Raw genomic sequence first — 113,358 nt, 5'->3', positions numbered from 1 at the left:
TCCCTGATCCGCACCAGATTGACGAGGTCGTGTCCGTCGCCAGTCCCATCCAGGTCGATCTGCAGGAAGCTGTCGCCACCGACCTGGCGGACAGCGAGAAAATCCGACACCTGGCCGGAGCTGACTGCCCCGATGAGAGCGTCAGGAACGCCCTGAATGACGATCCTGTCGCCATCATTCCACTCGGTGATCTGGTCGATGGGTCCACCAAGGTCTTCAATACGGAGCACGAACAGATCATCACCCGCACCGCCGGAAAGGCGATCATAGCCAGCGTCGGCAATCAGCACGTCGTCGCCGTCGCCGCCGAAGAGCTTGTCGTCGCCGTCGCCACCGATCAGCGTATCCGCACCATCGCCGCCATGCAGGACGTCCAGCTTGGCGCCGCCGTCGAGCAGATCGTCGCCCGCGTCCCCGAACAGGTTGTCGCGTCCGCCGTTGCCCCGCAGTTCGTCATCATCCAGACCACCGAAGATGATGTCACGGTCTTCACCGCCACTCAGGACATCGTCACCATCATCGCCGAACAGCCGATCGATGCCATCGCCGCCGATGATCGTGTCCGCCCCGGCACCACCTGAGATCCTGTCGTCGCCGCCCCTGCCGCGCATCACCTGGTCGCCTATGCCGCCATGCATGCGGTCCGGGCCGTTGTCGCCACGCAGCACCGGTGCCGACGGGTCGCCTGCGCCGCCCCCCGGCCCGCCGTCGCCCGTCAGTGTGTCATCGACACCGCCGCCTGCTGGCGTGTCATCGCCGCCGCCCGAGAGCGTGTCGCCGGAGCCACCACCCGCTGGCGTGTCATTGCCGCCGCCCGTCAGCGTGTCGCCGGAACCACCACCCGTGGGCGTGTCATCGCCACCGCCCGTCAGCGTGTCGCCGGAGCCACCACCCGCTGGCGTGTCATTGCCGCCGCCCGTCAGCGTGTCGCCAGAGCCGCCACCTGCGGGCGTGTCATCGCCGCCGCCCGAGAGCGTGTCGCCGGAGCCACCACCTGCGGGCGTGTCATCGCCACTGCCGGACAGAGTGTCCTCGGTGGGCCTCAGCAGCGGTGAATTCGGTTCGCGAAGGTCCAGTATCGAACCATCCTCGAAATGCAGACCGTCGATACCGCCGCTCAGCGAACTGAACTGCCCGCGCAGGACAATTGTTCCGCCAGCCGCAATGCCGATGAACAGGTCGTTGCCGACACGGTCGAAAGACAGTTCTTCCCGCACGATCCCGTCCTGAAACAGGATGACGTTCGTGTCGCGGCTTGGTGTCTCGATGATGATCGAATGGTCGCCTGGCAGCAGATCACGACCGATCAGGTAAGTGTCGTTGCCGCTGCCGCCAATCAGGAAGTCACTGCCCGTGCCGCCTGTTATGGTGTCGTTGCCGCGCGCGCCGTGCAGACGATCGTCTCCGTCGCCGCCGGAAACGACATCATTGCCAGCATAACCCCACAGAACATCGTTGCCTGCTGTTCCTGTCAGGGTCACATCTGCAAAGGGATCTTCCGGCAGGGCCATGTCAGACGCCCAGTGCGCTGTGGTGGTGACCACGCGTCAGAGACCGTCCGGCGCTTTGAGCCAGGCAGAAGATTCTCGGCACCCCCTCGAACGGCTGGTCGGTAGGCGACCCCGGGTGACCCGAGGTGTCATCAACGCCAGCCTGTTAATTGTTTCTTTACATGTTCATGTCTCGCGCTGGTCGTGAAGCGAAATCCGCAGGGGATGCCATATGATTCCGGCAGAGTGTGTTGATTCACACACTACTGTGCTCAAATCAGCGCGATGTCAGGGAGTTACAGCTTCGGCAGTGGTACATGAAACCCACATCATGGATCATCCGTAGAGTGCTGCCGCCCGCTTCTCGAATGCCGCCACCATGCGGCGCACTGCCTCGTGAAACAGTGGCTCGATGGCCTTTCGCAGCAGCAGGGAGCGAAACTCGAAATCCACCTTGAAGTCGATCTCACAGCCGTCCGGGTGGGGCCGGAAGTGCCAGTGGTTCTCGAGGTATCGCATCGGCCCTTCCACATAGGCCACATCGATGGTCAGGGTCGCCGGATCCAGATCGACCTTGGAGCGAAACCGCTCCCGGAAGACCTTGAACCCGATCAGCAGGTCCGCCAGCACCTCATGCTCCGACTGACGCACGATGCGCGCGCCAACGCACCAGGGCAGGAACTCGGGATAGCGCCCGATGTCCGCGACAAGGCTGTACATCTGCTCCGGCGTGTGCGGCAGCACGCGCGTTTCGGAATGTTTGGGCATGTCAGGGAACCCGGGTCAGGCTGTTCCGGTGGCGAGGCGCTTTTCCCGCGCGGCACGAAGCCGTTCGAAATCATCACCGGCATGGTACGACGACCGGGTCAGTGGCGTGGCGGAGACCATCAGGAACCCCTTGCCATAGGCATTGCGCTCGTAGGCCGCGAATTCTTCCGGGGTCACGAAGCGGTCCACCGCGTGATGCTTTACCGTCGGCTGCAGGTACTGGCCGATGGTCATGAAATCGACGTCCGCCGAGCGCAGGTCGTCCATGATCTGCAGCACTTCCTCCCGCTGCTCCCCCAGTCCGACCATGATGCCGGACTTGGTGAAGATCGACGGATCCATTTCCTTCACCTCGGCCAGGATGCGCAGGGAGTGGAAATAGCGCGCGCCGGGCCGCACCGACGCATAGAGCCGCGGCACGGTTTCCATGTTGTGGTTGAAGACGTCCGGCTTCGCCTCCACCACCATCTCCAGCGCACCCGGCTTCTTCTGGAAGTCGGGTACCAGCACCTCGATGGTGGTCTTCGGGCTGGCCTGGCGGATGCAGGTGATGGTGCGGGCGAAATGGTCCGCCCCGCCATCAGCCAGGTCATCCCGGTCAACGGATGTCACGACGACGTGCGCCAGTCCCAGCTTCGCCACCGACTGTGCCACATTCTCCGGCTCGAACGGGTCCAGCGCACCAGGCTTGCCGGTCTTGACGTTGCAGAAGCTGCAGGCGCGCGTGCAGGTGTCGCCCAGGATCATCATGGTCGCATGACCCTTGGCCCAGCACTCGCCGATGTTCGGACACGCCGCCTCCTCGCACACCGTGTTCAGCTTGTGCGTGCGCATGATGCGCCGGGTTTCCATGTACTCCGGCGACGTCGGCGCCTTCACCCGGATCCAGGCAGGCTTCTTCTTCCAGACCGGATTGTCCGGCCTGTGCGCCTTCTCGGGGTGACGGACGGTCGATTTGGTGGTGTCAGGCATGACTCTGTTCGGTCCTGCTGTGTTTCAGTCGGTGCTTCAGAAGTGGATGGCCCGACCGTAGGCGTCAAGGACGGATTCGTGCATCATTTCCGACAGGGTCGGGTGCGGGAAGACGGTGTGCATCAGTTCGGCCTCCGTCGTTTCCAGCGTCTTGGCAATGCCATAGCCCTGGATCAGTTCGGTGACCTCCGCGCCGATCATGTGCGCGCCCAGCAACTCGCCGGTCTTCTTGTCGAACACGGTCTTCACCATGCCCTCCGGCTCGCCCAGCGCAATCGCCTTGCCGTTACCCATGAAGGGGAAGCGGCCAACGCGCACGTCATGGCCCTTCTCCTTCGCCGCAGCCTCGGTCAGGCCGACGCTGGCCACCTGGGGCTGGCAGTAGGTACAGCCGGGAATGTTGCTGGTATCCAGCGGATGCACATCCAGACCGGCAATCTTCTCGACGCAGATCACGCCCTCATGACTCGCCTTGTGCGCCAGCCAGGGCGGGCCGCAGAGGTCGCCGATGGCATAGACGCCCGGTTCCCCGGTCCGGCAGTAGGCATCGATCTCCACATGGGTGCGGTCGACCTTCACCTTCGTGTTCTCCAACCCGATGTCCTCGACATTGCCGACGATGCCGACAGCCAGGATCACCCGGTCCACGGTCAGGGACTGGCTCTTGCCATCCTTGCCCTTGATGGAGGCGGTAACGGAATTCGACTTGCGGTCCAGCTTCTCCACCGTCGCGCCGGTCATGATCTTCATGCCCTGCTTGGTGAAGGCCTTCTCGGCGAAGGCCGAGATCTCCGCATCCTCGACCGGCAGCACCCGGTCCATGACCTCGACCACCGTCACATCCACACCCAGGGTGCGGTAGAAACTGGCGAATTCGATGCCGATGGCACCGGAGCCGACAACCAGCAGCGACTTCGGCAGTTCCTCAGGCACCATGGCTTCACGATAGGTCCAGACCAGCTTGCCGTCGGGTTCCAGGCCCGGCAGCGACCGCGCCCGGGCACCGGTGGCGAGGATGATGTGCTTTGCCTTGATCTCCTCCACCGTCTTGCCGTCCTTCGTGACACTGACGGTGCCCTTGCCGGCCAGTGCCCCCTGCCCGTCGAAGACCGTGACCTTGTTCTTCTTCAGCAGGTGCTTCACGCCGCCGGAAAGCTGTCCGGCCACCTTGCGGGAGCGCTTCACGATGGCGGCATTGTCGATCTCGATCTTGCCGTCGATGCGGAAGCCGTAATCCTGCGCGTGGCTCATCAGGTGATAGACCTCGGCCGAGCGCAGCAGTGCCTTGGTCGGGATGCAGCCCCAGTTGAGGCAGATGCCCCCCAGGTGTTCCCGCTCCACAAGTGCCGCGTTCATGCCGAGCTGTGCCGCCCGGATCGCCGCCACGTATCCGCCGGGGCCACCGCCCACGACGACGAGGTCGAAATTCTTCGCCATGATCTTCGTCCTCCGTCAGAGCAGCATGGTGAGCGGGTCTTCGAGCAGGCCCTTGAGGGTTTCCAGGAACGCCGCGCCCTCGGCACCACCGAAGACACGGTGATCCGCCGACAGGGTTGCAGTCATCACCGTTGCCACCGCCAGCGCGCCATCCTTCACCACCGGCTTCTGGGTTCCCGAGCCGACAGCCAGGATCGCCGCCTGCGGCGGATTGATGACGGCCACGAACTGGTCGATGCCGAACATGCCGAGGTTGGAAATGGTGAAGGTGCCGCCCGCAAACTCGTCGGGCTTCAGCTTGCCGTCCCGCGCCCGACCCGCCAGGTCCTTGGTCTCGGCAGAGATCTGCTGCAGGCCCTTCTGGTCCGTGTTCCGCACCACCGGCGTGATCAGCCCGCCCTCTATCGCCACGGCCACCGACACGTCCACCTTGCGATGCTGCAGGATGGCATTCTCGGTGAACTGGGAATTGATCTCCGGATGCTTGCGCAGCGCCAGGGCCGAGGCCCGGACGATGAAGTCATTGACGGAGATCTTGTAGGCGTCGGAGCGGCTGTTGAGGTCCTTCCGCAGCGCCAGCAGCGCATCCAGTTCGATGTCGATGGTCAGATAGAAATGCGGCACCGTCTGCTTCGACTCGGTGAGCCGGCGCGCGATGGTCTTCCGCATGGAGTTGAGCTTGATCTCCTCGTAATCGTCGGTGACCGGAGGATAGTCCTTCGCGGCGGCGGGGGCCGATGGGGCCGATTTCGCCGGGGCGTCCGACGCCGCTTCCGCCTTCGGCGCATCCGCCTGCTTCCTGCCGGTCCCGCTTTCAAGCGCGGCCTCGACATCGCGCTTCACGACGCGCCCCTTTGGCCCCGTTCCTTCGATCTGCGACAGGTCCAGACCTTCCTGGGACGCCATGCGCTTGGCCAGCGGGCTGGCAAAGACGCGCCCGCCCTTGCCACCGCCGGAACCGCCACCTGAGGCGGCCTTCGGCACGGGTTTCGGATCGTCCTTGGCCTCAGCCTCGGCTTCGGGCTCAGGCTCGGGTGCCTTCCCGGCATCTGCATCTCCGCCGGAGCCACCCCCGGCCGACTTTGCCTCGAAACCGTCAAGGGCGCTCTCGTCCTCGCCCTCCTCCAGCAGCACGGCGATGGGGGCGTTGACCTTCACGCCTTCCGTCCCCGCCTCCACCAGCAGCTTGCCGATGGTGCCCTCCTCCACGGCCTCGACTTCCATCGTGGCCTTGTCCGTCTCGATCTCGCAGAGCACGTCGCCGGACGAGACAGTATCACCCGGCTTCACCTGCCAGCTCGCCAGCGTGCCCTCTTCCATCGTGGGGGAAAGCGCCGGCATGGTAATGGTAATCGGCATGTCGCGTCCCCCTATTCGCTGTAGCAGACGGCCTTGGCCGCCGCGACGATGTGATCGGACTGGGGCAGTGCCAGCTTCTCCAGATTGGCGGCATAGGGCATCGGCACATCAACGCCGGACACCCGCTTCACGGGCGCATCCAGCCAGTCGAAGGCTTCCTCCATGATCCGCGCCGACAGTTCGGCACCAATGCCACAGGTGGGCCAGGCTTCCTCCACGGTCACGCAGCGATTGGTCTTCTGCACGGAGCGGACGATGGTGGCGCTGTCCAGCGGGCGCAGGGACCGCAGGTCGATGACCTCCGCGTCGATCCCTTCCTCCGCCAGCTTCTCCGCCGCCTCCAGCGCCTTGCCGACAGTGATGGAATAACCGACCAGGGTCACGTCCTTGCCGGGACGAACGACCTTGGCCTTGCCGATGGGCAGCACGAATTCGGGATCCGTTGCCACATCCCAGGTGCGGCCATAGAGAACCTCGTTCTCCAGGAAGATCACCGGGTTGGGGTCGCGGATCGCGGCCTTCAGCAGCGCCTTGGCACTCATCGCGTCATAGGGGGCCACGACCTTCAGGCCCGGCACGGAAGCATACCAGGGGGCATAGTCCTGACTGTGCTGCGCGCCCACCCGCGCCGCCGCGCCGTTGGGGCCACGGAAGACAATGGGGCACCCCATCTGGCCGCCGGACATGTAGAGGGTCTTGGCCGCCGAATTGATGATGTGGTCGATCGCCTGCATGGCGAAGTTGAAGGTCATGAACTCGACGATCGGCTTCAGGCCGCCAAAGGCCGCACCGACGCCGATCCCGGCAAAGCCGTGCTCCGTGATCGGGGTGTCGATGACACGCCGGGGACCGAACTTCTCCAGCAGTCCCTGGCTGACCTTGTAGGCACCCTGATACTCGGCCACTTCCTCACCCATCAGGAACACGACCTCGTCGCGCTCCATCTCTTCCATCATGGCATCGCGAAGGGCCTCGCGCAGGGTGACGTTGGCCGTCTCCGCCCCCTCCGGCAGGTCGGGTTCGGAATCATCGGCGTCGCTCTCCGGTGCGTTGTCGCGGGCCTTGGGTTCTGCCTTCGGCTTTTCCTTCTCCTCGGCAGGCGCATCGTCGCTGTCCGTTTCCGCCGCGTCGGCCTTCGGCGCGGGCCCCCCTGCGCCGGCGTCGAAGCCGTCCAGGGCGCTCTCGTCCTCGCCATCTTCCAGCAGCACGGCGATGGGCGCATTCACCTTCACGCCCTCGGCCCCCTCATCGACAATCAGCTTGCCGATGGTGCCTTCGTCCACCGCCTCAACCTCCATGGTCGCCTTGTCGGTCTCGATCTCGCAGAGCACGTCACCGGGTCCAATCTTGTCGCCGGGTTTCACCATCCATTTCGCGAGTGTGCCTTCCTCCATCGTGGGGGAAAGCGCGGGCATCAAAATCGGTACTGGCATCCGTCTTCCCTCCCTCAGGCTTCGACAAGCACGTCAGTGTAGAGCTCGGACGCGTCCGGCTCCGGGCTGTTCTGGGCGAACTCGGCGGCATCGCTGACGATGGCCTTCACATCCCTGTCGATGGCTTTCAGTTCATCCTCGGTCGCGTTCAGCTTCTCCAGCAGCATCTGGCGCACCCGTTCGATCGGATCGCGCTCCGCCCGCATCTTGTTGACCTCCTCCTTCGACCGGTACTTCGCCGGATCCGACATGGAGTGGCCACGATAGCGATAGGTCTTCATTTCCAGGATCATCGGTCCCTTGCCGCCGCGGACATAGGCAACGGCCTCTTCCGCCGCCGCCTTCACGGCGAGCACGTCCATGCCGTCGACCTGGACACCGGGAATGCCGAAGCTCTCGCCGCGCTTCGCCAGTTCGGGCTGCGCCGACGACCGGGCAACCGAAGTGCCCATGGCGTACTGGTTGTTCTCGATCACGTAGATCACCGGCAGCTTCCAGAGCGCGGCCATGTTGAAGGCCTCATAGACCTGCCCCTGGTTGGCGGAGCCGTCACCGAAGTAGGCGACGCTCAGGGCGTCCGAGCCCTTGTACTTCTCCGCAAACGCCAGCCCGGTCCCCAGTGGCACCTGGGCGCCGACAATGCCGTGCCCGCCATAGAAATTCTTCTGGCGGCTGAACATGTGCATGGAGCCGCCCTTGCCCTTGGAATAGCCCCCGGCGCGCCCTGTCAGTTCCGCCATGACACCGTTGGATTCCATCCCGCAGGCCAGCATGTGACCATGGTCGCGGTACGATGTGATGACCTTGTCGTTGCCGGTCAGCGCCGCCTGGATGCCGACGACCACCGCTTCCTGGCCGATGTAGAGGTGACAGAAGCCGCCGATCAGACCCATGCCGTACATCTGTCCGGCCTTCTCCTCGAACCGGCGGATCAGCAGCATCTCCCGATAGAGCTCCAGCAGTTCTTCCTTGCTGACGTCGGGCTGCTTCGAAGCGGTTGATTTCGCGGCAGATTTTGCAGGCGTCCTGCGGCTGCGCGTCGTGCGGGTCTGCGGGGTCCTGGCCATGAGTCCTCCTCAAGGGTTGGAAATCCACGCCGATCATCGACCCTGATTGTGCCAGGGTTCCGGGCGCGGACTGGCGTTTCGCTGGCAACAGTAACGCACAACGACAAGTCGATTGCATGAACAATTGCATCATTAACTGAATATCGGTTAATACCCGAAAATCACCGGCCGGAGCGGACAGGCTCAGTCCTTCTTCAGGATCACGATGTCTTCCGGCAGGGTCCAGCCCAGCACCCGGCGAACCTGCTCATCGAGAATATCCGCATCGACCGCCGGTCCGGACATCAGCCGCACACGGCGCTGCAACGCAGCCTGTTCCTGTTCCAGCATCGCCAGATGCGCCGCGCGCTCCACCGTCCGTGCCTGGAGGCTCTCTGTCGCCAGCAGCCCCCGGTCACCCCAGGTGGCGTGGAAACCGAAATAGCCAACGCACAGCGCGCCGAGCAGCAGCGGCAGGTATCGGGTGATGCGAGATTTGATCTTCATCGTCGAATCGAATCAGAAACCGATTCGACGGTCAAGCAAAAGTCGACGAACTCTCGACAAGTCCCTCATTTGCCTATTGACCCGCATTTCCCAGGTGAATGGTCTATTTCGCTCCCACTGACCATGGTTTTTGTATAGTATTCAGTGTGTTAAATGGATTTAGGGGCCGCTGTGATGCAGAATCCAGAGGGTGAAGCCGATAGATCGCCTCTAGGCCTTGGTTTTGATCGTCGGCTGAAGCTTGAGTTCCATGGTTCGCGGATCACATCCGATGCTGGGTTGCTGGCCTATCGCGACCTCGACGATGCGCTTGGCCTGACCGATACGGCGGCCGGCGTACTCGCGGATAACCGCACGGGCAAGAATGGCTGGCATAGTCTTGCCGGACTGTTGCGCCAGTCTGTCTATGGACGCCTTGCGGGCTATGAGGATGTGAATGACGCCGACCGGCTGGGGCGTGATCCTGCGATGCGTTGGATCGTCGGCGGTAAGGCTATCGAACGTGGCGGCGCATCAACCAGCCAGATGGGCCGGTTTGAGACCGAGTTGCTTTCGATGACCGATAATCTCGCCGCCCTCGCTGATTTGTCAGGCGCATGGATCAACACGGTTCATCGGCACAAGCCGTTGAAGACCATCGTTCTGGATATGGATAGCTCCGTCAGCCCAACCCACGGCGCGCAGGAAGGCACGGCCTACAACGGCCACTTTGGCCGTAGCTGCTATCACCCACTGTTCGTGTTTAACCAGTTCGGCGATCTCGAACGCTGTGCACTTCGGTCCGGCAACGTCCACAGCGCCCATGACTGGCGCAATGTCTTGGAGCCAGTCGTCGCCCGCTACCGGGACAAGCGACTGCGGCGCTTCTTCCGAGGCGACGCGGCCTTCGCTCTGCCTGGCGTCTATGAGTTCCTCGAAGCCGAGGGCTTTGGCTATGCGATCCGACTGCCGGCGAACACCATTCTGCAGGGCAATATCGCCCACCTCCTGAAGCGCCCGGTTGGTCGACCGCCGAAGGACGTGCGCCGCTACTACGCAAACTTCAGCTACAAGGCCGCCAGTTGGAGCAAGGCTCGCCGCGTCGTCGCCAAGGTCGAGTGGCATCCAGGCGAACTCTATCCCCGGGTCGGGTTCATAGTGACCAACCTCGCCCGCCCTGCCGAGCGTGTCGTCGCCTTCTACAATCAACGCGGCACGGCAGAGCAGCATATCAAAGAAGGCAAGAACGCCATCCGGTGGACGCGTCTCTCCTGCCGCAAGTTCGCCCACAACGCCGTGCGGCTGCAGTTGCATGCGCTCGCCTACAATCTCGGCAACTTCCTACGCACACTGGCGCTGCCTGATGCCGTGCAGCAGTGGTCGATGACGACGCTCAGAGACAGGTTGATCAAAATCGGCGCGAAGATTGTCCGCCACGGGCGCTACGTTACCTTCCAGATGGCGGAGGTCGCCATTCCCCGAGCCCTGTTTGCCGACATACTACGCCGCATCGACCGCCTCAGACCAAAGCCTGCTCCGGCATGACGGCCAGTTCATCAGTGAACGAGGAAGCTCGCGCCATCAGTGCGCCCAAAATCTGGCAAACGCGCCCATTTCAACCCTGCACGGCTGTCAATCGGCATTCTGCCGAACAGATTGACCCTTCGGCAGCCGTCAGAAACACTCTGCTTGAAGGCGAAGCCGATCTGGACCAAACTTTCTGAACGGAGAGCCATTTACATGGGAAATCCCGGCTGAAGTCGGCGCCCGCGTCCTTTGGCGAAGCGCCGTCCACGGCCAGATTGTCGGCGAGCAGCCGATCGATGAGGTGTTGGCGGTCTGGTATCCATCGCACGCGGCGTTCGTTGCGATGCCGCAGGCGGCGGGCGCAGAGGAGAACTACCGCCTGCGCGCGGCCTGCGTCGCCTTCGCTGTTATTCACCGGTGCAACGGCGATAATTTGCCGATTTAAGGAATTCGGTTTGTCAGCAGAGTACCCCTCACGCGCCGCATTGATTACAGAGGCGCCGATTAAAACGGTGCTCTGGCGCCTGGGCGCGCCCAATGTTGTGGCGGTCGCGACGATGACCGCGGTGACCTTCGCCGACGCCGTCTATGCCGGCCGCTTGGGGGTCGCGCCGCTGGCGAGCCTGGCGCTTGCCTTCCCGTTCCTAACATTGATGCAAATGATGGCCGGCGGCGCCATCGGCGGCGGCGTCACGTCCGCCATCGCCCGTGCATTTGGCGCCGGCGACGCTGAAAAGGCGGAGCGACTGGCTTGGCATGCGGTGCTGATCGCGGCGACGATGTCTTGCATCTTCATGGTCGTGCTTGGTCTCTTCCCGCGACCGATATTCATGCGGCTTGGCGGCGAGGGCGCCGCACTCGACGGCGCTGTCGCCTATGCCCGGATCGCTTTCGGCGGAGGGGCGGCCACATGGTTCTTGTTCGTGATCGCTGCGGTCCATCGGGGCGCAGGCGACACCGTGACGCCAGCGCGTGCGATCACTGTGGCCGCTGTTATCCAGGTCGTCCTATCGGGCGCGCTGACCCTTGGCTGGTTTGGGGCGCCGCGCTTGGGGCTGGTTGGCACGGCGGCTGCTATGGTCGTGTGTCAGGGCTCCGCCGCCCTTTATCTGACAGTCTGCCTATTGCGCGGGCGCGGTGGCCTTAGATTGCGGCGGCAGCCGTTCGTCTGGGCGCATCTCCGCGACATTATGAGCGTTGGCGGCCTCGGCCTTTTCAACAGCCTCTGCATGGCGATGACGGTTGTTGTCGTGACGGGATATATCGGCCGGTTCGGCATCGAAGCGCTGGCAGGATACGGCGTCGGGGCGCGGCTTGAGCTAATGCTGGTGCCCATCGCCTTCGGCATGGGCGCTGCGCTGACGGCGGCGGTCGGGGTCAATGTGGGCGCCAATCAGCATGCCCGCGCGCGTCGGATCGCGATGGTGGGCGCGGGCGTTGTGATGGTCGGGACCGGCGCCATCGGTTTGACGGCGGCGTTCGCGCCGAACCTGTGGCTGGGCTTGTTCACGGATGATCCGGCGGCGACCGCGATCGGCGCCCGTTATCTTGGGATCGCTGCGCCGTTTTACGGGATTTTTGGGGCCGGGCAGGCGCTCTACTTCGCCAGTCAGGGGACGGGCCGGATGCGGCTGCCGGTGCTGGTCACATTTAGCCGCTTTCTAACGGTGGCGCTGCTCGGCGGCGCTGTGATCGCAGCCGGTATGGACATCTGGAACGTCTTTGCAGCGGCTGCGATTGGCCTCACCATGATGGGCGTCGGCCAGGGGCTTTGTCTTTTGGGGCCAGGGTGGCGGCCGCGCATTGTTCGTCGTTAAGAGGAGGGAATTCGTCATGAAACCAGTATGTTTGGTCATCGGCGCGGGCGCCGGGATCGGCGGCACGGTCGGCAAGCGGTTCGCGCGCGCCGGATAACACGCGGTGCTCTGCCGGCGCAGCAACGCGGAAGGCCTGGAGGCGCTGGTGGGCGACATCAAGGCCGAGGGCGGCGACGCGTCAGGCTATCTCCTGAACGCCGTCGAGCCTGATGTGATCGAGGATCGGATCGCCGCCGTTGAGGCCGACATCGGGCCGATTGAAGTGGTGGTCTTCAATCTGGGCGCTCAGGTCGGCAATCGCTCGCTTGCCGAGACGAGTCTGAAAACCTTCGAACTCGGCTGGCGAATGGCGACGCTTGGCCTGTTTCGCACGGCCTCGGCCGTCTGTCCGCTGATGGTGGAACGGGGCAAAGGAACGCTGCTGGTGACGTCGGCGACGGCGGCGATGCGGGGCAATGCCGGATTGAATTCCATACAGGCGTAGCATGGCGGGAACAGTGACGATGATTTCCAAGTGGCAATGGCTGATGCTCCAGCTTTCCAGGACCCTCTGGATACGCGTCGCGCTGTTCTGCCTGCTGGCAGTGATCACGGCACTCGTTGCGACCTATCTGGATCCGCTGGTGCCGCCGGAGCTGTCGCGCAGGGTCGGTGCGGGCGCGGTGGAGGACATCCTGCACATCCTTGCCTCCAGCATGCTGGCGGTGACCACATTCTCCCTCAGCGTGATGGTCTCGGCCTATTCGGCGGCGGCCACCAGCGTGACACCCAGGGCCACGGCGCTGCTGATGCAGGACACGACGACCCAGAACGTCCTTGCGACCTTCATCGGCACCTTCGTCTTCTCGCTGGTGGGCATCGTGGCGCTGAACACCGGCTTCTACGGCGATGCCGGGCAGGTCGCCGTGCTGGCGGTGACCGTGGCCGTCATCCTGCTGATGGTCATGACCCTGTTCCGCTGGATCGAGCACCTCTCGCGGCTTGGTCGGGTCAGCGACACCACGGACCGCGTCGAGCATGCGGCCTTCGCCGCCATCTGCGGCCGGGTCGAGGATCCGGCGCTGGGCGGGCGGATCCTCGATGAGGAGAGCACCGCGGTCCCCGATGATGCCGTGCCTCTCAACGTGCCGACCATCGGCTACCTGCAGCACCTGGCCGTCGACCAGCTGTCGGATCATGCGGAGAGCGCCGGCGGCGAGATCTTCGTGACGGTGCTGCCGGGACAGTTCATCCATCCGGCAATGGACGTGGCCTGGCTGAGCGGTTTTCCGGACGGTTTCGACCCGCAGGACCTGGCCCCCGCCTTCCGCATCGGTCGCGACCGGTCCTTCGACCAGGATCCGCGCTTCGGCCTCGTGGTGCTGTCGGAAATCGCCTCCCGCGCGCTGTCACCGGCGGTGAACGATTCCGGCACCGCCAAGGACGTGCTGGCCCGCGCCGTGCGGCTGCTGCTGCTGTGGAGCCAGCGAGAGCAGGACAAGGACAGGCAGGAACTGCGTTTCCCGAGGATCTGGGTGCCGCCCCTGCTGCTGCCCGACCTGTTCGACGACCTCTTCACCCCCCTCGCCCGCGACGGCGCCCCCCATGTGGACGTGCATATCGCACTGCAGAACGGCCTGGGAGCCCTCTACGCCACTGGGCATCAGGAAATGCGGAAGCAGGCCCTGCGGCACTCGCGCATGGCCCTGGAGCGGGCGGAGAACGCCCTGCTGCTGGACAGCGAACGGGCGCGGGTCCGCGAAACGGCGGAAGCCAACTTCTCCTGAAGCTCCTCCAACGCCCCGGTGAAACGGATGCCGCCGGAACGAAAAGGGGCCCCGGCATCTGCCGGGGCCCCTTTCCGTGGACCTGTCTGAAAGTGACCGGTCGTATCAGTCGCGACGACGGCGCGGACGGTCTCCGCCACGGCCACCGCCACCGCTACGTTCCCGCTGCGGCAGGGGCTCGACGCCCTCGATCTCCTCGCCGGTCTCCTGATTGACGTAGCGCATCGACAGGCGAACCTTGCCGCGATCATCCACGTCCAGCAGCTTGACCCAGACTTCATCACCCTCGTTGGCGACATCGGTCACCTTCTCGGTGCGGCCGTCCTGCAGCTCCGAGATGTGCACCAGTCCGTCGCGCGGGCCGAAGAAGTTGATGAAGGCACCAAAGTCCATGGTCTTGACGACCTTGCCCTTGTAGATGGCGCCGACTTCCGGCTCTGCCGTGATCGACTTGATCCAGTTGATGGCCTTCTCGGCAGCGGCACCGTCGGAGGAGGCGACCTTGATCGAACCATCGTCGTCGATGTCGATCTTGCAGCCGGTCTGCTCCGTGATCTCGCGGATCACCTTGCCGCCGGTACCGATGACATCGCGGATCTTGTCGGTCGGGACCTTGATCAGCGTGATCCGCGGGGCGGTATCGCGCAGTTCCTCACGCTCCGACGTGATGGCGGTGGCCATCCTGCCGAGGATGTGGTTGCGACCCTCATGTGCCTGCGCCAGGGCGATCTTCATGATCTCCTCGGTGATGCCGGCGATCTTGATGTCCATCTGCAGCGACGTGACACCCGCCTCGGTGCCCGCAACCTTGAAGTCCATGTCGCCCAGATGATCCTCGTCACCGATGATGTCGGACAGGACGGCGAACTCGTCGCCTTCCAGGATCAGACCCATGGCGATACCGGCAACCGGACGGCGCAGCGGCACACCGGCATCCATCATCGCCAGCGACGACCCGCAGACCGTTGCCATGGAGGACGAACCGTTGGACTCGGTCACTTCCGACACGATACGGATCGTGTAGGGGAACTCGTCCTTGGCAGGCATCAGCGGATGCAGCGCGCGCCAGGCCAGCTTGCCATGACCGATCTCGCGACGGCCCGGCCCCATGCGGAAGCTGGTCTCGCCAACCGAGTACGGCGGGAAGTTGTAGTGCAGCATGAAGTGCTGACGGCTCTCGCCCACCAGCGCGTCGATGATCTGCTCGTCCTGACCGGTGCCGAGGGTGGTCACCACCAGCGCCTGGGTCTCGCCACGCGTGAACAGGGCCGAACCATGGGCGCGCGGCAGGACGCCGATCTCGCACTCGATGGGCCGGACGGTCTTCGTGTCGCGACCGTCGATGCGCAGCCCGGTATCCAGGATGGAGCGACGGACCGTGTTCTTTTCCAGCGACTTGAAGGCAGAGGCGACGGCCATGCCGCCTTCCTCGTGATCGCCGAGCGCTTCCATGACCTTGGCCTTGGCGGCGGAGACGGCGTCCTGACGAGCTTTCTTGTCCTTGATGCCATAGGCGGCGGCCAGATCGGCGCGGGCAATGTCGGCAACCTGAGCGGCCAGAGCCTCGGTATAGAGCGGTGCCGGCTCGGCCCACGGCTCCTTCGCCGCGGTCTCGGCCAGATCGATGATCCCATCGATCACCGTCTGGAAGGCCTTGTGACCGAAGGTCACCGCACCCAGCATTTCCTCTTCCGACAGCTCGTCGGCTTCGGATTCCACCATCATCACGGCGTCCTGCGTGCCGGCGACGACGAGATCCAGCTTGGAATCGGACATTTGCTCCAGCGTCGGGTTGAGCAGATATTCGCCATTGGCAAAGCCGACCCGGCAGGCACCCAGCGGACCCATGAAGGGCAGGCCGGAGATCGTCAGCGCGGCGGAGGCACCAACCAGGGCAACGATGTCGGGATCGTTTTCCAGGTCGTGCTGCAGCACCGTGCAGATGATCTGCGTGTCATTCTTGAAACCTTCCGCGAACAGCGGGCGGACCGGCCGGTCGATCAGACGGCAGGTCAGCGTCTCGGCGTCCGACGGGCGGGCCTCACGCTTGAAGAAACCGCCGGGGATCTTGCCTGCGGCAAAGGCCTTTTCCTGGTAATTCACGGTCAGGGGAAAGAAGTCCTGACCTTCCTTGGCGCTCTTGCTGCCAACGACGGTGCAGAGGACCATCGTCTCGCCATATGTGGCCATGACGGCACCGGTCGCCTGCCGGGCGATCTTGCCCGTTTCCAGCACGAGCTTGCGCCCGCCCCAGTCGATTTCCTTGCGGTGTATATCAAACATCTTCTTCTCAACCTTCCTGCAGCAGACCATCCCGCCGCACAAATGACAGGAGGCGAACCGGGCCGCTGCCCGATCCGCCCTGAACCTGTCCCGCTTGTCCGACCGCCATTGGTCGGACGGTCACGATCACCGGCGCAGGCCGAGTCGTGAAATGAGTTCCCGGTAACGGGCATCGTCCTTGTTCTTGAGATAATCAAGCAGCCGCCGGCGCTGGCTGACCATGGTCAGCAGTCCGCGACGGGAGTGATTGTCCTTCTTGTGAGCCTTGAAGTGCTCCGTGAGGGTCAGGATGCGCTGGGTCAGGATTGCGACCTGAACCTCGGGCGATCCGGTGTCGCCTTCACCACGACCATACTCGGCGATAAGCTCGGCTTTGCGCTCGGGCGTAATCGACATCATGTTCCTCCATCAATGGATCGACCGGGGGAAACCCGGTCAGAGGTTGAAGACACGAACCGGCTCAACCCATTCGGCCCGATATCGAGCCAGCGCCACGGGCCGTTGATCATGCATGGCGCAAATGAGTTCATCATCGCGGTACGTGAAATTCAGCACCCTGACAGCCTGACCATGTCGTATCCGGTCAGCCTGCTCACCTGTCACGGCCAGTGCCGGGATGTCGTCCAGCGCGGTCTCGACAGGTCTCAGGGCCTCAAGGCCGCTGCGCTTATGGCACAGCCCCTCGAACGTTGCCAGTGAAATTGAGCCGGATTCAACAAAGCGTCCGACCGCCGTCCGGCGGATGGCGCTGGCGTGCGCAGGAATGCCAAGCAGGGAGCCGATGTCACGGGCGAGCGACCGGACATAGGTGCCCTTGCCGCAGACCAGTTCCAGCTCCGCGTGATCATCGTCAGGCATGCCCAGCAGGGTCAGGCTTTCCACCTGAACAGGCCTGGCCTTCATTTCCGGCGGCTGCCCGTCACGGGCCAGGTCATAGGCGCGCTGGCCATCGACCTTGATGGCGGAGAATGCGGGCGGCACCTGCAGGATATCACCGGTGAACCGGTCAAGCAGCGCCGCGATGTCAGCCGCTGCGGGGCGGGACGCACTTTCCGCCAGCACCTCCCCCTCCCCGTCATCCGTGGTCGTGGAGGTACCGAACCGGATCGTGAAACGATAGGTCTTGGTGGCATCGGTCAGGAAGTTGATGCACTTCGTCGCCTCGCCGAACGCGATCGGCAGGATGCCGCTGGCCAGCGGATCGAGCGTTCCGGCATGGCCCGCCTTCTGTGCATTCAGCAACCAGCGGCAGCGATTGACGGCGGTCGTGGAGGTCGGACCGACCGGCTTGTCGAGTACCAGCCAGCCGCTGACCGGGTCGCCGCGCCGCCTACGACCCATTGGCTGCGCCGTCCGGGCCGTCGCCGTTCCCCTGCGCCTTCCGGCGCCGCTCGTCGTCGGCCCGCGCCGCCCGCATCACGGCATCGATATGGCTGGCATTGTCGAACGACCGGTCACGGTGGAAGGCAATGCGCGGCGCGTACTTCATGTGCACCGACCGGGCAATGCGTCCCGACAGATAGGGCGCCGAGCGGTTGAGACCGGCAAGTACGGCCTCCACTTCAAGGCCGCCGAGCGGCTCCACATAGGCCGTCGCGTTGCGCATGTCGGGCGAAACCGTGACCTCGGTGACAGTGATCGACCGCCCGGACACATCCGGATCGCGAATCTCGTCCCGCTGAAGGATCTCGGACAATGCGTGGCGGATCAGTTCACCGACACGCAACTGACGCGTCCCCGGTGCTGCACCGGCGACATTCTTTCGCTTGGCCATCTGGTACCTGTCCAATCGCCGGAGGGTCCTGACCGAGGGGGCAGGAAGGCCCGAACAGACCTTCCCGCATCAACCGCGTCAGAGCGAGCGGGCGATTTCCTCGATATGATAGACCTCGATCTGGTCCTTCTGCTGGATGTCCTGATGGTTGGCAAAGGACATGCCGCATTCGGAACCCTGCCGGACTTCCGCCACATCTTCCTTGAAGTGCTTCAGCGTCGCGATCTTGCCTTCGTGCAGCACGATACCGTCGCGAAGCTGGCGATAGCCGGCCCCCTTGCGCACGACACCCTCGATCACCAGGCAACCGGCAATCTTGCCGACCTTGGTAATGTTGAAAACCTCGCGGACCTCCGCCGTACCCAGGGTGATCTCCCTGGCTTCCGGCGCAAGCTTGCCGCTCATCATCGCCTTCAGGTCATCTGTCAGCTCGTAGATGACATTGTAGTAGCGGATATCGACGCCATCACGTTCCGCTGCCTCACGTGCCTGCCTGTTGGGGCGGGCATTGAAGCCGAAGATCACTGCGCCCGCCGACTTCGCCAGCGTCACGTCGGTTTCCGTGATACCGCCGACACCTGCGTGCAGGATGCGCGCCTTCACCTCATCCGTGGAGAGCTTCTCGGCAGAGTTGATGATCGCTTCGACCGAACCATGCACGTCGCCCTTGATCAGGATCGGAACTTCCGCCGCCTGGCCTTCCTTGATGGCGGACAGCATCTGTTCCAGCGTCCCGCGACCGGCCTGGGTGGCAAGCTGCTCACGCGTCCTACGGGCACGGAACTCGGCCACTTCACGGGCACGACCCTCATCCTCGACAACGGTGAACTCGTCGCCGGCCTCCGGCGCGCCCTGGAAGCCCAGAACCTCGACCGGCTGCGCAGGCAGAGCCTCGTCGATGCGGTTGCCCTGATCATCGATCAGCGCACGCACGCGGCCCCAGGTGGCACCGCAGACGAAGATGTCGCCGGTCCGCAGTGTGCCGCCCTGCAACAGGACAGTGGCAACCGCGCCGCGTCCCTGCTCCAGCTGCGCCTCGACAACGGTACCGTTTGCCGCGCGGTTCGGATTGGCCTTCAGTTCCAGCAGTTCCGCCTGCAGCAGGATCGTATCGACCAGCTTGTCCAGGTTGGTGCCCTTCAGCGCGGAAATCTCCACCGCCAGGTCTTCACCACCCATCTCTTCCACGATGATGGAGTGCTGCAGCAGGTCCTGCTTCACCTTCTCCGGCGTCGCGTCGGGCTTGTCGATCTTGTTGATCGCAATGATGATCGGAACGTTCGCGGCCTTGGCGTGATTGATCGCCTCCACCGTCTGCGGCATCACCGAGTCATCGGCAGAAACCACCAGCACGACGATATCGGTCACCTTCGCGCCACGGGCACGCATGGAGGTAAAGGCGGCATGGCCCGGCGTATCCAGGAACGTCACCTTCTGACCACCATCCGTGGTGATCTGATAGGCACCGATGTGCTGGGTGATGCCACCGGCCTCGCCCCTGACAACGTCGGTCTTGCGCAAGGCGTCGAGCACGGAGGTCTTGCCGTGATCGACATGACCCATGACCGTGACCACGGCCGGGCGCGGCACCATCTCGGCATCGTCATCCTCAGGTGCCGCAATCGCGACTTCCACATCGGCGTCGGAGACGCGACGGATGCGATGGCCGAATTCCTCGACGATCAGCTCGGCGGTGTCGGCATCGATCGACTGGTTGATCGTCGCCATCACGCCCATGCTCATCAGCGACTTGATGACATCGCTGCCACGCACCGCCATGCGGTTGGCGAGCTCGGCCACGGTCAGAACCTCAGGCACGACAACATCGCGGACGACGCGGCCTGCGGCCTCGCCCCCCCCCTCTGCAGTGCGCTTCTCGCGCTCCCGACGGCGGCGGGTTGCGGCCAGAGACTTCTGGCGCTCTCCCGAGCCATCCAGCGCCTGGCTGATGGTCAGCTTGCCACTGCGGCGGCGATCACCACCCTTGCCGCGCGACGGACGCGCCGGTGCCGGGGCAGACGACTTGCCCTTGCGGGGCTTGCCACGGGAATCCGCCTCCTCGTCAGCCGGGGCACCACGGGGTGCAGCCCCCGGTGCGGCAGCTTCTTCCGGCGCCGCGGCTCGTTTCTCGGCCTCGACCTTCGCCTGCCTGGCGCGCTCTGCATCGGCCTCGGCCTTCGCCTTGGCCTCTTCTTCCGCCTTGCGGGCAGCATCGGCCTCGGCCTGCTTGCGGGCTTCTTCCTCCGCCGCGGCCTTGGCCTGCTCCTCGCGCTCCGTCCGCATCCGTGCTTCTTCGAGCGCGCGGCGCTTGGCCTCGATCTCTTCCTGGCGTGCACGCTCGGCCTCACGCGCCTTGGCATTCACCAGCGCCTGCTGCCGGGCAGTCTTTTCCTCGTCCGTCAGACGCGGAAGAACCATGCGACCGCGGGTCTGATCGACCGAGCGCTTCGGCTCCTCACGCTTCGGCTGCTCGCGCTTCGGCTGCTCAGCCTGGCTCTTCTTCAGGGTTTCCCGAACCACATCCGCCGCAGGTGCCGCCTCGCCGTCGCGCTTCGCGCCGCGCTTCCGCCGGACCTCGACCTGAACCGTCTTGTTACCGCGACCGCCGGACACACTCTGGCGCACACCACCAGCGCCACCGCCTGACTTCAGGCCGAGTCGCCCGCCTTGCGATACGCTCAGGGTTTTCTTGTCGCCCGTCTCTTTCGCTTCACTCATCGATCGCCTGTCTTTCGTCATGCATTTGCCGGGTGCCGTACTGCACACCGGACAGTCGTTCCACCTCCCGAAGGAGGCGAGCCGCGAGCCGCCCCGGAGCGATCGCAGCATGTACCATATTATCAAGGCCCAAGGCCAAACCCAATTCGTCCCGGTCGAAGCAATCGATCACAGGGGCCGAACGGGCCAGTCTTGTCGCCTTCTCCACCGCGCCTGGTCCCGCATCGGAAGAGACCACCATTGCCCCGACCGGATGCTTCATCGCATGCGCCGTGACCTTCTCCAGCCCAGTGACCACCTGCCCCGCACTGCGGGCCAAGCCAATCAGTTCAAGACACTTGCGCCGCAGCAGCCGAACCAGGACTTCCGGCAGGTCATCTGCCAGTCGGGTTTCCACCTTGAAAGCCCTGGAGAAAGGATTGCGCTTCTGCATCTGCGCCAGCACTTCCCGATCCGCAACCACCCAGGCTCCACGTCCGGGCAGCTTCTCGTCCAGGTCAGGCACCGCGTCCCCGTCGGGGCCGCGCACGAACCGGATCATGCTGGATGTATCGCGGCATTGCCTTGTGACAACACAGCGACGCTCCGACACCTGCCTTTCGCTTCCTTTCGGAGTCCTAGTCGTCTGATTCCTCCACGACCGAAGTCTCTTCCCCGGCATCACCGGCTGCTTCGCCAGTTTCCTCATCGTCAAACCAGTGCGCGCGGGCCGCCATGATGATGCGATTGGCATCGTCGAGTGACAGGTCGCTGTCGCGCAGCGGTGCATTGGTGTCGGAAACCAGCTCTTCCGAAGCCAGGTCGCCCAGATCGTCGAGTGTCTTGATCCCGGCCTCGCCGAGCTTCACCAGCATCGCCGGGGTCAGCCCCTCGATCGCGGCCACCGCATCCTCGACACCGATCTCCTTGCGCTTCTCGTCCAGCGCCTCTTCCATGCGGGCGAGATAATCATTTGCGCGACGGATCAGTTCTTCGGCGACATCCTCGTCAAAGCCGTCGATCTCCTCCAGTTCGTCAAGCGGGGCAAAGGCGATTTCCTCGACCGCATCGAAACCTTCCGAAACCAGCAACTGCGCGATCATCTCGTCGACGTCCAGCGCCTCGATGAACATGTTGCTGCGTTCCTGGAATTCCTGCTGACGGCGTTCCGATTCCTCCTGCTCGGTCAGGATATCGATATCCCAGCCCGAGAGCTGGGAGGCCAGCCGCACATTCTGCCCGCGCCGGCCGATCGCCAGGCTGAGCTGGTCGTCGGGGACAACCACTTCGATGCGGTTCTTGTCCTCGTCCAGCACGACCTTGATGACATCGGCAGGGGCAAGTGCACTGACGATGAAGGTCGCCGGATCGGGCGTGAAGGGAATGATGTCGATCTTCTCGCCTTGCAGTTCGTTCACGACCGCCTGGACGCGACTGCCGCGCATGCCGACACAGGCACCCACCGGATCGATCGACGAGTCGTTGGAGAGGACGGCGATCTTGGCCCGGCTGCCGGGATCCCGTGCAACGGCCCGGATCTCGATGATCCCGTCATAGACTTCCGGCACTTCCTGCGCGAACAGCATCGCCATGAAGCGCGGATGGGTGCGCGACAGGAAGATCTGCGGCCCCCGGGTCTCGCGACGCACGTCATAGATGTAGGCACGCACACGGTCGCCGGGGCGGAAGGTCTCGCGCGGCAGCAGCTCATCACGGCGGACAATCGCCTCCGCCCGACCGAGATCGACCATGACGTTGCCATGCTCCACCCGCTTGACCAGGCCGGAAATGATCTCGCCCGCACGGTCCTTGAATTCGTCGTACTGGCGGTCGCGTTCCGCGTCCCGCACCTTCTGGAAGATGATCTGTTTCGCGGCCTGCGCGGAGACGCGGCCAAAATCGATGGGCGGCAGCGGCTCCGAGATCAGGTCGCCGACGCGGGCATCCGGGTTCATTTCCTGGGCGCGGGAAAGCGGGATCTGCGTCGTCGCGTCCTCGACTTCCTCAACGGTCTCGCGCAGTCGCCAGATGCTGATCTCGCCCGTCTTGCGGTCGATCTCGGCCCGGATCATGTGCTCGGCACCATAGGTCGTCTTCGCCGTCCGCTGGATCGCCTCCTCCAGCGCCTCCAGCACGATCTCGTGATCGATGGACTTCTCCCGCGCGACTGCATCCGCAACCTGCAGAAGTTCGAGCCTGTTGGCTGTTGTCACCGCCATCTTCTACTCCGTTCCATTCGACTTCTTCCGGGCATTTTCCCGGGCCTTGCTTTCACGCAGGCTTGCTTCGATCAGCGCATCGGTCAGTACCAGCTTGGCTTCTCCGATGGCCTCGAAATCCAGTTCGACATCTGCCTCTTCCGCCGGGACCCCGGTCATGCGCAACTGCACATTGTCACCGTTCATGCCCAGAAGCTGCCCCCGGAACCGCTTCCGGCCATCCAGTGGCCGGGCCAGCTCCAGCTTTATCTCGTGACCGCTGTAGCGCTCGAAATCCTCTCGCCGTACCAGTGGCCGGTCGATGCCGGGCGAGGAAACCTCCAGCGCGTAGGCGCCATCAATCGGGTCCTCGACGTCCAGCAGCGCGGAAATCGCCCGGCTGACCGTCTCGCAATCATCAATCTCCATGGCGCCGTCAGACAGCCGCTCCGCCATGACCTGCAGGGTCGGACGCTTGCCACCTGTGTAACGCACACGCACCAGACGGTAGCCCATATCCAGCATGGATGGCTCGATCAGGGTCCAAATCCGATCACCCGGCCCGCCTGACATTGAACCTCCACTCGACACAAACAAAAAAGTGGGCCGCTGGCCCACCCTGACGTTCGCTCTGGTAAGCGATTACTGGTGTAGAGAGGCGTTATAGCCGCAAACGCCCGGATATCAACCTTCTTCTCCGCCCGGTGACCGTTCCCGTCGGCGAAACGTCAGGAAAAGCGGTTCGGAACCGGCAAGCAGCTTCGACTGGTAGCGCGTCGTTACATGATCGGCGGGCACCTCGCGCCAATCGGCAACGCGCTCCGCAGTCCACTCGAACGCCGGGTGGCGCAGGCAATGGGACAGTATCCAGCGCGCATAACCCATGTGATCCGTCGCGATCCGCAGGCTGGCCCCGTCCCGCATCACCCGCGCCAGACTGTCCAGTGTCGCTGTCGAGACCAGGCGCCGCTTGTGGTGGCGGGTCTTCGGCCAGGGGTCGGGGAACAGGATGAAGGCCCGGTCAAGAACCGCCTCCGGCATGCCGTCGAGCAACGGACGCACATCCTCCGCGTGCACGCTGACGTTCGTCAGCCCCTCCCCCTCGATACCGTCCAGCGCCTTGACGACACCTTCCAGAAAGGGTTCGCAGCCGATCAGATGCACATCCGGATTGGCCCGCGCCTGACCGAGAAGGTGTTCAGCCCCGCCAAACCCGATCTCCAGCCACACCGCACGCCCGTCAGCCCCCAGGCTGCCCGTCTCGACGCCCACCCGCGGCAGGACACTGTCGAGCAGATGCTGCTGGCGATCACTGCGCTTCTTGCCCTGTCGGCGGCCATAGAACCGGTAAGGTCGCGCCTCTGCTGTCCGCGCCTTGCCCATTCGCGACCGCCGTCCGGATTGCTGAACTCAGGAAAATGCGCCCTTCAGCGCATCGACGAGGTCCAGCCTTTCCCAGGAGAAACCGCCGTCGTCGGTGGCTGTGCGACCGAAATGGCCATAGGCCGACGTCCGCTCGTAGATCGGACGCAGCAGGTCGAGGTGCTGGCGAATCCCGCGAGGGCTGAGGTCCATGACCTCCCGCAGCACGTTCTCCAGCTTCGTTTCGTCAACCTGGCCCGTGCCCTGAAGGTCCACATAGACCGACAGCGGCTTGGAGACGCCGATGGCATAGGAAAGCTGGATGACGCATCGGTCGGCGAGACCGGCGCCGACCACGTTCTTCGCCAGATACCGCGCGGCATAGGCAGCGGAGCGATCGACCTTGGTCGGGTCCTTGCCGGAGAAGGCACCACCACCATGCGGCGCCGCACCACCATAGGTATCGACGATGATCTTGCGTCCGGTCAGACCGGCATCACCATCGGGGCCGCCGATCACGAACTTGCCGGTCGGATTGACGTAGAACTCGTCCTCCGGGCACATCCAGCCTTCCGGCAGGGCGGCGACGACGAAGGGGCGGACAAGTTCCCGCACTTCTTCCTGGCCCACACCGTCGATGTGCTGCGTGGAAACCACCACCGACGTGGCGCGGACCGGCTTGCCGTCACGATACTCCAGCGTCACCTGGCTCTTGGCATCGGGGCCGAACTCCGGACGGCTGCCATCGTGGCGCGCGGCAGCCATGTCCTGAAGGATGCGATGCGAGAGATGGATCGGTGCGGGCATCAGTTCTTCGGTCTCGCGCACCGCATAGCCGAACATGATCCCCTGGTCGCCGGCACCCAGATCCTTGTTGCCTGCTGCATCTACGCCCTGCGCGATGTCGCTCGACTGCTCATGCAGATGGATCTGGACCTGGGCATTCTTCCAGTGGAAGCCATCCTGCTCGTAGCCGATCGCCTTGACCGCATCGCGCGCGGTCTTCTCGATCAGCTCATTGGTGATGGAGGAAGGCCCACGGGTCTCGCCGGCAAGGACGATCAGATTCGTCGACGTCAGCGTTTCACAGGCGACACGCGCGTCCGGCTCGGCAGCCAGAAACAGGTCGACAACAGCATCCGAAATCCGGTCGCAGACCTTATCGGGGTGACCTTCCGAAACGGATTCGGAAGTGAAAAGAAAATTCTGCCGCGGCAAAGTCGCCCCTCCTGTCAGCTTTCAGTGCTCTGAAATTTCAAACGCGACGCTTTGTGACAAGCACGAATGATCCGGTCAAGTGCCACACTCGACCGGATTGTCGCTGCACCCAGAGGGTCGCATGTCAGTCCTTGGACACTTCCGTCTCGAACTGCGCGCCAATTGCCTTGACGAGTTCGAAGAGCCGCTTGCGCACGGCCGGGTCGGAAATCTTGTCGTATGCCCGCACGAATTCCAGGATCTCGCGGCGGAACAGACGCTCCGAGTCAAACGGCGCAGGCTCTGATTCGGCCAGTCCGGAAGGTGCGACACTGCTCCCCTTCCCCGTCGCAGGCGCACCATCGAAGAAGAAGGACGGCGGCACGTCCAGGATCTCGCTGAGTTCGAATACCCGGCTTGCGCCCACACGGTTCGCACCACGCTCGTATTTCTGCACCTGCTGGAAGGTAAGTCCCAGCGCATTGGCCAGCTTCTGCTGACTGAGGCCTTTCAGGGTCCGGCACAGCCTGATTCGTCCGCCAACGTAGACATCGACCGGATGTGGATGTTCAGCCAATATTGAGTCCTCGCACTACCTACAAAGTTGCCGCGCGGCCATTCCAGCCAGCATCGCCCTTACCCGTCCCCCGACGACTTCCTTATGAAGATTTCACGACAATTCGTCAAGCGAGAAACAGGAAACTAAACCCTTGGTTGCATCGAACACTTGTTGATCTCATGAGCTTGTCTACGGCATTAACTGACCAGACTTCAATTACATCCAAATTTATTCAATATTGCTGAAAAGAACATACATCAGAGTTCACGTTTCCCGCCGCATACCCGTGATCATGGTAATCAAAGACACAACAAGAAGCATGCAGATACCCAGAATAATCGGCCATCGCCCCACAGATGCATACAGGGTTTCTTGGGCATGCCCCGGTAAGGTGCCTGTCAGAACCCCTGATACCCCTAAATCAAGTCTGCTCTGCACTTGACCGTAAGCATCAACAATCGCTGAAATTCCCGTTCCGGCTGCCCTGACCAGAGGCAGCCCCTGCTCAACCGCACGGAATCGGGCCATGGCAAAATGCTGATCCGGCCCGGTAAGTGTCCCGAACCAGGCATCGTTGGTTAACGAGAGCAGCCAGCCGGGTCGCGAATCGCCGGTGGCGACCTCGTCCGCGAAGATCACCTCGTAACAGATCAGGACCCGCGCAGGCGGCAGTCCCGGCAGGTGCAGCAGTCCGTCATTGCCCCCTGCGCCGGGCGAGAAATCACCTCTCCCCTGCGCCAGTTTGTCCAACCCCACGCGCGACAGCAGATCCCGAAACGGCAGATACTCTCCGAACGGCACAAGGTGGCGCTTGTCGGCACTGTCGATGATCTGCGCCTCAGGGTTGATCGCGACGGCGGAATTGAAGAATCGTACCGTGTCCGCACCGACCTCGGCACGCGGAGCGCCGGTTATCACCAATCCGTTGATGCGATCGGCCACCTGGGCAATGCGTTGCCGCGCGGTCAGGTCCGCGTTGATCCGGAATGTCGCGGCCGTCTCGGGCCAGATCACCAGATCAGGCATCCGCTCCGCTGCGGAAGGCAGGCTCATGGCCAGGTTCCTGGCAAAATTGGTCTCGATCCGATCCGGCCGCCACTTGTCCCGCTGCGCGATATTGGCCTGCACGATGCGGATCGTCGGCGCATCGGCGGCCGCGTTGTCCGGGGTCGCATCCGAAAGCCGCCACGCCCCTGCTCCGATCAGGACCAGCGTGCCGAGCACGATCGCAACGGGTGCACGCCAGTGCCCCCGCCCCACGAGGGCCAGCGACGGCGCGCCCCCGGCCAGGACCGCCAGGAAGCTCAGCCCCACGGTGCCGATCCAGGCAGCGGGCTGCATCGCGGCATCGGCGAAACCGAAGCCATAGCCTGCCAGGTTCCAGGGAAACCCGGTCATGACCTCACCGCGCGCCACTTCGGCCAGTGTCCAGCTTGCCGCCAGAAGAAAGAGGCGGAATGTGCCCGGCCCGCTCAGACGCCAGGCAAGCCAGACGGCAATCGCCGGGAAGAGTGCCAGCAGGGCGGGCAGGCCCAGTACCGGAAACGGCACCATCCAGGCGAACTTGTCCGGCTCCACCAGAAAGGCGGAAGCGATCCAGTAGAGGCCGGCGATGAAATGCCCCCAGCCGAACCACCAGCCAAGGGCGAATGCGGCCCGCCCGCGATGCACACCGCGCAGCAGCAGCAACAGGCCGCCAAATCCGATCCAGAAGACAGGGAAAAGGTGGAACGGCGCGAAGCCGAGACTCATCAGGGCACCGAGCAGGAAGGCCAGCAACAGGCGTCGCCAGCCGGAAAGCGCGGCCATACGACCGGCCAGTTGCGTCACAGTCCGCCCTTCTCCGTCCGCTCCACGTCAGTGGCGGAAGGGGAAAAACGACGGACACGCAGCAACTTGATCCGCCGCGGGTCCGCATCGGCGATCTCGAACTCCAGCCCGCAGTCGTGACGCACCACCTCGCCGCGCTTCGGCACCCGCCCCAGGGTCACGAAGATGAAACCGCCCAGCGTGTCGATTTCCTCGTCATCCGCATCGGTCAGAAGGTCGCAATCCACGCGCGCCTCGAAGTCTTCCAGCTCGTAGCGGGAATCGACCTCGATGGTCCCGTCCTCATGCTCGATGAAGACCGGCTCCTCCTCCGTATCATGCTCGTCGCGAATGTCGCCGACCACTTCCTCGATCAGATCCTCGATCGTCACCAGCCCATCGACGCCGCCATATTCGTCGACGACGATGGCGAAATGGCGGCGCTGGGCGCGCATCTCCACCAACAGATCGGTCACCGGCTTGGAGGGCGGCACGACCAGCGGCTGACGCAGGATCGGCGCCAGATCGACATCGCCCTCCTGCCCCCAGAGCTGGACCAGGTCCTTGATGTGGAGAATGCCGACAATGTCGTCCAGGTTCTCCCGATAGATCGGCAGGCGGGAGTGCGGTGCGGCCAGGTAGCTCTCCACCACTTCCTGCAGGGGCAAACCCATTTCCAGTGCGACGATGTCGGCCCGCGGGACCATCACATCCTCGATACGCTTCTCGCCCAGGGAAATGATGTTGGAGAGCATGTGCCGCTCTTCCGGGCCAAGTTCGGCGTCGCCGATCTCGTGCTCTTCCAGCAATTCCTCCAGGCTTTCGCGCCAGCCGTTCTCTTCCGGCCTGCTGCCTGTCAGGTTGCGAACCAGGTCGCCCAGCCACGACCCCTTTCTGACGCCTTGTTCGGTCTCGTCATCGGCCCCGCCGTTGCGGGGCTGCATACTGGAAGATGAATCGCTCATCAGCGTGTCAGTCCTGTCATGTCCTGTAGGGGTCGGCGATACCGAGGCTGGCAAGAACATCCCGTTCCATGGTTTCCATTTCCTCGGCCTCGCTGTCCAGTTCGTGATCGTAACCCAGCAGATGCAGGGTACCGTGCACGACCATGTGTGTCAGATGTGCGGCCAGCGTCTTTTCTTCCTCGACCGCTTCCCGCACCACGGTCTCCAGCGCCACCGCGATATCGCCCAGCGGAAGTCGCTCACCCGGTGGCAGAATGCCGCCATCTTCCTCCACGGGGAAGGAAAGCACGTTTGTCGGGGCGTCCTTGCCCCTGTAGTCGCGGTTCAGAACCTGTATGGACGCATCATCCATCAGGGCGACCGAGATGTCGCCGAAGGATGCTGCATCCGCAAATCCCGACAGGACGGCCCGGGCGGCGCGCTGAACCACGGCGTCAGCGTCATCGGGCCAGCCCTCCGCCGCATGCACGACCTCGACCCGGGGCAGGTCGGAAACAGACGAAACCGGGGCGGCGGCGCTCACGACTCCTTCTCCGGTCCCTCGAACAGTTCGGCCTGCTCATGACTGGCATAGGCGCGCACGATGCGGGTCACCATCGGATGGCGGACGACGTCGCGCGCATCGAAGGAGGTGAAGGCGATGCCTTCCACACCCTCCAGCACCTCCAGCGCCTCGCGCAGTCCGGAGCGGGTGCCGCGCGGCAGATCGATCTGCGAGAGATCGCCGGTGATCGCCATGCGGGAGTTCTCGCCCAGACGGGTCAGCAGCATCTTCATCTGCACAGTGGTCGTGTTCTGCGCCTCATCCAGGATGACATAGGCGTTTGCGAGCGTGCGCCCACGCATGAAGGCAAGCGGTGCGACCTCGATCTCGCCGGTCTCCAGCTTCTTCGCCACCTGTTCGGCGGGCAGCATGTCATAGAGGGCGTCATAGAGCGGACGCAGATAGGGATCGACCTTGTCGCGCATGTCGCCCGGCAGGAACCCCAGCCGCTCGCCCGCCTCGACGGCCGGTCGCGAGAGCACGATGCGGTCCACCTGATGGGTCAGCATCATGCTGACCGCCGCCGCCACCGCGAGATAGGTCTTGCCGGTACCGGCGGGGCCGATGCCGAACACCAGTTCCTTCTCCATCAGATTGCGGGCGTAGTGGATCTGGTTGGGGGAGCGTGGCTTGATCGCGCGTTTGCGCGTCTGGATCAGGACACCGTTGGCCACGCCGCTGTCATGCCCCAGGCGGATGGCGTCATCCACCTCACGCTGGCCGACGGGATCCCCCTGCTCCACCCGCTGATACAGGGCGCGCAGAATGCCGCGCGCGCGCTCGCAGGAAGCGGTGTCGCCGCCGATGACCATGCGGTTGCCGCGCGATGTCAGGGAAACGCCCAGTTCCTGTTCGATCCGGGCAAGATTGCTGTCATGATCGCCGAACAGGGCACCAAGCAGGCGATTGTCCTCGAAATCGACCGTCAGGCCGCCCTGGGACGTGCGCACATTGTCAGGTGTGGTCAAAGCCTTGGTCAGCCCTTCTCTTCAGGCAGCATCTACGACATCCGGGTTCCGGGCGAGACGACCGGAGAGACTGTTGGCTCGCCCTTCGATGATCGTGACGTCTGCAATCCGGTTGCGCAAGCTCGCGGGCGCATCCAGATGCACTGCCTGCATATAGGGGCTGCGCCCGACCAGCTGCCCGGCATGCCGTCCGTCGCGCTCCAGCAGTACCGGCATCGTACGGCCAGCCATGTCGGCGTTGAACGCCGCCTGCTGTTCATTGATCAGGGCCTGCAGTGACTGCAACCGCTCGTCCTTCACTGATTCCGCAACCTGCACGCTCTCCGCCGCCGCCGGGGTTCCGGGGCGCGGGCTGTACTTGAAAGAATAGGCCTGCGCGTATTTCACCTGCGTGACGAGGTTCAGCGTATCGGCGAAATCCCGGTCGGTCTCACCCGGAAAGCCGACGATGAAATCGGAGGACAGGGCCAGATCGGGCCGTGCATCACGCAGCTTGTCGACGATGCGGAAATAGGTGTCGCGGTCGTGGCGACGGTTCATCGCCCGCAGGATCCGGTCCGAACCGGCCTGCACCGGCAGATGCAGATAGGGCATCAGGGCCGGGACCTCGGCGTGGGCGCTGATCAGGTCGGCCGTCATCTCCAGCGGGTGCGAAGTGGTGTAGCGGATGCGCTGCAGGCCATCGATCTCCGCCAGTTCCCGCACCAGCCGCCCCAGCGCCCAGCCGGCCCCGCCATCGGGGCCGGCACCATGCCAGGCGTTGACGTTCTGGCCGAGCAGCGTGATCTCCACGGCACCGGAAGCCACCAGCCGACGCGCCTCCACCATGATCTCGGGCGCGGAGCGGGAATATTCGGCACCGCGGGTATAGGGCACGACGCAGAAGGCGCAAAACTTGTCGCAGCCTTCCTGGATGGTCAGGAACGCAGTCGGTCCGGACCGGCCCGGTGTCTCCGCCAGGCGATCGAACTTGTCCTCGACCTCGAAATCCGTTTCCAGCACGGGCTGGCCGTTCGCCCGCGCGGCGCGTGCCACCATCTCCGGCAGGTTCTGATAGCTCTGCGGCCCGAAGACGATATCGACGAAGGGCGCGCGGCGCACGATCTCGTCGCCTTCGGCCTGCGCCACACAGCCGGCGACGCCGATCACCATGTCGGCCCCTGCGGCGCGGCGCCGATCCTTCAGCTTGCGGATACGGCCGAGTTCGGAAAAGACCTTCTCCGCCGCCTTTTCCCTGATGTGGCAGGTATTCAGGATGACCATGTCGGCATCATCGGGACTGCCGGTCTCCGCATATCCCAACGGCGCCAGGATATCCGCCATACGCTCGGAGTCGTAGACGTTCATCTGGCAGCCATAGGTCTTGATGAAGAGTTTCTGGGTCACGCCTGCTGTGTCACGCTGAACTGGCGGGCGGAACACCGGCTCCCGGTATCCGTGCCACCTGATTTCCGGGACATGTATCAGGCATTGGGGTCAAGTCAAGCTGCGGACGCGCTCAACGCCTCCGAGTTGCCCGCCACAACCTTCTCGTGGCAATAGCTCGCCAGTTTCTTGCGGTTGCCGATCGCTTCCAGGGTCACGGGCTCGTGGAACTTCAGGCGGACCTCATAGGGGCCACCATAGAGATAGTTCTTCAGGTGCGGCGCCAGGTCCATGTCGCCGTACCAGGCCACCTGCGGCATCGACCGGCGGGTGACCGGAAATCCGTCGACCTGGGTATAGGTCAGGGAGATCGGCTGCACCTTCACCGGCTGACCGTCCACCTTCAGGTCGGCCAGCGAGAAGAACGCGGAACGGAACTCCTGGATACGCAGGCCGTCGCCCGACGTGCCCTCCGGGAACAGGATCAGACTGTCACCACGGGACAGCCGGGCCTCCATCGCCTTGCGTTCCCTGTCAGCGGTCTTGCGGTCGCGGCTGACGTAGACCGTGCGCTGCAGATTGGCGAGCCACTTGATCACCGGCCAGGTCCCGACCTCGCTCTTGGCGACAAAACTGGCCGGCAGGGTCGCACCCATGACGACGATATCGACCCAGGAGACATGGTTGCTGACATACAGCACCCCCTCGCCGCGCACCGGCGTTCCCTCGATGTGGATCTTCAGCCGAAGAAGGCGGAAGGCCACCTGATGCCAGAGCTGCGGGATGTAGCGGGAAATCCGCCAACCGAAGAGGATGCCCAGCAGGTGCGGCGGCATGATGACCAGGGTGAAGAGGATCAGGAACAGGATGATCGCCGTGATATAGGCGGTCCGCATCAGTCGTTGGATCCCTGCTTGCGGCCGATGCGGGTGCCGAACAGTTCGAGCCGGTGGTCAACCAGTTCGTAGCCCAGTTCCCGTGCAACGATGCGCTGCAGTTCCTCGATCTTCTCGTTGGTGAACTCGATCACTTCCCCCGAGTTCACGTCGATCAGATGGTCATGGTGTTCGTCGTTGGCTTCCTCGTAGCGGGCACGGCCGTCACCGAAGTCGTGCCGTTCCAGGATGCCTGCCTCCTCGAACATGCGGACCGTGCGATAGACCGTCGCGATGGAGATCCGGGAATCGATGGCGCTGGACCGCTCGTAGAGCTGCTCCACGTCCGGATGGTCCTCGGCGGTCGACAGCACATGCGCGATCACGCGGCGCTGGTCCGTCATCCGCATACCGTGTTCGATGCACTTCTGCGCCAGTGTGGATTCCATGGCCCCCGCCTGTTGTTCTATTGGGGAATGTATAGTGCTCAGTCCGGTTCGCGGCAAGAAAGGGCTGGCATCAACCGCATGACAAGCGCGTCCGTCGTGTTGCCGGAATCATCGGTGTAATAGGCGCGCCGGACTCCCACCCTTTCAAAGCCCGCATGCGTGTAGAGCGCTATGGCAGCCTGATTGTCCGTCGCTACCTCAAGAAAAACCTGCGAAAGTCCCTGCAAGCACTTGATGCCATTGGCAAGAAGCATTCGGGCAATCCCCTGACGGCGCGCGGACGGTTCGACGGCGATCATGATCACTTCCGCCTCGTCGACGACCTGACGCAGCAGGATGAAGCCAACAGGTTCCCGTGTCCGGGCGACCAGCGCACAGGCCCCCGGCATGCCGAGAAGTTCGGTGAAGGCCCGGGTATCCCAGGGCTGCGAAACACTGCGCGCATGCAGCTCGGCCAGCAGCCCTGCCGCCGCGACACCCACGGTTTCCGTGACCGGCTTCATCGCCGCGTCGGCAGCTTCGCATCCGGCGCGCGAAGGTAGAGCGGACCAGGCGACGGAACAGGATATGCTGGCAGCGGCCGCGCCGCCGCCAAGCGGAGAAGATGCCGCGCGTCCGGCTCCACCCCGTCGAGCACCACGGTTTCCCCGCCAAGATGCGCCGCGACAAGGGCCGCGCCATTGCCGATCAGAACGGTCCCCGGCACCGCCATCTGCGCCGCGTCTCCGGCAGCGATGGCCATGGGTGCCGACCAGCATTCCGCGAAGGGCGGTGCCGCGCGACGAAACATCTGCGCATAGACCTGATCGCGGCGGGCATCCAGCGCCGCCAGTACCGGGCGGTCCGGAAACCGCGAGGCCGCTTCGGCCGCCAGGACCTCCAGCGCACTCATACCGAACAGGGGAACGTTCAGGGCCACGCGCATCGCCCGCGCCGCAGCAAGGCCGATACGCAGGCCGGTGAAGGTCCCCGGCCCGACGGTCACGGCCAGGCCTGTCAGATCATCAGGCCTGCATCCCGTGGCGCGAAAACCGCGCGCGATCATCGGCATCAGGTTCTCGGCCTGCCCGCGCGACCGCATCTGGTGCGCGGCATAAGACACGCCACGGCCATCGCCCAGCGCAATGGACAGGGCGCGGGAGGCTGTATCGATGGCGAGGATCACGGTCGGTGCATCAAGCTTGGGGGCCTCAAAGGATCTCGCAGGCTTCCTCGAACTCCAGACGCGGGCTGCGCGGGAACAGCCCTTCGGGATCGCCGTAGCCGAGATTGCAGAGGAAATTCGACTTCACCTGCCCTTCGGGGAAGAATTCCTGGTCCAGAATCGCGTTGTCGAACCCGCTCATCGGGCCGCAATCCAGTCCGACCGCGCGGGCGGCGATCATCATGTAGGCCCCCTGCAGCGATCCGTTCCGGAATGCCGTCACCTGCGCCACCTCCGGTACCTTGAACCAGTTCTTCGCATCCGGTTCGTGCGGAAACAGCTTCGGCATCAGCTCGTAGAACTTCAGGTCATGGGCAACGATCACGGTCACGGGGGCCGCGAGCGTCTTGGCCATGTTGCCCTCCGAAAGGGCAGGCTTCAGCCGCAGCTTCGCCTCTTCCGAGGTCAGGAACAGCAGCCGCGCGGGGGAGCCATTGGCACTGGTCGGTCCATTGCGCATCAGGTCGTAGAGCGCGCGCAGCGTGACCTCGCTGACCGGCCTGTCGGTCCAGGCATTGTGCGTTCTGGCGTTGCGGAAGATCAGATCCATTCCGGCATCGTTCAGCATCTGCGACATGACAGTATCCTTCCCTGCAGGCGTTCCCCGGCGCTGGTGTGACTGGTAATAGTCCCGGCGTGTCTCAGCGCCACCGCCGCCCCTGCATATACAGCAAAGAAGGGTTACGAACATGCCAACGACGATGTTCCTTCGTCATTGCTGGGCTGCATTGCTGGTCTTGCTGGTCACAGCCCCGGCTGTGGCTGCGGATCACACGGTCGTGCTGATGTACCACCGCTTCGGCGAAGACGATGTGCCCCTGACCAATATCCGGCTGGAACAGTTCGAGGCGCATCTGGAGCATCTGGAGGCGGAAGGCTACAGTGTGCTGCCGCTGGCAACGGTGCTGGATGCGCTGGCAGACGGGGAGCCACTGCCGGAGAAGGCCGTCGCGATCACCGCCGATGATGCCTACCTGTCCGTCATGACCGAAGCCTGGCCCCGCCTGAAGGCACGCGGCTGGCCCATGACCCTGTTCGTCGCCACCGATCCCGTCGATCAGGGACTGCGCCGCTATCTGTCCTGGGACCAGATCCGGCAGCTCCGCGATGAGGGCATGGAGATTGGTGGCCATTCAGCCAGTCATGGTCACATCACCTTCATGGACCCAGCCGCCGCGCGTGCGGATGTCGCGCGGGGCATGGAACGGCTGCAGACCGAACTTGGCCAGTCGCCGGACGTCTTCGCCTATCCGTTCGGGGAATACAGCCTGCGCTTGCGGAAGGTCATCTCCGACATGGGTTTCAGGGCGGCGTTCGGGCAGCATTCCGGGGCTGTCGGGCGCCGACGCGACCGCTTCGACCTGCCGCGCTTCGCCATGAATGAACGCTACGGCGAGATATCACGGTTCCGCACCGCGGTCGGCACACGCCCCCTGCCCGTCCACGACGCCACACCGGCGGAGACGCAGCTTGAGGCCGGTTCCCGACCGACATTCGCATTCAGGCTGGACGACGGTCTCCGTCCGGGTGCCGTGACCTGCTACCACTCGACCGGTTCCGGTGCCGTGGACCTGGACATCGAAGGGGACCGAGTCGCTTTCCAGGCTCCGGCGCCCTTGCAGCCGGGCCGGTCACGTTTCAACTGCACACTGCCCGATGGCGCGGGGGGCTGGTACTGGTTCGGACGGCAGTTCGTGGCCCTCGGCGGAAAGGACTGAGCGGATGTTTCGTGGATTCAGTCTGCAGGCGGCCAGCGCCGGAATGCTGTCGGCCTTCGTTGGCTGCGCCAGTTCGTTTGCCGTGGTGCTGGCAGGCCTCAGCGGCATCGGCGCAAGCCCGACGCAGGCGGCCTCCGGCCTGATGGCGCTGTCGTTCGCGATGGGTGTTTCGGCCATCATGCTCAGCCTGCGCTACCGCATGCCGATCAGCATCGCCTGGTCGACGCCCGGTGCCGCCCTGCTCGCCACCTCCGCCGCGGTGGAGGGTGGTTTCGCCACCGCTGTCGCCGCCTTCATCATCTCCGCGCTGATGATCATTCTGGCCGGACTCTGGCGACCGCTCGGCAATGCGGTCGCGCGGATCCCCGCGCCCCTGGCCAACGCGATGCTCGCCGGTGTCCTGCTGGGCCTCTGCCTCGCCCCGGTCAGGGCGGTGGCAGAGGAACCGGTCAGCGGCCTGGCGATCTTTCTCGTCTGGGCGCTGGTGGCCCGGTTCCGGCCCCTGCTTGCGGTTCCCGCAGCAGTGGCGGTCGCGCTCGGCCTGCTGATTCTGGTGATCGAGCTGCCACCGATCCCGATGTCGGCCATCGTCCCCGAACCGATCTTCGTCATGCCGGATTTCTCGCTCGCGGCGCTGGGTCTGGCGGTACCTCTGTTCATCGTGACCATGGCCTCGCAGAACATCCCCGGAATCGCGGTGCTGAACGTCAATGACTATCGCCCCGCGCCCGGTCCCCTGTTCACGGCCACCGGCATCTTCAGCCTGATCGGGGCACCATTCGGTGGCCATGCGGTCAATCTGGCGGCCATCACCGCCGCCCTCTGTGCCGGCAAGGATGCGCATCCCGATCCGGCGCGGCGCTACTGGGCGGCCATCGTGGCCGGTGTGTTCTACATCCTGTTCGGTCTGTTCGCCGGTGGAGCGACGGCGCTGGTCAATGCGGCACCGCCCGTCCTGATCGAGGCCGTGGCCGGGCTGGCACTGCTGGGCGCGTTCGGCGGCGCGGTGATGGGCGCGGTGAAGGAGGAACGGGACCGTCAGGCCGCGATCGTGACCTTCATCGTCACCGCATCGGGCCTGACCTTCGCAGGCGTCAGCGGGGCCTTCTGGGGGCTGCTCGCCGGCGGGGGAATCTACTGGCTGTCACGGGTCCGGCGCACCTGACGCAGGATCAGATCTGCACCCACTCACCTTCGGCTGCAGATTCGTAGATTGCTTCGACAATTCGGACGTTTCGGAGATATTTATCAACCGATGTCTCAGCCTTGGCACCATCCAGGAAATGGGCCACGGCATGTTGCTGGAAGGCATGAACACAGTCCCCGCCGAAGTCCCGGTCCGACCATTCGTAGGCGTGCGGTCGTTCCGGCTGTCCATGGGGCTTCAGGTGCAGGCCGCCGTTACCATCCAGTCGCAGGCTCGCTTCGGCACAGTCGAGCAGCATCTCCCCCATGGTGAGGCGTGGGTTCCGCGCCTCCATCTCTGCCAGCCGGTTGCCGTCGAAGATGCCGCTTGCGCCGTCTCGGAAGCGGAACAGGACGATCCCCGCATCCTCCCCCGCAATGACAGGATTGAGCCTGCGCAGATCAGCCATGACCGATCCGACCTCGCCCATCAGATAGCGGAAGGTGTCGATGAAATGCACCGCGGTCTCGTGGATCAGGAACCGGGGCATCTGCTGGAAATAGGGCTGGCGCGCCAGATAGGCCTCAGGGCCGCGCCCGTCACCTGGCCGCAGCCGGAACTGGATGCCCTGCGGCTGTCCCAGCAGGCCGGCGTCCAGCAGTTGCCGCGCCTCCCGGTACCAGGGCTGAAACCGGAAATTCTCATGCACCAGCATCGCGACACCGGCCCGACGGGCGACACGGGCAATCTCCTGCGCCGCCATCAGGTCGTCGGCCAGCGGCTTCTGCACGATCATCGGCAGGCCTGCTGCAGCCACCGCCTCCACCACTGCCAGACGGGCAGCGGGGGGTGTGATGACATCCACCAGATCAATCCCGGTGGCAGCCAGCATGTCCGAAACGGAGGCAAAGGCGCGATCCGGCGCAACCGCCTCGGCTTTCGCCAAATCGGTATCGCAGACTCCTACCAGATCAACGCGATCAATACGTTGCCATGAATTGTAGTGAAACTGGCTGAAGTACCCGGCGCCGACCCCGGCAACCCGCAACACCTGAGTCACCTGTCGCCGAGCCGTGCGATCACGGCCCTTGCCACATCCCCGGTCCGCACCTTGCCCCCCAGATCGACCGTGGTGGCGTCACCGGCAGCAAGGGCCTTGCGCACCGCCTGTTCGATATCCGCCGCACCGGCCAGCAGGCGCGGATCGTCCCGGCGCCGTCCCAGCCAGTCGAGCATCAGCGAAACGGACAGGATCGTCGCCAGCGGATTGGCGATCCCCTTGCCCATGATGTCGGGCGCAGTGCCGTGGCTCGGCTGGAAGATCGCCACCTTGTCCCCGATGTCGCCCGATGGCGCGAGACCGAGGCCGCCGACAAGTCCCGCCGCCAGGTCCGAAAGGATGTCGCCGAACATGTTTTCGGTCACCATGACGTCGAAGTCCCAGGGGCGCTGAACCATCAGCATCGCCGTCGCATCGACATAGAGGCGGCTGGTCGTGACATCGGGATATTCGGCCGCGACCTCGTCGAAGACTTCCCGGAAGAAAGCCATCGACCCCAGCACGTTGGCCTTGTCGATCAGGGTAAGGTGACTGCGGCGCTGGCGGGCGAGCTGGAAGGAGAAGTGAAACAGCTTCTCCGACACCGTCCGCGTGATCCGCATGGTATCCGTGGCATGGTCGGCGTCCCCGTTACGCTTGCCCCGTTCGACGAACAGTCCTTCCGTCGATTCCCGCACCAGCACGAAATCGATGTCCGCCCCGCGCGGGTCCTTCAGCGGCACCGCCTCCGGCAACCAGGCGCGGATGGGCCGCACGCCGCCGTAGAGGCCGAAAATCTCCCGCAGGTCGATCTGCGGCACGATCTCGGTGCCGTCGGCATAGCGCACGTCGGGCAGTCCCATGGCGGCCAGCAGCGTGGCGTCGGCGCTCTCCACCGCACGGATGGTCTCCTCCGGCAGGGCCGAGCCGTGATCGCGGTAGTGGCCGGCCCCGGCACCATGTTCCCGGGCGTCCACGCCGAAGCCATGGCGTCCCGCCACCGCGTGCAGCACATCCAGCGCAGGCGCCGTGACTTCGGGTCCGATGCCATCGCCCGGCAGGACCGCGATGGAGATCGTGTCGTTTGCCGCCATGGGTCTATTCCTTCGGGATATTCTGGGCAGGAACGATCTTTCCGTCCTCGTACCTTGGCGGAACGTAGGTGGAATCGGTGCCCTCCCCCTCCGTCGCCCGCAGGACGAGGAAGGAGGCCGCGACCAGTACGAGACCGCAGATGGCCAGGACTGCCACGGGATAGGTCGGCTTGCCCTTGTCGTGCCGGCGTTTCAGCAGACGCCAGTAGAGCCAGTAGAGAACAAAGGGCACGAGAAACAGCAGTACCCGCAGCAGGATGATCTTGGTCATGCGTCCTCCGGTTTCGGGTCGGAAAGCCGGGCATGCAGATTCATCAGCATCCCCGCCGTCGCGCCCCAGATGTAATATTCGCCGAACGGCATCGCCCACCAGCGGCGCGGCGTGCCGTTGAACCACCCGGAGTGCCGCTGGTGGTTGCGGCTGTCGAGCAGGAAGGCTAGCGGCGTCTCAAAGACCTCCGCCACCTCGTAGGGGTCCGGACTGGGGGCAAAGCCGGGCCTGACGATGCCGACAACGGGTGTAACGGCATAGTTGGTGACGGTGCGATAGGTATCCAGCCGCCCGACGATGTCGATGATCTCCCGATCGATCCCGACCTCCTCCTCCGTCTCCCGCAGTGCGGTGACCTCGGGCGAAGGATCTTCCGGCTCGGCGCGGCCACCGGGGAAGCTGATCTGCCCGGCATGGGACGACAGATGTGCCGTCCGTCGGGTCAGCAGAACGGTTGGTCCTTCCGGACGGTCGATGATCGGCACCAGCACCGCGGCAGGCTTCAGCGGCTTCTCGTCCGGGCGCGCGTCCGGCGTCAGATCATAATCGGAATGTCCCCATTCGGACCGGACAGGCTGCATCAGTCGCGCGCGAATATCGTCAGGCCTCATTTGCCCTTGTCCCCTTCCGGCTGCCCGAGGTGTGGCGTGCCGTCCAGGCGACCGATGATGTGAAAGACCCCTTCACTCATCACGCCCTGCACCGTCACGCCCTCCACTTCCCGCTCCTCGGCAATATCGACCAGATCATAGAAGACCGACCGCAGGATGATCGCCTGCAGATTGCCCCGCACCGGCACCAGGGGGGTCGGCTCCCCGCTCTCCGGATCGACCTCCACCCGCAGGCGATGCGCGGCGTCCAGCACCACCATGTCGTCGGTGAGCGTGCGGAAAGCAATCTTCTGGCCCTCACCCGAGCCTTCCCGGAACATCTCGACGATGTGCAGCGGGGCCACGTCGACGGTGATTCGCTGCTTTTCCGCCGGTGTGACCAGGTAATGGTGTCCGTCTTCGTCACGCCGCAGGACGGTGGAGAACAGGCGCACCATGGCTGCGCGCTGAATCGGGGACCCCTGATAGAGCCAGGTCCCGTCAGCCGTGATGCGCATGTCGATGACGCCCTCATGTTCCGGGTGCCACTGGTCCACGGGCGGATAGCCGCGCCCCGCAGACGCTGACATGCGCTCCGCCAGATCGGCGATATCCAGATGGGGTTTGTCGTTACCACGTTCGGCCAAGTGCGAACTCCTCTCCCTGTTCGGCATGGATAGCACATTTGTGTTCGACGGAATTGTGCAACAGCGCGGGATTTCGTTTCGCACTGCCGCAACGCCCAATATAGTCTCCGGTATGCAAAACGTCAGTGAAGCGGGCGAGGCCTTCGCCCAGGAAGTGGAAACGCTCGGCGCCAAGGCCCGGCAGATCCGCGAGTCAGTCGGACAGGTCATCTTCGGACAGCAGTCAGTGATCGACGAGACGCTGATCACCCTGTTTTCCGGCGGTCATGTCCTCTTGATCGGTGTACCCGGTCTGGCAAAGACCAAACTGGTGGTCACGCTGGGCAAGGTGCTGTCGCTCGACAGCCGCCGCGTGCAGTTCACGCCGGACGTGATGCCTGCGGACATCCTCGGTTCCGAGGTGCTGGAGGAAAGCGACAATGGTCGCCGCAGCTTCCGCTTCATCAAGGGGCCGGTGTTCTGCCAGCTGCTGATGGCTGACGAGATCAACCGTGCCAGCCCGCGTACCCAGTCGGCGCTGCTGCAGGCCATGCAGGAATATCACGTGTCGGTCGCCGGGGAACGGCATGACCTGCCGCGTCCGTTCCATGTCCTGGCCACGCAGAACCCCCTGGAACAGGAAGGCACCTATCCCCTGCCCGAGGCCCAGCTCGATCGCTTCTTCATGCAGGTGAACGTCCCCTACCCGGACATGGAGGCGGAGCGGCGGATGCTGCTGGCCACCACCGGTGCCGATGAGGCGGAACCGCCGATGGTGATGACCGCTGACGAACTGCTGCATGCCCAGCGCCTTGTCCGCCGCCTGCCGGTGGGCGAGGCCGTGGTCGAGAGCATCCTGAAGCTGGTCCGCAATGGCCGGCCGGAGGAGACCGAGCTGGATGACGTGCGCAATCACGTCGCCTGGGGACCTGGCCCGCGCGCCAGTCAGGCGCTGATGCTTGCCGTTCGGGCGCGGGCCATGCTGGACGGACGCTTCGCCCCCTCCGCCGACGATGTGGCGGCGCTGGCCCCGCCGATCCTGAGGCACCGCATGGCGGTCAACTTCGCGGCCCGTGCCGACGGCATCACGGTGGAGAACATCATCCAGCGGCTGATCGACAGGATCTGAATCCAGGCATATGGCGCTTGACCCCAGGACATTGAGAACCGGGAACCAGGGTTCCAGCCGCTTCGATCCCCGGCTGCGCAACCGCGCGGACCGGCTGGCCGACGCCATGCCGCCGCTGATGGTGGAGGCGGAGCGTGTGGCGCAGACCGTCAGCCAGGGCGTTCACGGGCGGCGTCGGGTCGGTGATGGCGAAAGCTTCTGGCAGTTCCGCCGCTACCAGCAGGGCGATCCCGCAACCTCCATCGACTGGCGACAGTCCGCGAAACGCGTACCGACCTACGTCCGGCAGAACGAGTGGGAGGCGGCGCAGGCGGTGTGGCTGTGGCGCGACGGTTCCGACTCGATGGATTTCCGTTCCCACCTCGGCCAGACGACGAAACTGCGCCGCGCCACCCTGTTGCTGATGGCGCTGGCATCACTGCTGCTGAGAGGTGGGGAGCGGGTCGCGTTTCTGGGGCTCGACCACCCGCCGGGCTCTTCCCGCGCCCTGCTGGAGGACTACGCGCTGGCGATCAGCCGGGGACTGGTGGAGGACCACCACAGCCTGCCGCCGCCCGCCAACCTGCCGCGTTTCGCGCAGGTGGTGCTGATCGGTGACTTCCTGACACCGCTGGACGATGTGCGCGACTTCCTGCGCCAGTTCTCCGCCGCCGGTGTTGCCGGTCATCTGCTGCAGATCATGGATCCTGCCGAACACCGCCTGCCCTATTCCGGCAGGGTCCGGTTTGTCGGCCCCGAAGGTGAAGGCAATGTCCTGGTGGGTCGCGCGGAGGATCTGCGCGACACCTTCGCCCGCCGGGTGGACGAGCGCGAGGTGGCGCTGCGCCAGATCGCGCGAAACGCCGGCTGGACCCACGGGCTGCACCATACCGATCAGCCTCCGCAGACCGCACTGCTGGCGCTCTATCAGGCCATTTCGGGCAACGCGCGCAGATGAGTGCCCTTGCCGCCATCACCTTCGCCTACCCCTGGCTGCTGCTGGGTCTCGCCGCGCTGCCGGTGATCTGGCTGCTGCTGCGTGCCACCCCACCCGCGCCGGAACTGGTTTCCTTTCCACCGGCCCGGCTGATCTTCGACATGGCCCGGACGGAGGAGACACCGGCCCGGACACCATGGTGGCTGCTGCTGTTGCGGTTGCTGATCGCGGCACTGATCGTGCTGGCCCTCGCCAAGCCGGTCCTGAACCCCGGCAGCACCTTCGAGACACCGGGCCCGGTCGTGCTGATCGTCGATGACGGCTGGGCCGCCGCCCAGTCCTGGGATGACCAGGTGGCGAGCATGACGGACATCGCGCGCCGCGCCCGCAGGCAGGACCGCAACGTGCTGCTGCTGCGGACCACTGCTTCGGAAGACGGCACCGGTCCCGTGGCACGCCTCGGCACCGCAGAGGAGGCCCTGGCCACGATCGGCGGCCTGCAGCCCCGCCCCTGGGCACCGGATCGCGCCGCAGCCGTGGCCGCCCTGGGCACGGTCAGTCTGGAGCGGTCAGCGAATGTCTACTGGATCTCGGACGGCATTGCCTCCGAAGCCGATACGCAACTGATCGAAGTCGCCCGCAGACTTGGACCGCTGACCGTCCTCGGACGCGATGCGACCCGCAGCGTCATGCTGCTCCGCTCCCCCACCGGCAGCGGCACCCGGCTGGAAGTGGTGATCGAACGTGATCTGGCCGAGCAGCCGGAAACCCTGGCCTTGCGCGCCACGGGTGGTGATGGCGGGGTCCTGTTCCGACGGGAACTGACATTCGCTGCAGGTGAAACCAGCCTGTCCTTCGACGAAACCCTGCCGCTGGAAGCGATGAACGCCATCCAGCGGCTGGAGATCGAGGGACGCCAGAGTGCCGCGACCGTCAGTCTGATCGATTCCGGCCTTCGTCGCTTCCGGGTCGGCCTGAGCGGCAACCCCTCCCAGGAACAGGCGCAGCCACTGCTGGCCGACCTCTATTATCTGAAGCGCGCGTTGCTGCCATTCGCGGAAATCAGGGAAGGTGTCGTCAGTGACCTGCTCGACACCCCCCTCTCCATCCTGATGCTGCCTGATTTCGGGCGCCTGGTTGCCGGCGACCAGTTGCGGCTGAGCGACTGGATCGAAAGGGGTGGCGTACTCGTCAGGTTCGCGGGACCGAAACTGGCGGAGAACGCAGGCGAACTGGTGCCGGTCCGGCTCCGCAGCGGCGGTCGCAGCCTGGAAGGCACCATGAGCTGGGCCGAGCCGGCCCGCATGGCGCCCTTCCCGGAGGACAGTCCCTTCGCCGGCCTGCCCATTCCGCGCGACGTGGTGATCCAGCGCCAGGTCCTGGCAGAGCCCACTCTGGACCTGCCTGAGAAGACCTGGGCAAGTCTGGTCGATGGCACGCCGCTGGTCACCGCCGAACGGCGCGGGGACGGCTGGCTTGTGCTGGTCCATACGACCGCCAATACGGACTGGTCGAACCTGCCGCTCTCCGGCCTGTTCGTTGACATGCTGAGACGGCTGAGTTCGCTGTCGATCGGCATCGAATCCACGGCGAACGCCGAACGCATGCTGGAACCCGCCGTCACCCTTGACGGACTGGGACGACGCACCGATCCGCGGGTCGGTGTGCGCGCCGTGCAGGAGGCGGCGCTGTCCGCAACCGTCGTCGGACCTGCCAGCCCACCGGGCCTGTATGGCACCCGCCCAAGCCTGCGTGCGCTCAACGTCGGAACCAGCGCGACGGAACCCCAGCCACTTCAGGCGCTGCCGTCAGGTGTCGCACGCGGGGTTGTCGGCGCCCGACCGGAACTGGACATCGGCCCATGGCTGCTGACCGCCGCCCTGATCCTGCTGCTGGTGGACGCGCTGGTGGCGCTGGCGCTGCGCGGGATGCTGAACATGCGCCGCCTCGCCTACGCCCTGCCCATCGGACTGGCGCTGGGTCTCGCCTCCGGGTTCGTCACGCCGGGCAGTCTGCATGCACAGGACAGCGGCCGGTCAGACAACAGGCAAACGGACAGTCAGGCCAATGTTGATCCCGGCGTCATCGATGCCGCCCTCGAAACCCGCCTCGCCTACGTACTGACCGGCGACGCGCGGGTTGATCGCATGTCCGCCGCCGGAATCTTCGGACTGAGCGAAATCATGCGGGCACGCACCTCGGTGGAGCCGGAAATTCCGGTGGCGCTGGAGATCGAGAACGACGAGATGATCTTCTACCCCCTCGTCTACTGGCCGATGGTTGCCAGCCAGCCGGCACTTTCCGAAAAGGCCGTGCGACGGCTGGACAATTACCTGCGCACCGGCGGCGTGGTGCTGTTCGATACCCGTGATGCCGGTGGCCCGCAGCTCCGGCGCGGGCAGGTCAGCCCCGGCACGGCGCGCCTGCGCCAGTTGCTGGCCCGCGTCGATATCGGACCCCTGGAGCTTGTGAAGGAAGGGCATGTCCTGACCCGGTCGTTCTATCTGACCGAGTCGTTCCCCGGTCGCTATCCCACCGGGCGGGTCTGGGTGGAGCAACTGAACGCACGTGCCAACGACGGCGTCTCGCCGCTGCTGATCGGCGGGGCCGACTGGGCCTCCGCCTGGGCCATGGATCGTGACGGTCGACCGGTCGCCCCGGTTCAGGGCGGCGGGCGCAGACAGCGCGAGATGGCCTATCGGTTCGGCGTCAACCTGGTGATGTATGCCTTGACCGGGAACTACAAGTCCGACCAGGTGCACCTGCCCGCCATTCTCGACCGGCTGGGACAATAGTCATGATCGACGGCCTGCAGATCGCGTTCGAACCGCTGGTGCCGGTGGCGCTGCTGATTGCGCTTGGTGCCCTTGGCACCGTCATCACGCTGTTCGGCCTGTTTCGGCAGGCGCGCGGCACGGTGCTGCGGCTGCTGCTGCTGCTGGTGCTGTTCGGCGTCCTGAGCGGCCCGATCCTGCTGGAGGAGGAACGGCGCTATCACGATGACGTCGCGCTGGTGGTCGTTGATCGCAGCACCAGCCAGTCCATCGCTGACCGCACGGCACAGACGGAGACAGCCCTCGCCGCCGTGCTGGCGGACCTGGATGCCCAGGACAGGCTGGAGGTGCGTGTGGTGGAGGCCGGACCGGACTCCGGTGGCCCCGCTGACGGCACCCACCTTGTCAGCGCGATCCGTCGCGGGCTGGAGGGTGTGGCGGCGGAAAGGACCGCAGGCGTCATCGTCATCAGTGACGGACAGGTTCATGACCTGCCGGAGTTCGATGCGTCCGAAGGTCCTGCGGCTGATCTGCTGCCCGGCCCCCTGCACCTGCTGCTGACCGGAGAGCCGGCAGAACGGGACCGCCGGATCGAGATCGTCAATGCGCCGACCTTCGCCGTCGTCGATCAGGCCGCAGAGACCTCGGTGATCGTCCATGACCAGGGGGATGGTTCACAGGGCGGCATTGCCAGGGTCCGCATCCGCCGCGACGGCGTTGAACTGGAAACCCGGATCGTGCCGATCGGGCGCGAGACGGTGCTGGCGGTCCCGATCAGCCACGGTGGCCGCAACCTGATCGAGTTCGAGGTGGAGGCCGATCCGGCGGAGCTGACCGACGAGAACAACCGTGCGGCCATCACCGTCAATGGCGTGCGTGACCGCCTGCGGGTGCTGCTGGTCTCCGGCGAGCCCTATCCGGGGGAGCGCGCCTGGCGCAACCTGCTGAAGGCCGACCCGGCGGTCGATCTGGTCCATTTCACCATCCTGCGCCCGCCGCAGAAACAGGATGCCACCCCGATCCACGAACTGGCGCTGATCGCCTTCCCCATCCGGGAACTGTTCGAGATCAAGCTCTACGACTTCGACCTGATCATCTTCGACCGGTTCTGGCGGCGCGGTGTCCTGCATTTCACCTATCTGGAGAACATCGCCCGCTACGTGCAGGAAGGCGGAGCCCTGCTGAACGCGGCCGGCCCGACCTTCGCCGGTCCCGCCAGCATCTACCGCACGCCGTTGCGCAGCATCCTGCCGGGCAAGCCCACGGGCGAGGTCACGACGGTCGGGTTCCGCCCTGCCCTGACCGACACCGGCAGGCGCCATCCCGTCACCGCCGGACTGGAGCCGGGGCCGCAGCAGCAGCCCTGGGGACGCTGGTTCCGGTCCATTGATGTCACGGTGGAGAATGCCGAGGTCCTGATGCAGGGGCCGGAACAGAAACCACTGCTGATCCTGGACCGTGTGGGCGAAGGCCGTGTGGCGCAGGTGATGTCGGATCATGGCTGGCTCTGGTCGCGTGGCCTCGAAGGGGGCGGACCGCAGGCAGAGGTCATGCGGCGCACGGCCCACTGGCTGATGAAGGAACCGGCGCTGGAGGAGGAAAGCCTGCAGGCGGAGGTCGAGGGCGCGACACTGAAGGTGACCCGACGGTCTCTGGCAGAGGATCAGCCCCCCGTCACGGTCACGGGACCGGATGGCGTGGAGCACCGGCTGGAACTGACCGCCGGGCGCGACGGGATCGATTTCGGGCGGATCGACCTGAACGTCGCCGGTCTCTACCGGATCGGGGACGGCACCCGCAGCACCATCGCCGTGCTGGGCAACCTCAATCCGGTCGAGTTCTCCGATCTGGTATCGACCGACCGTCATCTGCGCCCCTTCGTTGAGGCCACGAATGGCGGTATCATCCGGCTTTCGCGCTACGCGGAGCCCGATATCCGACGCGTGGAGCCGGGCCGTCAGGGCGCAGGCAGTGACTGGCTTGGCCTGCTGCGCAATGGTGCCTTTGATGTGACCGGTCTGAAGACAACACCTCTGGCACCGCCGCTGGCAGTCCTGCTTGCACTCCTTCTGCTGTTGCTGGTCTGCTGGCGACGGGAGGGGCAGTAGGCCACTGCATCGCAACGACAGGATTTCAAACGGGGAGACACAACGATGAAACTCTATGACCTGGCTGCGGGATCGAACCCGCGTCGCGTGCGCATCTTTCTGGCCGAGAAGGGAATCGATATTCCCAGTCAGCCCGTGGACATGATGAAGCGCGAGAACGAACAACCGGAGTACAGGAAGATCAATCCGTTCGGGAAGATGCCCGCGCTGGAACTGGATGACGGCACCGTCCTGACCGAATCCATGGCGATCTGCCGCTATTTCGAGGAACTGAACCCGGAGCCGCCGATGTTCGGGCGCAATCCGCTGGAAAAGGCACAGGTGGAGATGTGGAACCGCCGGGCCGAGCTGAACGTCCTGATACCCATTGCCATGTGTTTCCAGCACACCAGTGACTTCTGGATCGGTCGTCTGGAACAGCACAAGGGCTGGGGCGAGACCAGCCGGGCCAATGCCCTGGCCGCCATGGCGATCTTCGACGGTCACCTGAAGGATCGCGAATTTGTCGCCAGTGACGACTACACCGTGGCGGATATCACGCTTCAGTGTGGCATCCTGCTGGGCAAGGGCGTTGCCCTGAAGATCCCGGAAGAGCTTGAGAACCTGACTGCCTGGTGGGGCCGCGTGACGTCCCGGCCGACAGCGCGGGCGTGATCACCATTGCGGTTCCCGCGTTTCAGGGAACCGCAGACGGTCCGTGGCAGCCAGGTTGGCATCATCATTGCTGAGTGACCCCCATGATGTGGTCACTTGGCAGGAAATCAGGGATCTGGCGGCGAGGCGGTGACGCATGGACACCGGATCGTGAGAGGCGCCGCAGTCCGCGCCACAAGGTGCGGCTGCCGGTCTCGGTAACCCGGTTCCGTGACGAGCCCCACAGGCAATGTCTGGCTGTTGATGTCTCGCACAACGGCATGCTGATCACGCCGAACCTCTATGGCTCGGTTCGGGAGCAGGTATTCCTGAGCACCGATGAGTTCGACGGGCAGATCAGCGCGCTCATCGCCGACCAGCGTCCGGAAGGGACCGCCCTGGCATTCTCCGACGTCGAAGAGGGGCGTCGGCTGGCGGACTGGCTGACGGCGCGGGCAGAAGGCCGGAGCGGCAGTCAGCAGATCTGTTGATCCTGCCCGGTTAACCTCCGATTCATCAGCACGATGGATGATGGACTGAACGTGACCGCAATCTGTCGGGATACTGAACATGTCCACACTCCAGGTCGTCCGCCGTCGGCTCAGCCAGATTCACATGCTGTTCGCCCCGCCGCCCGAACTGCGCCGTGCCCACGCGCGCTTCACGGTCAACCTGCCGATCAAGGTTCGCGAACTGGAGGGAGGCGACGCCGAGTCGCGCATCGCCGTCGATGTCTCTGACGGCGGACTGTTCTTCGAGCCTGCACTTGGCGTACCCACAGGTACCCTGGTCGAAGTCAGCGTCGGACTGTTCCTGCGAAACGCCCGCGCAACCATCGTCAGCCACCGTGGCAACGGTACCGCCGTGCTGTTCGAATCCCCCGCCCATGGCGCGGCGATCCGCGCCTGGCTGACCGAAATCGCCGAAAGCGGCCCCCAGATACAGAACGCCGGACTGAAGACGATCCTGTCGGAACCGACGGCCCGGGAGGAAGCGCCCCTGCGCTGAGTCAGCGGACGGCGTCGCAGACGGTGGCATCAAAATTACTTTAAGCTTAAACTATCTTCGCTCACCCGAGCCGTGACGAAGAGGGCAGGCTATGAAAATCAATGTGGTCGGCGGCGGTCCGGCCGGGCTCTATCTGGCAATCCTGCTGAAACGCGCGCGCGCGGACATCGACGTTCATGTGCATGAGCGCAATCGCGCCGACGATACCTTCGGGTTCGGCGTCGTCTTCTCCGACGAGACCCTGACCCATTTCAGGGAGGCGGATCCGGAAAGCTACAGCCAGATCATCGAGCGCTTCGCCTACTGGGAGGAGATCGACACCCACTACCGGGGACAGGTCATCCGCTCCACCGGTCACGGGTTCTGCGGCATCGGCCGGATCGAGTTGCTGAACATCCTGCAGCAGCGCGCGGAATCGCTGGGGGTGCACATCGAGTTCCAGAACGAGATTTCGGACCTGCAGGAGCTGCGGGATTGTGACTTGCTGGTCGGTGCCGACGGAGCCAACTCCATCGTCCGCCGCGAATGGGAAGACGCCTTCCGTCCGACCATCGAACTGAAGCGCAACAGGTTCAGCTGGATGGGCTCGACGGCACCGCTGAAGGCCTTCACCTTCCACTTCAAGGAGAACGCGCACGGTCACTGGATGATTCATGCCTATCGCTTCCGGGGCGAGGCCGCGACCTGGATCATCGAGACGACACCGGAAGCCTTCGCCAATGCCGGCCTGCGGGAGGATGACGAGGAAGGTTCCGCCCGCTATCTGGAGGAACTCTTCGCGGAAGAGCTTCAGGGTCACCGGTTGCTGACCAACCGCTCCATCTGGCGCCAGTTCCCGGGCATCAAGTGCGAGAGCTGGGTGCACCGCAATGTCGTGATCCTGGGCGACGCCGCCCACACGGCACATTTCTCCATCGGCTCCGGCACCAAGCTGGCGATGGAGGATTCCATCGCGCTGGCCCGATGCATCCTGAGCAACCCCGACAGCATCCCCGATGCACTGGAGGCCTATGACAGCGGTCGCAGGCTGGAGGTGGAGAAGACCCAGCACGCCGCCGATGTCTCCCTGGGGTGGTTCGAGAATGTGGCACGCAACTTCAGCCTGCCACCGCAGCAGTTCAATTTCTCCATGCTCTCCCGCTCCAAGCAGATCACCTACGACAATCTGGCCCTGCGCGATCCCGATCTGGTGCAGGACGTGACCCGATGGTTCGCCGACGACGCCCGCAGCAAGGGGCTGCCGGTCCCGGACGGCACAGCGCCACCGCCGATGTTCGTGCCGTTCCGGCTGCGCGACATGCAGATCCGCAACCGTGTCGTCGTCTCCCCCATGTGCCAGTACAAGGCGACCGACGGCCTGCCGAACGACTGGCACCTGGTGCACCTTGGCAGTCGTGCCGTGGGCGGGGCGGGCCTGCTGTTCACAGAAATGACCAACGTCTCGGCAGATGCCCGGATCTCCCCCGGCTGCACCGGGATCTACACCGATGCACAGGAAGCGGCCTGGAAGCGCATCACCGACTTCGTGCATGCGGAATCCGAGACGAAGATCGCACTGCAGCTTGGTCATGCGGGACGCAAGGGTTCGACCCAACTGGCGTGGGAGGAGATCGACCGTCCGCTGCAGGAAGGCAACTGGCCGATCATCTCCGCCTCCCCCGTGCCCTATTTCCCCGACAGCCAGGTCCCGAAGGAAATGGACAGGGCGGACATGGACCGGGTGACCGCCGACTTCGTGCAGGCGGCAGAGCGCGCCGAACGGGCGGGCTTCGACATGCTGGAAGTGCACATGGCGCACGGCTATCTGCTGGCGTCCTTCATCTCGCCGCTGACGAACCGGCGGCAGGATGAATTCGGTGGTTCGATCCGGAACCGCATGCGCTTCCCGCTGGCGGTCTTCGATGCCGTGCGGGCCGTCTGGCCCGACGCGAAACCCATGTCCGTGCGGCTGTCGGCGACCGACTGGATGCCGGAGGGGCTGACGGAGGATGACATGCTGGCCGCCGCGCAGATGCTGGCGGATCACGGCGTCGACCTGATCGATGTCTCCGCCGGCCAGACCGTACCGGACCAGAAGCCGGTCTATGGCCGCATGTTCCAGACACCCTTCGCCGACGCGGTGCGCCAGACCACTGGCCGCGCCACCATGGCGGTCGGCAACATCACCACGGCGGATCAGGTGAACACCATCGTCGCCTCGGGGCGCGCCGATCTGGTGGCCCTGGCCCGCCCGCATCTGGCCGATCCCTACTTCACGCTGCGCGCGGCGGCGGAGGCCGGCTTCGACGGCACGGTCTGGCCCCTGCCCTATCAGGCCGGCGGCGATCAGGCCCGCGCGACAGCGGAGAAGCAGCAGGCCGATCTGGCCAGCCTGCGCGAAGCCGCCCGCCCGCCGAAGCACAGGATGCATCGCCTGGCGTCGGACTGAAGAAACCCGGTCGCGAAGAGCCTCAGCCCTTCTTCAGGCCATCGTCCAGCCTGCTCGGGTCGGCATCGACGCCATCGGCGAAGTCCGGTTCCTTCACCCACGGGTACCAGGGCGGCATGTCCTGGGAGACCTTCATGGAGAACTTCGGCGCGCGCTTCTCCAGGAAGGAACTGACGCCTTCCTGCGCGTCGGCATTGGCACCCATGTAGACCATGTTGCGGCTGTCGATCTGGTGCGCCTCCATCGGATGGTCGGCGGCGAGGCAGCCCCAGAACATCTGGCGGATCAGCGCCACGGAAACGGCGGACGACTTGTCTATGTAGGTCCGCGCAATCTTCCGCGCACGCGGGATCAGGTCGTCATGCGGCACCACTTCCTTCACCAGGCCACCCGCAAGTGCCTCATCCGCCTCGAACACCCGGCCGGAGAAGCCCCAGTCCAGCGCCTGCGAGATACCCACAAGGCGCGGCAGGAAATAGCTGGAACAGGCCTCCGGCACCACGCCGCGCTGGGCAAAGACAAAGCCGAAACGCGCCTTCTCCGAGGCAATGCGGATATCCATCGGCAACTGCATTGTGGACCCGATACCCACCGACGGGCCGTTGATCGCACCGATGACCGGCTTGGAGGAGCGATAGATGCGCAGGGTCATGACACCACCGCCATCGCGCACCACCTCACCCGGCTTGTAGCCGCGCTCCTCGTAATTGAACGTGCCGCCACCGCGCGACAGGTCGGCACCGGCGCAATATCCGCGTCCCGCACCGGTGAAGATGATCGCCCGGACATTGTCGTCGGCATCGGCGCGATCCATCGCGTCGATGACCTCCACCCGCATCTGCTCGGTGAAGGCATTCAGGCGATCAGGGCGGTTCAGGGTGATGGTGAGGATCTGGTCCTCGACATCATAGAGGATTGTCTCGTAGGCCATTTCAGTCTCCGGCATCAGTTGTGTTCAGGCGCTGGGCCTCTTCCGCCCAGGGTGTCTTGCGCTTGTTCAGGAATGCCTGCATCCCGGCAGGCGCTTCCGGTCGCCTGAGCAACCGGACAAGATGGTTGGCGGCATGATCGAAGACCGCTTCCGCAGGCAGGGTGTCGGTCGACAGGACCGTATCCTTGACCGCAGCCACTGCCGCAGGGTCACAGGCATCTACATCGGCCAGCACGGCATCAAGCTGCGCCTCCGCTTCCGCCACCGTCTCCACGAGATAGTGGCCGACGCCGAGGCGAAAGGCTTCCCGCCCGGTGATCCGCTGGCCCAGCACCGCAATCCGGCGCAACTGACCGGACCCGATCCGGCGGGAAATGAAGGGAATGATCTGGGAGGGGATGAAACCCACGCGCGGTTCCGGCAGCGCGAACTTGGCGTCCGCCAGCAGGATGGCGACATCGGCGCAGCAGGCCATGCCGAAGCCTCCCCCTGCGGCCCCGCCCTCGACCAGTGCCACCACCGGCTTCGGCAGGGCATCCATGGCCGCCAGCACGTCGCCGAAGTAGCGGTACTCTGCGAACAGCGGATCCTTCTCGCCCGCCTCGGGCGGCGGCGGCATGTCCTGCATCGCGTTCAGGTCGCCGCCAGCGGAGAAATTGCCCCCGGCACCGCGCAGGACAACCACGCGCACAGACGTATCGGCCTTCGCGCGCGACAGCGCATCGCCGATCTCCCGCATCATCGGGTGGGTCAGGGCATTGCGCGCGGCAGGGCGGTTGAAGGTTACGAACAGGCGCGTGCCGCGCCGTTCCACCCGCAGATCGCGATAGTCCGGATAGGTTTCGTCAGCCAAGTATCCAGTTCCTCCCCGCCGCTGAATAGAGCATGCGGGAGACGGAATCGGCAACCGGATGGATGATCAGGCCGCAGGTGGCTCGAATGCATAGCCCGCAGAGCGCACGGTGCGGATCACGTCGCTGCCCTTGCCCACATTGACTGCCTGGCGCAGACGGCGAATGTGGACATCGACCGTCCGTTCCTCGATCTCCGACTCGTTGCCCCAGACCGCATCCAGCAGTTGGGAGCGCGAGAGCACCCGCCCCGGATGCTCCATGAAATGCCGCAGCATGCGAAACTCGGTCGGGCCGAGGTGCAGCGGCTGGCCATCACGGGTGACACGATGGGCGGTGAGGTCCATGGCGAGATCACCACGCACGATCTGCTCCTCCGTCAGGATCGGGCGCAACCGGCGCAGCACTGCCTTCACCCGCGCGATCAGCTCGTTGGTGGAGAAGGGCTTGGTGACGTAGTCATCGGCCCCGGCATCGAGACCGCGAATACGGTCATCCTCCTCCCCCCGCGCAGTCAGCATGATGACCGGGAGGTTGCGGGTGGCGGCGCGGTGGCGGATTTCCTTGCAGACCTGCAGCCCGGACATGTTGGGCATCATCCAGTCCAGAATCACCAGATCGGGCAATTCCTCGTCCAGATGCATCATCACCTCGCCACCGTCATCGACCTGGGTGACGCGAAACCCGCCAGCTTCCAGATTATAGCTCAGGGTGGCGAGCAGGGCCGGCTCATCCTCGGCTATCAGTACATGGGCCTGCATTGGTCAACTCACGCATTGTCTTCGGTCATGGGAACATCGGTAAGGCTTGTCATGTCGCGCTTCGGACGCTCCTGGTCCATGCGTTCGCCCTCGGCAACGAAGTGTATCGTCTCCGCGACATTGGTCACCAGATCGCCCATCCGCTCGATATTCTTGGCGACGAACAGCAGATGGGTAGCCGCGCTGATGTTGCGCGGGTCTTCCATCATGTAGGTCAGCAATTCGCGGAACAGGCTGTTGTAGCTCTCGTCCACTTCCGCATCCTGTACCCAGATGGACTTTGCCATCTCCGCATCGCGGTTGATGAAGGCCTTCAGCACGCCGTCCAGCATGCGCTGCACCAGTTCCGCCATGCGGGGAATGGAGCTGGTGGCACGGATGGGGGGGGACTGGTTCACCACCAGCGTGCGCTTCGCGATGTTCTTGGCATAGTCGCCAAAGCGCTCCAGATCGCCGGCGATCTTGATGACCGAAACAATGATACGCAGGTCACCGGCCATGGGCTGACGCAGGGCCAGCGTGCGGACCGCCAGATCGTTGATCTTCTCCTCCAGCACGTCGACTTCCCTGTCCTGGGCGATCAGGTCCTCTGCGGCATCGCTGTCGCGTTTCACCATTGCCCGGATCGCGCCGGAGAGCTGGATCTCGATCCGACCGCCCATCTCCAGCACCAGATTGTTGAGCTGTTCCAGCTCGTCCTCATAGGCCGACATGATATGCGGCGCGGAATTGCCTTCGTTTGTCGCCATGGTTCCTGCCTCCAGCAGATTGCCGTCCCTCAGCCGATACGGCCGGTGATGTAGGATTCGGTGCGCTTGTCCCTGGGCGAGGTGAATATCTGGTCCGTCGGGCCGAATTCCACCAGATTGCCCAGATGGAAGAAGGCCGTGCGCTGCGAGACGCGCGCGGCCTGCTGCATCGAATGGGTGACGATGACGATCGTGTAGTTCTCCCGCAGGTCGTCGATCAGTTCCTCGATCCGCGCCGTCGCGATCGGATCAAGCGCCGAACAGGGCTCGTCCATCAGAATCACGTCGGGGCGCACGGCAATGGCGCGGGCGATGCACAGCCGCTGCTGCTGACCGCCGGAAAGCCCCGTCCCCGGTTCATTCAGCCGATCCGCGACCTCGTTCCACAGTCCGGCGCGCACCAGGCTGTCGTGCACGATCTCCTCCAGATCCGCCTTCCGCTCGGCAATGCCGTGGATGCGCGGACCGTAGGAGACATTGTCGAAGATCGACTTGGGGAACGGATTGGGCTTCTGGAACACCATGCCGATGCGGGCGCGCAACTGCACCACGTCGACACTGCGGTCGTAGATATCGTCCCCGTCCAGCGCGATCCGGCCTTCCACGCGGCAGCCGTCGATCACGTCGTTCATGCGATTGATGCACCGCAGGAATGTGGACTTGCCGCAGCCCGACGGGCCGATCAGCGCCGTGACCTGGTTCTGCTTGATATCCAGATCGACATCGAACAGCGCCTGCTTCTCGCCATAGTAGACGTTCACGCCGTCGGCGACGATCGCTGTGCGGAGGTCCTCGTCCTGAGGCAAGGTGTCTGTCATCGTCATCTCTTCACCCAATCCCTACCAACGGCGCTCGAAGCGCTTGCGCAGCATCACTGCACTCAGGTTCATCACTACAAGGAACAGCAGCAGGACAATGATCCCTGCCGAAGTCCGCTCAACGAAGGCGCGTTCCGGGCTGTCGGCCCAGATATAGACCTGCACCGGCAGGACGGTCGCCGGATCCAGCGGCCCCCCCGGCAGATCAACGATGAAGGCGACCATGCCGATCATCAGCAGCGGTGCCGTCTCGCCCAGGGCCTGCGCCATGCCGATGATCGATCCGGTCAGCATGCCCGGCATGGCCAGTGGCAGGACATGGTGGGTCACCGTCTGGAGGCGGGAGGCACCGACGCCCAGCGCCGCCTCCCGGATCGACGGCGGCACCGCCTTCAGGGCGGCACGACCGGCGATAATGATGGTCGGCAAGGTCATCAGGGCGAGCACCACACCACCGGCCAGCGGTGCGGAGCGTGGCAGACCGATGATGTTCAGGAACACCGCGAGCCCCAGCAGGCCAAAGATGATCGACGGCACGGCGGCGAGGTTGTTGATGTTGACCTCGATCAGGTCCGTCCACTTGTTCTTGGGCGCGAATTCTTCCAGATAGACCGCCGTCGTCACCCCCAGCGGAAAGGCCAGCAACAGGGTCACCATCAGGGTATAGAACGACCCGAGCGCGGCACCCCAGATGCCGGCCTGTTCCGGTTCACGGCTGTCGCCCGACGTGAAGAACGTCGTGTTGAACTGCCGTTCCAGACGTCCGTCCGCAATCAACTTGTCGTACCATCCGATCTGCTTGTCGGTGACGCGTCGGCCCGTGGAGTCGATGTCACGGTCGATGTAGCCCTTGTCGAGCATGTCGATGTCGTCGCTGGCCGACAGCCAGATATCGATGCTCTGACCGACCAGTTCGGGATTGGCCAGGACATGGTCCCGCAGCTCATAGGGCGCACCGGAACTGATCAGGCTGTCGAGCGCGCGCTTGTCGCGGCGACCGGACACGTCGGGGAAGAGATCGCGCAGGGATGATTTCACCAGACCGACATAATTGGCGGCCCCGATCGATTCCGCCGTCACCACCCCGTTCTTCGAGAAGGTCTCCAGTGGCAGTTCGACCGTCAGCCTGATGTGTGTCTGGGTGACGACGGAGGCACCCTTGATCAGGATCGACCCCACCAGAAGCACCAGGAACCCCAGCGCGACGGCAATTGCCCCGCGACCGTACCAGATGAAGCGTCGCTCAGCCGCATATCGCGAACGCAATCCCTTGCGCACGGTTTCCATGGTGTCGCTGCGGCTCATCCGTCCACGGCCTTCCCGATTTCCGCTCATGGCTGTCTCAGTCATATTTTTCCCGATATTTCCGCACGATCCTGAGCGCGAGAACATTCAGCGCCAGCGTGACGACGAACAGCAGAAGACCGAGCGCAAAGGCAGATAGCGTCTTGGCGCTGTCGAACTCCTGATCGCCCGTGAGCAGGGTGACGATCTGCACGGTGACCGTGGTCACCGCCTCGAAGGGGTTGGCTGTCAGGTTGGCGGTCAGCCCCGCCGCCATGACGACGATCATGGTCTCACCGATGGCGCGGGACGCCGCGAGCAGCAGCGCGCCGACGATGCCAGGCAGTGCCGCCGGGACAATCACCTGACGAATGGTTTCGGCACGCGTCGCGCCCAGACCGTAGGAGCCTTCACGAAGCGACCTCGGAACCGCCGTGATCACGTCATCGGAGAGCGATGAAACGAACGGAATGATCATCACGCCCATCACCAGACCGGCGGCCAGCGCACTCTCCGAATCAATGCCTATGCCGAGCGCCGCACCGGAGTCGCGCAGCAGCGGCGCAACCAGCAGGGCGGCAAAGAAGCCATAGACCACCGTCGGAACGCCCGCCAGGATCTCCAGCAGCGGCTTGATGACGGCGCGCGCGCGCGGCGACGAGAACTCGGCCATGTAGATCGCGGAAAACAGCCCGATCGGCGCGGCAATGGCCAGCGCGATGGTGCTGATCAGCAGCGTACCCATGAAGATCGGGATCGCACCGAAGGAACCGGAACCGCCGACCTGGTCGGCGCGAAGCGCCGTCTGCGGCGACCAGTGCAGGCCGAACAGGAACTCGTAGAACGGCACCCGACGGAAGAACTCGATGCTCTCGTAGAGCAGCGACATGACGATTCCGACCGTCGTGATCACTGCAATGGTGGACGACATGATCAGCAGCACCATCACGAAGCGCTCAACGCGGTTGCGGGCGCGCAGTTCGGGCGCGATCTGCCGACGGCTGATCACCAGCCCGAGAATGACCAGTGCAGCGATCAGGACAGCGAGCAGGATGTTCGATGTCATCTGCCAGTCGCCAAGCAGCGATGCAGCCTCGATTACCACCGGATCGTCCGCATCGCGCACCGCATTGCCGACGGACATGTTGCGGATGTCATTGACCAGCGCGTTGAGGAAGAGGTCGTCGAGGGCCTGCTTGTCCTGCGGCAGACTGGCGACGATCATCCCGTCGATGACCATTGGCTGAAAGATCGACCAGATCAGCAGCACCATCAGCGCCGGAACAACCGCCCAGAGCGCGCTGTAGCTGCCGTAGTGCCCCGGCAGGGAGTGCATGCGCTGGCCGCCGGCGATGATGGCCCGGGCCTGCCCCTGACCAAGCTTCCAGGAAAAGAGCCAGGTCGCGGCAAGCGCGGCGAGTGCAATCCAGTAGATCATCATGCGCGTCCAAACTGATTGACGGGATAGTCGCCCGGGCCACCTGACATGCCGAACATCATACCAACGCGGATGACGCTGGTATGAAATGCGGCAGATCGCGTCAGAATTCTCAGGACGAGAACCCGAAGATTGGGACCGGAACCTGACGGAGGCTCCGGTCCCGTATCATCGTGACCTGCTTACATGGACAGCTTGGCGTTGCCCTTCGCCGACGCGCTCCATTCGGCCCGCTCGGCATCGGACATCGGGATCAGACCCTTGTCCGTCAGGTAGCCCTCATTGCCCCAGGCCGCTTCACTGGTGAACTCGGCCACATATTCCTCGATGCCCGGAACGACACCGATGTGAGCCTGCTTCACGTAGAAGAACAGCGCACGGCTGACAGGGTAGGAACCGTCAGCGATCAGCTCGAACTCCGGCGCGACACCGCCAACCGTGGCGCCCTTCACCTTGTCGGCGTTCTGGTCGAGGAAGGAGAAGCCAAAGATGGCCAGCGCATCCGGGTTGGAGGTCAGCTTCTGAACCATCAGGTTGTCGTTCTCGCCCGCGTCCACATAACCGCCGTCCTCACGAACCGTGTGGCAACCGGTCTTGTAGGCGTTCTTGTCCTTCTTCTTCAGGTCCTTGACCCAGCCGAAGGTCTTGCAGCCGCCTTCCATGGCGAGCTCGACGAAGGCGTCACGCGTGCCGGAGGTCGGCGGGGGGCCCAGAACCTCGATCTTCACGGCCGGCAGGGATGCGTTCACATCCTTCCAGGTCTTGTTCGGGTTCGGGATCCACTTGCCATCCTCGGTCGGGATGTCCTTGGCCAGCGCCAGATAGAGGTCGCGCAGGCTCAGGTCATAGGCCGGGGCCTCGATCGCGTTGGCGATGACGATACCGTCATAGCCGACCTTGACCTCGGTGATGTCCGCGACGCCATTCTTGGCGCACAGCTCGACCTCGGAGGACTTGATGCGACGCGAGGCATTGGTGATGTCGGGGTGACCCGTGCCGACACCGGCGCAGAACAGCTTCATGCCGCCACCGGAACCGGTTGATTCGACAACCGGCGTTGCGAAACCGGTCTTCTGACCGAATGCCTCAGCCACCGCCGTGGAGAAGGGGAACACCGTCGATGAACCGACGATCTGAATCTGGTCCCGCGCATGTGCGGCACCGGCAAAAACCATCGCGACGCTCGCCGCGAGTACAACTTTCTTGATCACTTGAACCTCCTGGAGATCGGAAAGTAAGGAGGCTTCTACGCACGCAATGTTTCACAAATGTGACGCTTATATTTTCTTTCTTTTTTAATTGGTTATGTAATTTTTCTGATACATGACACGAGATAAAATCAGGCCTGGTCGAGTCTCTGCTCCGGCGCGGTCGCCAGCATCGGTTCGCAGCAGGGCAACCTGACCGAGAAACACGACCCCTCGCCCTGCTGGGAGCGGATGGAAAGCTCTCCCCGATGCCTTGAAACGATGTGCTTGACGATTGCCAATCCCAGCCCCGTCCCGCCTGCCGCGCGACTGCGGGCCCGGTCGGTGCGGTAGAAGCGTTCCGTCAGTCGCGGTATCTGTTCGCGCGCGATTCCGGCCCCCTGATCGCGCACATCCACCTGTATGTATCCGTCTTCAACCGCCGCCGTGACACGCACGGGTGTGCCCCTGTCCCCGTACTTGATTCCATTGTCGATCAGGTTCTGGAACAGGCGCACCAGTTCGTCCCGATCCCCCGCGACAGGCAGTTCGGGTGCAAACGCACATTCCAGCCGCATCTCCCGCGCCTGGGCCAGCAGGTCCAGGCTCTCGCAGACCTCGTCCAGCACACCGGCCAGATTGACCCTGTCGCGCGGCGGCTGATGCTCGTTCATCTCGATTCGGCTCAGGGCCAGCAGATCATCCACCAGGCGGGCCATGCGGTCGGATTGCTCCCGCAGGATGTCGAGGAACCGGGTCTGGGCCACCGGATCATTGCGCGCCGGGCCCTGCAGCGTATCGACAATGCTCAGCACGGCGGCCAGCGGTGTACGCAGTTCATGACTGACATCGGCGACGAAGCCGGAACGCATTTCCTGCACCTGTCGACTGTCGGTCACATCATCCACGGCCGCCACGAACCCCTGCCCGCCCGCGAACCGTGCCGGCAGGGCATCGATGGATACCCGGAACCGGCGCCGGACCGGCGCGAACACCGGGAACTCCGCAGCGCGGGAGACCCGGTCACTGACCGACCTGTCGATGGCCTGCAGGACATCGGGATGACGCAGCGCGGCAGCGATATCGCGCCCCTCCAGCCCTGATCCGAACAGGGATTTTGCCGCCAGGTTCATGAATTCCAGGCGTCGGCGGACGTCGAACGTCAGAACGGGTCGCTCGATCCCGTCCAGAATGGCACGAAGTGCGGCGGCGTCAGCCTGGCTGCGCGCCCGCGCCTCCGCCAGATCACTGCCCAGTCGTTCGACCGCGGCGGCATAGTCGCGGGTGTTGGCCGGGCGCCGTTGCCACGCCTTCAGCGCCGCGTTCTCCCGCAGCAGGTAATGCAGCATGCCCAGCATCGTCAGATTCAGCAGCACCCAGCAAGCCAGCGCCGTCAGCGGCTGGATTGCGGAATTCACGCTCAGGCCACCAAACATGGCGGCACTCGGTACAGCCAGGAACAATCCAAGCCGCAGCAGGCGCATCCAGTGCCCGTTCCAGATTGTCGAATTTTCCGCGCTCATGCCCTGGCCATGCCCCTTGTTGATGCAGCCCTGCGTCCGCAACGGATGAAAGAAGCATCAAATCGCGCAAGAATGATGACACACTGACGATTGAATCGCGCGAGGGGAGAAGAGCCGTTGCAACAACTGCTGATCGAAAGGGACGGGCCGGTGGCACTGGTCCGCTTCAACAATCCGCCGCAGGGCTTCATGAACAGCGCCACGCTGGAGGACCTGGAGGCCGCGACTCTGGAGTTCGACAGTGACGATTCCGTGCGCGCCGTCGTCTATACCGGCAGCCAGCCCGACGTCTTCATCAAGCACTACGACACGAATGAACTGGCAGGCATGGCGCGTCACATGCAGAAGCGCGAGATGAAGTTCTCGCCGGAGCGCATGCTGCCGGAACGCAACATCGACATCATCTTCAACCGAATCGGCGCCAGCACGAAGCCGCATATCGCGGCCATCAACGGGGCCTGCATGGGCGGCGGGCTCGAGTTCGCGCTCGCCTGCGACCTGCGCTATGCGAAGGCAGGCAGCTACCGCATGGGGCAGATCGAGATCGCGCTGGGCATCCTGCCGGGTGCCGGTGGCGTGGCCCGCACGGCAAAGATGATCGGCGCGGCGAAGGCGATGGAACTCTGTCTGCTGGGCGACGCCTTCAGCCCGATGCAGGCGGCGGAACTGGGTCTGGTCAATGAACTGGTGGAGGGCGATGTCGTTGCCCGCGCAATGGAAGTGGCGCACAAGATCGCCGGATACCCGCCCCTGCCCGTCGCACACATCAAGCGCATCGCCCGTGCAGCCGCCGATCCGGCGGACCCGGAGGCGCTGGCCCTGGAACGCACCCTGTTCATGGATCTGATGGTTCAGGACGAGGCCGTGGAGAGGCTGGATGCCTACAACGCGGGAACACTTGCCTTTGGAGACCGTCCAGCCTGATGAACCAGCAAGATGGGACCATTGCGTCCTCCGCCTCCCTGTATGACCGTCACCCGATCAATGCGGACCAGATCCTGCTGACGCTGAAGGAACAGGGCAGGAATCTGGATCAACTGCGTCCTGTCGACCTGCGTCCGCACGATCAGGATCACTATGGCGGCGAAGCGGCGGTATTCGATCTGGCGGCAGCAGCAGGGCTGCAGGACGGTGACCGGGTCATTGACATCTGCGCCGGCGTTGGCGGCCCGTCCCGGTTGCTGGCCGAGAAGTTCACGCATGCGCGATTCCTCGCGTTTGACCTCCATGGCGGACGCTGCCACGGGGCGCAGAGACTGAATGCCGTGGTCGGCATGGATCGGCAGATCGATGCGATCCAGGGCGACGCACAGGCCATGCCCTTCGCTGACAACAGTCTCGACATTGCCTTGAGTCAGGAAGCCTTCCTTCACATTCCCGACAAGCAGGCAGTGCTCAATGAGGCGGCCCGCATTCTCAAGCCCGGCGGGCGCCTCGGTTTCACCGATCTGATTGCCGGTCCGGCGCTGGATGAGACAGACCGTGCTGCGCTGGAGGCGGGCATCGAAATGCGCACACTGCAGACCGTTCCTGACTACAAGGCCAAGTTCCGGGCGGCTGGCCTGTCACTGGTCAGTCACGACGATCTCAGCCCGCAATGGGTGACGATCCTGACCGAACGGCTGGAGTGGTATCGTGCGATGAACAGGGGCACCCGGCAGACCCTGGGTGACGGCGTTCATGAACGCTACATGGACGACTACGAGACCTTCGTCGGTCTTGTGCAGGCCGGACGGCTGGGCGGCGGTCGTTTCGTGCTGCGGAAAGGCTGATCAGGCCACGGCTTCCGGCCGTTTCAGCACCATCTGAACCGTGTCCCAAGTGCAGCAGACCTCACCGCGCTGATTCTCGACACTGCATTCGATCTCGACCAGTCCCAGTTCGGGGCGACTGCGGCTCTCCCGCTTCGAAAGCACCGTGACACGGGCATAGAGCGTGTCCCCGGGCCGCGTCGGATTGGGCCAGCGCAGGTTGTTGAGTCCCGACGACCCCATCGACGCACGCCCGAAGAAACCGCTCTGTATCAGCATCCGAAAGGATGCGGCGCCGACCTGCCAGCCACTGGCGATAAGTCCGCCGTGAATTGACTGCTTCGCGAATTCGACATCGGTATGAAACGCCTGCGGATCGTAGCGGAAGGCGAAGTCGATGATGTCACTCTCCGTCAGGCTCACACCGGGCGCATTGACCACTTCACCAACCGTGTAGTCCTCGTAGTGGCGCGCCCGATCGTCCGGTCCCTCTACGGTCGGGGGCCTGCTCATTCCAGCCCCCTGAAGAAGGAGCGGATATCGCGGGTCAGTTCCTCCGGCTTCTCCCAGGCCGCAAAGTGCCCGCCGTCGGACTCCACCGTCAGGTTCCGTACATTGTAGGCACGCTGCAGCCAGCTCTCGGGCGGCGCGGGGACGAGATCATAGGGGAACAGGCAGAACCCGGTCGGCACCTCGATCCTGTCGGCGGAACCGTCTGCCCGCGCCTCCAGTTCCATGCCGCCTTCGTGGGTCACGGCGGTGTAGATCCAGCTTGCGGAGTTGTGGGCGTTGTTGACCCAGTAGATCATGATGTTGGTCAGCAGTTCGTCCATGTCGAACAGGCTGAGATTTCCCGGCCCCTCCTTCACCCGATACTGGAACTTCTCGGTGATCCAGCCGGCCAGACCAGCGGGGGAATCGGAGAGACCGTAGTTCAGGGTCTGCGGCTTCGTGCCCTGGATCTGGAAATAGCCCATGGCCCGGGCCGTCCGGGCGCGGAACCTGCCGATCCATTCCTTCTCGTCGGCGCTGACCGCTGGCGTACCCTTCCCCAGATAGGGCTTCAGCGGCACCATGTTGAGGTGAATGCCGATCAGCCTCTCGGGATGCCGGTGGGCAAGCCAGGAGGTGATGATGGACCCCCAGTCGCCCCCCTGAGCGGCAAAGGTCTCGAGCCCGAAGACCTCCGTCATGAAGCGTGCCCACAGGTCCGCGATCTTCTTCGGATGCATCGGGGCAGCCGGGGCGCTGGACCAGCCATAGCCGGGCAGCGACGGACAGATCACGGTGAAGGCGTCCGCCACATCGCCGCCGAACCGTTCGGGGTGCGCCAGTGGCTCGATGATCTTGTGGAACTCGAACACCGAACCCGGCCATCCATGCGTGATCAGAAGTGGCGTCGGATTGGGTCCGGAACCCTCCTCGCAGATGAAATGAATATTGAAACCATCGACTTCGGCGACATAGTTGGGAAATCCGTTCAGCAAGGCTTCCCATTTGCGCCAGTCGTAGCCGGTCTGCCAGTGCTGCACCATCTGCCGCATGTAGGCCAGGTCGGCACCATAGTGCCAGCCGCCCCCCTCCACCTCGTTCGGGAACCGGGTGCGCGCCAGCCGTGCCTTCAGGTCCTCCAGCACCTCATCGCCGACGGCAATGGTGAAGGGACGCGCGTTGATCTGCATGCTCATGCCCTGCCCGCCTGCATGGACAGCATGGCCGGGTCGATGCCGATACGGCGCACCGCAGCCTCCCATTTCGCATCCAGCGCGACCCCGAAGATGATGTCGCTGTCCGCCGCGCAGTGCAGCCAGTCGTTGCGCTGGATCTCCTGTTCCAACTGCCCCGGCGCCCACCCGGCATAGCCCAGCGCCAGGATCGCGTCGCCCGGCCCCGCGCCGGAAGCCATGGCACGCAGGATGTCGACCGTTGCCGTCATCGACACCCCGTCCGCCATCGGTATCGTTGCTTCGCGCTGATAGTCGTCGGAGTGGAGCACGAAGCCTCGCCCGGTCTCCACCGGTCCACCGAAATGCATGGTGATGGGCGGGGAATTCTCCGCCTCGATATCAAGCTGCTTTGCCAGATCGGCAAACTGCAGGTTCGGCAATTGCTTGTTGATCATCAGGCCCATCGCACCGGCAGCCGCCGTATGGCTGCACATGAAGATGACGCTGCGCTGAAAGCGCTCATCCTGCATCGATGGCATGGCGATCAGCAATTGCGCCTGCAGGCTGTCGCCATCCCCGGTCTCGTCTGTGTCCTGTTCCATCCGTCAAGTTTGGGCGGACGGGCTGTGCGTTTCAAGCACGCTTCTGTCCGCGGGGGATCAAAGGGCCGTTCGTCGCCCTGCGGCAGATCAGTGACAATCCGGTGGCAATCGGTGCCCGGGCCTTTCAGTGTGCCGCTCCGGTAGCCAAGTAGCTGGTGAACTTGGGAAAGGAACAAGAAGAATGCTGAAGACCCTTGCAATGCTGACGACACTTGGCCTGCTGCTGACGGCCTGCCAGACCACGATCGAGAGCGACACGCCGAAGACGACCGTCGAGACCGATGGTGTGAAGGTCACGATCGGGGACGACGACCACCAGAAGTCCGGTGACGGAACCTTCTGCCCGCCGGGTCAGGCGAAGAAGGGCCGGTGCTAGACCAGACCAGCTCACGCCTGATCGGCAGCCGCCTCCAGAATGGCGTCGACGTCCGCTTCATCGGTCATGAATGACGTCACGAACCTGACGCCGCCGGCCCCTGCCGCGGACCAGTCATGAAAAAGGAAGCCCCGCGCCCTGAGCGTGTCGGCCACACCGGCAGGCAGATCGACGAAGACCTCGTTGATCTGCACGGGTGCGGCCAGCCGAAAGCCCTGCATCGCGGCCAGACCGTTGCCCAGCTTCCGCGCCAGCCGGTTGGCGTGATGCGCGTTGTCCAGCCAGAGGTCGTTGGTCACATAGGCGGTCAACTGGGCTGAGAGGAACCGCTGCTTCGACCAGAGGTGGCCACCTCGCATGCGGCGATAGTGCAGTTCCGCCGCCGTTTCGGGATCGAACACGACGACCGCCTCCGCCGCCATGCAGCCGTTCTTGGTGGCACCGAAGGACAGGATGTCGACGCCTGCCTTCCAGGTCATCTCGGCCGGTGAAACATCCAGCGTCGCCAGCGCATTGGCGAAGCGCGCGCCGTCCATGTGAACCTTGCAGCCGTTCGCGTGCGCCAGGTCCGCCAGCGCCGTGATCTGGTCGATACTGTAGAGGGTGCCTGCCTCGGTTGCCTGCGTCAGGCTCAGCGATGCCGGTTGCTGATGGTGTTCGAAGCCGGGCACGAAGCGGTTCAGGCCGGTCTGCAAGGCCTCCAGGCTGATACGCCCCTCCTCCCCCGGCAGGGGAAACAGCTTCGCACCGCCGGTGTAGAACTCGGGGGCGCCGCACTCGTCCTCATAGACGTGGGCATGCGAGTGGCAGAACACCACGCCGGTCGGTGGGGTCAGCAGGCTGAGGGACAGGCTGTTCGCCGCCGTACCCGTGGCGACGGGAAAGACCGCGACCTCCCGCTCGAACAGGGTGCTGAAGGTCCGCGTCAGTTCCTCGGTCCATGGATCATTGCCGTAGGCGGGTGCGAAACCCTGGTTCGCCGCCGCCATGGCGGCCAGCACCGCCGGATGAACAGCCGCCCAGTTGTCGGATCCGAAATTCATGACTGTCCTGCTCCCTCGACGACGTCCACCATCACACGTTTCATGGTCACTGATCCGGCATCCTGCTGCCAGGCCGCCAGCCCCTGGGTACCGCCCCAGCGCATGCCGACCACGACCCAGATCAATTCCGGCTCATCAGCCGCGCGCCGGGTATCCGTCTCCGACGGGACCGGATCACCGTAGGGGTGGGAATGATAGTGCCCCAGAACGGCATCGCCGCGTTCCCGCGCGGCGCGCTGTGTCCGCAGCCGCAGACCCGGATCGATCTCGAACGTCCGCTCTCTCGCCTCCGCCAGATTGGGACTGGGCACAACCTCCGTCACCAGCCAGCCGTCGCCGGTTTCGCGCCCGACGATCAGCCCGCAGCCTTCCTCCGGAAAGCAGTCATGCAGGTGGGCGATGATCCTGCCCCCGCAGGTGATCGGCAGAATCAGGGACCGGTCCGTCACCGCGCTGACACCTCGCCGATCCTGCGACCGGTGCGTACATCGATCAGATGGATCCGCACCGTACCATCGGCACCGCGGGTAACGACGCGCAGGACACCGTTCTCGACCGCGCTCTCGATGATCTCGGCCTCGGCGCCGGGCAGCAGCACGCTGGTCCAGGTCTCGCCGTCGGGCGCAAGGGAGATGGTTTCCGGCGCGGGCGAGGAAGCGACCGACGGAACGGATGGTTCCTCGACAACCACGCTGTCGCCCATACGGTTGATCGCGGTTACGATGATGATCCCGGTCATCGCCAGAATCGCGATTCCCAGAACGATGACGACAATCTTGAGCACCCTGAAATTCGGCTGATCCGGCTCTGACATGCTGCAACCCGATAAAGAGACAATCACCGTGACCGACGGCGCGGCGGGCGACCGGATCGACCGCCTGCTGGCGGCAACCCTGCCCGACATGTCGCGGAGCCGCCTGAAAGCCCTGATCGAACAGGGCCGCGTCACGGCGGATGGCCGGACGATAGTGGACGCGTCCTACCGGGTCAAACCGGGCGAGACGCTGACCGTCGCACCGGACGCGCCCGTCGATCCGGTGCCGCAGGGACAAGCCATTCCACTGCATGTCCTGCATGAGGACGCGCATCTGATCGTGCTCGACAAGCCCGCCGGCATGGTGGTGCATCCGGCGGCGGGAAATGCGGACGGCACGCTGGTCAACGCTCTGATCGGCCATTGCGGCGACAGCCTGTCAGGCATCGGTGGCGTGCGGCGTCCCGGCATCGTGCATCGACTGGACAAGGATACATCCGGCGTGATGGTTGCGGCCAAGACCGACATAGCGCATCGCGGACTGGCAGCCCTGTTCGAGGCGCATGACATCGACCGGGCCTATCTGGCAGTCGTCCGGGGAAGACCCGCGACAAGCCGCGGCACCATCGAAGCCCGCATGGGACGTGACGTCCGCGACCGCAAGCGGATGAAGGTGCTGGAGCACGGCGGTCGCCATGCGGTCACCCACTACCGGCTGGTGGAGTCATTCGGGGAGGCTGCATCGCTGCTCCGCTGCACGCTGGAGACCGGCCGCACGCACCAGATACGGGTCCACCTGAGCCATCTGGGGCATCCGGTGATCGGCGATCCGACCTACGGGCGCATGCGGCGCAAGCGGCTGGCTCAGATGTCGGATGTGGCGGCGGAGGCCGTGGCCGGGTTTCCCCGGCAGGCCCTGCATGCGACACGGCTGGGCTTCGCACATCCCGTCACGGGCGAGGATCTGACCTTCGAAGCGCCGCCACCCGCCGACATGGAGGCGCTGATCCAGTCGCTGCGGGCAAACGTAGAACCATTGTAAACAACTTGAATTCGACCGATCCGGTGACCATATGAACATGGTGGCCAGCAATGACTTTCCCCGCCTTACGGGGGTCAAATTCCGGCCACAATCGGTTGACTGAATGACGTTGTTGCAGTCCGGCTCCACCATTTGCTGGAAGTCCGGGCTTCAGTCGACTCGTTTGCGAGAGGGAGAGAGTACGATGGCTGGACGTTCAGTGATGCCGGCAATCAGTCCGGAGGGAAGCCTCAGCCAGTATCTGGACCAGATCCGCAAGTTCCCGATGCTGGAACCCGAGGAAGAGTACATGCTCGCCAAGCGCTGGACAGAGCATGAGGACATGAATGCCGCCCACAAGATGGTGACCTCGCATCTGCGCCTGGTGGCGAAGATCGCGATGGGCTATCGCGGCTATGGTCTGCCCGTGCAGGAGCTGATTTCCGAAGGCAACGTGGGCATGATGCAGGCGGTGAAGCGCTTCGATCCCGAACGCGGCTTCCGCCTTGCCACCTATGCCATGTGGTGGATTCGCGCCTCGATCCAGGAATACATCCTGCGGTCCTGGTCGCTGGTGAAGATGGGTACGACGGCAGCGCAGAAGAAACTGTTCTTCAACCTGCGCAAGCTGAAGGGCCAGTTGCAGGCCATCGAGGATGGTGACCTGCACCCCGACATGGTGACCAAGATCGCGACCCGACTGCAGGTGTCGGAGAAGGAAGTGGTGGACATGAACCGCCGCCTGGCCGCCCCGGACCATTCGCTGAATGCGCCGCTGCGCATCGACGGTGACGAGGAATGGGTGGATTGGCTGACCGACGAATCCGAGGACCAGGAGACGACCCTGGGCAATTCGGAGGAGCTGGACCAGCGCCGCGCCATGCTGGAAGGGGCCATGAAGACCCTGAACGAACGGGAGCGGCACATCCTGACGGAGCGCCGTCTGAAGGACAATCCGCTGACGCTGGAGGATCTGAGCCAGGAATATGGTGTCAGCCGCGAACGCGTCCGCCAGATCGAGGTGCGCGCGTTCGAGAAGCTGCAGAAGGCCATGAAGAATGCGGCCCTGCAGCAGCGCATGAATGCGGATCGGGAGCTGGAGCACTTCGGCGCCTGACCGACCGACGCCGACATTCGAAACCGGAGACTGACAGGGCCTCAGCCGCGCAGGGTTGAGGCCCTTTTCAATGCGGCATCGGTTTCGCGATCCAGTTCGGCCATGAGCTGTGCGGTGCCAAGACGCCGCGACATGCGGGTGCCCTGCCCTGCCCAGAGGGAGAGAAAGGCGGGATCACCCGCCTTGGCCGCGGCGGTCCGCATGGGGCGCGTCAGCTGATTCTGCAGCGGGAACGGCAGTATCGCCCCCTCCCCCCCTGCGTCCACGGTCTGCATGAAGCGGTTGGCGATGCCGCGCGCCGGGCGACCGGAGAAGGCGCGGGTGATCCGTGTATCATTGTCACCTGCGTCAAGGATGGCCTGCTTCTGCACCTCCGGCACGCCGCCTTCGGCTGTGGTCAGGAAGGCCGTACCCATCTGCACCGCCTGTGCCCCCAGCATCAGCGCCGCCGCGATGCCGCGCCCGTCCATGATGCCGCCGGAGGCAATGACGGGAACCCGCACGGCATCGACGATCTGCGGCACCAGCGCCATGGTGCCGACCATCGCGCCCGGCCCGTCGGTGTCGAAGCTGCCGCGATGGCCACCGGCCTCACCGCCCTGCGCGGTGATGGCGTCGACCCCGGATACCTCCAGCGCCACCGCCTCGGCCACGGTTGTCGCGGTGCCGATGATGAACATGTCCCGGGCCTTCAGCGCCTGCATCGCCGCTTCCGGCAAGGTCCCGAAAGTGAAGCTGAACAGGCGGGCGCCACTCTCCAGCGCCGCAGGCAACAGACGTTCGAAGGGATCGGCTCCGACCGGAGGGACGGTGGGGGCATCCAGCCCCAGTTCGGCAAAGAACGGCGCTGCACTGGACAGGGCAAGCTGTCCATCGACCTCCGGGGCCGGGCGCTGTGGCGCGAACAGGTTGATGCCGAACGCACCGTTCGTGCGCTCCCGCACCGCGTCGGACGCGGTCCCGATGGCCTCCGGCGTCATGTAGGCCGCGCCGATGAAACCCATACCGCCTGCATTGGATACTGCCGCCGTCATCGCAGGCGTATCACCACCGCCGCCCAGCGGGGCCTGCATCACCGGACTGGTCATGCCCAGTCGCTGCATAAGATCGGTCCGGACCATGTTTCCCACCTCCCTCAAGACACCTACCGGCCAATCTAGTGCGCTGACCGGCAGGGAGGAACATTGACACCCCGCCGGGCGGCCCACAAACATGGCCGCATCATGCGCGCGCTCGGTTTCATCCTCGTTTCCGTCCTGCTGGCAGCGGCCATCCCCGCCGCCGCCGGACAGCGCATCACCGTATTCGCCGCGGCGAGCCTGAGCGACGTGATGCAGCGCATCGGCACGGCATTCGAGGCAGAGCACGACAGCACGGTCCGCTTCTCCTTCGCCGCATCATCGACACTTGCCCGGCAGATCGAGGCCGGAGCGCCCGCTGACATCTATGCGTCCGCCAATACCGCCTGGATGGGCTATCTGCGGGACCGGGACCTGATCATTGCCGACAGCTTGGCCGTTCCGGTGCGCAACAGTCTGGCGCTGGTCGGCAACCGACAGCGGTTCGGTCGCTCAAAGACGCTGGAACAGGCGCTCGGCGCGCTGCATCCGGGGGAGCGGCTGGTGATCGGCGATCCGGCACATGTCCCGGCCGGGATCTACGCCCGCCAGGCCCTGGCCGCGATGGACCTGTGGGACGGTCAGCAACAGCGGCTGGCCTTCGCGTCCGATGTCCGCGCGGCGCTTGCGCTGGTTGCGAGGGGGGAGGCGCCGCTGGGTCTGACCTATCTGACCGACGTGCAGGTGGGGGGGCCGGAGGTGATCCTGCTGCAGGTCCTGCCGCCGGATCTGCATGACCGCATCGAATATCCCTTCGGCATCGTCAGCGGACACGACAATGCGGACACCCGTGCCTTCATGGCATTCCTGTGGAGTGACGCCGCTCGGCAGGCGTTCCTGAACGCCGGGTTCAGTCCGGCAACGCCCAATGACTGACGCGGAGATCGAGGCCCTGCTGCTCAGTCTGCGCATTGCTCTCGTCGCGGTGGCGGGTGCCCTGCCCTTTGCGGTGGCCGTCGCATGGTTGCTGGCGCGGACCCGGTTTCCGGGACGGGTGCTGCTTGACGGTCTCGTTCACCTGCCGCTGGTCCTGCCGCCCGTTGTCATGGGCTATCTGCTGCTGGTCAGCCTTGGCACCAATGCGCCGGTCGGCGGCTGGCTGCTGGAGACCTTCGGGATACGCCTTGTCTTCTCGTGGACCGGTGCGGCGCTGGCGGCAGCGATCATCAGCTTTCCGTTTCAGGTCCGGGCGATCCGGCTGGCGATGGAGGCGATAGACCCAGGCCTCGATGCCGCCGCACGCACGCTTGGCGCGGGACCGCTCGACCGCTTCTTCTCCATCACCCTGCCGCTGGCCCTGCCGGGGATCATCGCTGGCGCGATCACCGCCTTCGCCGCCAGCCTGGGGGAGTTCGGTGCCATCATCACCTTCGTCTCCAACATTCCCGGTGAGACCCGCACCCTGCCCCTGGCCATCTATACCGCCATCCAGTCCCCCGGCGGGGAAGCGGCCGCCGCCCGGCTTGCCGGCCTCGCCATCGCCCTGGCGCTCGCCGGACTGATCCTGTCCGAAGCCGCAGCACGCCGGGTGCGGAGCCTTTCCGGCTCATGAGCCTGGATATCGCCATACGCCACGACCTCGGCGACTTCCGTGTCAATGCCAGCTTCGGCGTGGACGAACCCGGCATCACGGCGCTGTTCGGCCCCTCCGGCGCGGGCAAGTCCACCATCATAGCCGCCATGGCGGGGCTGATCACACCTGACAGCGGTCACGTCCGGATCGACGGAGAAACCCTTTTCGATTCCTCTGACGGCACCAGTATCCCGGCGGAACGGCGGCAGATCGGTTACGTGTTTCAGGAAAGCCGCCTGTTCCCCCACATGGATGTGCGCCGCAACCTGACCTTCGGCGCCCGCCGGGCCGGCGGACGGAGTGCCGCCATCGGCTTCGATCCGCTCGTGGAACTGCTCGGCATCGGGCATCTGCTGCAGCGCAAGCCGGTGAACCTGTCAGGCGGTGAGCGTCAGCGCGTGGCGCTCGGCCGTGCGGTCCTCGCCGCACCGCGCCTGCTGCTGCTGGACGAACCCCTGGCCGCCCTGGATCAGGCCCGGCGGCAGGAAATCATGAGCATGCTGGAACAGCTTCGCGACGTGGCCCGTATCCCCATGGTCTACGTCAGCCACGCCCTGGATGAGGTGACCCGGCTGGCGGACCACATGGTGGTGCTGGACCACGGGACCGTTGCAGCCAGTGACACGGTCTATGCCATCACGTCCCGTATCGACCTGTTTCCCCTGACCGGGCGCTTCGAGGCCGGTTCGGTGCTGCCGGGGCAGATCCTCGAACATGACGCGAACCACCATCTCAGCGCGGTCGGGATCTCCGGTGGCCGCCTCTGGGTTCCGCGCATCGACCGGCCGGAGGGTGCGCAGGTGCGCATCCGGGTGCGGGCGCGCGACGTCATGCTGGCCACGGCCCCGCCAGCCGATATCAGCGCCAACAACATCGTCGCCGGAACGATCAGCGCGATCCGGCGCGACGACGGGGCCTATCTGGACGTTCGTGTCGCCTGTGGCTCGGACCATCTGATTGCGCGCATCACCCACCGTTCCCTCGCGCGGCTGGGCCTTTCGGAGGGACAGCCGGTGCACGCCGTGATCAAGAGCGTCACCGTGGAACGCGACGGCGGACATGGTTCGGGGCATACTCCCATGAGAAATCAGATGAGAGTTCCGCGATGACCACACGAAGCACGCTGCCCCCCCTGTCCGTACGCAATGCCCGGCCCGAGGACGCGCAGGCCATCGCCAACCTGATTGCCAAGGTCTATCCGCCAAAGCTGTCCTATCCGGCGGAGACGGTGCTGGGACCGATGACAGCCTTCCCGCAGGGCCAGTTCGTGGTGGAGGATGCGGGCCAGATCATCGGCTATGCCGCCACCTTCATCACCGATGAAGCGACCGCGATGTCGAAACATACCTGGCCCGGGATCACCAACAACGGCATGGCCAGCAACCACAATCCGGACGGCGACTGGCTCTATGGCATGGAAGTCTGCGTCGACCCGGATCAGCGCGGCCAGCGGATCGGACAGCGCCTCTATGTGGCGCGGAAGCGGCTCGCCACCCGCCTGAAGCTGAAGGGCATCATCTTCGGTGGTCGCATGCCTGCCTATACACGGCACCAGAAGCGGTTTCCGACGCCGGAAGCCTATCTGGAGGCGGCGGTGGCGCGGAAGGTGCGCGATCCGGTCATCAGTTTCCAGCGCCGCAACGGCTTCCTGCCACTCGGTGTACTGCGCAACTACATGCCCGGCGACACGGAGTCGGCCGATCTGGCCGCGCACATGATGTGGCGCAACCCGAAGCACCCCGACACACCGCCGTCCTTTGTCGAACCGACAGGCAGCACTATCTGATCCGACGACACTTCTCCGGGGAGGCCCAACCATGGCCGAGATCGAATATTTCTACGCCGCCTATTCCGCCTTTGCCTATCTGGGATCGCGCCGGTTCCAGCAGATCGCGAAGGCGGCAGGCCGCACCATCGCGCACCGGCCCATTGATCTGCGCCGGGTCGTGGCGGAGGTCAGCAAGTCGCCCTTCGGCAACCGTTCCGACGGGCACAAGGCCTATTTCTTCGGACGCGAGATCCAGCGCTGGAGCGAGGAACGAAACGCCCCGGTGATCGGCCACACGCCGACCCATCACGGCAATGACATCACCCTGTCCAACTGTTTCCTGATCGCGGGGATGGAGGCGGGCCTGAACATCGACGAACTCTCCCACCGTCTGCTGGAGTCCCATTGGGCGGAGGACACGGACCTGGATGACGCGCCGACGCTGGCCCGTCTGGCGCGGGAAGTGGGCGTGGACCCGGACCCCCTGCTCGCCAACGCCCTGACGCCGGAGATCCAGGACATCTACCAGCGCTGGACCCAGGAAGCCATCGACCGCTCCGTCTTCGGCTCCCCCACCTACTTCGTCGATGGCGACATGTTCTACGGGCAGGACCGGCTGGAGATGGTCGAACGCGCCCTGAAGCAGCCTTACAGGAAATAGGATCTTGCGTTAGTATCCCCGTATCGCGCGCCGGAAGGACAGAAACATGAACAGCAGCCTGACAGAGGCTCTGGCCGTCATCGAGCAACTGCCTGCGGATCGGCAGCAGGCGCTCGGCGAAGCGTTTCTCGAAACCGCCACCCGCGCCCTGATCGAACAGAAGATCGCTGAAGGCGAAGCGTCTGTCGAAGCCGAAGGCACCGCCCCGGCAGAAGACGTTTTTCGCCGCCTGACAGCACGATATGGCGGCTGAAGTCGTCATTCCGCCTCACGTGGAAGCGGAACTTGCCCGGATTGGCGACCATGTAGCGCTGGATGACCGTCAGGCCGCCTTGCGCCTGATGACCCGACTTCAGGAGAAATGCCTGTCGCTCGCCGAGTTCCCGTTCATGGGCCAAAGGTTCGGTGACAGCTACCGCGTGATCGTGTCGGGACGCTATCTTGTCTTCTATCGCGTCGATGAGGCTGGTGAGCGTGTGGTCATTGTGGCAATCCTGCATGGCGCACGTCACTACGATCTTGAGGTCCTGATGCGCCGCGATCGTCCTGGACAGGACTGATTTTTCGAACGGGGAGAGACACCATGGCCCGAATTGCCATTGCCGGTTTCATGCATGAGACAAATACCTTTGCGCCGGTGCTGACGACCTATGAGCATTTCGAGCAGGCCGAGGGCTTTCCGGGGCTGACGCGGGGCGCGGACATGCTGAGCGTGTTTCCGCCCGCCAACATCGCGACCGGCGGCTTCATCAAGCAGGCGCAGGCGCTGGGCCATGACATCGCGCCGGTGCTCTGGTGTGCCGCCGTCCCCGCCGGGTATGTCACCGAAGACGCCTATGAGCGCATCACCACCATGATCGTCGATGGTCTGGTGGCGGAGGTTGAGAAGGGTGCGGTCGCGATCTACCTGGACCTGCATGGTGCCATGGTCGCGCAGCACCAGCAGGACGGCGAGGGCGAGTTGCTGCGCCGCTTGCGGGAGCGCATCGGCGACGAGATGCCTGTCGTCGTCAGTCTGGATCTGCATGTGAACATCACGGAGGCGATGGTTGGCCATGCGGACGCGCTGATCGGATACCGTACCTATCCGCATATCGACATGGCGGAGACGGGCAAGCGGTCCGCCGACCACATGCACATGATCCTGGCGGAGGCCCGCCCGCAGCAGGCCAAGGCGTTCCGGAAGCTGGACTTCCTGGGGCCGCTGACCGGTCAGTGCACGATGGTCGATCCGTCGAAGTCGCTCTACGACCTGGTGGCCGCCATGCAGGACGGCCCGGTCTCGACCATCAGCTACACACCCGGTTTCCACCCCGCTGACATCCTGGAATGCGGCCCGGCGGTGGTGGCCTATGCCGACGATCAGGCGGCGGCGGACGCTGCCGCCGACCGGCTGCGCGACTGGGTGCTGGAGCATGAGGGCGAGTTCGCGGTGCCGATGCTGAGCCCGGCCGAGGCGGTCTCAAAGGCGCGCGGCATGCACAACAGCGCGTCACGGACCATCGTGCTGGCCGACATTCAGGACAATTCCGGTGCCGGTGGCACTTCCGACACCACCGGCCTGCTGCGCGCCCTGGTGGAGGGCAATGCGGAAGGTGCGGTGCTGGGTCACCTGACCGACCCGGCGGCGGCGAAGGCGGCCCATGCCGCCGGCCTCGGCGCGGAGATCGAGCTGTCGCTCGGCGGCAAGCTGTTCGAAGGCGGCGACCCGCCGTTCACGGCGACGTTCCGTGTCGCCGCCCTGTCGGATGGTCAGTTCCTCTGCACCGGCCCCTTCTATGGCGGCAACAATGCGAAACTGGGCAAGACGGCCGTGCTGGAGATCGGCGGGGTCCGGGTGGTCGTCTGCGAGGGCCGGATGCAGGCGGCGGACAAGGAGATGTTCCGCCACATCGGCATCGAACCGGATCAGGTGCCGATCCTGTGCCTGAAGTCATCCGTGCATTTCCGGGGCGACTTCACCGACATCGCCGAGGATATTCTGGTGGTGGAAGCCCCCGGCGCCTTCATCGACCGACCGGCGAAGAACGCCTACCGCAATCTCCGCCCCGGCGTCCGCCTCGGCCCTCTGGGTCCGGTACATCAGCCGGAACAGGCGTCCTAACGCTCCCGGAAGGCTTCGTGCTGCAGTTTCAGGACGGGTTGCAGCAGGAAGCTGGCGACGGAGCGTGATCCGGTGTGGACGTCGATGGTGGCCAGCATGCCGGGGCCGATGGGAAACTGCTCCGGCGAATTCCCAAGGTAGGCCCGGTCGGTCTGCACGACGACCTTGAAGTAGGGTCGGCCCTGCTCATCCAGGCTGCTGTCCGGCGCGATGCGGACGACCTTGCCGTCGAGACTGCCGTAGCGGATGAAGTCATAGGACGAGATCTTCACCGTCGCGCGCTGACCGACCGTGACAAAGCCGCGATCCGTGGGGCTGAGTTCGGCCTCCACCACCAGCGGGCCGCCCACCGGCACGATTTCCAGGATCGGCTGGCCCGACTGGATGACCGCGCCCACGGTCGAGACCTTCAGGTCCGCGACCACCCCGTCGATGGGGCTGCGGATCGTCGTCCGGCTCTCCTGCTCGTCGGCACCGGACAGGCGTTCGGCCACCGTGGCGATCTGGACCTCGACCTCCGCCAGTTCGGCCTGCGCCTCGCGCCGGTAGCTGCGTGCGGCCTCTTCCTTGCGCTCCGCAGCTTCGCGCTGTTCCGATGCGGCACGGCTCATGGCCGCTTCCAGGCTGCCGATCTCTCCGACCAGCCGGGCCACGTCGGCCTGCTTCTGGTTCACCTCCAGCCGCGAGGCCAGATTGTCGCGCGCCAGATCCTGCAGCGTTGCCAGCGATTCCTGGCCCAGTTCCAGTTCCCGGCTGCGGGCATCGCGGGCCGAGCGATACTCGCGAATTTCCTCGCCACGCTGGCGCAACTGCTGATCCAGCACCGCCTCGGAACTGCGCAGTTCATCCTGCCGCGCCCGGAAGGCACGCTGCTCCGCCTGCAGCACTTCCGACCGGCGCTGGCTGGGCCCATCTGGAAATGCCGGTTCCGTCCCACCGGCCTCCGCCAGCAGCCGTGCGCGCTTCAGCTCCAGACCATCCAGCCGGACCCGCAGCTCCGCTGGATTCTGGCTCGCAAGCCCCAGCTTCAGCCGGACGAGCGGCTGCCCCTTCGATACCAGCTGTCCCTCCGCCACCAGCAGGGCATCGACAATCCCGCCCTCCAGATGCTGAACGACCTTCACATCGCCCTGCGGCACCACGGTCCCGGGCGCCACGGCGACCTCCTCCAGGTCCGCGAACAGGGACCAGACCCCCAGCAGCACGATGACCAGCGCCAGCGCGCGGGCAATCCAGGCAACGGACCCCGGGCGATGACGCACGATCAGCTGGTCGAGCGCGCTCATGCCCGGCCCCCTGCCCCGGCGGTCAGCCGGGCGCGCATGTCGGCTGCCGGACCGGCGGCGGTGATCCGCCCGCCCTCCATCAGCACGATGTTCTGACAGGCCTCCAGCAGGGCCGGGCTGTGGGTCACCGCGATCACCGTCCGGTCCTCCCCCAGGGCCTGAAGGTTGCGGGCCAGCCGCGCGGTGGCCTGACCATCCAGATTGCCCGTCGGTTCATCCAGCAGCAGCACAGGCGGATTGCCGAGCAGGGCGCGGGCAATGGCGATGCGCTGGCGGATACCGCCGGGCAGTTCCATGCCGCCCTCCCCCACCCGTGCGCCATAGCCGTCGGGCAGGGCCGACACCGCCTCATGCACGCCTGCCAGATGGGCGACATCGATGATCATCTCGTCGCTGGCCTCCGGCTGAGCGACGGCAATGTTCTCCCGGATCGTGCCGGCGAAGAGGAACGTGTGCTGCGGCACGTAACCGATGGCGCGGGCCAGATCCTCCCGCCCGTACTGGCTGATGTCGGCGTCATCCAGCAGGATGCGACCGGCGTCGGGGCGATAGAGCCCCTGCATCAGTTTCAGCAGGGTGGTCTTGCCCGATCCGTTGGCCCCCACCAGACCATGCAGGCCGGTGGAAATCTTCAGTCGCGCCTCCCGGATCGCGGGCGGACGTCCCGCCTGGTAGCCGAAGGTCACATTATCCAGCCAGAGGGTGCCCTGGACCCGTGCGGCACTGACCGCGCCACGGGCCGGTTCCTCGGCGGTGGCAATCACGTCGCCCAGCCGCGCCAGCGCCTGTCGGGTGGCGGCATAGGTGCGCCAGTTGCTGACCAGTTGCTGAAACGGCTGCACGATGCGCCCGCCAAGCATGTTGGCGGCAACCAGTGCGCCGATCGAAAGATCCTGGTTCAGGATCGCGATCGCACCGACCGTGGTGGTCGCGACGGTGGTCAGCACCATCAGCGAAAGGCCGAGGTGGATGAAGAAATCGGAGCTTGCGCCGCGCCGCAGCCCCTCCTCCACCGCACCGGCATGGCGCTGCTCCCAGCCGGCGCGCATCGGTCCCTGCAGCGCCAGTGCCTTGATCGTGGTGCGGCCGCCGATCAGTTCGGCAATCATGCTGTCACGGTCGAAGACAGCGCGGCGTTCCGCGTCATTGGCCGCGCGAACTACCCGGCCCGAATACCAGGCAAGGGCAATGAAGATCGGGAAGACGGCCAGAAAGACCCAGGCTACAGGGGCCGCAACGACGAAGATCACCACCGCGAAGAGGATGGCGAAGGGCAGATCCGCCACAAGCACCGCCGACAGGCCCGAGAAGGTGTTGCGCACCGTCTCCGCATCCCGGAACAGCGCCTGCCACCAGGCGGTGGGCCGCCCCTCCAGCATCGCCAGCGGCGCACCGGTGATGCGCCCATAGAGCGACCGGGCCAGGGAAACATCGATCTCCACCGCCGCCGCGCGCAGCAAGCGCCCACGTCCCTGCCGCAGGAAGAAATCGAAGGTGAGTGCGATCAGAACACCAACCACCAGTCCCTGAAGCGTCGAAAGGCCACCGTGAAACACGACCCGGTCATAGACCTGCAGCACGAAGATCGGCACCGCGATGGCCAGGATGTTGACGATGAAGGACAGCGCCACGACTTCGCCCAGCCGCCGTCGCACCGGAGCCAGCAGGTCGGCAAGCCAGTCGTTTCCTGCGTCAGATGAACCCCTGTCCTGCAAGACTGCTCCCGCGCACAAATTATGGGAATGAGTGACTTAACCCGAAGGCGAGCTTGTTATACACCTGCTAACATGCTTCGCATCAGGCTGATTCGACAGTCTGATGTCCCCCGTCTGCGGAAGATTCGCCGGTTTGATTCGTGGTCTGATCATAGCTTCCGTCCTGTTCCCGCTTGCGGGGGCCGCCTCGGCGGCACCGCTGGTCGAAGAACTGCGCGGACTGATGGGCGCGCACCCGGACGTACGCGCGGCGGAACGACGGCTCGACCAGGCCCGCGATGCGGTGCGGGAAGCCCGTGCCCCACTGTTTCCGCAACTGCGGCTGACCGGCGAATACGGCTATGAGAATGTCGACAGCCCGGTGCGACGCAATGCCGGTGGCGACGCGGTCGTGCAGACCCGCGAGATCGGTCGGTTCGAGGTCACGCAGAAACTGTTCGACGGTTTCGAGACCGACGGCCAGCTGAAGGCTGCGATCAATCGGGAATTCCAGGCGGGCTTTGGCCTGGAACGGGCGGAGCAGCAGCTGATGCTGCGCGCCACCACCGCCTATCTTGCCGTGCTGCGCCAGACGGAACTGGTGGACATCGCGCTCCAGACCGAAGGCACCATCCGCCGCCAGCTCGCGCTGGAGGATGAGCGGGTGCGGCGCGGTTCGGGCCTCTCGGTCGATGTGCTGCAATCGAAGTCCCGGCTTCAGGGCGCGAAGGAACAGCGCGTCCGGCTGGAGGGGCAGTTGCGTGACGCCATCGCCGAATATGTCGCCGTGTTCCATCACGCGCCGGAAATCGGCTCGATGGAACCGCCACTGGCACCGGACGTGCTGCTGCCGCTGGACCTCGACCTGGCCATCGACCGCGCGTTCCAGGTCAATCCGGCGATGAAACAGAGCGCCGAACGCATCGGTGAAGCCCGCCAGCAGCACAAGTCCGCCATGGCCGACTTCATGCCCGACGTGAACCTGGTCGCGGAGGGCGGACTGGAGAACGACGCGGAGGGCATCACCGGCAACCGCCGCGAGCTGTTCGTGGGGGTCCGCGCCGACTGGAACATCTTCAACGGCTTCGCCACCGTGGCCGCCAGCAGCCGCACCAAGCAGCGCATCGCGGAGACCATGGAGAACCATGCCTCGCTCAGCCGGGAGGTCGCGAAACGGGTGGAGGTTGCCTGGCAGACGCTCGTCACCCTGCGCGAACGTCAGGCACTGGCAGAGAATGCGGCGGCCATTGCCTCCGAACTCTTCGTCGCCCGCACACGCCTGCGTGGCGCAGGCCGCGACTCGGTCGTCAACGTGCTGGATGCGGAGCGTGAAGTGAACGCCGCCCGGTCCCGCGCCGCCGCCGCGCGCTACGACTCCCTCATCCAGACCTTCCGCCTGCTGTTCGAAGTCGGCGACCTGAATCTGGAGGCCTATACGTTCTAGGTCGTGCCACTGCCTGATTGCGGTGCCAGCCCGGTTCCATCATCCTGCGAAATGAACCACGCATTCCGCCGATTGCTGCGGTGATGGACAAGGGGAACACGGAAATGGTCGAGAACCCGCACGATACCGAACTGTCACTGCTGGACGAGGTGCGCCTGCAGGCCAGGGTCCTGCTGCCCGTGGTCCGGGCCATCCGCGAACGGCTGGGTCGGGCGGAAGGGGACCGGCTGATCGAGGATGCGCTCCGCGAATGGTCACGCGATCTGCACAGGCGCGTGGGGGCGGAGAAGGGCGGCGATGCCCGCGCCCAATGGGACGGCATCTGGGCCGACATGCGGCCCCGCATCGGCGACGCCATCCACCGCGAGATGCTCACCGACACGGACACCGTGCGCGAATACAACGTGACCCGCTGCGCCTATGCCGAATTCTTCAAGGCACTGGGGGAGCCGGAACTGGGCCGCTTCCTGCTTTGCGACATCGACTTCGACATTGCGGAGGTCGGCGCACCGGACGTGGAATTCAAGCGCACGCAGACCATCATGTCGGGCGCGGCATACTGCGACTTCCGCTATCGGTTCAGCACAGCGGATTCGGGGGAGCCGGGCTAGGTCGCGTCGGCCGCGCTCTCCTGCGATCCCCGGAACCCCTGGGCCACCAGATAGCTCTCCGCCGAGTCCTTGCGGCTGGCGTCGGGCTTGGCAAAGCGGACCTGCTTGAAGTCGCGTTTCACCTGCAGCAGGAAATCATTCTCTCCGCCGCCCTGCAGCAGCTTGACGACGAAGCCGCCGCCGGGTGTCAGCACCTGGCGGGCGAAGTCGTGGGCCAGTTCGGCCATGGCGACGATGCGGATGTGATCGGTGGGGCGGTGACCGGTGGCCGGGGCCGCCATGTCGCAGATCACCAGGTCGGCCTGCCCGCCGAGGGCGTTCATGACCTCGGTGTCCGCGCCCTCCTCCGTGAAGTCGAGTTGCATCATCTCGACTCCGTTCATGGGTTCCATTTCCAGGATGTCCACCGCCAGCACCGAGCCGCCGTCACCGATGCGCTTGCGCGCGATCTGCGACCAGCCGCCGGGCGCGGCCCCCAGATCGACGATGCGCTGGCCCTTCGCGAACAGGCTGAAACGCTCATCCAGCTGGATGATCTTGAAGGCGGCACGGGAGCGATAGCCTTCGGCCTTCGCAGCCTGGACATAGGGATCATTCAACTGCCGCTGCAGCCAGCGGGTGGACGAAAGCTTGCGGCCGCGCGCCGTCTTCACGCGCCTGGTGACATCGCGTCCGCCCCCCGGCGGACCTGCGGTACTCTTCGCCATCGCGTCAGTCTCCGGCGGCCATCAGGGCCGCGTCTTCGCGCATCAGGCGCAGCAGGATGCCTTCGCGCAGGCCACGGTCCGCCACCGTGATGTCCGGTACGGGCCAGAGGTCCAGAATGGCCTGCAGGATGGCGCAGCCACCGATCACCAGATCGGCCCGTCCCGGCCCGACACAGGGATGCTCCGCCCGCTCCGTCAGCGACAGACGCTGCAGGTGACCGGAAATCTCCGTCATCCGGCGGGACGGGATCGAAAGCCCGTCCACGGCGGCGCGGTCATAGCGCACCAGGTTCAGGAACACCCCGGCCAGTGTGGTGACAGTGCCGGAGGTGCCGACCAGCTTCAGCGCGTTCAGATCGAAGTCGCTGGCGACCGAGTTGGCAAACCCGGAGAAGATCTCCCGCGCCCGGGCGACCATGGCGGCATAGGTCTCGTCATCAACGATGTCACCGCCGAAATCCTCCGCGAAATTGACGACGCCGACAGGAAAGGTGGCGAATCGCGACAGGCGGTGGCTCCGCCCCTCATGCGGCTGGGCCAGCGCGAACTCCGTGCTGCCGCCGCCGATATCGAAGACCAGCGCCGGACCCTCGTGACCACTGAGCAGCGACATGCAGCCCGAAAGCGCCAGCGTCGCCTCCTCCTCCGCATCGATGACGTCGATGCGCAGCCCGGTCTCCCGGCGCACGCGATCAACAAAGCCTTCCGCATTGCCCGCGGCCCGGCAGGCGGCGGTGGCGACGCAGCGCAGGTCCCAGACACCACGACGGGCGATCTTGTCGGCACAGATCTTCAGGGCATCGATAGTGCGGTCAATCGCGGCTTCGTGCAGGTGGCCGCTGGCCGCGACCCCTTCCCCCAGCCGCACGATGCGCGAATAGGCATCGACGACACGGAAGGAATCGCCTGACGGCTGCGCGATCAGCAGACGGCAGTTGTTGGTGCCAAGATCGACAGCCGCATAACACCGCTCCCGTCGCCGATCAAAGACCCCGCCTGACACCTGTAAACTCCCGCCTGTTGGGTTCCTCCGCCGCAGAACGCGCAGCGGTGAAACATGAGATCACCCAACCGCCAACATACCAACCGGAGCGCAGGAATGTTAAGTCCATAGAACGCATGCTGCATCAGTTGACACCGTGGTTCCGGGGCCGTAAGAAGCGGCCCTGCCTGACGGCACCTGCTGGGGGATCGTCTAATGGTAGGACAGCGGACTCTGACTCCGTCAATCTAGGTTCGAATCCTAGTCCCCCAGCCACATGCCCACCGCAATACTAGGTATACAGCGAAGCTGCCCTCGCTAGCCGCGCGCCGAAGGTAGCCAAACACATATGACGTTGCGGTCTCGGTGAACGGAATTCTTGGAAGCTTGCCTTACCTTTGGAGCTAGCTGGACACCCGCATTAACCCGATGATTTCGCCGAGTGGAAGACACGGCCTGCACCCGGATGTTCTGAACCGGTGGTTTCCGGTTCCGACGGCCTGATCTGGCGTCGGGCTGGTGGGTGACCGGCGTTCTGGACGGACTCATCCTGTGGCGGCTCTGCGTTCATGGAAGATCAGACGGTCGAAGTTGTAGGCGAGGTTGGCCAGGGTCAGTTTGGCTTCGGCCCGCTTGATCCCGATGGTCCGGATGAACAGGCCGTAGCGGTTCTTCTGGTGGGCGAAGACATGCTCGACGCGGGCGCGGATCGAGGACTTCTTCGCATTGGCGCGGGCCGTGGCCTTCGGCATCGGCTTGCCTGCGGGCTTGCGCCGGTGGATGCGGCTGACCAGCATCCGGCTTGCCAGCCACTTCTCGTTGCGCCGCGAGCGGTAGGCGCTGTCGGCCCAGACCTCGCCGGACGTGTTGTCTGTGCAGACCACGGTCTGTAACTGTCGGCCATCCGGCGCCGAGGCCGAGGTCACGGCCTGGCCGCGGATGAAGCCGAACCGCCGGTCGATGCTGATGTGCGACTTGTAGCCGAAGACCGGCAACGCGATCATCGGCAAGGGCACGCCGTCGGGCCGGGTGCGGACCTTGCCGCCCACCTTCAGCGTCCAGCGCGCGTCGGTATCCTTCTGCGCCGCCCTGTTCGGTTCGTCGGGCCAGATCTCGGACGCAGTGCGGCCAGCCTTCACCGCCTCCTTCTCGGGGTCGGTATTGCGCTGCTTCGGTGCCGGGACCAGGCTCGCATCCACGATCTGGCCTGACATCGGGATATAGCCCTTCTTGTGCAGTTGCCAGTCAAACGCCTTCATCACCCGCTGCAGCGTGCCGGTCTCTGTCAACTTGTTGCGGAACAGCCGGATGGTGTTCTCATCCGGCGTCGGCGCACCGAGATCGAAGCCGAGAAAGCGCATCCAGGACAGACGGTCCCGGATCATGAACTCCATCCGCGCGTCGCTCAGATTGTGCTGCGCCTGCAGGATCAGAACCTTGAACATCGATACCGGATCAAATGGCGGGCGACCGCCTTTGCGACCATCGCCATAGCCCAACCCTTCAACCAGCCAGCGCCGGAAATGCTCGAAATCGACCGTCGCATCAAGCACCTCCAGTGGATCGCCGTCCCGGCTCAATGCTTCCAGATGCTCCGATAGTCCAAACAGTCCCCGCTGACGCATCCGATCCTCCCGTACCATCAGGGAGGTAGTGAATCAGACCGCCGCAAAATCGGCCAGGATTTTGCGGGTGTCCAGCTGGCTCCTGCGCTCCAATAGTTCCAACGGCCCAGGCAATTGAATCTTCAACGAAGCGTAGTCTTCTGCTTCCATCTCCGTCAGCCAAGCAGTCGACGAGTCGCTCGGGCTCGCAAAGTCAAAAAGTACATCGACATCGCTGCCAGAACGGTGATCCCCGCGAACTCTACTGCCAAACAAGTATATAACAATACCTGAGTGTGGGTGCGACCAATCGGCAAGTATGCTAGCGATATTTCTGAAATCATTGGTCATATTTGCCACCTAGATTCAAAAATTTCTTCATTTCTATAATTCTCAATTGATCAAAACTCAACCAATCCAAGCTAACCGCAGCAGTTTTGGCTCGAGTCGCAATCCACAAGCAGTTCGCCATGAACCGGCAGATCATCCGCCCGGTGACAGGCCCCGGACACGGTCATTAACGTCCTTCGGGATGATCCCGTGATGGGCTTCGGCGTAGGCGGCGAGCCGCGCCATCATGTCGGGCTGCATGAGTTGCAGCGGTTCCGGGTCCCCACCTATCGGCAGGACGTCCGAGATCACGCGCTGCCCGTCCCAGGAGATCAGGCCAATCGCGGCCGGATCGGCGCAGAGATGCGGGTCGGGTCCGGTCAGATCCAGTGCCACCTGATATGACGTGCCGGGACATATCCGGGCCACGGTGCCGCCCCAGCGCGTGGTGATGGGCCTGTGCACATGGCCGCAGAGCACCGCCTGCACGTTCGGAAAGCGGGCCACCAGCGCCTCCAGCGGGCTGACCCAGTCCAGGTTCATCACGTCCATCCAGCGCACACCGGTGGCGAAGGGCGGGTGGTGCATGGCCAGAACGACGGGTCGCCCCTGCGTCACCTTCAGTTCGGATTCGAGCCAGGCCAGACGCTGGGCGCAGAAGGTGCCGTCATGATGCCCGTCGTGCAGCGTATCCAGCCCGATGACCCGCAGCGGCCCCGCGTCGATGGCGAACTGGCCGAAACCCGCAAGGCGGGTGTCGCCCAGATGCCCGGCCATGGCGTCAAGGAAGGGGTCACGGGTGTCGTGATTGCCCGGCAAGGCGTGCCATGGCACCTGCAGACCGGTCATGATCTCCAGGAAATGATCGTACTCCGCCTTCTGCCCGTGGTGGGTCAGATCACCGGTCACCAGCACGAGTTCCGGCCGGACGGGGAGCGTGTTGATCCGCGCAACGGCTGCCCGCAACCCGGCAGCGGAATCATAGCGGTCGTAGACCAGCGCGCCAGGCGCGACAATGTGGGTATCGGTGATCTGGACAAGCAGCATGGTGGTGTCGGAACCTTCGAACGGATTTCGCGCGGATTGATCCCTGCAGCCTACCTGTCAGGAGCCGGGAAGTGCAGCCAGCCTTTGCTGCCGGGCGGCGCACGATGGGACACGGATCAGGCTCTCCAGGTGAACTGCCACCCGAATTCTCCCATGATTTCAGCATAATACACTGATTTCATTAACATTACTGATGGGTATTTTCTCATCCGCCAAAGTATGGTACGGTCTTTCCAAACAGTGAATATCTGCGTCCGGATCAGAGTTCGGGCGCAAGAAAATCCGTCAGGAGGGATCACCATGTCGACAGCTATGGCAATGCAGAACGCGCCGGACCACGAGGCCATCATCATCGGGGCCGGAGTCTGCGGAATCTATCAGATCAAGACGCTGACCGACATGGGCATGGATGCCATCGTGCTGGACAGCGCCGGTGATCTGGGCGGCACCTGGTACTGGAACCGCTATCCGGGTGCGCGCTTTGATTCGGAGAGCTACACCTACGGCTATTCCTTCTCAAGGGAACTGCTGGACGAATGGCACTGGAAGGAGCGGTTCTCCGGCCAGCCAGAGAACCTGCGCTACCTGAACTTCGTCGCCGACAAGTTCGACCTGCGCAAGTACATGCAGTTCAACTGCAAGGTAGAGGCCGCCCATTACGACGAGGCTGAGAACATCTGGCGGCTGAGCCTTGATGACGGGCGCACCCTCACCTGCCGCTACCTGATCATGGGCCTTGGCCTGCTGTCGCAGCCGACGATGCCCAGGGTGGAGGGTATCCACGACTTCAAGGGCGAGTCGTTCCACACCTACTACTGGCCGCAGGAGCCGGTGGACCTGAACGGCAAGCGGGTCGGGATCATCGGCACAGGCGCCACCGCCATCCAGGTGATCGCGGAGATCGCCGACAAGGTCGGTTCGCTGACCGTGTTCCAGCGCCGCCCGAACTGGAGCGCGCCGCTGAACAACAGCGAGATCACCGAAGAGGAAATGGCCGACATCCGGAAGCGTTACGACGAGATCTTTGCCAATTGCGCAAAGAGCCCGGGCGGTTTCGAGCATCAGCCCGACAGGCGCGGCTTCTGGGAGGTCACGCGGGAGGAACGGCTGGAGCTGTGGGACCGCCTCTACGATGAACCCGGCTTCGGCATCTGGCTGCAGAACTTCCGCGAGATCTTCACCGATGAGGATGCCAATGCGGAGATGTCCGAATATATCGCGGACCGTATCCGCCAGCGCGTGAACGACCCGGTCATCGCCGAGAAACTGATCCCGAAGGACCATGGCTTCGGCGTCCAGCGGGTGCCGCTGGAGACGCGCTATTTCGAGGTCTACAACCGCGACAATGTCGAACTGGTGGACATCAGCGAGACGCCGCTGGAGCGCGTGACGGAAAAAGGCATCCGCACGTCCGACCGGGAGTTCGAGTTCGACATCATCGTCTATGCCACGGGCTTCGACGCGATCACCGGTGCCTATGACCACATCGACATCCGCGGCATCGGTGGCCAGACACTGCGGCAGAAGTGGTTCGACAGTCCCTCGACCTTCCTCGGCATGTTCGTGCACGGCTTTCCGAACATGCTGATGCCTGCCGGTCCGCAGAGCGGCTCGGCCTCCACCAACTATCCGCGCGGGATCGAGACCGGCGTCAACTGGTGCACGGCGTTCCTGAAGTACGTGCGCGAGCATGGCTTCACCCGCTTCAATGCGTCGGAAGCGGCAGAGGCCCGCTGGACCTCGCATGTCGAGAAGATGTACTCGACCATGCTGATGCGGAAGGCAAAGTCCTGGTTCACCGGCTACAACTCCAACGTCGAGGGACATGAGGAGGGCAAGGTCCGGTACTTCGTCTACAACGGCGGTTCGCCCAAGTACGTGCAGCGGATCACCGAGATTGCCGGAAACGACTACGAGGGGATCGAGATGACGTCCGATACCCCGCAGAGCCCGCGCATGCCGCTGCAGCAGATGGGTGACGCCGCCGACTGAATCCCTCTCCTGAGGGCTTCGCACAACAACCTGTCGAGACAGGCCCGGGGGACGGTGGTTGACCGCCCCCCGGATTGACTTACTGTTGTGCCGATCAAGGCGCTGGATAAAAAGCGTCCATCCTCGGGAGGGAAAAAATGAGAACTACGGTCAAGCGCCTCGTCAGCGCGACCGCAGCGGCAGCACTGTAGCTCGGCATTGCGGCAGGCGCACAGGCGGCATCGCATTCAGAGACATTCAAGATCGGCGTCGTGACGTTCCTGTCCGGCGGCGCGGCCGAAAGCTTCGGCGTGCCCGCATGGAACGGCGGCAAGCTGATGATCGACATGCTGAACAAGGGCGAACTGCCTGCCCCTTACGACCAGAAGGGCTTCGGCGGCATGATGATCGAGGCCATCGAGATCGATGAGGCCGGTGGCGCCACCAAGCAGGTGCAGGAATTCCGCAACCTGGTGCAGCGCGAGAAGGTCGACGCCGTGCTGGGCTACGTCAGTTCCGGCGACTGCCTCGCCGTTCCGCCGGTGGCGGAGGAACTGAAGGCATTCCTGGTGCTCTATGACTGCGGCACCCCGCGCGTCTTCGAGGAAGGCTCCTACAACTACGTCTTCCGCACCGCGGCCCATGCGGCGATGGATAACATCTCCCTGGCCAAGTACATGACGTCCCGTGGCATCAAGGTCGGCACCTTCGCGGGCGTCAACCAGGACTATGCCTGGGGCCATGACAGCTGGGCCGACTTCGTTGCCTCCATGGGCGTCCTGATGCCGGACGCGAAGGCCACCACATCGCTGTTCCCGAAGATCTTCGCCGGTCAGTACGGCACCGAGATTTCCGCCGTGATGCGGGAGAAGCCGGACCTGCTGCATTCGTCGCTGTGGGGCGGTGACCTTCAGGCCTTCATGCTGCAGGCCTCGGCCCGTGGCATTCACAAGCGGATGCAGATCGCGCTGGCCGCCGGTGACCATGTCATCCCGCAGCTTGGCCAGAAGATGCCCGATGGCATCATCCTGGGCGCGCGTGGCATGAACGGTCTGGCTGCGCATGCCAAGGGCGGTGAACTGGTCGACCTGCTCTGGGACCGCTACAAGGCCGAATATGGCGTCTTCCCCGTCCAGGCTCCGTTCCGCATGTGGCAGGGTCTGCTGGGCGTCAAGGCGGCCGTAGAGAAGGCGATGAAGGCCAATGGCGGCAAGAAGCCGACTGCCGAGCAGATGGCTGCCGCCATGAAGGGCCTGACCTGGGAAGCCCCGTCCGGCACCATCACCATGGCGCTGGGCAACGGTCATCAGGCGATCCAGCCGAACGCCATCGGCACCACCAAGTGGGACGAAGCCGCGGGCGAAATGACCCTGGTCGATGTCGAATATTATGACGCCGAATGCGTGAACCCGCCGAATGGCATCAAGGCAGTCGACTGGATCAAGGCCGGTTTCCCCGGCGCCAAGTGCAACTGAGCCTGCACGTCTGATCCGAAAGAACTGATGCGAACCGGCCGGCACTCCCCGGGGTGCCGGCCGTCTTCAGGGCGGACCACATGGACCTCATTCTCGTCATTCTGGTTGACGGGCTGATTTACGGCGCCTGGCTGTTCATCGTCTCGGTGGGCCTGACGCTTGTCTTCGGCGTGCTCGGCATCCTCAACCTTGCCCATGGCAGCCTCTATGCCATCGGCGCCTACAGCACCGCGACCGCTGTCGGCATCTATTTCGCCTACGGAGGCGACGCCTTTCCGCTCGGCTCCTACGCCGTGATGGCGCTGGCGGCCCTGCTGGTCGCGGTCGTCATCGCGCCGCTGCTGGAGCGTGGACTGCTGCGCCATTTCTATCATCGTGACGAGGTCATCGGCGTCCTTGTCACCTACGGCGTCTTCCTGATCCTGGAGGACGCGATCAAGCTGATCTGGGGCGTTGATCCCCTGTTCGTCTACGAACCCTATGACCTGCTGGGCATGGTGGAGGCGGGACCGCTGTTCTACGTCGCCTATGACTTCCTGGTCATTGCCGTCTCGGCTGTCACCGGGTTCGCGGTCTGGTACTTCCTGAACCGGACGCGGCGCGGCAAGGTCATGCTGGCCGTCATCCATGACCGGGAAATGAGCCAGACCATGGGTGTCAACGTGGACAAGGTCTTCCTGCTCGCCTTTGGCGCCGGTGTCTTCCTGGCGGCCTTCGGTGGCGCACTGACCGCGCCGATGATCTCCGTCTCCCCCGGCATCGGCGTGAATGTCATCATTGTCGCCTTCGCCGTCATCATCATCGGTGGACTCGGGTCCATCGAAGGCGCGGCCCTGGGGGCGGTCATGGTCGGCATCTCCCGCGCTGCCTCCGTCCACCTGATGCCGGAGCTGGAGCTGTTCATCATCTATTTCGTGATGGCCGTGGTTCTGATCTTCCGTCCGGAGGGCATCTTCGTGCGTACCCAGACGAGGAAGATATGAAAGCGCTATCCGACATCCGCGTTGCGTCACTGCTGGCGCTCGCACTGCTGGTCGCTGGTGGCTTCGCCCTGCCCGACTGGGCGCTGTTCCTGATGACCATCGGGCTGGCGAAGGCCCTGGTGTCGCTCGGCATCGTGGTACAGATGCGGGCCGGGCTGGTGTCCTTCGGCCAGGGGTTGTTCTTCTGCATCGGGGCCTATGTCGCCGGTCTTATGGCGAACTTCGCCGGGCTGACCGACATCTTCGTGCTGACCGGCATCTCCGTGCTCGCCTGCCTGGCGATCGGTGGCATCTTCGGGCCGCTGCTGGCCAACTATCGCGGCATCTTCTTCGCGATGCTGTCCCTGTCGCTGTCGATGATCCTCTACGGCATCCTGTCGAAGATGAACTCGCTGGGCGGCACGGACGGGCTGAACGTCGCCGCGCCGACCTTCGCGGGCTACGCGCCGGAGGGCCGCGCGCTCTCGCTGTCGCTGTACCTCTATACCTCCGTCATCGTGGTCGCGATCGGGGCCGTTCTGCGAACCGGCTTCGACAGCCAGCACGGGCTGGTCTCTCTCGCCGTCCGGTCCAACGAGCTGCGGGTGGAGTATCTCGGCGCATCGGTGCGGCGCACCAACGCCATCAACTACGTGATCTCGGCCATGCTCGGTGGCATCGGTGGTGTCATCACCGGCCTCGCCATCGGTCACGTCGATCCCGAATATGCCTACTGGACCACGTCGGGTGAGTTCGTCTTCGTCGCCATCCTGGCGGGTTACCTGTCGATCCCGGCAGTCTTCGTGGCCTCGATCATCCTGGAGCTGGTGCGGTCCTTCTCCAATCTCTACTTCCCGAACACATGGCAGATGGTGCTTGGCGTCTTCCTGCTGGTCATCATCCTGACCCTGCCGAACGGCCTCGGGTCCCTGTTCCACCGCAGGCGGGAGGGCGGATCATGAGCACCTCGGCCAAGACAGAAGCGCCGGCCCTGGAGACAAGGGGCCTGATGAAGAGCTTCGGTGCCGTCACCGCAGCACATGACATCACCGTTTCCGTGCCTGAGCGGGCGGTCTGGTCGCTGATCGGCACAAACGGCGCGGGCAAGACCACCTTCGTCAACATGGTGACCGGCTATCTGCATCCGGATCAGGGGACGATCCTGTTCCAGGGGCGGGACATCACCAGCCTGGGACCCCGGGAAGTGACCCGTGCAGGCATCTGCCGCTCGTTCCAGATCCCGCAGCTCTGCAGTGAACTGACGGTTCTGGAGAACGTGCTCGTTGCCCTCGCCATCGCCGATCCGAAACCACCGTCGTTCTTCCGCAAGGCACGCGAGAGCGAGGCCGAGGATCGCGCCATGGAGATCCTGAAACGGTTCCGGATCGAGGAGCATCGCGGTCGGCTGATGACCGAGCTGTCCGCAGGTGTGCGCAAGCTGCTGGACATCGCCATGTCCATGTGCGGCCACCCGAAGGTGATGCTGCTGGACGAACCCACCAGCGGCGTGGCGGCCGAGGAGAAGTTCCCGATCATGGATCTGGTGATGGAGGCGCTGGCCGCCGAGAACGTTACGACCCTGTTCGTGGAGCACGACATGGACATCGTCACCCGCTATTCCGACCGGGTGCTGGCGTTCTATGACGGGCGGATCATTGCCGATGATGCGCCCGACGAAGTGCTCGGCGACCCGCAGGTCCAGCGCTATGTCACCGGCACCGCGCCTGCGGAGGCGACATCATGATGCTGTCGCTCGCCAACGTCGACGTGGACATCCAGTCCACCCCCATCCTGCGTGGCCTTTCGATGGAAATCGGTGCTGGTCAGCTTGTCAGCCTCGTCGGCCGCAACGGTGCCGGGAAGACAACCACCATGCGCACCATCATGGGCATGACCAGGCCCCGCAGCGGGGAACTGAGGTTCGACGGCGACATCATCACCGGCCTTGCCGCCTACCGCCGTCCCGCCCTTGGCATCGGCTACATGCCGGAAGACCGGCGGCTGGTGCCGCAGTTGACCGTGGAAGAGAACATGCTGCTGCCCGCCTGGGTGAACCCGGCAATCGAACAGCAGCCCGGCCTCGACTTCATCTATGACCTGATGCCGGAACTGGCGGACATGAAGGACCGGAAGGCCCTGCTGCTCTCCGGCGGACAGCAGAAACTTGCCGCCCTCGGGCGCGCGCTGATGGCCGGATCACGGCTGCTGCTGCTCGACGAGCCGTTCGAGGGTGTGGCCCCGGCGCTGGCCAACAGGCTGTCGGAGGTCATCGGCACCCTGCGCGCCAGCCAGCGGTCCATCCTGATCGCGCAGTCGGAGCTGAGCCATACGCACGCCGTCGCCGACAGGGAGTATGTCATCGAGCGTGGTGCCATCGTTTCCTGACCGGCGCTGGCCTGCGCCCGCGACATGACAGGCAACGGCGGCCCCGCTGGCAATTGCGGAGCAAGCGTCGCGGCTGGTAGCCTGCCGCCACGATCATGGTGCCTCCCCAGCCGCGATCCATTCCAGTACCCAAGAGGCAGAGTTGATGACAGACATTAAGGTTGAAACCCTCCCCCCCTCGCCCGAGACCACGGACCCGCGCATTCCGTCGCGCGACCAGGTGGTGGTCCGTGATCTGGTCGAGCGCTGGAACCGGGAAGCGCCGGAGAAGGTCTTCGCGGTGCTGGACGACGGCAGCACCTGGACCTATGCCGAACTGCGCGATCTGGTGATCCAGACGGCGCTGGGCCTGCAGCAGCAGGGCGTGAAGCAGGGCGACCACGTGATCGTCTGGCTGCCGAACACGCCGGCCAATGTCCGCATCTTCCTGGCGCTGAACTACATCGGCGCGGTCTATGTCGGCATCAACACGAGCTATCGCGGCAACCTGCTGGCGCATGTGGTCAATATCTCCGACGCGCGCCTGATCGTGGCGCACGCGGACCTGGCTCCGCGCCTGTCGGAGGTCGACACGGCGAAGCTGGAGCGGCTGATCTGCGTCGGTGATGCGGTCACGGTGGAGGGGCTGGACTGCACCACCTATGACGCGGCCCTGCTGCCGACGTCCGGCACACTGGCAGCGCCCGAGCGCAGCATCGAACCCTGGGACCCGCATCAGATCATCTTCACCTCCGGCACCACCGGCCCGTCGAAGGCAGTGCTGTGTTCCTACCTGCACATCTATTCCAATGCGGGGCCGGAATCCTGGCCCTGCATCACGGGGGAGGACCGCTACCTGGTGAACCTGCCGCTGTTCCACATCGGCGGAACGGGCATCACCTACAACATGCTGGTGCGCGGTGGCTCCATCACGCTGGTGGAGCGGTTCGATACCGCCTCCTTCTGGGACGTGATCCGGCGAACGGAGACCACGGCGACCTTCCTGCTGGGGGTGATGGCACAGTTCATCGAGAAGATTCCCCCTGCCCCGGACGATGCCGACAACCCGTTGCGGGTGATGTTCATGGTGCCGCTGGCCGGTGACATCAAGGCCTTCGCGAAGCGCTTCGGGGTGGAGGTCTACACGATCTTCAACATGACCGAGGTCTCCACGCCGATCTTCTCCGAACCCAACCCGGAGATTCGTGGCACCTGCGGCAAGGCACGTGATGGCGTAGAGGTCCGGCTGGTCGATGACAACGACTGCGAGGTGCCGGTGGGCGAGATCGGCGAGATGATGATCCGCACCGACCGGCCCTGGGGCATGAACTCCGGCTACTACAACAACCCGGAGGCCACGGCGAAGGCCTGGCGGAACGGCTGGTTCCATACCGGCGACGCCTTCCGCATGGATGCAGAAGGCAATTTCTACTTCGTCGACCGGATGAAGGACGCGATCCGCCGCCGGGGCGAGAACATCTCCTCCTTCGAGGTGGAGGCTGATGTCGGCGCCCATCCGGCGGTACGCGAAGTCGCCGCCATTGCCGTCCCGAACGAGATGAGCGAGGACGAGGTGATGGTTGTCGTCGCGCCTGTCGAAGGACAGAAGATCGATCCCGTCGATCTGATCGAGTTCCTGCGCCCGCGCATGGCGCACTTCATGGTGCCGCGCTACATCCGCATCGTCGATGAACTGCCGAAGACGCCGACGGCCAAGGTCCAGAAGGCCATGCTGCGGGAAGAAGCGGTGACGCCGGATACCTGGGACCGGGAGGCTGCGGGCATCCGCCTGAAGGGGGATCGATTCTCGAAGGCGTCCTGACAGGGACGGCGCACGACAACAGAATTTGGGGAGGAAGAACATGACTGCATACGGGAATTATCCGGAACTGGGCGTCACGCTGGACAACCACGTCGCCGTGGTCGAGATCCAGCGCCCACCGCACAATTTCTTCAACTTCGAACTGATCGGGGCCATCGCCGACTGTTTCGAGGATCTGGGGCGGGAGGCGGACTGCCGGGCCATCGTGCTCTGCGCGCAGGGCAAGTCATTCTGTGCCGGTGCCGACTTCAGCGGCGACGACAGCAAGAACATCGGCAAGGGCGGCAACCTGTATCAGGAGGCCGTGCGCCTGTTCCGCACGCCGAAGCCGGTGATCGGCGCCATCCAGGGCGCGGCCATCGGCGGTGGCCTGGGTCTGGCCATGATGCCGGATTTCCGCGTTGCCTGCCCGGAGGCACGTTTCGCCGCCAACTTCACGCGGCTCGGCTTCCATCCCGGCTTCGGCCTGACCACGACCCTGCCGGAAGTCATCGGCACGTCGAAGGCGAACCTGATGTTCTACACCTCCCGCCGCATCAAGGGCGAGGAAGCGGCAGAGATGGGCCTGGTCGACGTGCTGGTGCCGCAGGAGAAACTGCGCGATGCCGCCATGGAACTGGCTGCCGAGATCGCCGAGAACTCACCGCTGGGCGTTCTGGAGACCCGCGCCACCATGCGCAAGGGACTGGCCGAACGGGTCAAGGCCGCCACCGATCACGAGCTTGCCATTCAGGACAAGCTGCGCACCACGGAGGATTTCGGCGAAGGCATCAAGGCCACCGCCGAACGCCGCGTCCCGAACTTCAAGGGACGTTGAAACCGGGAAAGGGAGAGACCATCGCCCTTCGGGTCAGAGGGTCTCTTCCGTCCCCAGGATTGCCGTCACCTGGCTGGACAGGTAACCGCCGCTGCCATGGGCGAGGGCCAGTTTCGCACCCTCTACCTGACGGGCACCGGCGACTCCGGTGATCTGCTGCACGGCCTCCACCAGGGTGAACAGGCCGTACATGCCGGGATGCACGCAGGACAGGCCGCCGCCATTGGTGTTCACGGGCTGAGCGCCGCCGGGGGCAGTGTGGCCGTTCTCGAAGAAGGCCCCGCCCTCGCCCTTCGCGCAGAACCCCAGATCCTCCATGAACAGGACCGGGTTGATGGTGAAGGCGTCGTAGAGTTCCACGACATCGATATCCTTCGGACCAACGCCTGCCTGGGCAAAGGCCTGTGGCCCGCTTTCGGAGGCGGCAGTGACAGTCAGGTCGGGCATCTGCGAGATATTGTGGTGGAACGTCGCCGCCGCAGCGCCGAGCACATAGGCGGGCTTTGACTTGTGGTCCTTCGCGCGGTCGGCACGGGTCACGACGATTGCCGCGCCCCCATCCGTCACCAGGCAGCAGTCCCGCACCCCCAGAGGCGTGGAAACGCGCCGTGCCTGCAGCACATCGTCCACCGTCAGATCCCCCTGCATATGGGCGTCGGGGTTCAGGTTGGCCCATTGCCGGGCGGAGACGGCGACTTCGGCCAGTTGCTCCGGCGTCGTGCCGTACTCGTGCATGTGCCGCGCGGCGGCAAGCGCATAGGCGCTGACCGGCAGGCGCGGCCTGTAGGGGCCTTCGTAGGGGTCGGCACCGCTTGGCGTCACCAGCTTTCCCGCACCCGACAACTGGTTGCTGCCATAGGCGATCAGCGCCACGTCACACAGACCGGCATCAAGCGCCAGACAGGCCGACTGCAGGTGTGTCAGGAAGGCGGAGCCGCCGGTCCGGTTGTTCTCCGTGATCTTCGGCTGAATGCCGAGATACTCCGTGAACGTCAGCCCGGACAGGAAGTTGTCAGGCAGACAGATGTAAAGGGCATCCACATCGCCCGGCGTGATGCCCGCGTCGCGCAGGGCGCGGATGCTGGCATTCACCGCGATGTCCATGCTGCTGAGGCCGGGGTTGCGCCCGATGCCGAAGGTGGCGGCGCCGGTGATTGCGGTCTTGCCGCGCGGAAATCCATTCATGATCTGATCCTCGGGGTCAATGCAGCGTTCAGGCGGGGTCGAAGACGACGATGGGGGTCCCGTCCTCGTCTGCCACCCTGGCCTTGACCGCCATGCCGATCTGCACGTCCTCGGCCGCAAGCCCCTCGACCCGGCTCATCATGCGCGGGCCTTCCTCCAAGTCGATCAGCGCGACATTGTAGGACGGCGTCGGCGGGCGCTGGCCGATGGCTGTCGTCGAATAGACCGTGCCCCGCCCCGATGCGGCGACCCATTCAAGATCGGTGTTTCCCGTCACCGGCTCGGCGACGCGGGGATAGAACATGCAGCGCCCGCTGGACCGGCTGCGCAGCAGCATGAATCGCCCTTCGGCAAGATGCGCGCGGTATTCCTCCTCCGGCCTGATACCGGACAACTCCTCGGTCATCGTCTCTCCTCCCCCGATTGACTGGACCTCCGCCGAGAGTGACCGAACGGGGCTGACAGCACAATGGCGGCGCGCGCATGTTACCCTTGTGGTCATGATTGCCATGACCCGGCCAGACAGGGGGGAACAGCCAGCATGAAGATCGCCATCCTCGACGACTACCAGAACGTCGCCCGCGCCTACGCCGACTGGACCCGCCTGCCGCCGCATGCCGAGCTGATCGTGGTGAACGAGAACATTCCCGATCCGGATGCCCTCGCCGCCCGGCTGGGTGATGTGGATATCCTGTGCGTGATGCGGGAACGCACGCCGATCACGGCGGCGCTGATGCAGCGCCTGCCCGGCCTGAAACTGATCGTGACCACCGGCATGTGGAATGCCGCCATCGACATGGACGCCGCAAGCGCCCGCAACATCACCGTCTGCGGAACGGAGGGGCCGGGCCACCCGACGGCGGAACTGACCTTCACGCTGCTGCTGATGCTGGCCCGCCGGATGCCGCAGCAGATGGCGGCCCTGGCAAGCGGCGGCTGGCAACCGCAGGAGATCGGGCACAGCCTGGCGGGCAGCACGCTCGGCCTCATCGGCCTTGGCAAGCTGGGCGGGCGCGTTGCCGGCTACGCGCAGGCTTTCGGCATGAACGTGCTGGCGTGGAGCGCGAACCTGACCGAATCCCGTGCGGCGGAAGTCGGCGTGAAACGTGTTTCATTCGACGAACTGCTGGCCAGTTCCGACCATGTCTCGGTGCATGTCCGGCTGTCGGAGCGGACGGAGGGGCTGCTTGACGCCGACGCGATCAGCCGGATGAAACGGGGCGCGACCCTGATCAACACCTCGCGCGGCCCCATCATCGATGTGCCCGCCATGATCGCCGCACTGGAGTCAGGTGCCCTGTCCGGTGCCGGTATCGATGTCTATGCGCAAGAGCCCCTGCCCGCCGACGATCCGATCCGGAAGGCACCCAACGTGATCCTGACGCCCCACGTGGGCTATGTCTCCGAGGATACCTGGCAGATGTTTCACGAGAAGATGCTGGAAGACATCCTTGCCTTCATCGACGGCAAACCTGTCCGTGTCATCAGCACCTAGAGCGTTCCGTCGAATGATGGAATCGGCCACGCGGCACGGCTGGGCACCCGGGTCAGGCCCGGGCACGACGTGGTTGGGGGTGGCGAAGTGATCTCTCACTCCCCACCCCACCACGACGCCCGCGGACCTGATCCGCGGGCCCAGTCGCCCATCGTGACGTTGTTCGGCCGGGTACCCGGGTCTGGCCCGGGCTCGTCGTGCTGGCAGGTAGAAGACAGCCGCGATCAGCCTGCGGCTTCGATCTTGTCCTGGGTCTTGGTCTCGAAGTCGCTGGCGTCATGGCGCTCGCGCAGCTGCGAGGAAGGCTCGCCCATGGCACGATTGACCATGCGGCCCCGCTTCACGGCCGGACGCTGTCCGATCTGCTTGGTCCAGCGCACCATGTTCTTGTAGGACGAGGCATCCAGGAACTCTGCCGCCTCGTAGACCGCGTTGTTGATCACCGCGCCATACCAGGGCCAGATCGCCATGTCGGCAATCGTGTACTCGTCACCGGCAATGTACTCGTTGTCGGCAAGCTGACGGTCGAGCACGTCGAGCTGGCGCTTCACCTCCATCGCGAAACGGTCGATGCAATATTCGATCTTCACCGGCGCATAGGCATAGAAGTGGCCGAAGCCGCCGCCCAGATAGGGTGCGCTGCCCATCTGCCAGAACAGCCAGTTCAGGGTCTCGGTCCGCTTCGCCGGATCCTTCGGCAGGAACTCACCGAACTTCTCGGCCAGGTACAGCAGGATGGAGCCGGATTCGAAGACCCGCGTCGGGGTCGCGGTGCTGTGATCCACCAGCGCCGGAATCTTGGAATTCGGGTTGGCCGCGACGAAGCCGCTGCCGAACTGTTCGCCGTCACGGATATTCACCAGCCAGGCGTCGTACTCGGCACCCGTGTGGCCCTTGGCCAGCAGTTCCTCCAGCAGCACCGTCACCTTGACGCCGTTCGGCGTGGCCAGGGAGTAGAGCTGCAGCGGGTGCTTGCCGACCGAAAGTTCCTTCTGGTGCGTCGGCCCGGCGATGGGACGGTTGATATTGGCGAAGGCACCGCCGTTCTCCTGTTCCCACTTCCAGACCTTCGGCGGCGTATAGGACGTTGCATCATTCATCGTGTGACATCTTTCATTCTGAATTCGGGTAACCGCGGTTTCTTCTCCGCCCACTCCGCAGGAGAGGCACGCATTGTTGCAAACGGTGCCCCTGTCGTGAAGCGGCCACCGACTGATCTAGCCCCCCTGAACCGAAAGGAAAGTCTGACGCACGGGCGCGTGATCGGACGTCCGGGGCTTGAATTGAGTGCTCTGCCACCGGAAAGTGCCCGCGCAGGTTTTTCGAGGGAGAACAGGTCATGGCCGCGGATGGCAGCAAGGCAGCAATCGACAAGGAGGCCTTGCGCCGGAAATACCGCCAGGAGCGCGACAAGCGGCTGCGGCCCGATGGCAATGCCCAGTATCTGGAACTGAAGGGGCAGCTGGCGCACTACCTGGATGATCCATACACGCCACGGGTCGAGCGGGAGCCGGTGACGGACCACGTCACCTTCGCCTTCATCGGCGGCGGCTTCGCCGGGCTGGTCACTGGCGCACGACTGACAGAGGCAGGGGTCCGGGACATCCGGATCATCGAGAAGGGTGGCGACTTCGGCGGCACCTGGTACTGGAACCGCTATCCCGGCGCGAAGTGTGACACGGCCTCCATGGTCTACATGCCGCTGCTGGAGGAAACCGGTCACATGCCGACCGAGAAATACGCCCATGCGCCGGAGATCCTGGCCCACTGCCAGCGCATCGGGCGCCAGTACGGCCTGTACGACAATGCGCTGTTCCACACCGAGGTCTCGGCACTGGAATGGGACGAGGCAGCCACACGCTGGCGGATCGAGACCAATCGCGGCGACCGTTTCACCGCACAGTTCGTCGGCATGGGAACGGGTCCGCTGCATGTACCGAAGCTGCCCGGAATTCCGGGGGTCGAGGACTTCCGGGGGCATTCGTTCCATACCAGCCGCTGGGACTATGACTATACCGGCGGCGACCCGTCCGGCGCGCCGCTGGAGAAGCTGGCGGACAAGCGCGTCGCGATCATCGGCACCGGTGCCACATCCGTTCAGTGCGTGCCGCACCTGGCGCGCGCCTGCGCCGAGCTGTTCGTGTTTCAGCGCACGCCGTCCTCCGTCGATGTCCGCGACAACCGCCCCATCGATGCCGACTGGTTCGCGGAGATCGCGACGCCGGGATGGCAGCAGCGCTGGCTGGAGAACTTCACCGACAATCAGACCGGCGGCCAGGCCAGCGAGGATCTGGTGCAGGACGGCTGGACCGATCTGGCACGGCGCATACGCACGAAGATCATGCAACTCCCCCCGGACCAGATAACCCCGCAGAACATGCTTGCCGCCTGGGAGGATGCCGACTTCGAGAAGATGGAGGAGATCCGCGCCCGCGCCGAGGCCATCGTCAATGACCCGGAAACCGCCGAGAACCTGAAGGCCTGGTACCGGCAGCTCTGCAAGCGGCCCTGCTTTCACGATGCCTACCTGCAGGCGTTCAACGAACCCGGCACGCATCTGATCGACACGGATGGCAAGGGCGTGGAACGGATCACGGCGACGGGTGTCGTCGTGGCGGGCACCGAGTATCCCGTCGACTGCATCATCTATGCTTCCGGCTTCGAGGTCGGGACCGAGTACCATCGCCGGGCCGGTTTCGACCTGAAGGGACGGAACGGCAAGCTGCTGTCCGAACACTGGTCGGAGGGGATGCGGACCAAGCACGGCATCCACGTGCACGGCTTTCCCAATGCCTTCATCGTGCAGCCGACCCAGGGCGCCAACCTGATCTCCAACGTGCCGCACAACCTGACCGAGTCAGGCCGGACGATTGCCGCCATCGTCCAGCATGCGCTGGCAAACGGCGCGTCGGAGGTGGAGGTGACGGCAGAGGCCGAACAGGCCTGGATCGACCTGCTGCTGACCGGGTCAGGACGCATGATCGGCGCATCGCCGGACTGCACGCCTGGCTATTACAACAACGAAGGCCAGGAACCGACAGCGGAATCCCGGCTGCGGGTCGGCTATCCGGCCGGGGCCTCCGCCTATTTCAGGTACCTGAAGGGCTGGCGGGACAAGGGCGATTTCGACGGTCTGGCATTCACCTAGCGTGTTCCGGGGTTCAAGTGTTGCGACAGACACAGACCTGGTTGGTCAGGAACCCCGGACCGCGAAAACGCCTTTCAGCCCCTCGGGCATACCCGAACCGCGCCGCCCCCAGGCATAGGCACCGACAACGACCAGCAATGCAATGATGTAGGGCAGGCTGGCCAGGACGTGGCTGGAAAGGACGAAACCGCCCGCCTGGAGCCGGGTCACCGCCGCTTCCGCGCCGCCGAAGACAAGCACCGTCGGCAGTACGAGATAGGGATTCCAGCGCGCGACGATCACCAGCCCCACGGCCACGAGCCCCCTGCCCTTGGTCATCTCCTGCGCCCAGGTCTGCGTATAGTCGACGGAAAGCACCGCCCCGCCGACACCGGCAAGGAACCCGCCCAGCAGGACCCCGGAGACCTGGATGCGCGGCACGGACAGCCCCGCGGCGCGCGCCGCCTCCGGTGCCTCGCCGACCGTCCTCCAGGCCAGACCCGTGCGGGTGCGGTAGAGCAGAAAGCCCGCCAGCAGGACAAGCAGGACAGCGGCGAGCGCGGTCCAGCTCAGATTGTCCAGCAATTGTGCCAGTACCGGGCTGTCGCCGAGCCATGAACCGCCGAGACTGCCGCTGGCATCCACCTGGCCGCCGACGAAGGCGCGGCCGTAAAAGGACGTGATGCCGAGTCCGATCATCCAGACGGCCAGCCCGCTGCCGAACTGGTTTGCCCCAAGCCCGATGCAGAGACCGGCATGGACCATGGACAGCACCACACCGGCCGCACCGCCGGCGATCAGGCCCAGCAGCGGATCACCGGTGGTCGCCGCGGCGGCGAAGCCGAAACAGGCCCCGGCCAGCATCTCCCCCTCGATACCCAGATTGATGATGCCGACGCGCTGGGAAAGGGTCTCGCCCAGAGTGACGAACAGCAACGGCGTCGCGCTGCGCAGGATCGCCGCGACCCATCCCGCGATCAGGATCAGCGTTGCCTCATCCACGACGCGACCTCCAGAGGGCAATCAGACCCGGCACCGCCAGCGCGGTGGCGAACATCAGACCCTGCAGCACGGTGGCGCTGGAGGCCGGAATCTTGTTGAAAAGCTGCAAGGTGTCCCCCGCCGCGATCAGGCCGCCGATCAGGAAGGAGACCGGGATCGCCAGCAGGGCGTTGTGCCCCGCCAGCCAGGCCACCAGAAATCCGGTCAGGCCATAGCCCACGGAAATGCCCGGCTGCAGCCGACCCTGGATGACCGAGGTCTCCCCGATCCCGGCAAGCCCGGCAAGTGCCCCGCCCAGCGCCATGACGATGATGACATGGCGGCGATAGTCCAGCCCCATCATCCGTCCCACCCGGACATTGCCCTTCAGGATGTCCAGCGACTGGCCCCAGCGGCTGAAACGGAAGAGCACGTGCAGGCAGAGCGCCAGCAGCAGGCCGAGCAGAAGCCCCGCATGGACCCGTGTTCCGAAGAGCTGCGGCAGGACTGCCGCATCGGGGAAGGCGATGGTGGCGGGCCAGCCCAGATTCCCCGGATCCTTCCACGGCCCGTAGACCGCGGCACTGACCATCAGCACCCCCACATAGTTCAGCAGAAGGGTGGTGATGGTCTCGTTGACCGACAGGCGCGCCCGCAGAATCCCCGGCAGCCAGCCATAGAGTGCACCGCCCGCCGCGCCCCCCAACAGCACCAGCGGCAGCAGCAGCCAGCCATCGAACGGCTGCGTCCAGAGCATCATGCCGGTGCCGATCAGGGCGCCGACATGGAACTGTCCTTCCGCACCGACGGAGATCAGTCCAAGACGGGCGGGGACGATGGCCGCCAGGGCGCAGAACAGGATCGGCGTCATCTTCACCAGCGTCTCGGACAGGGAATAGCGGTCGCCGACGGCATATTCGGCCATCGAGAGCAGGGTCGCGAGGGGCGGCTCGCCGATCACGGCAAAGAAGCCCAGCGCAACGATGATGAAGGCCAGCGCGGCAAGCGCCGCACCGGCAAGCCGTTCATGTCTGGCAAGGGTCGGCATCAGGCGCTCCGGGCCATGTCATGCATCAGCATCAGATCCCCGATTCCGGCCCTGTCGGCCTGATCGCGGTTCCTGATCCCGGCGATGCGCCCGTCCCGCAGCACGGCGATCCGGTGCGCATACTCCAGCAGATCGTCCAGTTCCTCGGAGAACCAGATGATCGACGCACCGCGCGCCAGATGGGCGAAGAGCTGGCGATAGACGGTTCTGGTCGCGGCGACATCCAGCCCCATGGTGGGATAGCAGGCAACGATCAGCGACGGCTCCCCGGCCAGTTCACGACCCAGCACCAGCTTCTGCAGGTTGCCGCCGGACAGGGTGCCGGTCAGCCGCGACGGTTCCGGGGGGCGCACATCGGCGGCCTGCAGCCGGACGGTCAGATCGGCCTGCCCGCGTCGGCCGAACTGCCAGAACGACCGCCGGCGGATATCGCGCATCTGCAGGTTGGCCGCCAGATCCAGCGTCGGCACCACGGCGTTCAGCATCGGCTGTTCGGGAATATGGGCCACGCGCCCATCCGGCACAGGCGGCGTCGGACGCCATGCAACCGAAATACCGTCCACGGTGACATCGCCTGCCGTCAGCGGATGCAGGCCCGCCAGCGCCTCCGCCAGCACCGTCTGGCCGTTGCCGACGACACCGGCGATGCCCAGCAGTTCGCCCGGAGCGACCTCGAGGCTGATGCCCTGGACCTGCTGGGTTTCCGTGCGTGCGCCAAGTTCGCGGACAACCACGCGGGCCACATTGCGGTCCGGCGGTGGCGGCGGACTTGCCGAGGCCGGACTGCCAGCCCCGATCATGCTATCCACCATCTGCTGGCGGGACATGTCCCGCGTCGGCCCGGCATGGATCAGCTTCCCCCGCCGCATGATGGCGGTCCGGTCCGCGCAGGCAGCCACATCGGCCAGCTTGTGCGTGATCATCACCACGGCCTTGCCGTCGGCCACCATCTCGTTGATCAGCCCGTAGAGACGCTGGGTCTCCGCCGGGGTCAGCACGGATGTCGGCTCATCGAGGATGATGGTCCGGGCGTCGAGGTTCAGCACCTTCGCCAGTTCGATCAGCTGTCGCTCCCCCACCGCCAGATCGGCGACGCGGGACCGGGGGTCCAGATCGGGGGCAAGCCGGGAAAGCACCTCAAGCACGGTATCGAGACCGGGCGCACCCGGCACCTGCAACCACGGTGCCCGTGGACTGGCCAGCAGCAGATTCTCCCGCACGGTCAGCGCGGGCACCAGGGAGAACTGCTGGAACACCATGCCGATGCCCACCGCCATGGCATCAGCAGGGCCACGGAACTGCTGTTGCCGGCCGTCGATCAGGATGTCGCCCGAATCCGGCTGGATCGCGCCATAGAGCACCTTCATCAGCGTGCTCTTGCCGGCCCCGTTCTCCCCCAGCAGCGCGAGGCAGCTACCGGATTCAATCTCGATGCTGACATCATCATTCGCCACCAGCGACCCGAAGCGCCGCGTGATGCCGCGCAACTGGATCAGTCGCCCGGGCATCAGGCCGGGTGCAGGGCGAACATGGCATCGACCTCGACGGCCGCCCGTTGCGGCAGGGTCTCGACGCCGACCGCCGTGCGGGCATGGGCGCCGATCTCGCCGAAGAACTCGTGCATGAGGTCCGATGCACCGTTGATCACCTTCGGCACGAGATCGAAATCGGCCGGCGCATTGACGAAGCCACCAAGCCGCAGACAGTTGGCAACCCTGTCCAGATCGTCATTGCAGGCCAGCGCCAGGGCCGCGATCAGGTTGAGACCACAGATGCGCGCCGCCTTGATCCCTGCCTCGAGATCATGGTCCAGACCGATCTTGCCCCGCAGGGTCATGGTGCCATTCCATTCGCAGGTCTGACCGGCAAGGATCACCAGATCACCGTGCAGGCTGAAGGGACGGAAGTTGGCGATGGGCACCGGCACCTGCGGCAGTTCGATCCCCAGTTCGGCCGCCCGGCCCGAGAAACTCGCCATCAGACCGATCCTCCGGAAAGTCCGGCGTCCGAAAGCCCCTGCAACAGGGCGTCCGAACCTGTCACGAAGCCGTAGAGCAGCTTCACATTGTAAAGCACCGACTGCACGCAGTAGTCGGGCGACGTCGTGGCGGAGCCATCCTCCACCAGGATCGTGTCGTAGCCCAGGAAACTGGCGTCCTCCAGCGTGGTCATCACGCACTGGTCCATGTTCACGCCGCCGATGAAGAGGGTCTTCACACCAAGGTTGCGCAGCACGGCATCTGTCTCGGTATCCCAGAAGGCACTGAAACGGTGCTTCAGGATCTGGATGTCGCGCTTGCCCGGATTGATCTCGTCGACGACCTCGGCACCCCAACTGCCCTTGCGCAGCACCTCGGAGCGGGTGCCGGGCACGGGACTGCCCAGATCCACCTCCGTGCCCGTCGGATTGTGGGCATGCAGCAGGGAGGGATGGATGTTCAGCAGATCCTTGCGCACCCCCCAGTTGACCCAGATGACCGGCAGGGCGGCAGCGCGGAAACCATCGACCAGCCGTCGCAGCGGTTCGATCGGCGCCCGGTTGGGCGAAACATCGATGCCCCGGCTGTGCAGCCATCCGCCTTCCGTGCAGAAATCGTTCTGCATGTCGACGATCATCAGCGCGGACTTGTGCGCGTCCACCACGATGTCCTGCGGTTCCGCCGCAACCGACAGCGGCTTCGGCGCCGGCGTCGGCCGGGTCATGTCGACCTGCGCAGGCGTGACCTGCCAGCTTTCTCCCGGGGCGGCACCCATCGCCTTGCCGCCCCCCTTGCCTGCGTCAGTCATCAGTTGCTCGCTCCCGTCACGCCCTTGACCAGGTAGTCCATGCTCTCGACCTTCTCCATGGGCATGGTCTCACCGGCCTTCGAGACGACCGTTCCGTCCTGGCTGACGATCAGGCCGGACCAGACTTCCTTCTCGCCGCTGATGATGGCCTGCTTCAGCGCCAGCACCTTGCTGCGGACATCCTCCGGCACGTTCTTGCCAAAGGGATCCAGAACCGCATGGCCGCTGGCCAGATCACCACGCACATGGCTCGGCTTCCAGGTCCCGGCCTGGATTTCCTTCACCAGGTCGACCATCATCGGCCCCCAGTTCCAGGACACACCGGTCAGCCAGGCGTTCGGTGCCCGGTCAGAGATGTCCACATCCTTGCCGATGATGAAGACGTTCCGCTTTTCGGCCGTCTGGGCGATGGTGATCGGCGAGTCCACCTGTTCGGCGATCACGTCGATTCCCTGGTCGGCAAAGGCATTGACGGCCTCCGCCTCCTTCTGCGGCTCCCACCAGCCACCGGTCCAGACGACTGTCGTGGTCACGTCCGGGTTCACGGACTGCGCCCCGAGGGTGAAGGCGTTGATGGAGCGGAAGAGCTGCGGAATCTGGAAGGCGCCGACGAAACCCAGCTTGTTGGTCTTGGTCACGGAGCCCGCGACAACACCGGCCAGATACATGCCGTCATCCGAATCCGCCCAGTAGGTCCCGACATTGCCGGACGTCTTCAGGCCACCGGCGTGCAGGAAGGAGACCTCCGGGTACTTCTTGCCCAGCTTGATGGCATGATCCAGATAGCCATAGCTGGTGGCGAAGATGATGTTGTGGTCGGTGCTGATCAGCCGTTCCATCACCCGCTCCACCTCGGCGGACTCCGGAATCGCCTCGAAGGTCGTGGTGCTGACGCCCTCGATCGACTTCTCCACGTGCTCACGCCCGAGGTCCATCGACATGTTGTAGCCATAGTCAGCCGCCGGGCCGACATAGATGAACCCGATCTTCTGCTCAGCCGATGCCGCGAATGCCGTCGCGCCCATCACCCCGGCGATTGCCAGTCCCAACCATTTCTTCATTCCCGCCTCCTGCTCTCGCCCGGCCAGGATGATCATCACCCAGACGGGGCTAAGTAAATATTCATTTACAAATAATTCAGGAAACGTGCCAGATCCGCCCCTTCCCCTTTCTCATTTGAATTCAATTGCTTGAGCGTCAAATCCTGACGGCGCGTGCTGTCGGGGGCGGTATCGTGCCCGAATTTCAGACAGGGCCGGACCGGCTGCACGCGAATTAGGCAACAGGTGCCAGATAGGCATCCAGCATCTGGCGGGCCATGGCCCGATGGTTCTCGCGCCAGGCCTCATCCCGCAGATCCAGCGTGAAGATCACCGACAGCGTGGCCGCGTTGGAGAGATGGAAATAGCTGAGCGCGACCATGGTGACATAGAGGTGCAGCGGGTCCATGCCGCGCCGCAGGCTGCTGTCGGACGCGCCGCGATGCACCAGTTGCGTCACGAGCCCCAGCAGGGGCGACGAGATCACCGGCGTCGCCTCCGACCGGCGCAGATGCACGGCCTCAAGCAGGTTCTCACCGGACAGCAGCTTCACCAGTTCCGGGTGGCGGTCAAAATGCCCGGAGATGAAATCGAACAACCGCAGAAGCGCCTCCCGCGGGCCGAAGCTGTCGACCGCAAGCTGAAGCTCCGCTTCCCGAAGGTCACCCAGGGCCTGCTCCAGAACGGCGACATAGAGCCCGGCCTTGTCGCCGAAATAGTGATAGATCATGCGCGCATTGGCGCGGGCGCGGCGCGCGATGCTCTCGATCCGCCCACCCTCGAAACCGACAGCGGAGAATTCGGCGGTCGCGGCATCCAGAATGCGGCGACGGGTTTCCCCGGGATTGCGCCGCACGCGTTTTACAGGTTTGCCGGTCACATTCTGCGCAGGACGTTCCACCACCATTCCGGCCCCATTGCTGATGCTGCTGATCCCTCTCCGGACCAGGGTGCCGGTGAACGGCGGGTCCCATCGTACAGGCAACAACGAAAAAAGCGCCAGCCTGACATGCAGGCTGACGCTTCTTCGTGACCATAGGTCATCACATGCGTGCCGCGCTCACCGAAGTGGGCGCAGCACGACAGATGATTACTCGGCCTGCAGGTTCACTGCGGAAGACTTGCCGCGGTTGCGGTCGACTTCGATCTCGTAGCTGATCTTGTCGCCTTCGTTCAGGCCATTCATGCCTGCACGCTCGACGGCGCTGATGTGAACGAACACGTCGTTTCCGCCCTCATCGGGTGCGATGAAGCCGTAACCCTTGGTGCCGTTGAACCATTTCACTGTACCTGTAGCCATGATGCTTGTTCCTTCTGCATGGTGTTGGTTGGTATGGGTGACTCGTGGGAATTCCGCTGACGCGATTGAACGGTCAGAAATCGCGACCTGCCACGACGGCGGTCTGCGCGAAATTCACGTTGTGTTGGACTGTCTGCCTGTCTTTGCTCTCAGCGGTCTTTGTCGCGAGGTCCGGCCCGGCAAGGCCTTCAAAGGTGTCGTTTTTCAACTAGCGTCTTCCATCGGTCGCGGTCACGACCAAGCCTGAAGGCGGGGGATGACAGCTATTGTATTGGCGGTGGCGCATCTTGATCGGCCACCCGGATCGTCACATGAATCCCATGCGATGACTGACAACGAACATTTTCCGGGACCAATAGCAAGCGAATTCGGTTAACACGCCTCGCGCGATCTCCCGACAGGCCGGATCAATCGAGTTCGTACTTGTCCTCATATGTCTGTTTCAGGTGGGCGGGCTGGCGGTCCTTGCGCAGTACCGTGTCTCCGCAGACCAGGACATCCAGCTCCGTCCCCATGAAACAGCGGAAGGCATCGCCAGGCGTGCAGACAATGGGCTCACCGCGCACATTGAAGCTCGTGTTGACGACGATGGGACAGCCCGTCAGTCCCTTGAAGCGGCTGATCAGGGCGTGATACTCGGGATTCACGTCAGCCTTCACGGTCTGGATGCGGGCCGAATAGTCGACATGCGTGACCGCAGGGATCTCGGACCGGACGACATTCAGCTTCTCGATACCGAACAGGGCCTGCTCCTCATCCGTCATCTGGCGGCGGCGGTTCTCTGCCACATCGGCAACCATCAGCATGTAGGGACTGTCGGAATCGATCTCGAACCAGTCCGAAACATCCTCCCGAAGCACCGATGGTGCGAAGGGTCTGAAGCTTTCCCGATATTTCACCTTCAGATTCAGGGTCTTCTGCATGTCGGGTGAGCGCGGATCACCGAGGATCGAGCGATTGCCAAGCGCCCTGGGGCCGAACTCCATACGCCCCTGGAACCAGCCGACTGCCTGCCCTTCCGCCAGGGCACGGGCGGTGGTGTCAATCATGTCGGAATGGGTCAGCGTCTCGTAGACCGCGCCCGCTTCGTCCAGCGCAGCCTCGATCTCCGCCGTCGAATATTCGGGGCCCACGTAGGAACCGCGCATGGCATCGCCGGGGTGCACCACCCGCTCCTGTTTCAGTTCCTGGTGCCAGGCGGCCAGAGAAGCGCCGATGGCACCGCCTGCGTCTCCGGCAGCCGGTTGTACCCAGACGTTCCGGAAGGCGCCGTCGCGCAGGATCTTGCCGTTGGCGACACAGTTCAGGGCAACCCCACCGGCCATGCAGAGGTTCTCGATACCGAACTCGGCAGCCAGGGACCGTGTCAGGCGCAGCACCACCTCTTCCGTCACGGCCTGGACAGAGGCGGCGACATCCATGTGGAACTGGGTCAGCGGCTCCGCATCCGGCTTGCGGACCGGCTCTCCGAACAGGTCGGCGAAGCGCCTGTTGGTCATGGTCAGGCCGGTGGCATAGTTGAAATACCGCTGATCCATGCGGAAGGAACCGTCGTCCTTCACATCGATCAGCTTGTCCATGATCAGGTCCTTGAAGCGCGGTTCCCCGTAAGGAGCCAGGCCCATGACCTTGTACTCGCCGGAATTGACCTTGAAGCCGGTGTAGTAGGTGAAGGCGGAATAGAGCAGGCCGATGGAGTGGGGGAAATGGATTTCCCGCTCGATCGTCAGATCCTTGCCACGCCCGATGGCAACCGTGGTTGTCGCCCACTCGCCGACACCGTCCAGGGTCAGAACCACCGCCTCCTCGAACGGAGACGGATAGAAGGCACTGGCAGCATGGCTGAAGTGATGTTCCGCGAACAGGATCTTCGACCGGTCCTCGAAGTTGTCCGAGATCTCGCGAAGCTGCTTGTAGAGCAGGTCCTTCAGGAACAGCTTTTCCCGCAGCCAGACCGGCATTGCGACACTGAAGGATTTGAAGCCCCGCGGCGCGGAGGCGACATAGGTCTCCAGCAGCCGCTCGAACTTCAGGAACGGCTTGTCGTAGAATGCGACATATTCCACATCATCCAGCCCGCACCCGGCAATCGCCAGGCAATAGTCTATGGCGTGGCGGGGGAAGCGGGCGTCATGCTTGCGCCGGGTGAACCGTTCCTCCTGCGCGCCTGCGATGATCTGCCCGTCCTCGATCAGGACGGCCGCACTGTCGTGATAGAAAGCGGAGATGCCGAGGATACGCATCGGCGATCAGAAAAGCGTGTAGATGAACGGAGCGACGGCGGAGCCCTGGGTCAGGACCACGATACCGCCGAACAGTGCCATCATCAGCATGATCGGCAGCAGCCAGAACTTCTTCCGGACCCTCAGAAACTTCCAGAATTCCTGCAGAAACGACATATCGCCCTCAATACTGATCGCGCATGGAACTAAGCGGGTTGCTCTCGGTGTCGCGCTTCTGCCAATAGGTCTCGGCCTCAGGCTCCAGCTTCGTCCGCAACGGGTCCTTGCCCACGGCGCGCATGATCAGGCCGATCGGCGTGATCGTCACGAAGTAGAGCAGTCCCATGACGATGGGCGTCATGACCTTGCCGAGCAGCATGCCGAACTTGAACCAGATCAGGTTCAGCGGCGCCAGCAGGGTCGGACGGATGAAGGAGATTGCCAGGATGAGCGCGGCAACGATGAGCGCCCAGATCCTGATCTGCCCGTCACCGAGCAGCGGCAGGAGTCCGACGATGACGAAGACCGCAGTGAAGACCAGTCCGAAACCGCGGTCGGAACTGCCCTTGATCTCAACGTTTCCGTGCGTTTCGGACATGAAGCCGTGATTCCCGATGATACAGGGGCCAGACCGTGTGCGGCTGAGCGGTGTGAATGCCACGGCTGAGCGGGAGCATCAACCACTAACGGCGTGCGACCAATCAACCTACGAACGGCAACGACGTTCAGGCGCGCCGCGCAACCGTCGCAGCCCCCTGTCTGTGTTCGCTGTGGTCCAGCCCGTGACGGAAGACGAGATCGAAATGCCGCAACGGATTCTCCTGTCGCAACAGCATGCCTGCAAACGTGGCAAAGCTCGGATTGGTGAACAGGGTCCAGTGATCAACCTTGTGCGGAGCCGGTCGCAGGTCGAACGCCCGCATGATCGCGGGACTGTCGACCTGGATGTCCAGCCAGCGGCGATAGCGGATGAACGACGGCTTGCCGTGACGGCCGATCACGCTGCCGCCGTTCAGCATCCGGCTGAAGCGTGCCCAGCCGCGCGGCAATCCCAGTTCCTCCCGCGAGACGAATGACGCGAAGCGCCGCCCCCAGAACTCCAGCACCGCGTCCCGGCTGGTCATCAGATTGTAGATGCGCGGCTGGCCGACGCCGGCATGCAGGATTTCCTGCAGCGCCAATCGGGCATGGCCGCAGTGCGATGCACCGGAAAGCAGGACCACCCGGTCAACATTGCGCAACGCCGGGTGGCGGCGACTGGCCAGGATTCGCAGGGCAGTGATCGCGACCAGACTGCCCAGGCTGTGCGCGAAGAGACGGATCGGGCGCCCCGGCGCGACCTCCCCGATCCGCGCAATCAGAGCCGCCAGGGCGATACCGGCCACAGGCGCGCGGCGGTAAGCGCGGGCGTAATAGGTCGTGGCGCCGCGCTTGCGCCATGAAACGCTGGAGAGCCAGTCACGCCAGGTGCCGCTGCGATAGGCCGGATGACTGGACCAGGCGAAGGCTATGGCCAGTCCGCTCTGCCCGTCGTCATCGTCAAAGCCCAGCCGCTTCGGCCAGGGTGTGGCGTGGCTCAGCACTTCCTGCGGACCGCCGGGAACGACATCCGGCTCCTCGAAGTGAAAGACCTGGCTGTGGGGATTCGCGGCCTTGCGCGCCGGTGCGCTGGGCGGTGCCTCGGGGGCGTACTGGAAACCATGCATCATGATCGTGATCGGCCCGCTTGGCGGCACGATGGCACGCAGGTGGTCGGCGAAGTCGCCGCCGCCCGAGAACAGCGGACCATCGAGACGGATCAGTTCTCCGGTGCGGCTTTCACGGTCATAGGGCTGACGCACAAGGGCACCATCATCCTCTGGCACGAAGATCGCCCAATCATCCGGATTGTCTTCGGTCGTCTCCGGGCAGATCGTGAACCGCGCAAGTGCCATGGTCTGTCTCCTCTCCTGCATCACAAGATCGGAAGGTCACTTCATACCTGCAACGCACGGACGTCACACATTGCCGCACATCCCGGTTACCATTGTGATAACCGCCACGCTCCGGAGACTTGAAAGCAGGTTGCAGCCATGAAGATCGAACGCGTCGACACCCTGATCCTGGATGAATTTCCCAATCTGCTCTGGGTCCGCCTGACAGCGGATGAC

The 113,358-nt window shown here is 64.5% G+C and carries 112 protein-coding genes, 1 tRNA gene and 1 pseudogene (2 of these 114 running past the window's edge); 41 read left to right on the top strand and 73 right to left on the bottom strand.

All coding sequences use genetic code 11. The features are described from left to right. From QGV54_RS06475 to QGV54_RS06440, 8 genes are all read right to left on the bottom strand, one after another. Positions 1–1,511, bottom strand: partial view of a calcium-binding protein gene (locus tag QGV54_RS06475; RefSeq protein WP_281017658.1) — the 5' portion only. 55 nt of this gene lie to the left of the window's left edge; only the first 1,511 of its 1,566 coding nucleotides appear in the window; the start codon lies at positions 1,509–1,511; the stop codon falls past the left edge of the window. Positions 1,512–1,826: 315 nt separating this feature from the next. Continuing rightward, a complete protein-coding gene (locus QGV54_RS06470; RefSeq protein ID WP_281017659.1) occupies positions 1,827–2,258 on the bottom strand; it encodes a type II toxin-antitoxin system RatA family toxin in 432 nt (143 codons plus the stop codon). A gap of 15 nt (positions 2,259–2,273) precedes the next feature. Next, positions 2,274–3,230: a lipoyl synthase gene (gene lipA, locus QGV54_RS06465; protein WP_281017660.1), complete on the bottom strand. Its 957-nt coding sequence runs from the start codon at positions 3,228–3,230 to the stop codon at positions 2,274–2,276. A gap of 36 nt (positions 3,231–3,266) precedes the next feature. Next, positions 3,267–4,667 carry a dihydrolipoyl dehydrogenase gene (gene lpdA, locus QGV54_RS06460; RefSeq protein WP_281017661.1) on the bottom strand — a complete coding sequence of 467 codons (1,401 nt, stop codon included), beginning with the start codon at positions 4,665–4,667 and terminating at the stop codon, positions 3,267–3,269. Between the two features lie 15 nt (positions 4,668–4,682). Beyond that, entirely contained in the window at positions 4,683–6,026 is a 1,344-nt protein-coding gene (locus QGV54_RS06455; protein WP_281017662.1) for a pyruvate dehydrogenase complex dihydrolipoamide acetyltransferase, read from the bottom strand. Between the two features lie 11 nt (positions 6,027–6,037). Then, positions 6,038–7,459: a pyruvate dehydrogenase complex E1 component subunit beta gene (locus QGV54_RS06450; RefSeq protein ID WP_281017663.1), complete on the bottom strand. Its 1,422-nt coding sequence runs from the start codon at positions 7,457–7,459 to the stop codon at positions 6,038–6,040. Positions 7,460–7,473: 14 nt separating this feature from the next. Beyond that, positions 7,474–8,526, bottom strand: coding sequence for a pyruvate dehydrogenase (acetyl-transferring) E1 component subunit alpha (gene pdhA / locus QGV54_RS06445; RefSeq protein WP_281017664.1), 1,053 nt, complete (start codon positions 8,524–8,526; stop codon positions 7,474–7,476). A 183-nt stretch (positions 8,527–8,709) separates the two neighbouring features. Beyond that, positions 8,710–9,012 (bottom strand): septum formation initiator family protein, encoded by a 303-nt coding sequence (locus tag QGV54_RS06440; RefSeq protein ID WP_281017665.1) that lies wholly within the window; start codon positions 9,010–9,012, stop codon positions 8,710–8,712. Between the two features lie 174 nt (positions 9,013–9,186). Here QGV54_RS06440 and QGV54_RS06435 point away from each other — a divergent pair, with 174 nt between their 5' ends. From QGV54_RS06435 to QGV54_RS06420, 4 genes and pseudogenes are all read left to right on the top strand, one after another. Continuing rightward, entirely contained in the window at positions 9,187–10,536 is a 1,350-nt protein-coding gene (locus QGV54_RS06435) for an IS1380 family transposase (RefSeq protein ID WP_281020087.1), read from the top strand. 437 nt (positions 10,537–10,973) lie between these two features. Beyond that, complete coding sequence (locus QGV54_RS06430) at positions 10,974–12,335, top strand: MATE family efflux transporter (protein WP_281020086.1); 1,362 nt, start codon at positions 10,974–10,976, stop codon at positions 12,333–12,335. Positions 12,336–12,351: 16 nt separating this feature from the next. Continuing rightward, positions 12,352–12,807 (top strand): annotated as a pseudogene (locus tag QGV54_RS06425) (SDR family NAD(P)-dependent oxidoreductase); the annotation flags it as partial. A gap of 13 nt (positions 12,808–12,820) precedes the next feature. Further along, on the top strand, positions 12,821–14,101 hold the full coding sequence (locus tag QGV54_RS06420; protein ID WP_281017666.1) for a DUF2254 domain-containing protein: 1,281 nt from the start codon (positions 12,821–12,823) through the stop codon (positions 14,099–14,101). A gap of 105 nt (positions 14,102–14,206) precedes the next feature. Here the strand turns inward: QGV54_RS06420 and pnp are convergent, their stop codons facing one another. The 21 genes from pnp to QGV54_RS06315 form a co-directional block, all read right to left on the bottom strand. Then, positions 14,207–16,384: a polyribonucleotide nucleotidyltransferase gene (gene pnp, locus QGV54_RS06415; RefSeq protein WP_281017667.1), complete on the bottom strand. Its 2,178-nt coding sequence runs from the start codon at positions 16,382–16,384 to the stop codon at positions 14,207–14,209. A 126-nt stretch (positions 16,385–16,510) separates the two neighbouring features. Further along, positions 16,511–16,780, bottom strand: a complete 270-nt coding sequence (gene rpsO, locus QGV54_RS06410) for a 30S ribosomal protein S15 (protein ID WP_281017668.1) — start codon at positions 16,778–16,780, stop codon at positions 16,511–16,513. 39 nt (positions 16,781–16,819) lie between these two features. Beyond that, positions 16,820–17,725, bottom strand: a complete 906-nt coding sequence (truB, locus tag QGV54_RS06405) for a tRNA pseudouridine(55) synthase TruB (RefSeq protein WP_281017669.1) — start codon at positions 17,723–17,725, stop codon at positions 16,820–16,822. Continuing rightward, the gene (rbfA, locus tag QGV54_RS06400; RefSeq protein ID WP_281017670.1) at positions 17,715–18,158 is read right to left on the bottom strand and encodes a 30S ribosome-binding factor RbfA; all 444 of its coding nucleotides are present in this window, start codon (positions 18,156–18,158) and stop codon (positions 17,715–17,717) included. The genes truB and rbfA overlap by 11 nt, the downstream gene beginning before the upstream one ends. A 78-nt stretch (positions 18,159–18,236) precedes the next feature. Beyond that, a complete protein-coding gene (gene infB, locus QGV54_RS06395; protein ID WP_281017671.1) occupies positions 18,237–20,876 on the bottom strand; it encodes a translation initiation factor IF-2 in 2,640 nt (879 codons plus the stop codon). After that, positions 20,869–21,537, bottom strand: coding sequence for an RNA-binding protein (locus QGV54_RS06390; RefSeq protein ID WP_281017672.1), 669 nt, complete (start codon positions 21,535–21,537; stop codon positions 20,869–20,871). Before QGV54_RS06390 ends, infB begins: the two co-directional genes overlap by 8 nt. Continuing rightward, positions 21,494–23,074, bottom strand: a complete 1,581-nt coding sequence (nusA, locus tag QGV54_RS06385) for a transcription termination factor NusA (protein ID WP_281017673.1) — start codon at positions 23,072–23,074, stop codon at positions 21,494–21,496. The genes QGV54_RS06390 and nusA overlap by 44 nt, the downstream gene beginning before the upstream one ends. A 3-nt stretch (positions 23,075–23,077) precedes the next feature. Then, positions 23,078–23,626 carry a ribosome maturation factor RimP gene (rimP, locus tag QGV54_RS06380; protein ID WP_281017674.1) on the bottom strand — a complete coding sequence of 183 codons (549 nt, stop codon included), beginning with the start codon at positions 23,624–23,626 and terminating at the stop codon, positions 23,078–23,080. 111 nt (positions 23,627–23,737) lie between these two features. Then, positions 23,738–24,436, bottom strand: a complete 699-nt coding sequence (locus tag QGV54_RS06375; protein WP_281017675.1) for a tRNA (guanine(46)-N(7))-methyltransferase TrmB — start codon at positions 24,434–24,436, stop codon at positions 23,738–23,740. Between the two features lie 27 nt (positions 24,437–24,463). Beyond that, a complete protein-coding gene (gene metK, locus QGV54_RS06370; protein WP_281017676.1) occupies positions 24,464–25,633 on the bottom strand; it encodes a methionine adenosyltransferase in 1,170 nt (389 codons plus the stop codon). Between the two features lie 124 nt (positions 25,634–25,757). Continuing rightward, positions 25,758–26,189, bottom strand: a complete 432-nt coding sequence (locus QGV54_RS06365) for a helix-turn-helix domain-containing protein (RefSeq protein ID WP_281017677.1) — start codon at positions 26,187–26,189, stop codon at positions 25,758–25,760. 246 nt (positions 26,190–26,435) lie between these two features. Further along, positions 26,436–28,001: an apolipoprotein N-acyltransferase gene (gene lnt, locus QGV54_RS06360; RefSeq protein ID WP_281017678.1), complete on the bottom strand. Its 1,566-nt coding sequence runs from the start codon at positions 27,999–28,001 to the stop codon at positions 26,436–26,438. Then, positions 27,998–28,945, bottom strand: a complete 948-nt coding sequence (locus QGV54_RS06355; protein WP_281017679.1) for a hemolysin family protein — start codon at positions 28,943–28,945, stop codon at positions 27,998–28,000. The genes lnt and QGV54_RS06355 overlap by 4 nt, the downstream gene beginning before the upstream one ends. Before the next feature lie 16 nt (positions 28,946–28,961). Continuing rightward, positions 28,962–29,468 carry an rRNA maturation RNase YbeY gene (ybeY, locus tag QGV54_RS06350; RefSeq protein WP_281017680.1) on the bottom strand — a complete coding sequence of 169 codons (507 nt, stop codon included), beginning with the start codon at positions 29,466–29,468 and terminating at the stop codon, positions 28,962–28,964. Continuing rightward, complete coding sequence (locus tag QGV54_RS06345) at positions 29,465–30,457, bottom strand: PhoH family protein (RefSeq protein WP_281017681.1); 993 nt, start codon at positions 30,455–30,457, stop codon at positions 29,465–29,467. Before QGV54_RS06345 ends, ybeY begins: the two co-directional genes overlap by 4 nt. Positions 30,458–30,478: 21 nt before the next feature. After that, complete coding sequence (miaB, locus tag QGV54_RS06340; RefSeq protein ID WP_281020084.1) at positions 30,479–31,843, bottom strand: tRNA (N6-isopentenyl adenosine(37)-C2)-methylthiotransferase MiaB; 1,365 nt, start codon at positions 31,841–31,843, stop codon at positions 30,479–30,481. Positions 31,844–31,938: 95 nt separating this feature from the next. Next, positions 31,939–32,718 (bottom strand): 1-acyl-sn-glycerol-3-phosphate acyltransferase, encoded by a 780-nt coding sequence (locus QGV54_RS06335; RefSeq protein WP_281017684.1) that lies wholly within the window; start codon positions 32,716–32,718, stop codon positions 31,939–31,941. Next, the gene (locus QGV54_RS06330; RefSeq protein ID WP_281017685.1) at positions 32,718–33,146 is read right to left on the bottom strand and encodes a Fur family transcriptional regulator; all 429 of its coding nucleotides are present in this window, start codon (positions 33,144–33,146) and stop codon (positions 32,718–32,720) included. The genes QGV54_RS06335 and QGV54_RS06330 overlap by 1 nt, the downstream gene beginning before the upstream one ends. A 38-nt stretch (positions 33,147–33,184) precedes the next feature. Beyond that, on the bottom strand, positions 33,185–33,649 hold the full coding sequence (gene rimI / locus QGV54_RS06325) for a ribosomal protein S18-alanine N-acetyltransferase (protein WP_281017686.1): 465 nt from the start codon (positions 33,647–33,649) through the stop codon (positions 33,185–33,187). Continuing rightward, positions 33,646–34,311, bottom strand: a complete 666-nt coding sequence (gene tsaB / locus QGV54_RS06320; protein WP_281017687.1) for a tRNA (adenosine(37)-N6)-threonylcarbamoyltransferase complex dimerization subunit type 1 TsaB — start codon at positions 34,309–34,311, stop codon at positions 33,646–33,648. The genes rimI and tsaB overlap by 4 nt, the downstream gene beginning before the upstream one ends. A gap of 25 nt (positions 34,312–34,336) precedes the next feature. Continuing rightward, on the bottom strand, positions 34,337–34,927 hold the full coding sequence (locus QGV54_RS06315; protein ID WP_281017688.1) for a malonic semialdehyde reductase: 591 nt from the start codon (positions 34,925–34,927) through the stop codon (positions 34,337–34,339). A gap of 160 nt (positions 34,928–35,087) precedes the next feature. On the opposite strand from QGV54_RS06315, the gene QGV54_RS06310 reads away from it, so the two are divergent. Then, on the top strand, positions 35,088–36,068 hold the full coding sequence (locus tag QGV54_RS06310) for a polysaccharide deacetylase family protein (RefSeq protein WP_281017689.1): 981 nt from the start codon (positions 35,088–35,090) through the stop codon (positions 36,066–36,068). 4 nt (positions 36,069–36,072) lie between these two features. Next, a complete protein-coding gene (locus QGV54_RS06305; protein WP_281017690.1) occupies positions 36,073–37,233 on the top strand; it encodes a benzoate/H(+) symporter BenE family transporter in 1,161 nt (386 codons plus the stop codon). A 7-nt stretch (positions 37,234–37,240) separates the two neighbouring features. On the opposite strand, the gene QGV54_RS06300 is transcribed toward QGV54_RS06305, so the two are convergent. The 5 genes from QGV54_RS06300 to QGV54_RS06280 are packed head-to-tail and all read right to left on the bottom strand — an operon-like array spanning position 37,241 to position 40,835. Further along, complete coding sequence (locus QGV54_RS06300) at positions 37,241–38,245, bottom strand: Gfo/Idh/MocA family oxidoreductase (RefSeq protein WP_281017691.1); 1,005 nt, start codon at positions 38,243–38,245, stop codon at positions 37,241–37,243. A 5-nt stretch (positions 38,246–38,250) separates the two neighbouring features. Continuing rightward, positions 38,251–39,327, bottom strand: a complete 1,077-nt coding sequence (locus QGV54_RS06295) for an isocitrate/isopropylmalate dehydrogenase family protein (protein WP_281017692.1) — start codon at positions 39,325–39,327, stop codon at positions 38,251–38,253. Positions 39,328–39,331: 4 nt separating this feature from the next. After that, positions 39,332–39,598, bottom strand: a complete 267-nt coding sequence (locus QGV54_RS06290; RefSeq protein ID WP_281017693.1) for a DUF6111 family protein — start codon at positions 39,596–39,598, stop codon at positions 39,332–39,334. Further along, positions 39,595–40,209, bottom strand: coding sequence for a CoA pyrophosphatase (locus QGV54_RS06285; RefSeq protein WP_281017694.1), 615 nt, complete (start codon positions 40,207–40,209; stop codon positions 39,595–39,597). Before QGV54_RS06285 ends, QGV54_RS06290 begins: the two co-directional genes overlap by 4 nt. Then, the gene (locus QGV54_RS06280; RefSeq protein WP_281017695.1) at positions 40,206–40,835 is read right to left on the bottom strand and encodes a DUF1285 domain-containing protein; all 630 of its coding nucleotides are present in this window, start codon (positions 40,833–40,835) and stop codon (positions 40,206–40,208) included. Before QGV54_RS06280 ends, QGV54_RS06285 begins: the two co-directional genes overlap by 4 nt. Positions 40,836–40,947: 112 nt before the next feature. On the opposite strand from QGV54_RS06280, the gene QGV54_RS06275 reads away from it, so the two are divergent. The 8 genes from QGV54_RS06275 to QGV54_RS06240 all read left to right on the top strand — a co-directional run bounded on the left by QGV54_RS06275 (position 40,948) and on the right by QGV54_RS06240 (position 51,810). After that, positions 40,948–41,943: a MoxR family ATPase gene (locus tag QGV54_RS06275; protein WP_281017696.1), complete on the top strand. Its 996-nt coding sequence runs from the start codon at positions 40,948–40,950 to the stop codon at positions 41,941–41,943. A 31-nt stretch (positions 41,944–41,974) separates the two neighbouring features. Beyond that, positions 41,975–42,880: a DUF58 domain-containing protein gene (locus tag QGV54_RS06270; protein ID WP_281017697.1), complete on the top strand. Its 906-nt coding sequence runs from the start codon at positions 41,975–41,977 to the stop codon at positions 42,878–42,880. Continuing rightward, on the top strand, positions 42,877–45,654 hold the full coding sequence (locus QGV54_RS06265) for a DUF4159 domain-containing protein (RefSeq protein WP_281017698.1): 2,778 nt from the start codon (positions 42,877–42,879) through the stop codon (positions 45,652–45,654). The genes QGV54_RS06270 and QGV54_RS06265 overlap by 4 nt, the downstream gene beginning before the upstream one ends. Before the next feature lie 2 nt (positions 45,655–45,656). Then, entirely contained in the window at positions 45,657–47,741 is a 2,085-nt protein-coding gene (locus QGV54_RS06260; RefSeq protein ID WP_281017699.1) for a hypothetical protein, read from the top strand. A 45-nt stretch (positions 47,742–47,786) separates the two neighbouring features. After that, entirely contained in the window at positions 47,787–48,395 is a 609-nt protein-coding gene (locus QGV54_RS06255; protein ID WP_281017700.1) for a glutathione S-transferase family protein, read from the top strand. 83 nt (positions 48,396–48,478) lie between these two features. Further along, a complete protein-coding gene (locus QGV54_RS06250) occupies positions 48,479–48,865 on the top strand; it encodes a PilZ domain-containing protein (protein WP_281017701.1) in 387 nt (128 codons plus the stop codon). Positions 48,866–48,944: 79 nt separating this feature from the next. Next, on the top strand, positions 48,945–49,382 hold the full coding sequence (locus QGV54_RS06245) for a PilZ domain-containing protein (RefSeq protein ID WP_281017702.1): 438 nt from the start codon (positions 48,945–48,947) through the stop codon (positions 49,380–49,382). A 91-nt stretch (positions 49,383–49,473) separates the two neighbouring features. After that, positions 49,474–51,810 carry a bifunctional salicylyl-CoA 5-hydroxylase/oxidoreductase gene (locus tag QGV54_RS06240; protein WP_281017703.1) on the top strand — a complete coding sequence of 779 codons (2,337 nt, stop codon included), beginning with the start codon at positions 49,474–49,476 and terminating at the stop codon, positions 51,808–51,810. 22 nt (positions 51,811–51,832) lie between these two features. Here the strand turns inward: QGV54_RS06240 and QGV54_RS06235 are convergent, their stop codons facing one another. From QGV54_RS06235 to QGV54_RS06195, 9 genes are all read right to left on the bottom strand, one after another. Then, positions 51,833–52,741 carry a crotonase/enoyl-CoA hydratase family protein gene (locus QGV54_RS06235; RefSeq protein WP_281017704.1) on the bottom strand — a complete coding sequence of 303 codons (909 nt, stop codon included), beginning with the start codon at positions 52,739–52,741 and terminating at the stop codon, positions 51,833–51,835. Between the two features lies 1 nt (position 52,742). Continuing rightward, the gene (locus QGV54_RS06230) at positions 52,743–53,594 is read right to left on the bottom strand and encodes an enoyl-CoA hydratase/isomerase family protein (protein WP_281017705.1); all 852 of its coding nucleotides are present in this window, start codon (positions 53,592–53,594) and stop codon (positions 52,743–52,745) included. Positions 53,595–53,660: 66 nt separating this feature from the next. Further along, the gene (gene phoB, locus QGV54_RS06225) at positions 53,661–54,353 is read right to left on the bottom strand and encodes a phosphate regulon transcriptional regulator PhoB (RefSeq protein ID WP_281017706.1); all 693 of its coding nucleotides are present in this window, start codon (positions 54,351–54,353) and stop codon (positions 53,661–53,663) included. 8 nt (positions 54,354–54,361) lie between these two features. Then, positions 54,362–55,102, bottom strand: coding sequence for a phosphate signaling complex protein PhoU (gene phoU, locus QGV54_RS06220; RefSeq protein ID WP_281017707.1), 741 nt, complete (start codon positions 55,100–55,102; stop codon positions 54,362–54,364). Positions 55,103–55,131: 29 nt separating this feature from the next. Next, positions 55,132–55,920 (bottom strand): phosphate ABC transporter ATP-binding protein PstB, encoded by a 789-nt coding sequence (gene pstB / locus QGV54_RS06215; protein ID WP_281017708.1) that lies wholly within the window; start codon positions 55,918–55,920, stop codon positions 55,132–55,134. Between the two features lie 21 nt (positions 55,921–55,941). Next, positions 55,942–57,225, bottom strand: a complete 1,284-nt coding sequence (gene pstA / locus QGV54_RS06210) for a phosphate ABC transporter permease PstA (protein ID WP_281017709.1) — start codon at positions 57,223–57,225, stop codon at positions 55,942–55,944. Between the two features lie 37 nt (positions 57,226–57,262). Continuing rightward, a complete protein-coding gene (gene pstC / locus QGV54_RS06205; RefSeq protein WP_281017710.1) occupies positions 57,263–58,642 on the bottom strand; it encodes a phosphate ABC transporter permease subunit PstC in 1,380 nt (459 codons plus the stop codon). Positions 58,643–58,824: 182 nt separating this feature from the next. Further along, on the bottom strand, positions 58,825–59,850 hold the full coding sequence (locus QGV54_RS06200; protein ID WP_348637719.1) for a substrate-binding domain-containing protein: 1,026 nt from the start codon (positions 59,848–59,850) through the stop codon (positions 58,825–58,827). Positions 59,851–59,981: 131 nt separating this feature from the next. Beyond that, positions 59,982–61,352, bottom strand: a complete 1,371-nt coding sequence (locus tag QGV54_RS06195; protein ID WP_281017712.1) for an ATP-binding protein — start codon at positions 61,350–61,352, stop codon at positions 59,982–59,984. A gap of 117 nt (positions 61,353–61,469) precedes the next feature. Here QGV54_RS06195 and QGV54_RS06190 point away from each other — a divergent pair, with 117 nt between their 5' ends. After that, on the top strand, positions 61,470–62,276 hold the full coding sequence (locus QGV54_RS06190; RefSeq protein WP_281017713.1) for an enoyl-CoA hydratase/isomerase family protein: 807 nt from the start codon (positions 61,470–61,472) through the stop codon (positions 62,274–62,276). Beyond that, positions 62,276–63,124, top strand: a complete 849-nt coding sequence (locus tag QGV54_RS06185) for a class I SAM-dependent methyltransferase (protein WP_281017714.1) — start codon at positions 62,276–62,278, stop codon at positions 63,122–63,124. The genes QGV54_RS06190 and QGV54_RS06185 overlap by 1 nt, the downstream gene beginning before the upstream one ends. On the opposite strand, the gene QGV54_RS06180 is transcribed toward QGV54_RS06185, so the two are convergent. The 3 genes from QGV54_RS06180 to QGV54_RS06170 are packed head-to-tail and all read right to left on the bottom strand — an operon-like array spanning position 63,125 to position 65,372. After that, positions 63,125–63,616: a MaoC family dehydratase gene (locus QGV54_RS06180; RefSeq protein ID WP_281017715.1), complete on the bottom strand. Its 492-nt coding sequence runs from the start codon at positions 63,614–63,616 to the stop codon at positions 63,125–63,127. Further along, positions 63,613–64,791, bottom strand: coding sequence for an epoxide hydrolase family protein (locus QGV54_RS06175; protein WP_281017716.1), 1,179 nt, complete (start codon positions 64,789–64,791; stop codon positions 63,613–63,615). The genes QGV54_RS06180 and QGV54_RS06175 overlap by 4 nt, the downstream gene beginning before the upstream one ends. Then, the gene (locus QGV54_RS06170; RefSeq protein ID WP_281017717.1) at positions 64,788–65,372 is read right to left on the bottom strand and encodes a YqgE/AlgH family protein; all 585 of its coding nucleotides are present in this window, start codon (positions 65,370–65,372) and stop codon (positions 64,788–64,790) included. The genes QGV54_RS06175 and QGV54_RS06170 overlap by 4 nt, the downstream gene beginning before the upstream one ends. 181 nt (positions 65,373–65,553) lie before the next feature. On the opposite strand from QGV54_RS06170, the gene QGV54_RS06165 reads away from it, so the two are divergent. Then, on the top strand, positions 65,554–65,748 hold the full coding sequence (locus tag QGV54_RS06165) for a hypothetical protein (RefSeq protein ID WP_281017718.1): 195 nt from the start codon (positions 65,554–65,556) through the stop codon (positions 65,746–65,748). An 11-nt stretch (positions 65,749–65,759) separates the two neighbouring features. On the opposite strand, the gene QGV54_RS06160 is transcribed toward QGV54_RS06165, so the two are convergent. From QGV54_RS06160 to QGV54_RS06150, 3 genes are read right to left on the bottom strand one after another with little or no spacing between them, the layout of a single operon-like run. Beyond that, positions 65,760–66,791, bottom strand: a complete 1,032-nt coding sequence (locus tag QGV54_RS06160) for a low specificity L-threonine aldolase (protein ID WP_281017719.1) — start codon at positions 66,789–66,791, stop codon at positions 65,760–65,762. Then, the gene (locus tag QGV54_RS06155) at positions 66,788–67,240 is read right to left on the bottom strand and encodes a M67 family metallopeptidase (RefSeq protein WP_281017720.1); all 453 of its coding nucleotides are present in this window, start codon (positions 67,238–67,240) and stop codon (positions 66,788–66,790) included. The genes QGV54_RS06160 and QGV54_RS06155 overlap by 4 nt, the downstream gene beginning before the upstream one ends. Beyond that, on the bottom strand, positions 67,237–67,605 hold the full coding sequence (locus QGV54_RS06150) for a hypothetical protein (RefSeq protein WP_281017721.1): 369 nt from the start codon (positions 67,603–67,605) through the stop codon (positions 67,237–67,239). The genes QGV54_RS06155 and QGV54_RS06150 overlap by 4 nt, the downstream gene beginning before the upstream one ends. A gap of 28 nt (positions 67,606–67,633) precedes the next feature. Between QGV54_RS06150 and QGV54_RS06145 the strand changes: the two genes are divergently transcribed. Then, the gene (locus QGV54_RS06145; protein WP_281017722.1) at positions 67,634–68,587 is read left to right on the top strand and encodes an RluA family pseudouridine synthase; all 954 of its coding nucleotides are present in this window, start codon (positions 67,634–67,636) and stop codon (positions 68,585–68,587) included. A gap of 184 nt (positions 68,588–68,771) precedes the next feature. Beyond that, entirely contained in the window at positions 68,772–69,683 is a 912-nt protein-coding gene (gene rpoH, locus QGV54_RS06140; protein ID WP_281017723.1) for an RNA polymerase sigma factor RpoH, read from the top strand. A 41-nt stretch (positions 69,684–69,724) separates the two neighbouring features. Here rpoH and QGV54_RS06135 read toward each other — a convergent pair whose 3' ends face one another. After that, on the bottom strand, positions 69,725–70,804 hold the full coding sequence (locus QGV54_RS06135; RefSeq protein ID WP_281017724.1) for a nitronate monooxygenase: 1,080 nt from the start codon (positions 70,802–70,804) through the stop codon (positions 69,725–69,727). A gap of 102 nt (positions 70,805–70,906) precedes the next feature. On the opposite strand from QGV54_RS06135, the gene modA reads away from it, so the two are divergent. From modA to QGV54_RS06095, 8 genes are read left to right on the top strand one after another with little or no spacing between them, the layout of a single operon-like run. Beyond that, the gene (modA, locus tag QGV54_RS06130; RefSeq protein ID WP_281017725.1) at positions 70,907–71,677 is read left to right on the top strand and encodes a molybdate ABC transporter substrate-binding protein; all 771 of its coding nucleotides are present in this window, start codon (positions 70,907–70,909) and stop codon (positions 71,675–71,677) included. Next, on the top strand, positions 71,670–72,353 hold the full coding sequence (gene modB, locus QGV54_RS06125) for a molybdate ABC transporter permease subunit (RefSeq protein ID WP_281017726.1): 684 nt from the start codon (positions 71,670–71,672) through the stop codon (positions 72,351–72,353). The genes modA and modB overlap by 8 nt, the downstream gene beginning before the upstream one ends. Then, a complete protein-coding gene (gene modC / locus QGV54_RS06120) occupies positions 72,350–73,483 on the top strand; it encodes a molybdenum ABC transporter ATP-binding protein (RefSeq protein WP_281017727.1) in 1,134 nt (377 codons plus the stop codon). The genes modB and modC overlap by 4 nt, the downstream gene beginning before the upstream one ends. Next, positions 73,480–74,160, top strand: a complete 681-nt coding sequence (locus tag QGV54_RS06115) for a GNAT family N-acetyltransferase (RefSeq protein WP_281017728.1) — start codon at positions 73,480–73,482, stop codon at positions 74,158–74,160. Before modC ends, QGV54_RS06115 begins: the two co-directional genes overlap by 4 nt. A gap of 31 nt (positions 74,161–74,191) precedes the next feature. Continuing rightward, a complete protein-coding gene (locus tag QGV54_RS06110; protein ID WP_281017729.1) occupies positions 74,192–74,803 on the top strand; it encodes a 2-hydroxychromene-2-carboxylate isomerase in 612 nt (203 codons plus the stop codon). Positions 74,804–74,849: 46 nt separating this feature from the next. After that, positions 74,850–75,056: a hypothetical protein gene (locus QGV54_RS06105; protein WP_281017730.1), complete on the top strand. Its 207-nt coding sequence runs from the start codon at positions 74,850–74,852 to the stop codon at positions 75,054–75,056. After that, entirely contained in the window at positions 75,046–75,363 is a 318-nt protein-coding gene (locus QGV54_RS06100) for a type II toxin-antitoxin system RelE/ParE family toxin (RefSeq protein ID WP_281017731.1), read from the top strand. The genes QGV54_RS06105 and QGV54_RS06100 overlap by 11 nt, the downstream gene beginning before the upstream one ends. A gap of 23 nt (positions 75,364–75,386) precedes the next feature. Beyond that, positions 75,387–76,907, top strand: coding sequence for a M81 family metallopeptidase (locus QGV54_RS06095; protein WP_281017732.1), 1,521 nt, complete (start codon positions 75,387–75,389; stop codon positions 76,905–76,907). On the opposite strand, the gene QGV54_RS06090 is transcribed toward QGV54_RS06095, so the two are convergent. Further along, the gene (locus QGV54_RS06090) at positions 76,904–78,193 is read right to left on the bottom strand and encodes an HlyD family type I secretion periplasmic adaptor subunit (RefSeq protein ID WP_281017733.1); all 1,290 of its coding nucleotides are present in this window, start codon (positions 78,191–78,193) and stop codon (positions 76,904–76,906) included. The two genes, QGV54_RS06095 and QGV54_RS06090, sit on opposite strands and share 4 nt — an antisense overlap. After that, a complete protein-coding gene (locus QGV54_RS06085; RefSeq protein ID WP_281017734.1) occupies positions 78,190–79,908 on the bottom strand; it encodes an ATP-binding cassette domain-containing protein in 1,719 nt (572 codons plus the stop codon). Before QGV54_RS06085 ends, QGV54_RS06090 begins: the two co-directional genes overlap by 4 nt. A gap of 133 nt (positions 79,909–80,041) precedes the next feature. Here QGV54_RS06085 and QGV54_RS06080 point away from each other — a divergent pair, with 133 nt between their 5' ends. Both QGV54_RS06080 and QGV54_RS06075 read left to right on the top strand, forming a co-directional pair. Next, positions 80,042–81,331, top strand: a complete 1,290-nt coding sequence (locus QGV54_RS06080; RefSeq protein WP_281017735.1) for a TolC family protein — start codon at positions 80,042–80,044, stop codon at positions 81,329–81,331. A gap of 104 nt (positions 81,332–81,435) precedes the next feature. After that, on the top strand, positions 81,436–81,942 hold the full coding sequence (locus QGV54_RS06075; protein ID WP_281017736.1) for an L-2-amino-thiazoline-4-carboxylic acid hydrolase: 507 nt from the start codon (positions 81,436–81,438) through the stop codon (positions 81,940–81,942). On the opposite strand, the gene QGV54_RS06070 is transcribed toward QGV54_RS06075, so the two are convergent. Both QGV54_RS06070 and QGV54_RS06065 read right to left on the bottom strand, forming a co-directional pair. Next, a complete protein-coding gene (locus QGV54_RS06070) occupies positions 81,939–82,649 on the bottom strand; it encodes an RlmE family RNA methyltransferase (RefSeq protein WP_281017737.1) in 711 nt (236 codons plus the stop codon). The genes QGV54_RS06075 and QGV54_RS06070 overlap by 4 nt on opposite strands. A gap of 4 nt (positions 82,650–82,653) precedes the next feature. After that, positions 82,654–83,652: a Ppx/GppA phosphatase family protein gene (locus tag QGV54_RS06065; RefSeq protein WP_281017738.1), complete on the bottom strand. Its 999-nt coding sequence runs from the start codon at positions 83,650–83,652 to the stop codon at positions 82,654–82,656. Between the two features lie 181 nt (positions 83,653–83,833). Here QGV54_RS06065 and QGV54_RS06060 point away from each other — a divergent pair. Then, positions 83,834–83,907: transfer RNA gene (locus QGV54_RS06060), tRNA-Gln, on the top strand. Positions 83,908–84,176: 269 nt separating this feature from the next. Here the strand turns inward: QGV54_RS06060 and QGV54_RS06055 are convergent. From QGV54_RS06055 to QGV54_RS06045, 3 genes are all read right to left on the bottom strand, one after another. Continuing rightward, positions 84,177–85,256 carry an IS5 family transposase gene (locus QGV54_RS06055; RefSeq protein WP_281017739.1) on the bottom strand — a complete coding sequence of 360 codons (1,080 nt, stop codon included), beginning with the start codon at positions 85,254–85,256 and terminating at the stop codon, positions 84,177–84,179. A 33-nt stretch (positions 85,257–85,289) separates the two neighbouring features. Further along, the gene (locus QGV54_RS06050; RefSeq protein WP_281017740.1) at positions 85,290–85,586 is read right to left on the bottom strand and encodes a nucleotidyltransferase domain-containing protein; all 297 of its coding nucleotides are present in this window, start codon (positions 85,584–85,586) and stop codon (positions 85,290–85,292) included. A gap of 132 nt (positions 85,587–85,718) precedes the next feature. Continuing rightward, positions 85,719–86,612: a phosphodiesterase gene (locus tag QGV54_RS06045; protein ID WP_281017741.1), complete on the bottom strand. Its 894-nt coding sequence runs from the start codon at positions 86,610–86,612 to the stop codon at positions 85,719–85,721. Positions 86,613–86,912: 300 nt separating this feature from the next. Here QGV54_RS06045 and QGV54_RS06040 point away from each other — a divergent pair, with 300 nt between their 5' ends. From QGV54_RS06040 to QGV54_RS06005, 8 genes are all read left to right on the top strand, one after another. Then, positions 86,913–88,604, top strand: a complete 1,692-nt coding sequence (locus QGV54_RS06040) for an NAD(P)/FAD-dependent oxidoreductase (protein ID WP_281017742.1) — start codon at positions 86,913–86,915, stop codon at positions 88,602–88,604. Between the two features lie 251 nt (positions 88,605–88,855). After that, positions 88,856–90,058, top strand: coding sequence for an ABC transporter substrate-binding protein (locus QGV54_RS06035; protein ID WP_348638773.1), 1,203 nt, complete (start codon positions 88,856–88,858; stop codon positions 90,056–90,058). Between the two features lie 80 nt (positions 90,059–90,138). Continuing rightward, positions 90,139–91,041: a branched-chain amino acid ABC transporter permease gene (locus tag QGV54_RS06030; RefSeq protein WP_281017743.1), complete on the top strand. Its 903-nt coding sequence runs from the start codon at positions 90,139–90,141 to the stop codon at positions 91,039–91,041. Then, complete coding sequence (locus QGV54_RS06025; RefSeq protein WP_281017744.1) at positions 91,038–91,982, top strand: branched-chain amino acid ABC transporter permease; 945 nt, start codon at positions 91,038–91,040, stop codon at positions 91,980–91,982. The genes QGV54_RS06030 and QGV54_RS06025 overlap by 4 nt, the downstream gene beginning before the upstream one ends. Beyond that, positions 91,979–92,764, top strand: coding sequence for an ABC transporter ATP-binding protein (locus tag QGV54_RS06020; protein WP_281017745.1), 786 nt, complete (start codon positions 91,979–91,981; stop codon positions 92,762–92,764). The genes QGV54_RS06025 and QGV54_RS06020 overlap by 4 nt, the downstream gene beginning before the upstream one ends. Further along, positions 92,761–93,405 carry an ATP-binding cassette domain-containing protein gene (locus QGV54_RS06015; protein WP_281017746.1) on the top strand — a complete coding sequence of 215 codons (645 nt, stop codon included), beginning with the start codon at positions 92,761–92,763 and terminating at the stop codon, positions 93,403–93,405. Before QGV54_RS06020 ends, QGV54_RS06015 begins: the two co-directional genes overlap by 4 nt. Before the next feature lie 145 nt (positions 93,406–93,550). Further along, positions 93,551–95,206, top strand: coding sequence for an AMP-binding protein (locus tag QGV54_RS06010; protein ID WP_281017747.1), 1,656 nt, complete (start codon positions 93,551–93,553; stop codon positions 95,204–95,206). A gap of 40 nt (positions 95,207–95,246) precedes the next feature. Next, complete coding sequence (locus QGV54_RS06005; RefSeq protein ID WP_281017748.1) at positions 95,247–96,023, top strand: enoyl-CoA hydratase/isomerase family protein; 777 nt, start codon at positions 95,247–95,249, stop codon at positions 96,021–96,023. Between the two features lie 33 nt (positions 96,024–96,056). Here QGV54_RS06005 and QGV54_RS06000 read toward each other — a convergent pair whose 3' ends face one another. Together QGV54_RS06000 and QGV54_RS05995 are read right to left on the bottom strand one after the other, a co-directional pair. Then, a complete protein-coding gene (locus QGV54_RS06000) occupies positions 96,057–97,208 on the bottom strand; it encodes a thiolase (RefSeq protein WP_281017749.1) in 1,152 nt (383 codons plus the stop codon). 28 nt (positions 97,209–97,236) lie between these two features. Next, positions 97,237–97,614, bottom strand: coding sequence for an OB-fold domain-containing protein (locus QGV54_RS05995; protein ID WP_281017750.1), 378 nt, complete (start codon positions 97,612–97,614; stop codon positions 97,237–97,239). Between the two features lie 135 nt (positions 97,615–97,749). Here QGV54_RS05995 and QGV54_RS05990 point away from each other — a divergent pair, with 135 nt between their 5' ends. Next, positions 97,750–98,703: a D-2-hydroxyacid dehydrogenase family protein gene (locus QGV54_RS05990; RefSeq protein WP_281017751.1), complete on the top strand. Its 954-nt coding sequence runs from the start codon at positions 97,750–97,752 to the stop codon at positions 98,701–98,703. 224 nt (positions 98,704–98,927) lie between these two features. Here QGV54_RS05990 and yghU read toward each other — a convergent pair whose 3' ends face one another. Then, positions 98,928–99,803, bottom strand: coding sequence for a glutathione-dependent disulfide-bond oxidoreductase (yghU, locus tag QGV54_RS05985; RefSeq protein ID WP_281017752.1), 876 nt, complete (start codon positions 99,801–99,803; stop codon positions 98,928–98,930). Between the two features lie 239 nt (positions 99,804–100,042). Here yghU and QGV54_RS05980 point away from each other — a divergent pair, with 239 nt between their 5' ends. Beyond that, positions 100,043–101,851, top strand: coding sequence for an NAD(P)/FAD-dependent oxidoreductase (locus tag QGV54_RS05980; RefSeq protein ID WP_281017753.1), 1,809 nt, complete (start codon positions 100,043–100,045; stop codon positions 101,849–101,851). A gap of 45 nt (positions 101,852–101,896) precedes the next feature. Here the strand turns inward: QGV54_RS05980 and QGV54_RS05975 are convergent, their stop codons facing one another. From QGV54_RS05975 to QGV54_RS05915, 13 genes are all read right to left on the bottom strand, one after another. Continuing rightward, complete coding sequence (locus QGV54_RS05975; RefSeq protein ID WP_281017754.1) at positions 101,897–102,832, bottom strand: ABC transporter permease; 936 nt, start codon at positions 102,830–102,832, stop codon at positions 101,897–101,899. Then, the gene (locus tag QGV54_RS05970) at positions 102,825–103,859 is read right to left on the bottom strand and encodes an ABC transporter permease (protein WP_281017755.1); all 1,035 of its coding nucleotides are present in this window, start codon (positions 103,857–103,859) and stop codon (positions 102,825–102,827) included. Before QGV54_RS05970 ends, QGV54_RS05975 begins: the two co-directional genes overlap by 8 nt. Continuing rightward, a complete protein-coding gene (locus QGV54_RS05965) occupies positions 103,859–105,367 on the bottom strand; it encodes an ATP-binding cassette domain-containing protein (RefSeq protein WP_281017756.1) in 1,509 nt (502 codons plus the stop codon). Before QGV54_RS05965 ends, QGV54_RS05970 begins: the two co-directional genes overlap by 1 nt. Next, positions 105,367–105,837: a RidA family protein gene (locus tag QGV54_RS05960; RefSeq protein ID WP_281017757.1), complete on the bottom strand. Its 471-nt coding sequence runs from the start codon at positions 105,835–105,837 to the stop codon at positions 105,367–105,369. The genes QGV54_RS05965 and QGV54_RS05960 overlap by 1 nt, the downstream gene beginning before the upstream one ends. Beyond that, entirely contained in the window at positions 105,837–106,646 is an 810-nt protein-coding gene (locus QGV54_RS05955; protein WP_281017758.1) for an isochorismatase family cysteine hydrolase, read from the bottom strand. The genes QGV54_RS05960 and QGV54_RS05955 overlap by 1 nt, the downstream gene beginning before the upstream one ends. Then, a complete protein-coding gene (locus tag QGV54_RS05950; protein WP_281020083.1) occupies positions 106,646–107,707 on the bottom strand; it encodes a BMP family ABC transporter substrate-binding protein in 1,062 nt (353 codons plus the stop codon). The genes QGV54_RS05955 and QGV54_RS05950 overlap by 1 nt, the downstream gene beginning before the upstream one ends. 214 nt (positions 107,708–107,921) lie before the next feature. Further along, positions 107,922–108,542: a TetR family transcriptional regulator gene (locus tag QGV54_RS05945; RefSeq protein WP_281017760.1), complete on the bottom strand. Its 621-nt coding sequence runs from the start codon at positions 108,540–108,542 to the stop codon at positions 107,922–107,924. Positions 108,543–108,776: 234 nt separating this feature from the next. Further along, positions 108,777–108,986: a cold-shock protein gene (locus QGV54_RS05940; RefSeq protein ID WP_281017761.1), complete on the bottom strand. Its 210-nt coding sequence runs from the start codon at positions 108,984–108,986 to the stop codon at positions 108,777–108,779. Positions 108,987–109,059: 73 nt separating this feature from the next. Beyond that, the gene (locus QGV54_RS05935; protein ID WP_281017762.1) at positions 109,060–109,194 is read right to left on the bottom strand and encodes a hypothetical protein; all 135 of its coding nucleotides are present in this window, start codon (positions 109,192–109,194) and stop codon (positions 109,060–109,062) included. A 199-nt stretch (positions 109,195–109,393) separates the two neighbouring features. Continuing rightward, positions 109,394–111,229 (bottom strand): carbamoyltransferase, encoded by a 1,836-nt coding sequence (locus QGV54_RS05930; protein WP_281017763.1) that lies wholly within the window; start codon positions 111,227–111,229, stop codon positions 109,394–109,396. A 6-nt stretch (positions 111,230–111,235) separates the two neighbouring features. Beyond that, positions 111,236–111,385: a DUF5989 family protein gene (locus QGV54_RS05925; RefSeq protein ID WP_281017764.1), complete on the bottom strand. Its 150-nt coding sequence runs from the start codon at positions 111,383–111,385 to the stop codon at positions 111,236–111,238. A gap of 7 nt (positions 111,386–111,392) precedes the next feature. Then, positions 111,393–111,806, bottom strand: a complete 414-nt coding sequence (locus QGV54_RS05920; RefSeq protein WP_281017765.1) for an SxtJ family membrane protein — start codon at positions 111,804–111,806, stop codon at positions 111,393–111,395. A 127-nt stretch (positions 111,807–111,933) separates the two neighbouring features. After that, complete coding sequence (locus tag QGV54_RS05915) at positions 111,934–113,142, bottom strand: alpha/beta hydrolase (protein ID WP_281017766.1); 1,209 nt, start codon at positions 113,140–113,142, stop codon at positions 111,934–111,936. A gap of 138 nt (positions 113,143–113,280) precedes the next feature. Between QGV54_RS05915 and QGV54_RS05910 the strand changes: the two genes are divergently transcribed. Beyond that, on the top strand, positions 113,281–113,358 hold the 5' end (the start) of the coding sequence (locus tag QGV54_RS05910) for a mandelate racemase/muconate lactonizing enzyme family protein (protein WP_281017767.1). It continues 1,122 nt past the right edge of the window; the window shows 78 of its 1,200 coding nt (coding positions 1–78); the start codon lies at positions 113,281–113,283; the stop codon falls past the right edge of the window.

Source organism: Minwuia sp. IMCC3060 (assembly GCF_029909435.1).
Lineage (GTDB): Bacteria > Pseudomonadota > Alphaproteobacteria > Minwuiales > Minwuiaceae > Minwuia.
The sequence above is the reverse complement of the archived record's forward strand: the minus strand, read 5'-3'. Positions and strand labels throughout refer to the sequence as shown.

Bases quoted from the DNA above. Each gene is read 5' to 3' on its own strand.
- QGV54_RS06470 (WP_281017659.1), bottom strand. From the start codon at position 2,258: ATGCCCAAACATTCCGAAACGCGCGTGCTGCCGCACACGCCGGAGCAG.
- lipA (WP_281017660.1), bottom strand. From the start codon at position 3,230: ATGCCTGACACCACCAAATCGACCGTCCGTCACCCCGAGAAGGCGCAC.
- lpdA (WP_281017661.1), bottom strand. From the start codon at position 4,667: ATGGCGAAGAATTTCGACCTCGTCGTCGTGGGCGGTGGCCCCGGCGGA.
- QGV54_RS06455 (WP_281017662.1), bottom strand. From the start codon at position 6,026: ATGCCGATTACCATTACCATGCCGGCGCTTTCCCCCACGATGGAAGAG.
- QGV54_RS06450 (WP_281017663.1), bottom strand. From the start codon at position 7,459: ATGCCAGTACCGATTTTGATGCCCGCGCTTTCCCCCACGATGGAGGAA.
- pdhA (WP_281017664.1), bottom strand. From the start codon at position 8,526: ATGGCCAGGACCCCGCAGACCCGCACGACGCGCAGCCGCAGGACGCCT.
- QGV54_RS06440 (WP_281017665.1), bottom strand. From the start codon at position 9,012: ATGAAGATCAAATCTCGCATCACCCGATACCTGCCGCTGCTGCTCGGC.
- QGV54_RS06435 (WP_281020087.1), top strand. From the start codon at position 9,187: ATGCAGAATCCAGAGGGTGAAGCCGATAGATCGCCTCTAGGCCTTGGT.
- QGV54_RS06420 (WP_281017666.1), top strand. From the start codon at position 12,821: ATGGCGGGAACAGTGACGATGATTTCCAAGTGGCAATGGCTGATGCTC.
- pnp (WP_281017667.1), bottom strand. From the start codon at position 16,384: ATGTTTGATATACACCGCAAGGAAATCGACTGGGGCGGGCGCAAGCTC.
- rpsO (WP_281017668.1), bottom strand. From the start codon at position 16,780: ATGTCGATTACGCCCGAGCGCAAAGCCGAGCTTATCGCCGAGTATGGT.
- truB (WP_281017669.1), bottom strand. From the start codon at position 17,725: ATGGGTCGTAGGCGGCGCGGCGACCCGGTCAGCGGCTGGCTGGTACTC.
- rbfA (WP_281017670.1), bottom strand. From the start codon at position 18,158: ATGGCCAAGCGAAAGAATGTCGCCGGTGCAGCACCGGGGACGCGTCAG.
- infB (WP_281017671.1), bottom strand. From the start codon at position 20,876: ATGAGTGAAGCGAAAGAGACGGGCGACAAGAAAACCCTGAGCGTATCG.
- QGV54_RS06390 (WP_281017672.1), bottom strand. From the start codon at position 21,537: ATGCCGGGGAAGAGACTTCGGTCGTGGAGGAATCAGACGACTAGGACT.
- nusA (WP_281017673.1), bottom strand. From the start codon at position 23,074: ATGGCGGTGACAACAGCCAACAGGCTCGAACTTCTGCAGGTTGCGGAT.
- rimP (WP_281017674.1), bottom strand. From the start codon at position 23,626: ATGTCAGGCGGGCCGGGTGATCGGATTTGGACCCTGATCGAGCCATCC.
- QGV54_RS06375 (WP_281017675.1), bottom strand. From the start codon at position 24,436: ATGGGCAAGGCGCGGACAGCAGAGGCGCGACCTTACCGGTTCTATGGC.
- QGV54_RS06355 (WP_281017679.1), bottom strand. From the start codon at position 28,945: ATGAGCGATTCATCTTCCAGTATGCAGCCCCGCAACGGCGGGGCCGAT.
- QGV54_RS06335 (WP_281017684.1), bottom strand. From the start codon at position 32,718: ATGCGGACCGCCTATATCACGGCGATCATCCTGTTCCTGATCCTCTTC.
- QGV54_RS06330 (WP_281017685.1), bottom strand. From the start codon at position 33,146: ATGGAATCCACACTGGCGCAGAAGTGCATCGAACACGGTATGCGGATG.
- rimI (WP_281017686.1), bottom strand. From the start codon at position 33,649: ATGAAGCCGGTCACGGAAACCGTGGGTGTCGCGGCGGCAGGGCTGCTG.
- QGV54_RS06315 (WP_281017688.1), bottom strand. From the start codon at position 34,927: ATGTCGCAGATGCTGAACGATGCCGGAATGGATCTGATCTTCCGCAAC.
- QGV54_RS06305 (WP_281017690.1), top strand. From the start codon at position 36,073: ATGTTTCGTGGATTCAGTCTGCAGGCGGCCAGCGCCGGAATGCTGTCG.
- QGV54_RS06295 (WP_281017692.1), bottom strand. From the start codon at position 39,327: ATGGCGGCAAACGACACGATCTCCATCGCGGTCCTGCCGGGCGATGGC.
- QGV54_RS06290 (WP_281017693.1), bottom strand. From the start codon at position 39,598: ATGACCAAGATCATCCTGCTGCGGGTACTGCTGTTTCTCGTGCCCTTT.
- QGV54_RS06285 (WP_281017694.1), bottom strand. From the start codon at position 40,209: ATGAGGCCTGACGATATTCGCGCGCGACTGATGCAGCCTGTCCGGTCC.
- QGV54_RS06275 (WP_281017696.1), top strand. From the start codon at position 40,948: ATGCAAAACGTCAGTGAAGCGGGCGAGGCCTTCGCCCAGGAAGTGGAA.
- QGV54_RS06265 (WP_281017698.1), top strand. From the start codon at position 42,877: ATGAGTGCCCTTGCCGCCATCACCTTCGCCTACCCCTGGCTGCTGCTG.
- QGV54_RS06260 (WP_281017699.1), top strand. From the start codon at position 45,657: ATGATCGACGGCCTGCAGATCGCGTTCGAACCGCTGGTGCCGGTGGCG.
- QGV54_RS06255 (WP_281017700.1), top strand. From the start codon at position 47,787: ATGAAACTCTATGACCTGGCTGCGGGATCGAACCCGCGTCGCGTGCGC.
- QGV54_RS06250 (WP_281017701.1), top strand. From the start codon at position 48,479: ATGATGTGGTCACTTGGCAGGAAATCAGGGATCTGGCGGCGAGGCGGT.
- QGV54_RS06245 (WP_281017702.1), top strand. From the start codon at position 48,945: ATGTCCACACTCCAGGTCGTCCGCCGTCGGCTCAGCCAGATTCACATG.
- QGV54_RS06240 (WP_281017703.1), top strand. From the start codon at position 49,474: ATGAAAATCAATGTGGTCGGCGGCGGTCCGGCCGGGCTCTATCTGGCA.
- QGV54_RS06235 (WP_281017704.1), bottom strand. From the start codon at position 52,741: ATGGCCTACGAGACAATCCTCTATGATGTCGAGGACCAGATCCTCACC.
- phoB (WP_281017706.1), bottom strand. From the start codon at position 54,353: ATGCAGGCCCATGTACTGATAGCCGAGGATGAGCCGGCCCTGCTCGCC.
- phoU (WP_281017707.1), bottom strand. From the start codon at position 55,102: ATGGCGACAAACGAAGGCAATTCCGCGCCGCATATCATGTCGGCCTAT.
- pstB (WP_281017708.1), bottom strand. From the start codon at position 55,920: ATGACAGACACCTTGCCTCAGGACGAGGACCTCCGCACAGCGATCGTC.
- pstA (WP_281017709.1), bottom strand. From the start codon at position 57,225: ATGAGCCGCAGCGACACCATGGAAACCGTGCGCAAGGGATTGCGTTCG.
- pstC (WP_281017710.1), bottom strand. From the start codon at position 58,642: ATGATCTACTGGATTGCACTCGCCGCGCTTGCCGCGACCTGGCTCTTT.
- QGV54_RS06195 (WP_281017712.1), bottom strand. From the start codon at position 61,352: ATGAGCGCGGAAAATTCGACAATCTGGAACGGGCACTGGATGCGCCTG.
- QGV54_RS06185 (WP_281017714.1), top strand. From the start codon at position 62,276: ATGAACCAGCAAGATGGGACCATTGCGTCCTCCGCCTCCCTGTATGAC.
- QGV54_RS06180 (WP_281017715.1), bottom strand. From the start codon at position 63,616: ATGAGCAGGCCCCCGACCGTAGAGGGACCGGACGATCGGGCGCGCCAC.
- QGV54_RS06175 (WP_281017716.1), bottom strand. From the start codon at position 64,791: ATGAGCATGCAGATCAACGCGCGTCCCTTCACCATTGCCGTCGGCGAT.
- QGV54_RS06170 (WP_281017717.1), bottom strand. From the start codon at position 65,372: ATGGAACAGGACACAGACGAGACCGGGGATGGCGACAGCCTGCAGGCG.
- QGV54_RS06165 (WP_281017718.1), top strand. From the start codon at position 65,554: ATGCTGAAGACCCTTGCAATGCTGACGACACTTGGCCTGCTGCTGACG.
- QGV54_RS06160 (WP_281017719.1), bottom strand. From the start codon at position 66,791: ATGAATTTCGGATCCGACAACTGGGCGGCTGTTCATCCGGCGGTGCTG.
- QGV54_RS06150 (WP_281017721.1), bottom strand. From the start codon at position 67,605: ATGTCAGAGCCGGATCAGCCGAATTTCAGGGTGCTCAAGATTGTCGTC.
- rpoH (WP_281017723.1), top strand. From the start codon at position 68,772: ATGGCTGGACGTTCAGTGATGCCGGCAATCAGTCCGGAGGGAAGCCTC.
- QGV54_RS06135 (WP_281017724.1), bottom strand. From the start codon at position 70,804: ATGGTCCGGACCGATCTTATGCAGCGACTGGGCATGACCAGTCCGGTG.
- modA (WP_281017725.1), top strand. From the start codon at position 70,907: ATGCGCGCGCTCGGTTTCATCCTCGTTTCCGTCCTGCTGGCAGCGGCC.
- modB (WP_281017726.1), top strand. From the start codon at position 71,670: ATGACTGACGCGGAGATCGAGGCCCTGCTGCTCAGTCTGCGCATTGCT.
- modC (WP_281017727.1), top strand. From the start codon at position 72,350: ATGAGCCTGGATATCGCCATACGCCACGACCTCGGCGACTTCCGTGTC.
- QGV54_RS06115 (WP_281017728.1), top strand. From the start codon at position 73,480: ATGACCACACGAAGCACGCTGCCCCCCCTGTCCGTACGCAATGCCCGG.
- QGV54_RS06110 (WP_281017729.1), top strand. From the start codon at position 74,192: ATGGCCGAGATCGAATATTTCTACGCCGCCTATTCCGCCTTTGCCTAT.
- QGV54_RS06105 (WP_281017730.1), top strand. From the start codon at position 74,850: ATGAACAGCAGCCTGACAGAGGCTCTGGCCGTCATCGAGCAACTGCCT.
- QGV54_RS06100 (WP_281017731.1), top strand. From the start codon at position 75,046: ATGGCGGCTGAAGTCGTCATTCCGCCTCACGTGGAAGCGGAACTTGCC.
- QGV54_RS06095 (WP_281017732.1), top strand. From the start codon at position 75,387: ATGGCCCGAATTGCCATTGCCGGTTTCATGCATGAGACAAATACCTTT.
- QGV54_RS06090 (WP_281017733.1), bottom strand. From the start codon at position 78,193: ATGAGCGCGCTCGACCAGCTGATCGTGCGTCATCGCCCGGGGTCCGTT.
- QGV54_RS06075 (WP_281017736.1), top strand. From the start codon at position 81,436: ATGGTCGAGAACCCGCACGATACCGAACTGTCACTGCTGGACGAGGTG.
- QGV54_RS06070 (WP_281017737.1), bottom strand. From the start codon at position 82,649: ATGGCGAAGAGTACCGCAGGTCCGCCGGGGGGCGGACGCGATGTCACC.
- QGV54_RS06055 (WP_281017739.1), bottom strand. From the start codon at position 85,256: ATGCGTCAGCGGGGACTGTTTGGACTATCGGAGCATCTGGAAGCATTG.
- QGV54_RS06050 (WP_281017740.1), bottom strand. From the start codon at position 85,586: ATGACCAATGATTTCAGAAATATCGCTAGCATACTTGCCGATTGGTCG.
- QGV54_RS06045 (WP_281017741.1), bottom strand. From the start codon at position 86,612: ATGCTGCTTGTCCAGATCACCGATACCCACATTGTCGCGCCTGGCGCG.
- QGV54_RS06040 (WP_281017742.1), top strand. From the start codon at position 86,913: ATGTCGACAGCTATGGCAATGCAGAACGCGCCGGACCACGAGGCCATC.
- QGV54_RS06030 (WP_281017743.1), top strand. From the start codon at position 90,139: ATGGACCTCATTCTCGTCATTCTGGTTGACGGGCTGATTTACGGCGCC.
- QGV54_RS06025 (WP_281017744.1), top strand. From the start codon at position 91,038: ATGAAAGCGCTATCCGACATCCGCGTTGCGTCACTGCTGGCGCTCGCA.
- QGV54_RS06020 (WP_281017745.1), top strand. From the start codon at position 91,979: ATGAGCACCTCGGCCAAGACAGAAGCGCCGGCCCTGGAGACAAGGGGC.
- QGV54_RS06015 (WP_281017746.1), top strand. From the start codon at position 92,761: ATGATGCTGTCGCTCGCCAACGTCGACGTGGACATCCAGTCCACCCCC.
- QGV54_RS06010 (WP_281017747.1), top strand. From the start codon at position 93,551: ATGACAGACATTAAGGTTGAAACCCTCCCCCCCTCGCCCGAGACCACG.
- QGV54_RS06005 (WP_281017748.1), top strand. From the start codon at position 95,247: ATGACTGCATACGGGAATTATCCGGAACTGGGCGTCACGCTGGACAAC.
- QGV54_RS06000 (WP_281017749.1), bottom strand. From the start codon at position 97,208: ATGAATGGATTTCCGCGCGGCAAGACCGCAATCACCGGCGCCGCCACC.
- QGV54_RS05995 (WP_281017750.1), bottom strand. From the start codon at position 97,614: ATGACCGAGGAGTTGTCCGGTATCAGGCCGGAGGAGGAATACCGCGCG.
- QGV54_RS05990 (WP_281017751.1), top strand. From the start codon at position 97,750: ATGAAGATCGCCATCCTCGACGACTACCAGAACGTCGCCCGCGCCTAC.
- yghU (WP_281017752.1), bottom strand. From the start codon at position 99,803: ATGAATGATGCAACGTCCTATACGCCGCCGAAGGTCTGGAAGTGGGAA.
- QGV54_RS05980 (WP_281017753.1), top strand. From the start codon at position 100,043: ATGGCCGCGGATGGCAGCAAGGCAGCAATCGACAAGGAGGCCTTGCGC.
- QGV54_RS05970 (WP_281017755.1), bottom strand. From the start codon at position 103,859: ATGCCGACCCTTGCCAGACATGAACGGCTTGCCGGTGCGGCGCTTGCC.
- QGV54_RS05965 (WP_281017756.1), bottom strand. From the start codon at position 105,367: ATGCCCGGGCGACTGATCCAGTTGCGCGGCATCACGCGGCGCTTCGGG.
- QGV54_RS05960 (WP_281017757.1), bottom strand. From the start codon at position 105,837: ATGGCGAGTTTCTCGGGCCGGGCGGCCGAACTGGGGATCGAACTGCCG.
- QGV54_RS05955 (WP_281017758.1), bottom strand. From the start codon at position 106,646: ATGACTGACGCAGGCAAGGGGGGCGGCAAGGCGATGGGTGCCGCCCCG.
- QGV54_RS05950 (WP_281020083.1), bottom strand. From the start codon at position 107,707: ATGAAGAAATGGTTGGGACTGGCAATCGCCGGGGTGATGGGCGCGACG.
- QGV54_RS05940 (WP_281017761.1), bottom strand. From the start codon at position 108,986: ATGGCTACAGGTACAGTGAAATGGTTCAACGGCACCAAGGGTTACGGC.
- QGV54_RS05930 (WP_281017763.1), bottom strand. From the start codon at position 111,229: ATGCGTATCCTCGGCATCTCCGCTTTCTATCACGACAGTGCGGCCGTC.
- QGV54_RS05925 (WP_281017764.1), bottom strand. From the start codon at position 111,385: ATGTCGTTTCTGCAGGAATTCTGGAAGTTTCTGAGGGTCCGGAAGAAG.
- QGV54_RS05920 (WP_281017765.1), bottom strand. From the start codon at position 111,806: ATGTCCGAAACGCACGGAAACGTTGAGATCAAGGGCAGTTCCGACCGC.
- QGV54_RS05915 (WP_281017766.1), bottom strand. From the start codon at position 113,142: ATGGCACTTGCGCGGTTCACGATCTGCCCGGAGACGACCGAAGACAAT.